87 protein-coding genes and 1 pseudogene (2 of these 88 cut by a window edge) are annotated in these 115,343 nt (G+C 62.5%); 40 read left to right on the forward strand and 48 right to left on the reverse strand.

The genetic code is table 11. The features are described 5' to 3' along the window. A protein-coding gene (locus M0D67_RS14905) for an MFS transporter (protein WP_266239140.1) crosses the window boundary here: on the forward strand, positions 1-788 show its 3' portion. It extends 721 nt beyond the left edge of the window; the window shows 788 of its 1,509 coding nt (coding positions 722-1,509); the start codon falls outside the window, past its left edge; the stop codon is at positions 786-788. A 57-nt stretch (positions 789-845) separates the two neighbouring features. Here M0D67_RS14905 and kdgD read toward each other — a convergent pair whose 3' ends face one another. From kdgD to M0D67_RS14920, 3 genes are all read right to left on the reverse strand, one after another. Next, positions 846-1,763, reverse strand: a complete 918-nt coding sequence (gene kdgD, locus M0D67_RS14910; RefSeq protein WP_266239012.1) for a 5-dehydro-4-deoxyglucarate dehydratase — start codon at positions 1,761-1,763, stop codon at positions 846-848. Positions 1,764-1,824: 61 nt separating this feature from the next. Next, entirely contained in the window at positions 1,825-3,174 is a 1,350-nt protein-coding gene (gene gudD / locus M0D67_RS14915; protein WP_266239013.1) for a glucarate dehydratase, read from the reverse strand. A gap of 52 nt (positions 3,175-3,226) precedes the next feature. Next, positions 3,227-4,558, reverse strand: a complete 1,332-nt coding sequence (locus M0D67_RS14920; protein ID WP_154559213.1) for an MFS transporter — start codon at positions 4,556-4,558, stop codon at positions 3,227-3,229. Between the two features lie 438 nt (positions 4,559-4,996). On the opposite strand from M0D67_RS14920, the gene M0D67_RS14925 reads away from it, so the two are divergent. Beyond that, on the forward strand, positions 4,997-5,707 hold the full coding sequence (locus tag M0D67_RS14925; protein WP_266239014.1) for a FadR/GntR family transcriptional regulator: 711 nt from the start codon (positions 4,997-4,999) through the stop codon (positions 5,705-5,707). Between the two features lie 25 nt (positions 5,708-5,732). Here M0D67_RS14925 and M0D67_RS14930 read toward each other — a convergent pair whose 3' ends face one another. The 3 genes from M0D67_RS14930 to M0D67_RS14940 are packed head-to-tail and all read right to left on the reverse strand — an operon-like array spanning position 5,733 to position 8,766. After that, positions 5,733-6,068: a hypothetical protein gene (locus M0D67_RS14930; protein ID WP_154559215.1), complete on the reverse strand. Its 336-nt coding sequence runs from the start codon at positions 6,066-6,068 to the stop codon at positions 5,733-5,735. Position 6,069: 1 nt separating this feature from the next. Next, a complete protein-coding gene (locus M0D67_RS14935; RefSeq protein ID WP_266239015.1) occupies positions 6,070-7,428 on the reverse strand; it encodes an acyclic terpene utilization AtuA family protein in 1,359 nt (452 codons plus the stop codon). 33 nt (positions 7,429-7,461) lie between these two features. After that, positions 7,462-8,766, reverse strand: a complete 1,305-nt coding sequence (locus tag M0D67_RS14940) for a CitMHS family transporter (RefSeq protein ID WP_154559217.1) — start codon at positions 8,764-8,766, stop codon at positions 7,462-7,464. Positions 8,767-8,865: 99 nt separating this feature from the next. On the opposite strand from M0D67_RS14940, the gene M0D67_RS14945 reads away from it, so the two are divergent. The 3 genes from M0D67_RS14945 (at position 8,866) to M0D67_RS14955 (ending at position 11,825) form a co-directional block, all read left to right on the forward strand. Then, positions 8,866-9,777: a LysR family transcriptional regulator gene (locus tag M0D67_RS14945; RefSeq protein WP_266239016.1), complete on the forward strand. Its 912-nt coding sequence runs from the start codon at positions 8,866-8,868 to the stop codon at positions 9,775-9,777. Positions 9,778-9,977: 200 nt separating this feature from the next. Beyond that, the gene (locus M0D67_RS14950) at positions 9,978-10,484 is read left to right on the forward strand and encodes a DUF2844 domain-containing protein (protein WP_266239017.1); all 507 of its coding nucleotides are present in this window, start codon (positions 9,978-9,980) and stop codon (positions 10,482-10,484) included. Between the two features lie 30 nt (positions 10,485-10,514). Next, positions 10,515-11,825, forward strand: a complete 1,311-nt coding sequence (locus M0D67_RS14955; protein ID WP_266239018.1) for a DUF3443 family protein — start codon at positions 10,515-10,517, stop codon at positions 11,823-11,825. 80 nt (positions 11,826-11,905) lie between these two features. Here the strand turns inward: M0D67_RS14955 and M0D67_RS14960 are convergent, their stop codons facing one another. Next, on the reverse strand, positions 11,906-12,757 hold the full coding sequence (locus tag M0D67_RS14960) for an IclR family transcriptional regulator (protein ID WP_171925924.1): 852 nt from the start codon (positions 12,755-12,757) through the stop codon (positions 11,906-11,908). Between the two features lie 143 nt (positions 12,758-12,900). On the opposite strand from M0D67_RS14960, the gene M0D67_RS14965 reads away from it, so the two are divergent. From M0D67_RS14965 to M0D67_RS14985, 5 genes are all read left to right on the forward strand, one after another. Further along, positions 12,901-14,109: an acyl-CoA dehydrogenase family protein gene (locus M0D67_RS14965; protein WP_266239019.1), complete on the forward strand. Its 1,209-nt coding sequence runs from the start codon at positions 12,901-12,903 to the stop codon at positions 14,107-14,109. A gap of 8 nt (positions 14,110-14,117) precedes the next feature. Continuing rightward, positions 14,118-16,367: an acetate--CoA ligase family protein gene (locus M0D67_RS14970; protein WP_266239020.1), complete on the forward strand. Its 2,250-nt coding sequence runs from the start codon at positions 14,118-14,120 to the stop codon at positions 16,365-16,367. 116 nt (positions 16,368-16,483) lie between these two features. Next, positions 16,484-17,878 carry an MFS transporter gene (locus M0D67_RS14975; RefSeq protein WP_266239021.1) on the forward strand — a complete coding sequence of 465 codons (1,395 nt, stop codon included), beginning with the start codon at positions 16,484-16,486 and terminating at the stop codon, positions 17,876-17,878. Positions 17,879-18,016: 138 nt separating this feature from the next. Next, positions 18,017-18,823, forward strand: coding sequence for an alpha/beta fold hydrolase (locus M0D67_RS14980; protein ID WP_266239022.1), 807 nt, complete (start codon positions 18,017-18,019; stop codon positions 18,821-18,823). A 397-nt stretch (positions 18,824-19,220) separates the two neighbouring features. Continuing rightward, on the forward strand, positions 19,221-19,448 hold the full coding sequence (locus M0D67_RS14985) for a hypothetical protein (RefSeq protein ID WP_154562709.1): 228 nt from the start codon (positions 19,221-19,223) through the stop codon (positions 19,446-19,448). 137 nt (positions 19,449-19,585) lie between these two features. Here M0D67_RS14985 and M0D67_RS14990 read toward each other — a convergent pair whose 3' ends face one another. After that, positions 19,586-21,814 carry an NADP-dependent isocitrate dehydrogenase gene (locus M0D67_RS14990; RefSeq protein ID WP_266239023.1) on the reverse strand — a complete coding sequence of 743 codons (2,229 nt, stop codon included), beginning with the start codon at positions 21,812-21,814 and terminating at the stop codon, positions 19,586-19,588. Positions 21,815-22,226: 412 nt separating this feature from the next. Here M0D67_RS14990 and M0D67_RS14995 point away from each other — a divergent pair, with 412 nt between their 5' ends. Beyond that, on the forward strand, positions 22,227-24,416 hold the full coding sequence (locus M0D67_RS14995; protein ID WP_308112577.1) for a TonB-dependent siderophore receptor: 2,190 nt from the start codon (positions 22,227-22,229) through the stop codon (positions 24,414-24,416). A gap of 48 nt (positions 24,417-24,464) precedes the next feature. Here M0D67_RS14995 and M0D67_RS15000 read toward each other — a convergent pair whose 3' ends face one another. Beyond that, entirely contained in the window at positions 24,465-25,382 is a 918-nt protein-coding gene (locus M0D67_RS15000; protein WP_266239025.1) for a LysR family transcriptional regulator, read from the reverse strand. A gap of 127 nt (positions 25,383-25,509) precedes the next feature. Between M0D67_RS15000 and M0D67_RS15005 the strand changes: the two genes are divergently transcribed. Next, on the forward strand, positions 25,510-27,216 hold the full coding sequence (locus M0D67_RS15005; protein ID WP_266239026.1) for an MFS transporter: 1,707 nt from the start codon (positions 25,510-25,512) through the stop codon (positions 27,214-27,216). A gap of 390 nt (positions 27,217-27,606) precedes the next feature. On the opposite strand, the gene M0D67_RS15010 is transcribed toward M0D67_RS15005, so the two are convergent. The 5 genes from M0D67_RS15010 to M0D67_RS15030 form a co-directional block, all read right to left on the reverse strand. Beyond that, the gene (locus M0D67_RS15010) at positions 27,607-28,449 is read right to left on the reverse strand and encodes a formyltransferase family protein (protein WP_266239027.1); all 843 of its coding nucleotides are present in this window, start codon (positions 28,447-28,449) and stop codon (positions 27,607-27,609) included. 100 nt (positions 28,450-28,549) lie between these two features. Then, entirely contained in the window at positions 28,550-30,787 is a 2,238-nt protein-coding gene (locus M0D67_RS15015) for a TonB-dependent siderophore receptor (RefSeq protein WP_266239028.1), read from the reverse strand. 45 nt (positions 30,788-30,832) lie between these two features. After that, positions 30,833-32,212 carry a lysine N(6)-hydroxylase/L-ornithine N(5)-oxygenase family protein gene (locus M0D67_RS15020; RefSeq protein ID WP_266239029.1) on the reverse strand — a complete coding sequence of 460 codons (1,380 nt, stop codon included), beginning with the start codon at positions 32,210-32,212 and terminating at the stop codon, positions 30,833-30,835. A gap of 78 nt (positions 32,213-32,290) precedes the next feature. Continuing rightward, complete coding sequence (locus tag M0D67_RS15025) at positions 32,291-37,324, reverse strand: non-ribosomal peptide synthetase (RefSeq protein WP_266239030.1); 5,034 nt, start codon at positions 37,322-37,324, stop codon at positions 32,291-32,293. Between the two features lie 69 nt (positions 37,325-37,393). Continuing rightward, positions 37,394-47,230, reverse strand: coding sequence for a non-ribosomal peptide synthetase (locus tag M0D67_RS15030; protein WP_266239031.1), 9,837 nt, complete (start codon positions 47,228-47,230; stop codon positions 37,394-37,396). On the opposite strand from M0D67_RS15030, the gene M0D67_RS15035 reads away from it, so the two are divergent. After that, positions 47,229-47,387, forward strand: coding sequence for a hypothetical protein (locus M0D67_RS15035; RefSeq protein WP_266239033.1), 159 nt, complete (start codon positions 47,229-47,231; stop codon positions 47,385-47,387). The genes M0D67_RS15030 and M0D67_RS15035 overlap by 2 nt on opposite strands. Before the next feature lie 130 nt (positions 47,388-47,517). After that, positions 47,518-49,287: a cyclic peptide export ABC transporter gene (locus M0D67_RS15040; RefSeq protein WP_266239034.1), complete on the forward strand. Its 1,770-nt coding sequence runs from the start codon at positions 47,518-47,520 to the stop codon at positions 49,285-49,287. Positions 49,288-49,413: 126 nt separating this feature from the next. On the opposite strand, the gene M0D67_RS15045 is transcribed toward M0D67_RS15040, so the two are convergent. From M0D67_RS15045 to M0D67_RS15075, 7 genes and pseudogenes are all read right to left on the reverse strand, one after another. Next, entirely contained in the window at positions 49,414-50,367 is a 954-nt protein-coding gene (locus M0D67_RS15045; RefSeq protein ID WP_266239035.1) for an ABC transporter substrate-binding protein, read from the reverse strand. A gap of 53 nt (positions 50,368-50,420) precedes the next feature. Continuing rightward, positions 50,421-50,564, reverse strand: a pseudogene (locus M0D67_RS15050) ((2Fe-2S)-binding protein); the annotation flags it as partial. A 50-nt stretch (positions 50,565-50,614) separates the two neighbouring features. Next, positions 50,615-52,723: a Fe(3+)-hydroxamate ABC transporter permease FhuB gene (gene fhuB / locus M0D67_RS15055; RefSeq protein WP_266239036.1), complete on the reverse strand. Its 2,109-nt coding sequence runs from the start codon at positions 52,721-52,723 to the stop codon at positions 50,615-50,617. Beyond that, positions 52,720-53,598 carry an ABC transporter ATP-binding protein gene (locus M0D67_RS15060; protein ID WP_266239037.1) on the reverse strand — a complete coding sequence of 293 codons (879 nt, stop codon included), beginning with the start codon at positions 53,596-53,598 and terminating at the stop codon, positions 52,720-52,722. The genes fhuB and M0D67_RS15060 overlap by 4 nt, the downstream gene beginning before the upstream one ends. Continuing rightward, positions 53,595-54,611: a TauD/TfdA family dioxygenase gene (locus M0D67_RS15065; RefSeq protein WP_266239038.1), complete on the reverse strand. Its 1,017-nt coding sequence runs from the start codon at positions 54,609-54,611 to the stop codon at positions 53,595-53,597. The genes M0D67_RS15060 and M0D67_RS15065 overlap by 4 nt, the downstream gene beginning before the upstream one ends. A gap of 54 nt (positions 54,612-54,665) precedes the next feature. Beyond that, the gene (locus M0D67_RS15070) at positions 54,666-54,923 is read right to left on the reverse strand and encodes an MbtH family NRPS accessory protein (RefSeq protein ID WP_266239039.1); all 258 of its coding nucleotides are present in this window, start codon (positions 54,921-54,923) and stop codon (positions 54,666-54,668) included. 130 nt (positions 54,924-55,053) lie between these two features. Next, positions 55,054-55,725, reverse strand: a complete 672-nt coding sequence (locus tag M0D67_RS15075; protein WP_266239040.1) for an RNA polymerase factor sigma-70 — start codon at positions 55,723-55,725, stop codon at positions 55,054-55,056. A 285-nt stretch (positions 55,726-56,010) separates the two neighbouring features. Here M0D67_RS15075 and M0D67_RS15080 point away from each other — a divergent pair, with 285 nt between their 5' ends. The 3 genes from M0D67_RS15080 (at position 56,011) to M0D67_RS15090 (ending at position 60,281) form a co-directional block, all read left to right on the forward strand. After that, positions 56,011-57,171 carry an iron-containing alcohol dehydrogenase gene (locus M0D67_RS15080; RefSeq protein WP_266239041.1) on the forward strand — a complete coding sequence of 387 codons (1,161 nt, stop codon included), beginning with the start codon at positions 56,011-56,013 and terminating at the stop codon, positions 57,169-57,171. Positions 57,172-57,438: 267 nt separating this feature from the next. Beyond that, entirely contained in the window at positions 57,439-58,935 is a 1,497-nt protein-coding gene (locus M0D67_RS15085; RefSeq protein WP_266239042.1) for a collagen-like triple helix repeat-containing protein, read from the forward strand. A 77-nt stretch (positions 58,936-59,012) separates the two neighbouring features. Continuing rightward, positions 59,013-60,281, forward strand: coding sequence for an isoprenylcysteine carboxylmethyltransferase family protein (locus tag M0D67_RS15090; protein ID WP_266239043.1), 1,269 nt, complete (start codon positions 59,013-59,015; stop codon positions 60,279-60,281). Between the two features lie 205 nt (positions 60,282-60,486). Here M0D67_RS15090 and M0D67_RS15095 read toward each other — a convergent pair whose 3' ends face one another. Beyond that, positions 60,487-61,368, reverse strand: a complete 882-nt coding sequence (locus M0D67_RS15095; RefSeq protein ID WP_266239044.1) for an EAL domain-containing protein — start codon at positions 61,366-61,368, stop codon at positions 60,487-60,489. 434 nt (positions 61,369-61,802) lie between these two features. Here M0D67_RS15095 and M0D67_RS15100 point away from each other — a divergent pair, with 434 nt between their 5' ends. Next, positions 61,803-62,081 carry a transposase gene (locus tag M0D67_RS15100; RefSeq protein ID WP_171925914.1) on the forward strand — a complete coding sequence of 93 codons (279 nt, stop codon included), beginning with the start codon at positions 61,803-61,805 and terminating at the stop codon, positions 62,079-62,081. Positions 62,082-62,176: 95 nt separating this feature from the next. Here M0D67_RS15100 and M0D67_RS15105 read toward each other — a convergent pair whose 3' ends face one another. The 6 genes from M0D67_RS15105 to M0D67_RS15130 form a co-directional block, all read right to left on the reverse strand. Next, on the reverse strand, positions 62,177-62,596 hold the full coding sequence (locus M0D67_RS15105; RefSeq protein WP_266239045.1) for a histidine kinase: 420 nt from the start codon (positions 62,594-62,596) through the stop codon (positions 62,177-62,179). 74 nt (positions 62,597-62,670) lie between these two features. After that, the gene (locus tag M0D67_RS15110) at positions 62,671-63,426 is read right to left on the reverse strand and encodes a hypothetical protein (protein WP_266239141.1); all 756 of its coding nucleotides are present in this window, start codon (positions 63,424-63,426) and stop codon (positions 62,671-62,673) included. 229 nt (positions 63,427-63,655) lie between these two features. Beyond that, the gene (locus tag M0D67_RS15115) at positions 63,656-64,354 is read right to left on the reverse strand and encodes a response regulator (RefSeq protein WP_154562727.1); all 699 of its coding nucleotides are present in this window, start codon (positions 64,352-64,354) and stop codon (positions 63,656-63,658) included. Between the two features lie 25 nt (positions 64,355-64,379). Next, positions 64,380-65,762 carry a sensor histidine kinase gene (locus M0D67_RS15120; RefSeq protein WP_266239046.1) on the reverse strand — a complete coding sequence of 461 codons (1,383 nt, stop codon included), beginning with the start codon at positions 65,760-65,762 and terminating at the stop codon, positions 64,380-64,382. Positions 65,763-65,947: 185 nt separating this feature from the next. Then, complete coding sequence (locus M0D67_RS15125) at positions 65,948-67,342, reverse strand: sensor histidine kinase (protein WP_154562729.1); 1,395 nt, start codon at positions 67,340-67,342, stop codon at positions 65,948-65,950. Beyond that, a complete protein-coding gene (locus M0D67_RS15130; RefSeq protein ID WP_027778124.1) occupies positions 67,332-68,009 on the reverse strand; it encodes a response regulator in 678 nt (225 codons plus the stop codon). Before M0D67_RS15130 ends, M0D67_RS15125 begins: the two co-directional genes overlap by 11 nt. 283 nt (positions 68,010-68,292) lie before the next feature. Between M0D67_RS15130 and M0D67_RS15135 the strand changes: the two genes are divergently transcribed. The 4 genes from M0D67_RS15135 to M0D67_RS15150 all read left to right on the forward strand — a co-directional run bounded on the left by M0D67_RS15135 (position 68,293) and on the right by M0D67_RS15150 (position 71,599). Continuing rightward, entirely contained in the window at positions 68,293-69,312 is a 1,020-nt protein-coding gene (locus M0D67_RS15135) for an ABC transporter substrate-binding protein (protein ID WP_175049039.1), read from the forward strand. Between the two features lie 67 nt (positions 69,313-69,379). Beyond that, positions 69,380-70,174, forward strand: a complete 795-nt coding sequence (locus tag M0D67_RS15140) for an ABC transporter ATP-binding protein (RefSeq protein WP_097395642.1) — start codon at positions 69,380-69,382, stop codon at positions 70,172-70,174. A gap of 16 nt (positions 70,175-70,190) precedes the next feature. Next, on the forward strand, positions 70,191-71,054 hold the full coding sequence (locus tag M0D67_RS15145) for an ABC transporter permease (RefSeq protein WP_154562733.1): 864 nt from the start codon (positions 70,191-70,193) through the stop codon (positions 71,052-71,054). A 227-nt stretch (positions 71,055-71,281) separates the two neighbouring features. Beyond that, a complete protein-coding gene (locus M0D67_RS15150; protein ID WP_154562735.1) occupies positions 71,282-71,599 on the forward strand; it encodes a DUF4148 domain-containing protein in 318 nt (105 codons plus the stop codon). Between the two features lie 302 nt (positions 71,600-71,901). On the opposite strand, the gene M0D67_RS15155 is transcribed toward M0D67_RS15150, so the two are convergent. From M0D67_RS15155 to M0D67_RS15180, 6 genes are all read right to left on the reverse strand, one after another. Beyond that, positions 71,902-72,150, reverse strand: coding sequence for a hypothetical protein (locus M0D67_RS15155; protein WP_054035535.1), 249 nt, complete (start codon positions 72,148-72,150; stop codon positions 71,902-71,904). 116 nt (positions 72,151-72,266) lie between these two features. Further along, positions 72,267-73,418: an acyltransferase gene (locus tag M0D67_RS15160; protein WP_266239047.1), complete on the reverse strand. Its 1,152-nt coding sequence runs from the start codon at positions 73,416-73,418 to the stop codon at positions 72,267-72,269. 192 nt (positions 73,419-73,610) lie between these two features. After that, entirely contained in the window at positions 73,611-74,657 is a 1,047-nt protein-coding gene (locus M0D67_RS15165) for a phytoene/squalene synthase family protein (protein WP_266239048.1), read from the reverse strand. Positions 74,658-74,766: 109 nt separating this feature from the next. Beyond that, positions 74,767-76,605, reverse strand: coding sequence for a feruloyl-CoA synthase (locus M0D67_RS15170; RefSeq protein WP_266239142.1), 1,839 nt, complete (start codon positions 76,603-76,605; stop codon positions 74,767-74,769). 159 nt (positions 76,606-76,764) lie between these two features. After that, complete coding sequence (locus tag M0D67_RS15175) at positions 76,765-78,216, reverse strand: aldehyde dehydrogenase (protein WP_266239049.1); 1,452 nt, start codon at positions 78,214-78,216, stop codon at positions 76,765-76,767. Positions 78,217-78,302: 86 nt separating this feature from the next. Continuing rightward, a complete protein-coding gene (locus tag M0D67_RS15180) occupies positions 78,303-79,130 on the reverse strand; it encodes a p-hydroxycinnamoyl CoA hydratase/lyase (RefSeq protein WP_266239050.1) in 828 nt (275 codons plus the stop codon). Positions 79,131-79,267: 137 nt separating this feature from the next. Here M0D67_RS15180 and M0D67_RS15185 point away from each other — a divergent pair, with 137 nt between their 5' ends. The 7 genes from M0D67_RS15185 to M0D67_RS15215 all read left to right on the forward strand — a co-directional run bounded on the left by M0D67_RS15185 (position 79,268) and on the right by M0D67_RS15215 (position 87,170). Then, entirely contained in the window at positions 79,268-79,768 is a 501-nt protein-coding gene (locus M0D67_RS15185) for a MarR family winged helix-turn-helix transcriptional regulator (protein WP_266239051.1), read from the forward strand. A 380-nt stretch (positions 79,769-80,148) separates the two neighbouring features. Continuing rightward, entirely contained in the window at positions 80,149-81,396 is a 1,248-nt protein-coding gene (mhpT, locus tag M0D67_RS15190) for a 3-(3-hydroxy-phenyl)propionate transporter MhpT (protein ID WP_266239052.1), read from the forward strand. Between the two features lie 80 nt (positions 81,397-81,476). Then, the gene (locus M0D67_RS15195; RefSeq protein WP_266239053.1) at positions 81,477-82,616 is read left to right on the forward strand and encodes a porin; all 1,140 of its coding nucleotides are present in this window, start codon (positions 81,477-81,479) and stop codon (positions 82,614-82,616) included. 595 nt (positions 82,617-83,211) lie between these two features. Next, the gene (locus M0D67_RS15200) at positions 83,212-83,568 is read left to right on the forward strand and encodes a response regulator (RefSeq protein ID WP_266239054.1); all 357 of its coding nucleotides are present in this window, start codon (positions 83,212-83,214) and stop codon (positions 83,566-83,568) included. Between the two features lie 116 nt (positions 83,569-83,684). Beyond that, positions 83,685-85,118, forward strand: a complete 1,434-nt coding sequence (locus M0D67_RS15205) for an MFS transporter (RefSeq protein ID WP_266239055.1) — start codon at positions 83,685-83,687, stop codon at positions 85,116-85,118. Between the two features lie 25 nt (positions 85,119-85,143). Then, positions 85,144-86,343 carry a CaiB/BaiF CoA-transferase family protein gene (locus M0D67_RS15210; protein WP_266239056.1) on the forward strand — a complete coding sequence of 400 codons (1,200 nt, stop codon included), beginning with the start codon at positions 85,144-85,146 and terminating at the stop codon, positions 86,341-86,343. A 2-nt stretch (positions 86,344-86,345) separates the two neighbouring features. Further along, positions 86,346-87,170, forward strand: a complete 825-nt coding sequence (locus M0D67_RS15215; protein WP_266239057.1) for a citryl-CoA lyase — start codon at positions 86,346-86,348, stop codon at positions 87,168-87,170. Here M0D67_RS15215 and M0D67_RS15220 read toward each other — a convergent pair. Further along, complete coding sequence (locus M0D67_RS15220; RefSeq protein WP_266239058.1) at positions 87,158-87,922, reverse strand: IclR family transcriptional regulator; 765 nt, start codon at positions 87,920-87,922, stop codon at positions 87,158-87,160. The two genes, M0D67_RS15215 and M0D67_RS15220, sit on opposite strands and share 13 nt — an antisense overlap. Positions 87,923-88,225: 303 nt before the next feature. Between M0D67_RS15220 and tehA the strand changes: the two genes are divergently transcribed. Continuing rightward, the gene (tehA, locus tag M0D67_RS15225) at positions 88,226-89,233 is read left to right on the forward strand and encodes a dicarboxylate transporter/tellurite-resistance protein TehA (RefSeq protein ID WP_266239059.1); all 1,008 of its coding nucleotides are present in this window, start codon (positions 88,226-88,228) and stop codon (positions 89,231-89,233) included. A gap of 167 nt (positions 89,234-89,400) precedes the next feature. Here tehA and bla read toward each other — a convergent pair whose 3' ends face one another. Next, on the reverse strand, positions 89,401-90,336 hold the full coding sequence (gene bla, locus M0D67_RS15230; RefSeq protein WP_266239061.1) for a class A beta-lactamase: 936 nt from the start codon (positions 90,334-90,336) through the stop codon (positions 89,401-89,403). Between the two features lie 99 nt (positions 90,337-90,435). On the opposite strand from bla, the gene M0D67_RS15235 reads away from it, so the two are divergent. Then, positions 90,436-91,314: a LysR family transcriptional regulator gene (locus M0D67_RS15235; protein ID WP_266239062.1), complete on the forward strand. Its 879-nt coding sequence runs from the start codon at positions 90,436-90,438 to the stop codon at positions 91,312-91,314. On the opposite strand, the gene M0D67_RS15240 is transcribed toward M0D67_RS15235, so the two are convergent. Together M0D67_RS15240 and M0D67_RS15245 are read right to left on the reverse strand one after the other, a co-directional pair. Further along, the gene (locus tag M0D67_RS15240) at positions 91,311-91,565 is read right to left on the reverse strand and encodes a hypothetical protein (protein WP_266239063.1); all 255 of its coding nucleotides are present in this window, start codon (positions 91,563-91,565) and stop codon (positions 91,311-91,313) included. The two genes, M0D67_RS15235 and M0D67_RS15240, sit on opposite strands and share 4 nt — an antisense overlap. A gap of 63 nt (positions 91,566-91,628) precedes the next feature. Beyond that, complete coding sequence (locus M0D67_RS15245; protein ID WP_154562762.1) at positions 91,629-92,132, reverse strand: lecithin retinol acyltransferase family protein; 504 nt, start codon at positions 92,130-92,132, stop codon at positions 91,629-91,631. 459 nt (positions 92,133-92,591) lie between these two features. Between M0D67_RS15245 and M0D67_RS15250 the strand changes: the two genes are divergently transcribed. From M0D67_RS15250 to M0D67_RS15260, 3 genes are all read left to right on the forward strand, one after another. Continuing rightward, a complete protein-coding gene (locus M0D67_RS15250; protein ID WP_054035641.1) occupies positions 92,592-92,879 on the forward strand; it encodes a hypothetical protein in 288 nt (95 codons plus the stop codon). Positions 92,880-92,884: 5 nt separating this feature from the next. After that, complete coding sequence (locus tag M0D67_RS15255; protein ID WP_168435795.1) at positions 92,885-93,655, forward strand: PP2C family serine/threonine-protein phosphatase; 771 nt, start codon at positions 92,885-92,887, stop codon at positions 93,653-93,655. A 203-nt stretch (positions 93,656-93,858) separates the two neighbouring features. Then, complete coding sequence (locus M0D67_RS15260) at positions 93,859-94,710, forward strand: hypothetical protein (protein ID WP_266239065.1); 852 nt, start codon at positions 93,859-93,861, stop codon at positions 94,708-94,710. A 35-nt stretch (positions 94,711-94,745) separates the two neighbouring features. Here M0D67_RS15260 and M0D67_RS15265 read toward each other — a convergent pair whose 3' ends face one another. From M0D67_RS15265 to M0D67_RS15305, 9 genes are all read right to left on the reverse strand, one after another. Beyond that, positions 94,746-96,104 (reverse strand): sigma-54-dependent Fis family transcriptional regulator, encoded by a 1,359-nt coding sequence (locus tag M0D67_RS15265; protein ID WP_168435796.1) that lies wholly within the window; start codon positions 96,102-96,104, stop codon positions 94,746-94,748. Beyond that, positions 96,101-99,157 (reverse strand): peptidase domain-containing ABC transporter, encoded by a 3,057-nt coding sequence (locus M0D67_RS15270; protein WP_154562770.1) that lies wholly within the window; start codon positions 99,155-99,157, stop codon positions 96,101-96,103. The genes M0D67_RS15265 and M0D67_RS15270 overlap by 4 nt, the downstream gene beginning before the upstream one ends. Before the next feature lie 22 nt (positions 99,158-99,179). Further along, the gene (locus tag M0D67_RS15275) at positions 99,180-99,932 is read right to left on the reverse strand and encodes a peptidylprolyl isomerase (RefSeq protein ID WP_266239067.1); all 753 of its coding nucleotides are present in this window, start codon (positions 99,930-99,932) and stop codon (positions 99,180-99,182) included. 37 nt (positions 99,933-99,969) lie between these two features. After that, positions 99,970-101,343, reverse strand: a complete 1,374-nt coding sequence (locus M0D67_RS15280; protein WP_266239068.1) for an HlyD family efflux transporter periplasmic adaptor subunit — start codon at positions 101,341-101,343, stop codon at positions 99,970-99,972. Continuing rightward, entirely contained in the window at positions 101,321-103,927 is a 2,607-nt protein-coding gene (locus tag M0D67_RS15285) for an FHA domain-containing protein (RefSeq protein ID WP_266239069.1), read from the reverse strand. Before M0D67_RS15285 ends, M0D67_RS15280 begins: the two co-directional genes overlap by 23 nt. Before the next feature lie 204 nt (positions 103,928-104,131). Then, positions 104,132-105,544, reverse strand: coding sequence for an efflux transporter outer membrane subunit (locus M0D67_RS15290; protein ID WP_171925989.1), 1,413 nt, complete (start codon positions 105,542-105,544; stop codon positions 104,132-104,134). 329 nt (positions 105,545-105,873) lie between these two features. Next, positions 105,874-106,158 (reverse strand): hypothetical protein, encoded by a 285-nt coding sequence (locus M0D67_RS15295; RefSeq protein ID WP_154562776.1) that lies wholly within the window; start codon positions 106,156-106,158, stop codon positions 105,874-105,876. A 269-nt stretch (positions 106,159-106,427) separates the two neighbouring features. Further along, positions 106,428-106,871: a DUF4399 domain-containing protein gene (locus tag M0D67_RS15300; RefSeq protein ID WP_266239070.1), complete on the reverse strand. Its 444-nt coding sequence runs from the start codon at positions 106,869-106,871 to the stop codon at positions 106,428-106,430. Positions 106,872-106,918: 47 nt separating this feature from the next. After that, complete coding sequence (locus tag M0D67_RS15305; RefSeq protein WP_233464951.1) at positions 106,919-107,422, reverse strand: DUF4399 domain-containing protein; 504 nt, start codon at positions 107,420-107,422, stop codon at positions 106,919-106,921. 402 nt (positions 107,423-107,824) lie between these two features. Between M0D67_RS15305 and M0D67_RS15310 the strand changes: the two genes are divergently transcribed. Further along, complete coding sequence (locus M0D67_RS15310; RefSeq protein WP_266239071.1) at positions 107,825-109,816, forward strand: SUMF1/EgtB/PvdO family nonheme iron enzyme; 1,992 nt, start codon at positions 107,825-107,827, stop codon at positions 109,814-109,816. Between the two features lie 152 nt (positions 109,817-109,968). On the opposite strand, the gene M0D67_RS15315 is transcribed toward M0D67_RS15310, so the two are convergent. Then, entirely contained in the window at positions 109,969-112,164 is a 2,196-nt protein-coding gene (locus M0D67_RS15315; RefSeq protein WP_266239072.1) for a serine/threonine protein kinase, read from the reverse strand. A gap of 415 nt (positions 112,165-112,579) precedes the next feature. Between M0D67_RS15315 and M0D67_RS15320 the strand changes: the two genes are divergently transcribed. From M0D67_RS15320 to M0D67_RS15340, 5 genes are all read left to right on the forward strand, one after another. Further along, the gene (locus M0D67_RS15320) at positions 112,580-112,861 is read left to right on the forward strand and encodes a hypothetical protein (RefSeq protein ID WP_154562784.1); all 282 of its coding nucleotides are present in this window, start codon (positions 112,580-112,582) and stop codon (positions 112,859-112,861) included. A gap of 88 nt (positions 112,862-112,949) precedes the next feature. Then, a complete protein-coding gene (locus tag M0D67_RS15325) occupies positions 112,950-113,234 on the forward strand; it encodes a hypothetical protein (protein WP_154562786.1) in 285 nt (94 codons plus the stop codon). Between the two features lie 183 nt (positions 113,235-113,417). Continuing rightward, positions 113,418-113,645 (forward strand): hypothetical protein, encoded by a 228-nt coding sequence (locus tag M0D67_RS15330; protein WP_154562788.1) that lies wholly within the window; start codon positions 113,418-113,420, stop codon positions 113,643-113,645. Positions 113,646-114,133: 488 nt separating this feature from the next. After that, positions 114,134-114,418, forward strand: coding sequence for a DUF3303 domain-containing protein (locus M0D67_RS15335; RefSeq protein WP_154562790.1), 285 nt, complete (start codon positions 114,134-114,136; stop codon positions 114,416-114,418). A gap of 19 nt (positions 114,419-114,437) precedes the next feature. After that, positions 114,438-115,343: the 5' portion of an MFS transporter gene (locus tag M0D67_RS15340; RefSeq protein WP_266239074.1), read on the forward strand. Its footprint extends 732 nt past the window's final position; the window shows 906 of its 1,638 coding nt (coding positions 1-906); its start codon is at positions 114,438-114,440; its stop codon lies off the right edge, out of view.

Here is a 115,343-nt window from a genome sequence, read left to right on the forward strand (position 1 = left end):
ATCCCATCATTCCGCTCGACCTGTTCAAGGACGCGCAACTCGTCACGCTGTTCATCCTCGGCTTCCTGTCCGGCTTCGTGATGTTCTCGCTGATCTTCTTCGCGCCGCTGCTGTTGCAAGGCGGCTTTGGACTGTCGCCGCAACAGGCCGGCCTGCTCGCGACACCGATTGCCGCCTGCATCGCGCTCGGCAGTCTGCTGAATACGCGCATCGTCATTCACATGAAGAAGCCCACGCGGATTCTGTCGATCGGTTTTGCGCTGCTGCTGTTTGCAGCGATCGCATTGGCGTTTGCCAATCCGGAGACACCGCACGTGTGGATCGAATTGCCGATGGCGGCCGTCGGCATCGGCCTGGGTTTCATCCTGAACAATCTGAATGTGTTCGGCCAGGAGATTGCCGGGCGTGAACGCTTCGGCATCACGACGGCACTGCTGCAGTCCACGCGGATGGTGGGTGGGATGCTGGGCACCAGTATTGTGGCAACTGTGGTGCAGCACCACTACCGCAACGTGGTCACACGCACGATGAGCGTGCTCGGCGAGCCGGCCGCATCGCAATGGCGGCCGCGTTTTGTCGATCTACGTATCCTGATCGATGAAGCGGTGCGCCTGAAACTGATTGCGGATATGAAGACGTCGGGACTCAATACGCTGGCGTTGATCGACACGGCACGCGATGCACTGGTGCAGTCGATTCATATCGGCGTGTGGCTGACGGCAGTGGCGGCACTTGCGGCCGCCTTGCTCGTGCAGCGCATCTCGCACGTTGTGTTTCGCCGGAGTTGAGGGCGGCGAAACCTCCGCCACTACCTGCGCCGCTTATTGCGCCACTTATTGCGCCACTTACTGCGCGCCGAGCTTCTTGATCAGCGCGTCGAGTTGCGCCATTTCTTCTTCGGTCAGATCGGTCAGCGGTGCGCGCACCGGACCGGCGCTGTGGCCAACGAGTTTCGCGCCGGCCTTCACGATACTCACTGCATAACCCTGACGGCGGTTGCGGATCGCCAGATACGGCAGGAAAAATTCGTCGATCAGCTTGCCGACAGTTGCGTGATCATCCGCAGCAATCGCGCGATAGAAATCCATCGCCGTCTTCGGAATGAAGTTGAACACAGCCGACGAATACACCGGCACGCCCATCGCCTTATAAGCCGCGGCGTAGATTTCCGCGGTCGGCAGGCCGCCGAGATACGAGAAACGGTCGCCAAGACGGCGGCGAATCGTCACCATCGCCTCGATCTCACCCACGCCGTCCTTGAAGCCGATCAGGTTCGGGCAACTGTCCGCGAGACGCTCGAGCATGTCCGCATTCAGCTTCGAATTCGCGCGGTTATAAACGATCACGCCGATGTTCTTCACCGCCTTGCAGACCTGCTCGACGTGCGCGGCAATCCCTTCCTGCGACGCCTCGGTCAGATAGTGCGGCATCAACAGCACGCCGCTTGCGCCGAGACGTTCGGCTTCCTGCGCGTAGTCGATCGCCACGCGCGTCGGGCCACCCGCGCCGGCAAGAATCGGTACCTTGCCCCGGCAGGTCTCGGTCGCCGTGCGAATCACGTTCGTGTAATCGCTTTTGGTCAGCGAGAAAAATTCGCCCGTGCCGCCGGCGGCAAACAGCGCGGTCGCGCCATAGGGCGCGAGCCATTCGAGGCGCTCGGCATAGGTATCGGCGCGGAAATCGCCTTGTTCGTCGAAGTCGGTCACCGGAAAGGACAGCAGGCCTTCGGAAACGATAGCTTTGAGTTCTTGGGGTGAGGTCATAACGTGAATAGTCGGTAAAAGCGGGCGGCCGCACGGAGCGCCGCTCAGATCATGAGGAAACTCAGCGCACCAGACACGGGCGCTTGTTATCGAACTTCCAGTTCGGAATCAGGTACTGCATAGCCACGCCGTCGTCGCGTGCGCCGAGGCCATGCTGCAGATACAGCGCGTGCGCCTTCTCGATCTCGTCCATATCCAGCTCGACACCGAGGCCGGCGGCCTGAGGCACCTTGACCTTGCCGCCGACGATCTGCAGCGGCTCGCGCGTCAGGCGCTGACCGTCCTGCCAGATCCAGTGCGTGTCGATCGCCGTGATCTTGCCGGGCGCCGCTGCCGCGACATGCGTGAACATCGCGAGCGAAATGTCGAAGTGATTGTTCGAATGTGAGCCCCAGGTCAACCCCCACTCGTTGCACATCTGCGCCACGCGCACCGAGCCTTGCATGGTCCAGAAGTGCGGATCGGCAAGCGGAATATCCACGGACTGCAACTGGATCGCGTGACCCATCTGGCGCCAGTCGGTCGCGATCATGTTGGTCGCCGTCGGCAAACCGGTCGCGCGACGGAATTCGGCCATCACCTCGCGGCCCGAGTAGCCGTTTTCCGCGCCGCACGGATCTTCCGCGTAAGCCAGCACGTCGTGTTGGTCGCGGCACAGGCGCACCGCTTCGGCGAGCGACCATGCGCCATTCGGGTCGAGCGTGACGCGGGCATTGGGGAAGCGTTCTGCGAGCGCCGTCACCGCTTCGATTTCGGCGTCGCCCGGCAGCACGCCGCCCTTGAGCTTGAAATCGTTGAAGCCATAGCGCGCTTGCGCTGCCTCGGCAAGCCGCACCACCGCCTCGGGGGTCATGGCCTCTTCGGTGCGAACGCGCTCCCAGTCGTCGCGCCCTTCCGTGCCACTGTCGTAAGGCAGATCGGTTTTCTTGCGGTCGCCGATATAGAACAGATAACCGAGCATTTCCACTTCGTCGCGTTGCTGGCCTTCGCCGAGCAGTGCCGCAACAGGGACGCCCAGATGCTGCCCGAGCAGATCGAGCAGCGCGGCTTCGAGTGCGGTCACCGCGTGAATGGTGGTGCGCAGATCGAAAGTCTGCAGGCCGCGCCCGCCGGCGTCGCGGTCGGCGAACTGCGTACGCGCCTTGTTCAGGATAGCCTGGAGATTGCCGATCGACTGACCGACAACCAGCGGACGCGCGTCGTCGATCGTCTTGCGGATACTCTCGCCGCCCGGCACTTCGCCGACTCCAGTATGCCCGGCGCTGTCGCGCAGAATGACGATATTGCGCGTGAAGAACGGGCCATGCGCGCCGCTCAGATTCATCAGCATGCTGTCACGGCCGGCGACGGGCACGACGCGCAGCTCGGTCACGATCGGCGTGGCGTTCGATTGGGATGAGTTCGTGGACATGATTGGGGACCAGGTAAATGAGTAAGCCGACTGGCGGCGGTCGATCGACAATTCAATGCGCTTTGCTATGAAGCGGCTCCGTCAACGCGTCGCGGTTCACACGGCGATTGCGGGTCAGGAAGCCGGCCGCCGCCGCGATCAGCGAAGCCACGCCCAAGGCGTAAAGACCACCGGTAATCGAGCCGGTGTGCTGCTGCAGATAACCGAAAGCAGCCGGTGCGAAGAACCCGCCGAGATTGCCGACCGAATTGATCAGCGCGATGACGGCTGCGGCAACGCGTGCGTCCAGATAGCCCTGCGGGATCGGCCAGAAGAGCGAAGACGCGGCCTTGAAACCGATCGCTGAGAAGCAGATTGCCACGAACGACAGCACAGGATTACCCGAAGTCGAAGCGAACAGCCCGCACGCTGCAATGACGAGCGCCACCGCCAGCCACGCCTGCTGGAAACGCCATTTCGCGGACAACACCGCGAAGCAGTACATCGCGACCATGGCGATGAGCCACGGAATGGTATTGAACATGCCGACTTCGAAGTCCGAGAGTCCGCCCATCTTGCGGATGATCGTCGGCAGCCAGAAGGTGGCCGCGTAAATGGTCAATTGAATCGCGAAGTACAGGAAGCAGAACAGCAGGATCTGCGGATCCTTCAGCAGCTTCACGGCCGGCAGATGCGCGCCGCCGTGCGCCTCGCGCTCGGCCTGCTCCGCGGCGATCGCGCTTTCGAGAACGGTTTGCTCCTCAGCCGTCAGCCAGGAGGCATCGCGAATGCGCGACTTCAGCAGCAGCCAGCTAACACCGCACAGCACGATCGAGAAGCCGCCCTCAATGAGAAACATCCATTGCCAGCCGTGCAGGCCAAGGCCGCGAATCGACAACAGACTGCCTGTGATCGGACCGGACAGCACCGACGCAAGCGCGGAGCCCGAGAGAAAAACCGCCACGGCCTTGCCCCGCTCTTTCTGCGGCAGCCATTGGGTGAAGTAAAACACCACACCCGGGAAGAAGCCGGCTTCGGCGATGCCGAGCAGGAATCGCAGCACGTAGAAAGACGTGTCGTTCCAGACGAACGCCATGGCGGCCGCGACCAGCCCCCAGGTGCCCATGATGCGGGTCAGCCAGGCGCGCGCACCGTACTTCTGCATCAATACGTTCGACGGCACTTCGAACAGCGCGTAGCCGACGAAGAACAATCCGCTCCCGAGGCCGTAGGCGGCAGCGCCGATGCCGAGGTCCGTCTGCATGTGGGAATTAACGAAGCCGATGTTCACGCGATCGATGTAGTTCGCGATGAACATAATCAGAAAGAGCGGCAGCACGTGCCGCTTGACCTTCGAGACCGCGGACTCAAGCGGGTCAGCGGCGGCGGTGAGAGCAGATGTCAAGGTTGTCTCCAGTTCCGGCCACTCCGGCGGCCTGATCGAACGCACCGCAGCACATTCGAGAAGGCCGGGTGATTCGGTCCTAAAATGCGTGATACGTTGTCTGACGACAGTCTACCCCGTTCCATTCACCGATTCCAATGGGGTGTTTACCCTGCTATGTAAGCTATATACACCGGGATGCAGGCGTCAACAGCACCACCGCAGTCGTTGAAACAGTAGAATCAAATTAAGACGTCTGATGACATGACAAAAGTCTTGCGAGCTGTGCCGCCCAAGTCCGGTTAACGAGTCTTTGCCGCCCGCATCGGGAACACGAGATTCAAATCGTCACCTTTCGGACTGACGCTATGATGACTATGTCGAGACGCCACACGACGTCACTCGCACTCGCACTCGCAACGTGTGAATTCCCAGCCGATTAGTCCATAAGCAACCGAGATGAGCAGCCTAACTGAGAAGGTGGTGGCCACCCTTTCCGATGAAATCCGCCGCGGCAGCCTGCGGCCCGGAGACCGCATCCCGACAGAAGTCGCGATGATGAAGCAGCTTTCGGTGAGCCGCTCCGTGGTTCGCGAGGCAATCTCGCGCCTGCAGGCGGCCAAAGTGGTCGAGACGCGCCACGGCATCGGCACGTTCGTTCTGGAGCCGGCCACGGAACAGTCCATGCAACTGCCCGCCGCCGACCTCTCCAGCATGCTGGACGTGATGGCGATCATCGAATTCCGCATCGACGTCGAGGCAGCCTCGGCCGCGCTCGCGGCAGCGCGACGCACGGAGCAGAATCTCAAGCAGATTCGTGGCGCACTGGAGCGCTTCGAGTCCGAACTGGAACGGGGAAGTACCGACACGTTGGCGCACGACATCGAGTTTCATCTGCAGATCGCGCGCGCAAGCGGCAACCGCTACTTCTTCGACGTGCTCAGTCAACTCGGCCGCGCGGTGAGCCCGCGCACGCGGCTCGGCAGCGCCGAGATCGCGGAGCTCGACCATATCGAGCACCTGCGCAACGTGCTCAGCGAGCATCAGATGATCTATCGGGCCATCGAACGCCAGGACGCGGATGATGCGCGCGCCGCGATGCGCATGCATCTGAGCAACAGCCGCGAAAGACTTCGGCGCGCGCACGAGTTGAGCAAGGCGGGCGGCTGAGCCGAATGCCCGGCGATTCGGCGAACTACAGAACTGGAGCGTTTCCACCTGCAGTCGGCGCTTCCACCTCCAGCCCCATCAACGCCGAACTCAACGATTTGCCGTGCGCGTCGAGCGCAAGCGAACGCGTCACACCTCCGCCGAGCGCATGGCCGAGTACGAAGTTGAATGCGGCGATACCAGGCAGTTCATAACGCACGACTTCGCCGCGCACCACGTCGTTCAGATGTGCCTTGACCCGTTCCGGTGTCAACACCGCTCGCAGATGCTCATAGTGCTTCGCGTCATAACAGATGACGGAGATATTCAGCGTATTGCCCTTGTCGCCGGTCCGCGAATGAGCAAGCTCACGTAGTTTCATGTCACGCCTCCACCAGCGAGAATGCCGGCTTGACATGCTCGCGCGGCAACAATACCGATTGCACCGCGACGACTTCGCGCGCTGACTTCGTCACGCCGCCACCGCCCGCCGGGCCGTTCGTGTAAAGCGTCTCTACCTCGTTGCCGATCCTCACTGCTTGCGCCAGCGATTCAGCGCGCCCCGCGACCCGTGCTCGCACTTCATAAGGCTCGGCGTGACCGGCAGCCAACGTGTCGCCATGCAATGCGTTCACACCGATCAGATCGAAGCGTAATTCACGCGTTTCGACGCCCGTCAGGGCAAGCCTTTCCCGCACGATATCGAGTGCAAGCCGGGCACGCGCCAGCGCGCCGGGACCGCCGTATGAAATCTGCCCTTCGCCGATATAGCCGTCGAAGTAAGCGACCGACACCTTCAACGTATCGGTACGCGGCGTACCGCGCCCGCCGCTCACGCGAATGCGATCCGGCGCTTCCTGCACGACACGCACCTGCGTGAAATCGGCGACCACGTCCGGTTGCAGGTAACGCTGCGGATCGTGAATCTCATACATCAGTTGCTCTTTGCAGGTTGCCTCGGTTACCCGGCCACCGGCCTGCGGGAGCTTGGTGATGACCACCGTGCCGTCCGCCGCGACCTCGGCGATCGGAAAGCCAAGCCTTGCGAGATTGGGCACGTCCTTGAAGCCCGGATCGGCAAAATACCCGCCGGTGATTTGTCCCGCGCATTCGAGCAGATGGCCGGTCACGGTCGCCTGGCCGAGGGTTTGCCAGTCGTCCATCTGCCAGCCGAACTCGTGGATCAGTGGCGCGACGAACAACGACGGATCGGCGACACGTCCGGTCAGGACGATTTGCGCGCCGGCCGCAAGCGCCTCGACAATCGCCGCCGCGCCGAGATAGGCATTCGCGGACACGAGGCGATCACGGTACGAAGCGACGCTTTCCCCGGACTCCTCGAAACGGAAATTGCCCTGCCGCACGACGTCGAGTACATCGTCGCCCGTGACGGCGGCAATCTTCACGTCGCCAAGACCGAGCGCGCGCGCTATCTCGGCAGTCTTTCGCGCCGCCGCAAGCGGATTGGCCGCGCCCATGTTCGAAATGATCCGCACGCCGTTGCGAATCGCCGCGGGAAGCACAGCCATCATGCGCGTTTCGAGCAACGGGTCGTAGCCCAGCTCCGGATCTTTGCTGCGCGCCTGCTGCGCGATCGCAATGGTGCGTTCGGCGAGGCACTCGAACACCAGGTAGTCGAGCGCGCCGTGTACCGCCAGTTCGACCGCGGGTTCGATACGGTCGCCGGAATATCCCGCACCTGCGCCGATTCGGACCGGCTGCCTATGTGAAGTCGCTATCATGCTGGTCGCTTCCATTCAGTCAAACAGTCAAGCTCACAACGAGAATATCCCCAGCACGACGCAGGCGATCGTCATGACGATCGACGCACCGAACAGCAGGGGGAACGTGAATTTCTGATGGTCGGCGAGATCGATACCGCACAGGCCGACCACAAGGAAGGTCGCCGGCGTCAGCGGGCTGACCGGAAAGCCGGTGGTCATCTGGCCAAGCAGCGCGGCCTGGCCGACATGCACGGCGGGCACACCGAGCTGGCCGGCCACTTCGGCAATCACCGGCAGCACGCCGAAGTAAAACGAGTCCGGATCGAACAGCATGCTCAGCGGCATCGACACCAGCCCGAGCGCGACGGGGATGTGGCCCGCCATGGCGGGCGGCACGAAGCCGACTGCCGCCTGTGCCATCGCTTTCAGCATGCCGCTGCCCTGCATCACGCCGGTGAACACGCCGGCCGCCAGCAGAATGCCGGCCATCATCAACGCAGCGCGCGCATGAGCGTCGATCCGCTTGCGCTGCATGTCGACGTTCGGATAGTTCACCATCAACGCGATGCATAGTCCGACCATGAACATGATGGCCGGCGGAATCTTCTCGCCCATCACGACCATCGTGCCGAGTACGACGAGCGTCAGGACGATGTTGAACCAGAAGTTTTTCGGCCGGCGCAAGGCTTGCTCTTCGGGCGTCAACTCGCGTTTTGGCATCGGTGCGGAACCGTTCGCGGCAGTGAGGCCGAGCCGCTTTTCCTCGCGCCGCCCAAGCCAGAACGCCACGCCGAAGACGAACACCAGGCCGATCAACTGCACGGGGATCAGCGGGTTGAACAACGCCGAAATCGGCAGATGCAGCGAGGCCGACGCGCGGATCATCGGCCCCGTCCACGGCAGAAAATTGATGCCGGCGGCCATCGAAACGGCCGCGGCCAGCACGCGCCGGTCCATCTTCAAGCGGTCATAGAGCGGCAGCATCGCGGGAATCGTGACGAGAAAGCACACCGCGCCGGAACCGTCGAGGTGAATCAGCAGCGCAAGCAACGTGGTGCCCATCACGATCCGTGTGGGCCGCGTGCCGACCGCGCGCAGAATGCGGTCGATGATCGGATCGAGCGTGCCGGCGTCGGTGATGGTGCCGAAGTAGAGAATCGCAAACACGAACATGCCGACGACGGGCGCGAGGCTCTTGAGCCCGTCGATCACGAATTTGCTTGTCTGAAAACCGAACCCGCCGATCAGCGACGCGGCGAGCGGCACGATGATGAGCGCCACTAGCGGCGACATCCGTTTCGACAGAATCGCGCCGAGTAGCACGACGATGGTGGCTAGCCCCAGCAGTGGCAGCATGTCCTTGTCTCCGATGTTGTTTTTTACTGTGATCCAGCGTAAGTTCGAGGCGGCGATAAATCAATTGAAATGAATTGATCGCAGCTATTACAAACCATCATGGATCTGAACCTTCGAGACATTCGCGCATTTATCGCCGTGGCGCAGACAGGCAGTTTCACGCGCGCGGCCACGCGCCTGCATCTCTCTCAACCGGCCCTGACGGTGCAAATACGGCGCCTCGAGGAAATGGTCGGCCTGCGCCTGTTCGATCGCAACAGCCGCAACGTCGCACTAACGCCGACCGGCCGCGAACTGCTGCCGCTCTTGCAAAAATCCCTGCATGACATGGAGCACGTGCTGATCGACGCGCGTGCGCTCGGCGAGGGATCGAGCGGCACGGTGCGGATCGCGTGCTTGCCCACTTTCGCGGCGAGCGTATTGCCGGAACTCGTGCAGGACCTTAAGAAGACCGTGCCGCGCGTGAGCTTTCATGTGCGCGACGTGGTCGCCAGCATGGTCAACACGCTGGTGCGCAACGAAGAAGTGGATATCGGTCTGACCGGCGGCGAACTGGGCGACGCCAGCTTCGAGGTGCTGCATGCGGGCATCGACCGGTTGGTAGCGGTGTTTCCGAAGCGCCATGCGCTGGCGCGCCGCAAACGCATCACGCTGGCCGACCTTGCCGGTGTCCCGCTCGTGCTCACCGCGCAGGGTACGAGCGTGCGGGCGGTGGTTGACAGCGCGTTTGCCGACGCGCACGCCATGCCGGAGATCGCGTGCGAGCCGACCTACATGATGAGCGCGGTCGCGATGGTGCGCGCGGGGCTCGGCGTGACCATCCTGCCGGCGTCGGCCCGCGAGGTCAGAGCGGAACCTGAACTGATAGTCCGCCCCATCGACGATCCCGCGTTCACCCGCCCTATCGCCCTCATCAAGAAGCGCGGCAGGACCCTGCCGCCCGTCACGGAAACCTTCGTTGCGGTGTTGATCGACAAGCTCGGCAGGATTTCAACGTCTGGGCTGGATTGAGATCGAGGCGCGCCCAGACTCGCCAGTCCGCCGTGTTGCGCATTATCAGTTTCCCGCGGCTTACCCTTCAATTTCAAATAGAACCCGAATCGCCACGCTATTCGTCTGTTTTAATCGAAGAGAAGCACGCTAGTATTTATATCGCGTGGGCGCGAGGAAACGTTCGCGCGCATTTTCCGAAAAACGTCGAAAACCAAAAAATGATAATCAGCCAATTTCGAATGCTCGTGGTGGCCGCGGCCTCGTTCACCACGGTCGCTCCGGCGTATGCAGGGTTAGGCGGCGCACCGACCTACCCCGTGACCGCCAGCAGTACCAGCGCAGGGGCGGCCAGTCAGGGCGGCAGCGCGGTGGCCCGCTTTGCTGCAAGCGCCAATGCGGCTTCGCCCACTTACACCGTGAGTCAGACCACGCTTGCGTCGGGCACCGTCGTAAACGAGTACATCGCGGCAGGCAACACCGTGTTTGCGTTGAGCTGGGAAGGCCCCGCCATGCCGCCGCTCAACACGCTGCTCGCCACTTACTTCCCGTCTTACGTGCAGGCACTCACCGACGCGCACGCAGCGCAAGGCGGCGGCTATGGCGCAGCCGTCGTGCGTCAGTCGGCTCTGGTCGTTGAAACGGGCGGCCATATGGGCGCCTTCGTGGGTCGAGCCTATCTGCCGCAAGCGTTGCCGCAAGGCGTTAGCGCTAACGACATCAAGTAAGTCTGTTAAAAATCAATCGAGAGAATAAAAGTGCGCAAAATCGCATGGATCATTGCCGCGGCGCTCGGGCTGAGTCTGGCTGGCTGCGGTGGGGGTGGTAGCGGGGGTAGCAACAGTGGCACCAACAGCAACACATCGATAAACGCACCGGGCGGCGGAAGTTCGCCGGCGACGTCGAGCGGAACAGGTTCTCCGTCCAACGTCCTCGCGGTGGATGCGTCGGCGGTGCCTACTGCAGTTGGTCCCGGCAATACGATAGCGGTGACGGTCAGCCAAACGGGCATTCACAATCAGCCCATGGTCAGCGTCACGATCTGTACCGACAGTACTAACGCCACCGCGAACTGCGCGACGATCCCGAATGTGATCGTCGATACCGCATCGTTTGGATTGCGCCTGGTTCGCTCAGCCATTCCGGCCGCCACATTCAGTGCGCTCGCACCCGAACTCGCCCAGCCGAGCGGTCTGCCGCTCGCCGAATGTGCGTTGTTCGGCAGCGGCTACGCATGGGGTTCCGTCCACTATGCGGACGTAGCGCTTTCGGGCGAGATTGCACAGAAAGTACCCATCCACGTGATCGGCGATTCGGCACTGACCGTGGCCGCGCCGACCGAGTGCCAGGTTGGCCGCCCCCTGGTCACCACGACCGATATCGGCGCAAACGGCATCCTCGGCATCGGCGTGAGCCCGAATGACTGCGGCATGGCATGCCAGAACGCAGCGGTGTCGGCGTTCTACTACACCAACGCCGGCACGGCCACCTCGGTGCTCGTAACCGGACAGATCACCAATCCGGTCACAAAGTTCGCGCAGGATAACAACGGTGTGATTCTGGAGATGGGCCAGATTTCCGACAGCGGCAGCGCGACGGCTCAAGGTACGCTGGTGTTCGGTATCGACACGCAAGCCAACAACGTGTTGAACGGCACGAGCGCCACGCTGATCAGGACGAACGGGAACGGCGACTTCGCGTCGAGCTACGGCGGCACCACGCTGACGAAGACGTTCTTCGATTCCGGATCGACGGTGTTGTTCTTCCCCGACTTGACGATCCCGATTGACAGCGCGTCCGGATACTACATCCCGACGACGACGGTGGGGCGGACGTCGACGCTGGTGGCAACCAGTCCGGCGAGTGTCTCACTCGGCTTCAATATCGCAAACGGAGCGACGCTGAACGCGTCGGGGAATTACGCGTTCAATAACCTCGGTATCTACTTGTCGCGGCAGTTCGACTTCGGCATGCCGTTCTTCTACGGCCGGCACGTGTACTACGGCATTTCGGGCAAGGCGTCCACGGGTGGCGGCACGGGGCCTTATGTAGCGTACGTTTCGAGCTGAGCGGTAGTGGTTCTGTAAATAAACCCGGCTCAGCGCCGGGTTTATTTCTGGTGGCGTCGAATCTGCGCAAGCGCCCTCCGCTAATAAATCCCCATCGCCCCTTCAATACTCCGCACCATCGAAACCAGCCGTGGCCCGATGTCCCCTTCGAGCTGATTCTCCTTCAGCAAATAAGACGGCACGCCGCAGTTGAACACCAGAATCTCGCCATCGGCCGAAGGTTTCATCGGCACCGCGACGGCGTGGACTTCGCGTCGCAAGTCTCCGTACGAGACGCAGAACCCACGCTCATAGAAGTAATCGATGCTGCTCATCACGCGCTCGCGAAACGTATTCCATTCATTCGGCGACTTCACCGCGATCTCGTTGCAGAGCGCCTCGCGCCGCTCTGCCGGCAGCGCGGCGAGCAGCGCGCGGCCCATCGCGGTTCGCACGATCGGATAGCTCAGGCCGATATCCGCCGGCAACCCCAAAGGCGTCGTGCTGCGGCTGCTTTCCAGATACACGACATTGAGCCGGTCGCGCATGCCAAGCGAGACCGAACCGCGAATCTGATCGGCCAGGTCCTTCATCGACGGCCGCGCGATCTGCCGGACACTCAGGCTCGCGAGCAACGGATAGCTCAACGACAACACGGCCGAGCCGAGCTGAAACTTGTTGTTCATGCGATTGACACGCAGGTAGCCGAGCCGCGTCAACGTGTAGGTGAAGCGCGAGATGGTGGCCTTGGTCATGCCGGTGCGCGCCGCCAGTTCGGCATTGCCGAGTTGCGATTCGCGCGGCGTAAAGCAATGCAGGATGTCGAGGCCGCGCGCCAACGTGGTGGCGAATTGCCGGTCGCCGTCGAATTCGTCGGGCACGTAGCGCGCCTTCGAATCCAGATAGTCGCTTGCCAGCGCCGTGGCTTCGGGAAGCTTGTTGTGGGCTGCCATGGTCGTCTCCCTTCAGATAGCCAATTTTGCGCCTCCTGTTCAGCATATCCAAACTCTGTTCTGCAGAGTCGAACAAATCACGCCGGCGACCTGTAAATCTTCGATAGTGCAGTCATAAATCGACTCACATGACGGAGACAAGCATGACCAGCAACCCCTCGCATTTCGACTCGATGCTCGCCGACGTCGCGCGTTTCGTCCGTGAAGAAGCAATTCCGCGCGAAAATGAAATCGAGCAGGCGAATGCCGTACCGGCGGATCTCGTCGAACGCATGCGCGAACTCGGCTATTTCGGCTGGAGCATTCCACGCGACTTCGGCGGCGCAGGACTGTCCACAGAGCAACTCGTGCGCGGCGCATTCGCGCTTTCGCAGGCCTCGGTGGCATTTCGCGCGCGGGTCGGCACGAATACCGGCATCGGTTCGGAAGCGCTCGTCGCCGATGGCACCGACGACCAGAAGCAGCGCTATCTGCCGCGTCTCGCTTCGGGCGAATTGACCGGCGCTTTCGCGCTGACCGAAGCGGACGCCGGCTCTGACGCTACCGCGTTGCGCACGACCGCGCGGCGCGACGGCGGTCACTACGTCCTCGATGGCAGCAAGTGCTTCATCACCAACGCGCCGATCGCGGACCTGTTCACGGTGATGGCCCGCACCGATCCGGCCGTGCCCGGCGCCGGTGGCATTTCTGCATTTCTCGTCGAACGTGGCATGCCAGGCCTCTCCACCAGCGCGCCTTACGACAAGATGGGCCAGGCGGGCTCGCCGGTCGGTGACGTAGTGTTCGATGCGTGCCGCGTGCCCGCGGCCAATCTGATCGGCGGTGTCGAAGGTCAAGGCTTCCGTACCGCGATGAAGGTGTTGAACAAGCAGCGCATTCACCTGGCCGCGCTGTGCACGGGCCCGGCAATGCGGATGCTCGACGAAGCCGTTGCGTACACATCGAAACGCGAGCAGTTCGGCAAGCCCGTAGCCGAGTTCCAGCTCGTGCAGGCGCTGATCGCCGAATGCCAGACCGAAATCTTCGCCGCGCGCTCGATGATTCTCGAAACCGCCCGCAAACGCGATGCAGGCGAGGACGTCGCGCTGGAAGCGTCGATGTGCAAGATGTTCGCCTCGGAGATGTGCGGACGCGTCGCGGACCGCGCGGTTCAGATGCTCGGCGGACGCGGCTATCTCGCGGGCAATGCGGTCGAGCGGTTCTACCGCGACGTGCGCGCGTTCCGCATCTATGAGGGCACTACGCAGATTCATCAGTTGAACATCGCGAAGATCACACTGCGGCGCGCGGCTGAGCGGGATCAAACGAAACAGAAGGACAGCGTTCACACCGACGCTGCGCGTGCCGCATGAGCGCCCTTATGAACACTGTTACGAACACCACCGCGCACGCTGCAAACACGCTCGACATTCAACGGCTCGTCGATCCACGCTCGATCGCAATCATCGGCGCCTCGAACGATCCGAAGTCGATCAGCGGCCAGCCGATGCGCTTTCTCATACAGCACGGGTATCAAGGCGCGCTGTATCCGGTGAATCCGAAGTACGCCGAGATTGCCGGCGTGGCGTGCCACGGCAGCATCGCCGCGTTACCGGCTACGCCCGATCTCGCGCTGATCCTCGTCGCGGCGCGTCGCGTTCCCGACATGCTGCGCCAATGCGGCGAAAAAGGTATCGGCTTCGCGATCATCTACAGCTCCGGATTCGCGGATGCGGGCGAAGCCGGCGCCGCGCTGCAGCGCGAATGCGCGGAAGTCGCGCAGGCGTTCGGCATCCGCGTGATCGGCCCGAACTGCCAGGGCTTCGTCAGCACGGGCGCCGGCGTCTACGCCGGATTCGGCGCACCGTTTGGCGTCGATTACCGGCGTGGTGGCCTGTCATTGATTTCGCAAAGCGGCGGCTTCGGCTGCGCGTTGCTGCTGATGGCCGACGAACTCGGCATCGGCTTGCGCCATTTCATCACCACCGGTAACGAGGCCGACGTCAGCCTGCTCGATCTCGTCGATGCCTGTATCGCGGACCCGCAAACGTCGTTGATTGCCGCGTATATCGAAGGCTTGAAGGATGCGCGGCGCCTCGTCGACGTGGCCAACCGCGCGCTCGACGCCGGCAAACCGCTGCTCGCGTGGAAAGTCGGCAACACCGCCGACGGCGCCAAAGCAGCCGCGTCGCACACGGCGAATCTGGGCGGCGCATCCGCGCTCTATCGCACGGCTTTCCGTCAGACCGGCGTGATCGAAGTCACCGATGTCGCGGATCTCGGCGACTACGCCAAGGCGTTCGAAGCCAAACGCCTGCCGCGCGGCAACCGGATCGCGGTCGTCACGCTCTCGGGCGGCGCCGGCATTCTGATCACCGATGCCTGTGCCGAACGTGGCATGTCCGTGCCCGCGTTGTCGGCAGATACGCTCGAACGGCTCAAACCGATCGTTCCCGCGTTCGCCTCGTTGAACAATCCGATCGATCTCACGGCGGGCATTCTCGCCGAGCCGAGGATTTTTGCCGACGCACTGCAGATCATTGCCGACGATCCGAACATCGACGCGATCGCGATCATGGCTGCCGCCGCGAGCGGAGAAGTCGCGCGCGTGATGGCCGAGGCAATCGTGCGCGTCTACGACGCCACGACCAAGCCGATGATGCTCGCCTGGAACGCCCGCCGCGACATGGCCGCCGGCGCATACGAAATGATCGAAACGCATGGCGTACCGCTGTATGCGACGCCCGTGCGTTGCGGTCGCGCGTTCGCGGCGTTGTCGGCCTATGCGCAGGCGCAGCGGATGCGTGCAGCGGCGCGTAGTGCAGAACCGCTTGCACGTCCGCAATACGATGCCGGGCAAGCTCGCGCGCTGCTGGCTGTCAGTCAGGGCGACCTGACCGAACATGCCTCGCAGTCGTTGCTGCGCGATTACGGCATCGAAACGCCCAGGAGCGCGCTCGCGCACAACAGCGACGAAGCATGCGCCATCGCGCGGTCGATCGGCTTTCCGCTCGTCATCAAAGTGCAATCGCCCGACATCCCGCACAAGACGGAAGCCGGCGCAGTACGAGTCGGCATCCGCGATGAAGTGGCGCTTGCCGATGCCTTCGACGAAATCATCGCGAATGCGCGCCGCCATGTGCCCCACGCGCGAATCGAAGGCGTGCTGGTGCAGGAAGAGATCCGCGATGCGATCGAGATGATCGTCGGCATAGAGAACGATGCGACGTTCGGACCGGTTGTGATGTGCGGTCTAGGCGGGATCTATGCCGAGGTGCTGAAGGACGTGGCGTTCCGGCTGGCCCCGGTCACGCACGCCGACGCCCACGCGATGGTCCGCGAATTGAGCGCCTTCGCGATGCTCGACGGTGCGCGCGGCAAACCGCCTGGTGATATCGAGGCCCTCGTCGAGACGATCGTCGCGCTCTCCACCATGGCGCTCGACCAGCAAGCGAGCCTGAAGGAACTGGATATCAATCCGCTTTTCGTGCTGCCCGCGGGCAGGGGCGTACGGGCCGGCGATGCGCTGGCGCGCTGCCTGCCGCGCGCCGCGAATGCAGCCGGCTCCGTCAACGCCGCCGACGGCATGCACGAAAGCGAGCATTGTGCTCGAGATGTCGTGGACGGATAGTGAAGCGGTGCCGGGCCGCTTTGAGATCGGACGTCGCTGATTTGCCGCGCTATATACAGTGCTATGCACCGCGCGCAGCGACACCCACCGCAGTTGGCATTCTTCGCGAGACCATCATGCACGGCTATTCGCATTCAGGCACATCGACCACGGACAACCTCACGCCCGTCGAAGTCGAACGCACTTACCGCAAGATTTTTTTCCGGCTGATTCCGTTGCTGTTTCTCTGCTACGTGATCAGCTATATCGACCGCGTCAACATCAGCTTCGCCAAGCTGCAGTTCATGCACGACCTCGGCTTCTCGGAGTCGACTTATGGCTTGGGCGCGGGGCTTTTCTTCATTGGCTACGTGCTGTTCGAAGTCCCGAGCAATCTTTGGATGCAGCGCGTCGGCGCACGCCGCACGCTGTTGCGCATCATGTTCGCATGGGGGCTGGTGTCGAGTCTGATGATGTTTGTGCGCACGCCGACGCAGTTCTATGCGATGCGCTTCCTGCTCGGCGTGACCGAAGCGGGCTTCTTCCCCGGCATCATCTTCTATCTGAGCTGCTGGTTTCCCGGCGCGCGGCGCGCACGCGTGACCGCATTTCTGATGATGGCGACCGCGGTGGCGGGGATCATCGGCGGGCCGATGTCCGGGTTCATCATGACGCGGCTTGCCGGCGTCGGCGGCTTGCCGGGCTGGCAGTGGCTGTTTCTTCTAGAAGGCGTGCCGGCCGTTACGCTCGGCATCGTTGCGTTCCTTATGCTCGGCGACAAGCCGGAAGACGTGAGCTGGCTCGACGCGCGCGAGAAAGCGCTGGTGTCGAGTGAACTCGCCGCCGACGAGAAGACCAAGCAAACCGGTCATCTCGACGGACTGCGCGGCGCGCTCGCGAACCCGCGCGTGTATTTCGCGGCACTCGTCTATTTCGCGGTGATGATGCCGTTCAACGCGATCGGCTTCTGGGCACCGACCATCATCCGCGACATGGGCGTCGCGAATGTGCTGGATGTCGGACTGTTGTCGGCGCTTGTTTTCATCGCGGCTGCGCTCGGCACCTATGTGGTGGGCGCCAGTTCCGACCGGACCATGGAACGGCGCTGGCATGTCGCGGCAAGCGCCTGCGTGACCGCGCTGGCGTTCGCGTTGCTGCCTGCCGCCGGCCATAACGTCGCGCTCGGTGTTGGCTTGCTGGCGCTGGCGGCGGCTGCGTCGTACGGCTCGTTTGTCGTGTTCTGGACGATTCCGCAGACCTTCCTGCCGCGCTCGTCGGCCGCGGGCGGTATTGCGATGATCACGAGTCTCGGCGGCACGGGTGGGTTTGTGAGTCCAGCGTTTGTCGGCTGGGTCAAAACGCAGACCGGCAGTGCGCAATATGGGTTGATTGGCTTGGCGGTGGTGCTGCTGGCCGGGGTCGTGTTGATGCTGGTGGTATTTCCGGCGCCGGGGAGAAAAGTCGCGGTGCCCACGACGGGCGGCAATGCGAATGCGCCAGCGCAACATGGGCTCGGTCAGACTCATCAGTAAGCAGGACACATCGCTGCCGAAAGACGCCGCCCATCCACCGTCCAGACGCGAAAATTCGTAGCTTTTTTGATTTTCTGGTGGCGGCGCAGGCAACCTGGTGGATCCTTGCGTTACTGAGCTCCCCAGGAAGGCACCCTCATGCAATCCCACGACGACGACCTCACCCATTTCGAAGCCCACGGCGCAGCCCCGCTGCCGGTCTCGAACGACCACGGCTACGTCGAGCACGAAGGCGCGCGAATCTGGTACGCGTCCTATGGGACCGGCAAACCGGTGATCCTGCTGCATGGCGGTCTGGGGCACAGCGGCAACTGGGGATATCAGGTCCCGGCGCTGGTCGGCTCGGGGCATCGCGTGGTGGTCATCGACAGCCGCGGCCATGGCCGCAGCACCCGCGATGCGCGTCCCTATATGTACGAGCTGATGGCCTCCGACGTTCTGGCCGTGATGGACACGTTGCAGCTCGACCGGGCCGCGATAGCCGGTTGGAGCGACGGCGCGTGCGTGGCCCTGGTGTTGGCCCGCCAGGTCCCGGAGCGGGTTGCAGGCGTGTTTTTCTTCGGCTGCAACATGGATCCGAGCGGGACGAAGAAATTCGTGCCGACACCGATCATCGATCGCTGCTTCGGGAGGCATGCCAAAGACTACGCGCAACTCTCGGCAACGCCGGACGACTTCGACGCATTTGTCGTCGCGGTCAGCGAAATGATGAGAACCCAGCCCAACTACTCCGCGCGCGATCTGGCCGGGATTCGAGTGCCGGTTGCGATCGTCCAAAGCGAGCACGACGAATTCATCAAGCCGGAACACGCCGACTATCTCGCCCGCACCATTCCCGGCGCGAAGTTGATTCTTTTGCCTGGCGTGAGCCATTTCGCCCCGCTGCAACGGCCGGATGAGTTCAACCGCGTGCTGCTAGCGTTTCTTGGCCAGGTTCTTTCCTGAACAGAACGATCACGGGCGAAGCCTCGCTCTGCCCCGAATGCACCCTGCCCCACTATTTGGCCAATCCGCCAAAATTTCACGATGTGGCATGAGCCCTTGCTTCGTAAAAAATCGTGGTGCGTGGCACAAATTCGCCATTTCGCAATGCCGCCCCACGTTGCACATCGCAAAATGACGACGACAAGTCTTTATTTTTAAACGATATTTTTTGATCGAATGAACCGTCTAACAGCCCCTTGCGCCGAGACCCACTGACGTAGACTCTTTTACAAGAGCCGGCGCTTCACGTGATGCAGCGAAATAGACGGGACGAAAACGCAATGGCAGTGTGTCCCCCGCTCCATGCATGAAGCCGCCGCGGCGCAGCGGTTTTTAAATGGCAATTGGGAGACTAAAAATGAAAGGCTTTCGCTTTGGATCGACCCAGGGAGCGTTCTACATTTTGCCGGGCCAGGGCGGTTGGGAGGCAACCTACGGCAACGAGACGCTCGGCGAATTTTCCAGCCCGCAACAGGCAGCCGATGAAGTCGCACGCGGCCTGACCTGCCCGCAGTTGACCGAAATCGACACGTCGACGCTCGACATTCCAGAAAAACTCAGCGATTGGGAAATCGTTCACGTGTGAGGGCAGGCATGACCGCCACTCACGTATGCGTAGAAACGACGATGGCGCTCCTCGGGAGCGCCATCGTCTTGTTTGCTGCTTACTTCAGTGCCTGTTTCGGTCTTTTGACCGACGGCCTCAGTACGTCATTCCGACCATTAAGCGACCGCGTCCACAATCTTGTTCAGCGTGGCGCTCGGGCGCATGGCCTTGCTCGTCAGTTCGACATTCGGACGGTAGTAACCTCCGATATCCACCGGCTTGCCTTGCGCTGCACCCAGCTCTTCGATGATCTTCGCTTCGTTGTCGGCCATGGCCTTCGCCACGCCGGCGAACTGCGCCTGCAAGGCAGCGTCTTCGGTTTGCGCAGCGAGCGCTTCCGCCCAGTACATCGCCAGGTAGAAGTGGCTGCCGCGGTTGTCGATACCGCCAACCTTGCGCGCCGGCGACTTGTCGTTGTCGAGGAACTTGCCCGTTGCCTGATCCAGCGTCCTGGCCAGAACCTGCGCCTTCGGGTTGTGATACGCGCCGCTCAGGTGTTCAAGCGAAGCCGCCAACGCCAGGAATTCGCCGAGCGAGTCCCAACGCAGGAAACCTTCTTCGACCAGTTGCTGAACGTGCTTCGGCGCCGAACCGCCAGCGCCCGTTTCGAACATGCCGCCACCAGCCATCAGCGGGACGATCGAGAGCATCTTCGCGCTGGTGCCCAGTTCCATGATCGGGAACAGGTCGGTCAGGTAGTCGCGCAGCACGTTGCCGGTGACCGAGATCGTGTCCTTGCCGGCGCGGATGCGCTCGATCGAGAACCTGGTCGCTTCGACCGGCGTCATGACGCGGATATCCAGACCGCTGGTGTCGTGGTCCTTCAGGTATTGCTCGACCTTTTTGATGATCTGGGCGTCGTGCGCGCGCGCTGCGTCCAGCCAGAAAATCGCCGGCGTGTTGGTGGCGCGTGCGCGGTTGACCGCGAGCTTGACCCAATCCTGGACCGGCGCATCTTTGGTCTGGCACATGCGCCAGATGTCGCCCGCTTCAACCGCCTGCTCGATCAGCACGGTACCGGCTGCGTCGGTCACGCGCACCACGCCGTTCGCCGGAATCTGGAACGTCTTGTCGTGTGAACCGTATTCTTCAGCGGCTTGCGCCATCAGGCCGACGTTCGGCACCGTGCCCATCGTGACCGGGTCGAATGCGCCGTTCTTCTTGCAGTCTTCGATCACTGCCTGGTAGACGCCGGCGTAGCAACGGTCCGGAATCACCGCCTTGGCATCATGCAATGCGCCGTCCGCGCCCCACATCTTGCCCGACTCGCGAATCATGGCCGGCATCGAAGCGTCGACGATCACGTCGCTCGGCACGTGCAGGCTGGTGATGCCCTTGTCCGAGTTGACCATGGCCAGTTGCGGGCGTTGCGCGTATTGAGCCTTGATGTCGGCTTCGATCGCTTCGCGCGTTTGCTCCGGCAGGTCCTTCAGGCGCGCGTACAGGTCGCCGATACCGTTGTTCGGGTTGAAGCCGGCCTGCGCCAGCGCGTCAGCGTGCTTGGTCAGCACGTCCTGGTAGAACACCGAGACCACGTGACCGAAGATGATCGGATCCGACACCTTCATCATGGTCGCTTTCAGGTGCACCGAGAACAGCACGCCCTTGCTCTTCGCATCGGCGATTTCTGCTTCGATGAAGCTGCGCAGCGCGTTCTTGGAGAGCACCGAAGCGTCGATGATCTCGCCCGCTTGCACGGCCGTCTTTTCTTTCAGGACCTTCGCCGAACCGTCGGCTGCGATCAGTTCGATCTTCACGGCGCCGGCTGCTGCGATCAGCGCCGATTTTTCGCTGCCGTAGAAATCGCCGTCGCTCATGTGCGCCACGTGCGACTTCGAGTCCGCGCTCCACGCGCCCATCTTGTGCGGGTGCTTGCGAGCGTAGTTCTTCACCGACAAGGGCGCGCGGCGATCCGAATTGCCTTCGCGCAGCACCGGGTTCACCGCGCTGCCCTTGATCTTGTCGTAACGCGCCTTGACGTCTTTTTCAGTGTCGGTATTCGCCACGTCCGGATAGGGCGGCAGCTTGAAGCCCTGATCGCGCAGCTCGGTAATCGCGGCCTTCAGTTGCGGCACCGATGCGCTGATGTTCGGCAGCTTGACGATGTTCGCTTCCGGCCGCGTGGTGAGTCCACCCAGTTCCGCCAGATCGTCGGAACCCTTCTGTTCCGCGGTCAGGTAGTCCGGGAATGCAGCGATGATCCGGCCGGCAAGCGAGATATCGCGCGTTTCAACGATCACGTCGGACGAGCGCGTGAACGCCTTGACGATCGGCAGCAGCGAATAAGTCGCCAGAGCAGGCGCTTCGTCGGTCAGGGTGTAGATGATCTTCGGCGATGTGGACATGTTTGATGCTTTGCTTGGTGAAGTGTTAGACAGAGCGTTGGTGGCACTGAGCCGCGGGGTGGCGACAAAGCAGCAAGAACGCAGCGCGACCCACGGCACTACTTTTTACGGCCCGACCGTGAGTATATGCGTGTTTTCCAGTACTCGCTGCGAAACAAACATGCCGCCGCCACGCCCCGCACAGGGTCAAGCCCCGCCAGATAAGGCTTTGAGCCGAATGCCCCATGCCTTAAGACAGATGTCTTATAGATGACTTGCGATGCGAAATTAGTAATTGTTAATGCGAATCAGATGCATTATCATTCGCATGAAGGCTCAGTTTGAACCATCCGTTTAACAACCACTCGCTCGAAACTGGCCGTTTCGCACATCTTTGGTGCGCGGCGGCGTCACGCTGCCTAACTCAAACAACATGCAGAATTCATTTGTCGCGGGACGCCCAGCGCGCCCAACCTTTTTGCGCGGCCACCGCCGTACTCCGTCGCTACTCAGTGCGGGGCTCCTCGTCAGCGTCGGCTTATCGTTGTCTACGCTGTCATCCTCGGGATGGGCGCAGGTCGCGGCAAGCGACACGGCCGCCACCCTGCCTGCGGTGAGTGTGTCGGCAACGAAAGACACAACCGTGGCGCAGGCCGACACCGTCAGCGCCGGCGCACTGGGCTCGCGCAAACAGGTCGACACGCCGTTTTCGACGCGCGTGGTGACGAGCGACGAGGCGCAGGACCTGATGGCGGCAACCGCCAACGATCTGTTCAAGTACGACCCGGCGGTATCGGCCATCAGCGAAAACGCCATCAGCGAAAACGCGATATTCACCGTGCGCGGCATGCCGATCGACACGCTGAACAGCATCAAGGTCGACGGCCAGACCTTCCCCTCGTGGGACACCGATCTCTCGCTCGAGCCGTTCGAGCAAGTCGAATTGCTCAAGGGTCTGTCCGGTTTCATGTATGGCTTCGGTTCGCCGGGCGGCATCGTCAATTACGTGCTGAAGCGCCCGACCGACGATCCCTACCGCAGCATCTCGATCGGCTACAAGTCGGCTGGCGTGTTCAGCGAAGCGGTCGATCTGGGTGGCCGCTTTGGCAATGACAACCGCTTCGGCTACCGCCTGAACCTCGTCAACGAAGACGGCAACACCGCGGAAGATCACGGTCACATCCGCCGCCAGGTAGCCTCGCTCGCGTTCGACTTCCGCATTACGCCGGACCTGACCTTTACCGCCGACGCCTTCTATCAGAAGCGCAAAACCAACGGCACGCTATTCGGCCTGATGTTCGGCAGCGGCCTCGGCATTCCCGACGCAAGCACCGTCACCCACGCGCTGACGCAACCGCAGAATTACTATCAGACCGAGATGGCTTCGTTCGGCACGGGGCTTGATTACCGCCTCTCCGAGAACTGGCATGCGAACGTGAAGTACCGTTTCGCCAAAGAAAACCGCACCAATTCGGACAGCTTCCTGTTCGTGACTGACAACGCGGGCAACTACTCGAACACGCTTTATGCGGCGATGACGCGTTACTTCTACCAGAACGTCGACGCGATGGTGCAGGGCAAATTCAACACCGGCAGCATCAGGCACGACGTGGTGATCGGCGCGGGTTTCGAGACGCAAACCAGCGAGTACAGCAACAGCGAAGGCTGGAATAACGGCTACTTCCTCGGCAACGGCAATCTGTACAACAGCACGCTGTTGACCAACGATGAAGTCAGCATCGGCTCGGATCTCTATCGTCAGCAGCGCACCACGCAGGCCGCCGTGTACGCGAGCGATACGGTGCAGCTCACATCGCGTCTGTCCGCCCTGGTCGGCGTGCGTTACACGCAATACCGCGAGCACGTGTACGACACGAGCGGCGCCGTATCGTCACAGTACAGCGCGGATCCGGTCACGCCGACCTTCGCGCTGATGTTCAAGACCGACCCGTACTCGACGGTGTACGCGAGCTATGTCGAATCGTTGGAACAGGGTGGCGCGGCATCGAACACCAACCTCAATTACCCGGACACATTCGGCCCGCTGAAGAGCAAGCAGTACGAAGTCGGCTTCAAGACGGACCACAGCAAGTGGGGCGCCAATCTTGCGCTGTTCCGTGTCGATCAGGGCTACAACTATACGAACTCGGCCAACATCTTCGTGCAGGACGGCACGAAGCGCTATACCGGCGTCGACGCAAGCGGCTGGCTCGCGCTGACGAGCGAATGGCGCGTGATGGGCGGCGTGATGTGGCTCGACACGAAGGCGGTCGACGTGGACGATGCCAGCGTCGAAGGCAAGCGCGTGTATGGCGCGCCGAGATTCACCGTGACCGGCCGGATCGAATACAACCCGTCATATCTGCGTCCGCTGACGCTGGCGTTCGGCGGCAAGTACGTCGGCAACCAGGCGGTCGACGCGGCCAACACACAGTTCGTGCCGGCTTATGTCACTTACGATTTGAGCGGCCGATACCAGACGAAAATCGCCGGCAAGGATGTGACTTTCCGCGCGGGGATCAACAATCTGTTCAACCGCCGTTACTGGACCACGGCGTGGGGCTATTACGTGGCGCCTTCGCCGACACGAACTGCCGTGGCTAGCGCTACGTTGCAATTCTAAGCATTGCGTAGGAACGAAGACGCGCCCGCAGCCGGGCGCGTTTCCTCGTCAGTTCGCTGGGGGCGCTCCGAGCATTGCGGGAATCTCGGCGACAAGCGCATCGATCGCGCAGCGCGTCTTCAACGCAAGATACCGGCTCTTCGGCCACACAACGTTGATCTCCTGTGAAGGTCGAAAACAATTCTCCATCACGGTCTGCAACTGACCTGTTGCCTCAAAACGCGCGAGCAGCCAGCTCGGTAGCCACGCCAGTCCGAAGCCCGCAATCGCGGCATCCACGATCCCCTGCATATCGTCAAAGCTAAGCTGCGGCACGACATCCGCGCGGCGGATTTGCCCATCGACATCGAGCACATTCCACGGCTCGATAACCCCGTTGCGTGAATAAGCAATGATCGTGTGCCCGTGGAATTCAGCCACACGGCCCGGCGTGCCGCAGCGCGCCAGATACGCCGGCGCGGCGCCAATACTTGCATACTGAACACCGAGCCGCCGCGCCGCGAGACTCACGCTATCGACAAGTGGACCAATCCGCACGACGAGATCGAAGCCCTCTTCCACGACATCCACAAAGCGGTCCGCGACCGAAATGTCGATCTTCAATTGCGGATGCCTGCGCGCAAGCCCAAGCAGCACCGGCGCTACACAATGATGACCGAAGGCCTGCGGTACGCTTACCCGCAGACGTCCTTTCGGTTCGCGACGCCCCGAGTCCAGATCGGCTTCAGCGGCCTCGAGTTCAGCCAGCGCGCGCACGCAACGGTCGTAATACGCTTGCCCGGCCTCGGTGAGACTCTGGCTGCGCGTCGTGCGATTGAGCAGACGCACGCCGAGACGCTTTTCGAGCCGCACGATGACCTTGCCGACCGCCGAGCGTGTCAGGTCCATGCGTTCGGCAGCCAACGCGAAACTGCCCGTCTCAACCACACGCACGAACGTTGTCACGCCGTCGAGAATGTCGCTCATACCCTCACCTTATTGGTTCCGTGGAGGACGCATTTCCGGGATTTATTCGCGTCAATAGGGACTTACATTCCCTCTATATTACACAGTCCATGGTGGCCAAAGCCATCGACTATCGAGGTGAATTCCTATGTCCAGGTCCAGAAACGCGCCGCCGTCCTACGACGAAGGTTCCCAGACGGTTATCGCAGAAGAACATCCATCAAGCTTGTCGGACACGCGGGCAACCGACGCCCTTTCGAGCAACGCCGCGCAATCGACGGCTCGCTTCTCCATCCGCAAAAACACTTTGGCGTTGGGCGCCGTGTGCCTGGCTTCACTGATGTTCGGCCTCGAAATCTCCAGCGTGCCGGTGATCCTGCCGACGCTCGAGCGCGTCCTGCATGGCGACTTCAAGGGCATGCAGTGGATCATGAATGCCTACACGCTCGGGGTGACGACGGTGCTGATGGCAACCGGCGCGCTGGCGGACCGATTCGGCCGCCGCCGGATTTTCGTCATCGGTATTGCGCTGTTCGGCCTGACCTCACTAATTTGCGGCCTCGCGCAGAGCGTGCCGACGCTGATCGTCGGGCGTTTATTGCAAGGCGCGAGCGGCGGCGCGATGCTGATATGCCAGGTTGCCGTGCTTTCGCACCAGTTCAGCGAGGGACCCGAGCGCGCCCGGGCGTTCAGCGCATGGGGCATCATTCTCGGCATCGGGCTGGGTTTTGGACCGATTATCGGCGGGATGATCGTGGCGGTGTCGGGATGGCAATGGGTCTTCTGGGTGCACGGACTACTCGCCATCGTGGCGTTGGCGCTGGTCTTCGGTGGCGTACAGGAATCGCGCGATCCGCACGCGCATACGCTCGACGTGGCCGGCATCGTCACGCTTTCGCTGGCGGTTTTCGGTCTGGTGTATTTCATCACGCAGGGTTCGGACCTTGGCTTCACGAGCCCTCGCGCGATTTTCATTGTCGTGGCGACGGTGCTTGCCTTCGTGGCCTTTCTCTGCGCCGAGCAATTCAGCGCACGTCCGATGTTCGACTTTTCCGTATTCAGGATTCCGCAGTTTTCGGGCGCGCTGATGGGCTCTGCGGGGATGAATTTCAGTTTCTGGCCCTTCATGATCTACATACCGATCTACTTCCAGATTGGCCTTGGCTACGACAGCATGAGCGCGGGGTTGGCGTTACTTGCGTACACGCTGCCTACGCTGCTGTTTCCCCCGCTCGGCGAACGGCTCGTGCTGCGCTATGGCCCGGGAATCGCAATTCCTGGGGGCCTCTTCGTCATCGGCCTTGGCTTTATGTTGATGAAATACGGCAGCAGTGTCGCGCATCCGGACGCGCTGACGATGTTGCCCGGTTGCCTACTCGCTGGCGCTGGTCTCGGCCTGACCAACACGCCCGTTACTAACACGACAACGGGTGCTGTTCCCGCGGAGCGAGCGGGCATGGCGTCTGGTATCGACATGAGTGCACGGATGATTACGCTTGCGATCAACATTGCGTTGATGGGTGCGATATTGATTGCCGGCATCCTGTTCCATCTGAAGGCAAGACTACCGGCGACGATCGACACCAGCCTACTTGCGCGACTCGCCGAAAAAATCGCAGCGGGAGACGTCGAAGCGGTCCGAGCGGGAATTCCGGCGTTAGCGCAGATCGATCCTGCGGGCACTGCGGTTCACGCCGCGCTGATGGAAGGTTTTGGCTGGGTGATGCTATACGGCGGCGCCGGCGTATGGATACTTGCGGCACTGAGTTTTGTGATCTCGGGCAGCGCATCGAGGCGGCCGAGAAATATAGGCACCGGCTCGGCACAGCAAGTCGCTCGATGCGACTCATGCTAAAGCGCCTGACAGGCCGCCTTGCGGCGGCCTGCACCCGGAGGCCAGGACACGCAGTGTCAGCACGTCGTTTCCCAAGAATCGGACCGGTGTTAGAAGTACTCTTCGGCGCGCGCAGCGCCGCCGGAAGTATGACGCCCTTGTCACTGGCGCATGCAGGTGCACGAACCCAGATTCCAGATGCACCACTACCCGCAGCAGACCACTGCGCCCACTTAGAATTAGCGGTTTGAGCTGCTTTCTCTTGCCTACTTCTCTTTGCAGCCGGCAAAGAGAAGTAGGTGCCGCCCCGCACAGGGGCAACACTAATAGACCACTAACAATTCAAGGAAAGGCCAAAGCCATAAGAACACTGACAATGCCGCCGCTAAAGGCAAAAAAAGAACCAAAACCTCAAGCCTCACCCCGGACAGCATGTCCACCCAACATCACCAACCCCTCCTGCAACGCAGGAAAAACACTCCGATTAAAATTATTCCACCGCAGCTCCAAAATCGTATCGTCCTTACCGATCTCGGTATTGAGCACATCATGAATCACCTCACCCGAATCGATCCCGTTATCGACGTAGTGAAACGACGCACCGGTGAGATAAACCGGCTCCACCTCGACAGACTCCATCGTCGTCCAGTTCACCACCTTCTTACCGCGCGCACCATACAAAGCATCGAGCGTCGCATAAGCCCCACGCCGCTCGTACGGCGAATCTTCCCGCGTCACGCCCGGATGAATATTCACGACCTTCCGCTCGAACAGCGCACCCGGCCGAACCAGCTCATCGAGAATGATCAACAGACCGTCCAGCACGACGACATCGGCCTTCAGTCCGACAAGCGTATCGAGTAGATGCTTTTCAAACTGGCTCTTGCCTGCCACGCGTCCCACGCCGCCAGGCGGCTCACGCCGATACGCAGACGGAATCGCGAGCAACAACTCGTTGACAGCCTTACCTTGCACCCGCAGATTCGGCGGATAGAACCAGCGCTTGCCCGGCTCGTACGAGAACCCATACTCTTTCAGCTTCTCACGATCCAGAGACGAACCCGCATCGTCGTCATAGATCACTTTCTCAAGCGAGTACTGCTCGCCGAGCCCGGTGTCGTTCAGCGCTTCGACAAGCGATTCCAGCACCGATTTCATATACCGCGTGCCGCCTTTGTACGCGACATCCTGCCCAGCCTTATCGGCGGCTGCGTTTCTCAGAGACCAGATATAAACGAGTTTTTTCTTCGGCATAGTCGGTTCGAATGGGTATCAATAGTTGCAAATGAGATCAAAACGAAAGGCGTTCGGACGGCACACGAAAACAACCCGGTCCGCCGCGAACGCCTTCCCCTTACCAGTCGTACTTCGCCGTAGCGATCACCGTGCGCGGATTCCCATAGAAGCAGGTATTCACCGACTGGCAACCGCTCACAAAGCGGCGATTGAAAATGTTCTGGCCATTCACCGCGAAGCGCCAGTTGCGCATCTCGTAGTGAATCGCCGCGTCATACACGGTATAGCTCGGTACATACAGCGAGTTGTCGGCGGCGCCCGCTACGCCGCTTTGATAACGAATGCCCGCACCGAGCCCCAAGCCCGCCAGCGGCCCGACGTGCCACGTCCAGTCGCCCCACAGCGAAGCCATCTGGCGCGGGCGCGGAATATCCACGGGCCATTTGCCCAACGTATCGTCGCCCGCCTTGATGTTTTTCACGTCCTGGTACACGTACGCGGCAATCACCGAGAAATTACGCGTGACGTTACCCACCCCGCTCAACTCGATGCCGCGCGAACGCACTTCGCCCGTCTGCACTGACGTGCCGCCGGTCGGGTCGAGCGCGAGATCCGGCGTGACGACGTTGGTCTGGTTGATCTGGTAAACCGCCGCGTTCAACATCAGATTCTTGCCCGCCGGTTGCCAGCGCAAGCCCGCTTCGATCTGCTTGCCCCTGGTCGGCTCGGCAATGCCACCACCCGCGATCTTCACGCCGACCAACGGATTGAACGAGGTCGAATAGCTGATATACGGCGACAACCCATAATCGCCGAGATACACGAGCCCGACGCGTCCGGAGAAGGCATGGTCGTTCTGCGTGAGCCGTGTCCCACCGGCGAGATCGTTCTGCGTCGTGTCGCTCCAGTCCTGGCGGCCGCCAAGCGTCAGTACCCAACGCTGCCACTTGATCTGGTCCTGCGCATACACGCCGAACGAATTGAGTGTCGATTTCGTATCGGTGCGGGGGAATGCGTTGGGGCCATCGAAAATCGCGTTGGTGATCGGCGTATATACCGGGTTGTACATATTCAGACTCGGCCCGGTCGCCATCCACTCGCTATCGGTCGTCGACTGCCAGTTGTATTCGAAGCCGAGCAGCACCGTATGGTCGAGCGGACCCGTGCGGAATCTGGCCAGCGCCTGGTTGTCGACGTCGAAACGGCTGTAATTCAGTTGATACAAGCCGACGTAGCGCAACAGCGACGCCTGGGTGGGGTCGGCCGGATCGAGACCGCCGCCGAACACCTGCCCCTGATCGAGCGACAGGTGCATCAGGCGGGTGTTCTGCCGGAACGTCCAGACCGGATCCAACTTGTATTCGAACTGGTAGCCCACCGACCACTGCTTCTTGCGGTAGTGCGAAAACTCCGGATCGCCCGTATAGAGATCCGGTGAAATCTTGCCGTTCGGATTCGGCAAAATCGTGCCCTGCGCCGGCAGAAAGTTGTTCGACGCGTCGCCCCAATCCTGCAGATAGGTCGCCTCCACGGTCAGCGAGGTCTTCGCGTTCGGCTGCCACTTCACCGAGGGCGCCAGCGCCACACGCTGCTCCGGATTCGGCCCGGTTTGCGAATTGCCGTCGCGCCCTACGCCCTGGACACGATACGACAGCGTGCCGTCCTGATCGACCTTGTCGCCCACGTCGAAGGCGAGTTGCTTGCGTGCATAGTCGCCCACCTGCATTTCGACTTCACGGATGCGCTCGCCGTTCGCGAGCTTGCTCTGCACGTCGATGATCGCGCCCGGATCGCCCTGGCCGTACAGCACGGAAGTCGGACCGCGCAGCACCGTGATGCTGTCGATCATGTACGGGTCGACACGCCAGCTCGAGAGATTGAGCGTATTGGGCACCTGCAGACCGTCGACAAAGACAGTCGGCGTAAAGCCGCGCAGCACCGAATACCAGTCGGAACGCACATCCGCGCCATACGTCGAAAAGCCCGGAACGTAGCGCAAGGCCTCGTTGATACTGGTTGCGCCAGTTTGCTCGATCTGCTCCGCGGTCACGACGTTGATCGTCTGCGGGATTTCCTTCAGCGCGGTGTCGGTCTTGGTGCCGGTGCTGCTGCGGCGAGCGACGAGACCGACCGTTGCTTCGCTTTCAGCGGCGCCCTTGACGCTGATCGAAGGCAGCGTATTGGCTGGCGTTGCGTCCGGTTGTGCTGGTTTGGTCCGTTGCTGTGCGTCGCCCGCCGGCTGCGCGGCGGGTTGCGTCGCCTGCTGCGCCTGCGCGTGCCCGGCTGCCGCCGCGTAAAACGCCACGCTTGACGCTGCGGCGATCGCACGCCGACGCGTGCCTATTGCCCACTCCATCTCTCGATGCTCCAGGTTGTTATGCAGCCAATTGGCCGCGCTTTATCAAAGAGCGAAGGCCATGCGGCCATTGCTCGTCCCGTTTTCTTCTGTTTGTGTTTTCCGGCTGGCCGACCGGTCTTGCGATGTGTGGCGCGCGAGCGACGCGACGATTTCGTCGGAACGCAGCGCGAGAACCGACAGCAGCGTGTCGGAAAGCCCGTGGCTGTCTTCACAGCAGCCTTGCAGGTAAATGCACGGTTTGAAACTCGTGGGCGTGGCGAGCCGGTAATCGCGTTCGACATTGCCCTGCGCGAGCGCATCCCCCAGATGCGGCGCAAGGCCTTCGAGCAATTCGAAATGCGTGTCGCGGCGATACCCCGTCGCCAGCACGAGCGCATCGAATTGTTCGGCACGTGCGTGACCGCTCAGGCGATCGCGCAGCGTGAGTTCGATCTGCCCATTAGCCGTGCGCACCGCTGTCTCGATGCCCGTGTTCGCCAGCAGTCGATGGCGAGGTTCTGCCGACACGTTCTGCATATAGAGCATTTCGTAGATCTGCTCGATCAACGGACGGTCGACCACCGCATAATTGGTGTCGCGAAAGCGCTCGATCAGCGAGCGGCGGCCGTCTCTCGGCTGGGCGTAGACGATGTCGGTAAAGGCCGGGCTGAAAATCTCGTTGACGAACGGACTGTCGTCGGCGGGTTTGAGCGCGCTCGAGCGGATCACAAGACTCGCGTCGACATGCGGATAACGGCGCGTCAGATCGACGAACACTTCCGCCGCGCTCTGCCCTGCGCCGATGACCGCCACGCGTTTGCGCGCGCCGCCGGCGTCGCCCACCACGCGGTCGATCGAAGTCAGATACTTCGAAGAGTGCACGATGTTGTGCGAACCGAGTGCGGCAAAAGCCTCCGGCACCTGAGCGCCGCCGCCGATGCCGACCGACAGCGCTCGCGTCACGCGCTGCCATTCGCGGCCCTCTTCGTCGCGCGAGAACACGCGCAGTGCTTCGACTTCGTTCAGCTTTCCGGCTGCCTTGACCGCCTCGATACCGATCACCGTCTGGTCGTAATGCACACGTTCATCGAACGACGCGGCCACCCAACAGAGGTAATCGTGAAACTCGACACGCGTCGGATAGAAGCTCTTCAGGTTCACGAAATCCGCCAGGCGTCCCCGCTCGAACAGATAGTTGATGAACGTGAAGCGGCTCTTCGGATCGCGCAGCGTGACGAGATCCTTGAGGAACGAGATCTGCATGCGGCAGTCGTCGAGCAGCATGCCGCGGTGCCAGCCAAACTCGGGCTGGCGTTCGATGAAGCAATGCGCGAGGTTCCCGTGGTCCGCCTTGCCTGCCTCCTCGGCGAGGCGCACGGCAAGCGCCAGATTCGACGGTCCGAAGCCGATGCCGATCAGATCAAATACGGTGTCTCTGTGCATGTCGCAGGTCCTTATCGGTGTGAGCCGGCGCGCCGGATGCGCTGGCCGGAAAATAATGGTTGCTGTAAAGCTCGGGCTTTAGCCGGCATCGCGTAGCTCGGTAACGGTCGAGGCCCGCGCCATGATTCGCGCGCCCAGTCCAGCGAAGGTCGGCGCGGCGAATACATCGGCAATCGACAACGCATGGCCCGCTGCTTGCGCCGCGTCGACGAAGCGCACCACGTCGAACGAAGTTGCACCGGCTTCGAACAGATCGTCGTGATGCGCGGGCGTGTTGCCGTCGAAGAGATCGCTCCAGACGCGTTCGAGCGCCTTGGCGTGCCGGCTTGCTTCGTTGTGAAGTGCTGCCGGGATATGCGCGTTTGCCGCCACGCCAGGCGCTGCAAGTGCAAAGCGCGCCGGCGACGCACCGAGCGCTTCATGCGGCGCATCGACGAACTGCTGCACGACGCTCAGATAGTCAGCAGTCAGCGCCTCGACGAAGCGGCCGTCGACCAGTTCATCCGCATACGAAAACGCACCCGTCACGCGTCCATCCGGATGCTCGACCACGTCGAGTTCCAGTTCGAACACGACGCGATACCGCACGTCGTTGAAATCGTCGAGCGTGAGACCGGCCCAGTCGCGCTTTGCTGCTCCCGTAGGGCGCAGGTAGTTGAACATCACTGAGAAAAGCGGATTGCCTGGTTCCGGGCGCGGTGAGCGCGACGCGGCGACCACCTCGGCGAAAGGCGTGTCCGCGTGCGAATAGGCAGCGAGAGCCGCGTCGCGAACGTCAGCCAGCAGCGTGGCGGGTGTGTCCGTTTGCGCGAGCCGTGTGCGCACAACCACCGCGTTGATGAAGAGTCCGAGCGCGCGGCGCGCGGTCTCGCCTGTCAATTCACGCGTCGATGCGAGCACGCCGATCGGCTGATCGGTCACGCCGGTCGCACGATAGAACGCGGCGTTCAGTGCGGCGTGCAGCAGCATCGGCAGGGTTGCGTGGACTTCGAGCGCCATCGCGCGGGCGCGCCGCACTACGTCCGGGGCGACCTCGAACGCGAGGCGGCCTGCGGTCCAGCGCGGCGCTGCGGATCGGCCCGAAGGCGGCGAAGGTAAAACGTGCACGGGCGCGTCGGCGAGCATGTCGCGCCAGAAGGACAGGCGCGCTCGGGGCGCCGCCACCGGCAGGACCAGCGGGTGAGGCAAAGGCGAAACCGTAGGCGACGCACCACGCACGATCGCCACATAAATCCTGCGGACTTCCTCAAGCCACAGATCGATTGACTGTCCATCCGACACGATGTGATGCACGACCAGCGACAAAACGTGATCGTGCTCGCCAAGACGCAATAGACGCACGCGCCAGAGCGGTGCATCGTCAAGCAGGTCGAACGGGGTCAGCGCATCTTCGTCGGTGAGCAGAACGGCGGCAGCTTGACATGCGGAGGACGCCGCTTCGAGCGAAAACAGATCGACCACAGGCAGTTCGAAAGGCGACATCGCCGCAATCCGTTGGCCAGGCAACTCGCCTTTGCATCCGACGAGGCGCGTGCGCAATGCCGGATGCCGCGCAGCGGCACCGGCAAACGCCTCACGCAAAGCATCGATGTCGAGCGGCCCGCGCAAACGCAGCGCGACAGGAATGTTATATGCCGCGCTGTCCGGTTGTGTGCGCCACAGGAACCACAAGCTCAATTGCGCTACGGACAGTGGCAACACACCTGGCACTCCGGTAAGTGCGCGCGGACTCGCCGCAGCAAGCACGAACCCGGACTGCAACTCGGACTCGACATCCACCCCGACTACCGCCTCGCTCCGCTCCGCTGCCATCACCCGCTGCGCGTACTGCGCAAGAATCGGCGCTTCGAAGAGCGTACGCACCGGCACGTCTCGCGCGAGCCGCTCGGCGACGCGCGTCGCCACGCGAACTGCCGCTAGCGAATGGCCGCCGAGTTCGAAGAAATGATCGCCGCGACCGACGCGCTCCACGCCCAGTACTTCGCGGAAAATCATGGCAAGCGCCGTTTCGAGGCCGGCCGCCGGCGCCTGATAAGCCCTGACCACACGCTGCGGCTCCGGCAATGCAGCACGGTCCACCTTGCTGTTTGCATTGCGCGGCAACGCATCGAGCACGACGATATGCGCCGGCACCATGTAGTCGGGTAACGTGTGACGTAAATGCGCATCGAGTTCGGCGGCGTCCGCCCGCGTGTTGCGCTCGCGTGCTTCGGCGCTCAACTCGACATACGCCACCAACGCCGCTTGTGCGCCCTTGCCGTGCACAATCGCCACGGCTTCGCGCACATCGTCATGCGCGGCGAGCTGCGCCTCGATTTCGCCCAGCTCGATACGCAAGCCACGCAGCTTCACCTGATGATCGACGCGGCCGATAAAGTCGAACACCCCATCCGCACGCCGCTTGACCAGGTCGCCCGTGCGATAGAGCCGTGCGCCTCGCGCACCGAACGGATCCGGCACAAAGCGCTCAGCGGTGAGCGCCGGCCGATCAAGATAGCCGCGTGCGACACCCACCCCCTCGCCGCCCAGATACAGCTCGCCGATCACACCCACCGGCAGCGGATTCAGGCGAGTATCGAGCACGTGGGCGGAGCGCGCGCCGACCAGGGTGCCGATCGGCAGATAGGCACTATCGGCGAGCTTCGCGACATCGTCCGTGGGGTAGAACATCCACAGCATCGGCGTAATGACCGTCTCCGTCGGCCCGTAACCGTTGACGATGCGTGCCTTCGGAAACGCACGGCGCATCAGCGCGAAGGCTTCGCGTGAAGTCGCTTCGCCACCCACCGTCAGCGATCGCAAGGTCGGTGGCGCGCCGTGCGCGAGCGCCCATTCCGCAAGCTGCGTCGCGCAACCGGGCGGCACGTAGGTCATCGTCACGCCCTCGCGCACCATCATCCGGCAGGTTTGCGCGGGCGGCCATAGCGTGTCGGCGGTAATAGCCACCGCCGCGCCGGACATATATTGCGAGAACCAGCCCTCGTGCGCACCGTCGAAATTGACCGACTGAAACAACAGGAAGACGTCGCTTTCACCCGCGCCGTAACGCTCGGCAATCGCCGCACAGTGCCGCGCGAACGAATCGTGATCGACCACGACGCCCTTCGGCTTGCCGGTCGAACCCGAGGTGTAGATCACATAGGCCGCCTGGTGCGGCGAGACGTCAGGCAACACGATCGATGCGGACGACGGATCGTCATGCAGCGGCTCCTCGTCGATCAGCCACAGGCGCAGGCGATCCGAAGCCCGCAGCGCGGCCAGGCTGGCGCGCTCTGTGATGACATGGGTAATCTGCGCGTCGTCGAGAATCTGTGCGAGACGCTCGCGCGGATGGCTCGGGTCGAGCGGCACGAACGCGCCGCCGGATTTCAGCGCGGCGATCAGGCCGACCAGCAGATCGACCGAACGGCTCAGCGCCACGCCGACGCGCATCTCCGCGCTCACGCCGGCCGCGACGAGGCGCTGCGCGAGCCGCGTTGCGCGTGCGTCCACTTCGCCGCGCGTGAGCGAGCGTTCAAGATCCGCTACGCCGCGCGAATTCGGGCGGGCGTGGGCATGTTCGGCCACACGCTGATGAACTGGCGTGAAGGCTTCTTGATGATCGACTGCCGTGCTGTTCCACGCATCCAACTCGGTGCGTTCGCTTTCTGGCAGCCATTGCAAATCGCCAACCGCCGTCCCGGGCGCCGCGGTCGCATTCGACAGCAATTCGATGAAACGCGCAGCGAGCCGCTCAACCGCATCCGCCGCGAAAAGATCGAGCGCGTAGATTAAGTAGGCATCCACGGAACCGTCGTCGCGTTCTTCGAAACTCAGCGTCAGGTCGAACTTGGCGAACGGTGCCCCTGACGGCAACTCGGTCATGCGAACGCCGGCGAGCGAAGGCAAGCGGCGACGCGCGCCGTAGGCCGCCATCACCTGAAACAGCGGATGATGGCTCGCGCTGCGCACCACGCCGAGCGCCTCGACCACCTGTTCGAACGGTACGTCCTGATGCGATTGAGCGTCGATGAGCGTTTGCTGTGTCGCGCCGACTAACGCAGCGAACGGTTGCGTAGCGGGAACGGGCGTCGCAAGCGTCAGCGTGTTCACGAAGAAACCGACGAGACCGGCCACTTCGCCGCGCTCCCGATTCGCAGCGGGCACGCCGATCTGAATTTGCGCTTCACCCGATGAGCGCGCGAGCAAGGCGTTGAGTGCCGCAAGCAGCACGGCGAACGACGTTGCGCGCTGTACATTGGCGAGCGCCTTGACCTGCTTGACGAGCACCGCGTCCAGCACGAACCGGTGCCGCGCACCACGCGCACTCCGTTGCGCCGGACGCGGCGCGGCCCCTGGCAGCATCAGCACGTCGCGGCTGGCATCGAGCCGGGCGCGCCAGAATGCCAGTTGACGCTCACGCTCCCCCGCGTCGAGCCAGCGGCGCTGCCACAACGCGTAATCCGCGTACTGGATCGGCAACGGCGCCAGCGATACGGCCTCGCCCTTCGCATACGCGTGATAGAACGACGCCAACTCCGCAAGCATCACGTCCGCGGACCAGCCGTCCGACACGATGTGATGCGTCGTCAGCGCGAGCCAATGCGTCGTCGCGTCTAGCCGGATCAAATGCGCGCGCATCAGCGGACCGAGCGACAGATCGAACGCCTGCGCTTCGTCGGCTTGCGCGATGGCAGCCGCGCGCGGCTCTCGCTCATGTTCGGGCAACGTGCTCACGTCGCTCGCATGCCACGGGCAGCGTGACGGCGCATGCACGGTCTGCAACACACCGCCCGCCCCCTCAGTGAAGGTGGTGCGCAACGCTTCATGGCGCGCGATCAATGCATCGCACGAAAGACGAAGCGCGTTCGCATCGAGCACGCCGTCGAGCCGCAGGCGTTCGGTGATGTGATACGCCGCCGGCTCGTCGATCATGCGCGCGTGCAGCCACAAGCGCGTTTGCGCGAACGAAGCCGGCACGCTCGCGGCTCGCTCGGCGCGCGGCGGAATCGGCAGCACGCGAAAATCGACGCCGGCTGCGTCGAGCTTCGTGAGAAAGGCCTTGCGCTGCGCGTCCGGCAAAAGCGCGAAGCGTGTCGCGAGGGAAAGCAGATCCGGTTTGGCTGTCGTCATACTGGGTTGTCTCAGTGCTCAGTGCTCAGTGCTCAGTGCTCAATGCTCAGTGCCTGTCGGCGTGGTGGCTCATTGCAGTTCGAATTCGCCGAGGAGTGCGTCGATCGCGCTCGCGGTGTCCTCGCCGGCACCCGCGTCGCGCTCGGCCAGCGCGCGATCGATCGCCGCGGCGCAGCGTTGCAGCGTGCGTTCGTCGAATAGCGTGCGCAGCGGCAAGATCAGCGTCCAATGCAAATTGGCCTGCGCATTGGCCTGCGTCGCGAGTAGCGAGTGACCGCCAAGGGTGAAGAAGTCGTCGTCGCGGCCAACCGACTCCAGACGCAGCACACGTTTCCAGATCGCGGCGAGCTCGCGTTCGGTATCGGTTTGCAAAGAGGCAGCCGCGCCCTCGCCGGACGAGAGGCTACGAACCGGTGCGGGCAGCGCATGACGATCACACTTGCCGTTCGGCGTAACCGGCAGCGCCTCCATCTCGATCAGTTGCGCGGGCACCATGTAAGCTGGCAGTTGGGCGCGCAGCGCATCGAGCAGGGCACGCGTGTCGATCGTGTTGTCCACGCCTCGCGCGACGTAGCCGATCAGTTGCTCATCACGCACGATCACCACCGCGTCGTGTACGCCACGCTCCGCACGCAGCAGGGCTTCGATTTCGCCGGGCTCGATGCGCTGACCACGCAGCTTCACTTGCGTATCGATACGACCGAGGTAATCGAGCGCACCGTCCGCACGACGGCGAGCGAGGTCGCCGGTTCGATAAAGGCGCGCGCCCTCTGCGAAAGGATCGGGGACGAAGCGCTCCGCCGTCAGCGCGGCACGGCCGAGATAGCCCCGCGCGAGTCCCGCGCCACCGAGGTACAGTTCGCCGATTGCCCCTTGTGACAAGGGTTGCAGCGCCGCATCGAGTACATGCAGTTGCAGATTCGCAATTGGATGACCAATCGGCACGGACATCGCATTGGCATCACCTGCACCGCAGGTCCAGTGCGACACATCGATGGCAGCCTCGGTCGGGCCGTACAGGTTGTAGAGCCGTGCATTCGGCAGAAGCTGCGTCACGCGTGCCACCAGTTCCGGCGCGAGCGCCTCGCCGCTTGCCACGATCCGCTCGATGCTCGCGCAGCGCGCCGCCGCTTTGAAATCTTCCAGATGCGCAACGAACGCGGCAAGCATCGACGGCACGAAGTGCAGCGTCGTGACGCGATGCGTTTCGATTGCCGAGACCAGACGCGCCGGATCGCGATGATCGCCCGACGCCGCGATCGCGAGTTTCGCACCGGCCGCGAGCGGCCAGACAAACTCCCATACCGATACGTCGAAGCCGAACGGCGTCTTGTGCAGCACGACGTCCTCGGCGCGCAGACAATACGCGTCCTGCATCCACGCGATCCGGTTCGCGAGCGCGCGATGCGTATTGCCCGCGCCTTTCGGTTTGCCCGTCGAACCCGACGTGTAGATCAGATAGGCGAGTTGTTCAGGCGCGACGTCCACCGCTGTGGCGAGCACGGCTTCGGTATTGAGTAGTTCGTCAACGGTCAGGATCTTGACGGCGGTGCTACCGACCGCCGCGCCAACACGGTCACGCAGATGCTGCTGTGTCAGCACGACCGCCGGGCTCGCGTCGTTGAGCAGATACGCGATACGCTCGGCCGGATAGTCGGGATCGATGGGGAGATAAGCTGCGCCCGCTTTCAATACGCCGATTAGCGCTACTACCATGTCGAACGAACGCTCGACGCATAACGCGACCGCCGTATCGGGCCGTATGCCCGCTTCGACGAGGGCAGCCGCGACCCGATTGGCGTTCGCATCGAGCGCACCATAGGTCATCTGTTGCGTACGGCCTTGCGAATCGGTGAATTCCAGCGCGATCGCGTCGGGCGACGCGAAAGCGGCCCGTTCGAACTGGCGATGCAACGGTTGCTGCTGCGCTTGCGGCCACGATTGCGTGGTCGCGTTGGCGTTCGCCAGCGTGGCGAGATCGTCGGCCATTGCAATCGAGATCGTGCCCAACGGTGCGTGCGGTTCTGCGATCAAACCAGCAAGGCACGCGGCAAACGCGCGATGCAAAGCGGCCACCCGGACTGCGTCGAGTTGCGTGGCGTCGTAGCCGTAGTCGATCGTGAGCGTCGTGCCGGCTTCGATCACCAGGGTGAGCGCGAAATTGGTGGCTTCGATATTGCGCAGGTCGCGCAGCTTGAGGGCGCGCTCGTCGCGCCCTTGCCACGCTTCATCGACCGGATAGTTTTCGAATACGACCAGCGTGTCGAACAGCGCGCCGCCACCTTGCCCCGCCCACTGCTGGATTTCGTAGAGCGGCGTATGCGCATGTTCCGCTGCGGCGGCATTGTCGCGCTGTAATTCCTGCAGCCATGCCGATGCACAGCGTTGCGGCAGCGGCGCGGTAATGACAGGCAGCGTGTTGATGAAAAGACCCAGCACGGTGTCGGCATCGGCTAGCGCGTCGGGGCGGCCAGCCACGGTCGCGCCGAACGCGACGGCGGTGTGATGCGTCATCCGTTGCAGGGCGAGCGCCCATGCGCCCTGCACCATCGTATTGACCGTGACTTTCAAACGGCGCGCCGTTTCAGTGAGCCGTGCCGTTGTGTCGGCGTCGATGGATTCGCGGTGTGTGAGATGTCTCGCGACGTGCGAGCGTGCGTCGTTGCAATCCTGTTCGCGCTCGCGGTCGGCAACCAGCGTCGGTTCATCGATAAGCGCAAGACGTTGCAGCCAGAACGCCCGCTCGCTCCCAGCATCTCGCGCCGCGAGCCATGCGATGAAATCGCGGTAGCGCGTTTTGGCCGGTGCGGCGAACGGTTGCGCACGCCGCGGCTCGATATAGTCGCGCAACACGTCAGCGAAGAAACGCGCCGTGCTCCAGCCGTCGAGCAGCAGATGATGACGGGTCCAGACAAGACGCCATGCCTCATCCGTCACGCGGATCAGCGCGACGCGCATCAAAGGCGGCGACGTCAGATCGAAACCGCGTGCACGGTCGTCAGTGAGCCAGGATTCAAATGCATCGAGCGCACCGTCGCCTCGATCGCGCCAATCGAGGATCTCGACCGGCATGCGCGCCTGGCGATGCACGATCTGCATCGGCGTCGCTTCGTTCGGCGTAAAACCGGTGCGAAGGATGTCGTGGCGCGGCACGGCGCCCTCGAACGCGGCACGCAAACGCTCGACGTCCGGTTCGTTCAGCGTCGCGACCAGTTGATTCACGTACGTCGATTGCTCAGGCGCGAACAGCGAGTGAAACAGAATGCCGTGCTGCATCGGCGAGAGCGGATAGATGTCGTCGATGGTGCGCAGATCGAGCGGCACGCGCTCCAATGCGGCGTGTGTGAGCCCGCTCGCGCGTGCGAGCGGATAGTCACCCGGCGTTGCCCCGCCGCCGCGTTGCGCGAGACGCGCCGCGCAAGCGGCGGTCAACCCGGCCAGCGCGGTCTCGAAACGCTGTGCGAGCGCCTCGATCGTTGCCCGCTCGAACTGCGTCGCGCCGTACACCCAATGGATTTTCAGCGTGCGTGCGGCGTCACCGTCGACATAGGCGTGAATCGCCAGCGCATTGCCGATCGGACCCGCCGGATCGCGCTCGCAGCCTGCGCCGCCGAAGCGCGGCACCAGAGCCGCCTCGCGCGGCGCGTCGAACTGGCCGAGGTAGTTGAAGGTCACATGCGGCCGCGGCACGGCGGCGAGCGCCGCGCGCGTCGCCGCGTCGCCGTAGTGGCGCAACACACCGAAGCCCAGCCCCTTATTCGGCACCGCGCGCAGCGTGTCCTTGATCGCAGCGAGCGTCGCCGCCGGCGTGTTTTCGACGTTGAACTGCACCGGATAGTGGCTCGTCAACCAGCCGGGTGTGCGGCTCACATCGGCATCGTCGAACAACGACTCGCGGCCGTGGCCCTCGAGCTCGATGCGGCAGTGAGGCATACCGAGCGACTGCGCCAATGCCGCGATCAGCAATTCGATCATCTGCGTGCGGTAGGCCGCGTTGGCCTCCGTCAATGCGGCGCGCGTCAGATCCGCGTCGATCGTCTGAATCACGGTTTGCGCATCCGCGTTAGTCGCTTGGGCTTGCGGATGGTCGAGCGACAGGTCGTCGCAAGGTGCCGTGAGAGCAGCCCAATACGGCACTTCGGCGGCAAATGGCGAGTTCGCTGCGTCGAGCGCAGCGCGCGCGAGCCGCGCCGCCCACTCCTGCGCACTCGTTCCCGTCGACGCAAGACGTATCGTGCGGCGCTCGCGCGCAGCACGATAGGCCGCGTCGAGATCGTCCAGCAACACGCGCCACGACACACCGTCGACGATCAGGTGATGAATCGCCAGATAAAGCTTCGTCCTCCCGTCGGGTAGCAGCGCGGCGAGCGCACACACGAGCGGGCCATGCGTCAGATCGAACGTGCTCTGCAGCGCGTCGAACTGGGCGAGCGCGTCACTTTCGTCGCGCGCGGAAGCGATCGCGAGCGGCAGTGCCTCGAACGCGCGAGTGGCCAACGTGAGCTGCCATTCGCCACGAGGACCGCTCGGCGCGAAACGATGACGGAAGATCTCGTGATGCGTCAGCAGCATTTCGAAGGCGCCGGCGAACGCATCGACGTCGAACGGCGCCTCGGCAGCGAGTTCGATCGATTGATTCCAGTGACCACGCTGCGGAATATCCAGCGCGAAGAAGCGCAGCTGTGCAGGGGTGAGTGTCGTGAACTCTTCGGACTTTGTGGGCGATGCCTGTGCGTTAGATGCGGGAGACATTGAATGCGCTTTCGACGCAGCCGGTGCCGCCGCATTCACCGTTGTCGCAACACATGCGAGTTGTGCCAACGTCGGCGCATCGAACAACTGCTTCGGCGTAAAACGCACACCGCGTTTGCGCGAACGCGCGATCACCTGCAACACCAGAATCGAATCGCCGCCCAGTTCAAAGAAATTGTCATCGCGGCCCACGCGTTCGGCTTTGAGCACCTCCTTCCAGACGACGGCAAGTGCTTCCTCTGTGGCCCCTTGCGGTGCGTCACCTTGAGCCACGGATGGCGCGGGTGTGGCGGCGAGCGCTCGCAATGCCGCTCGATCGACTTTGCCGTTCGCGGTCACGGGCAACGCGGCTACGATCAGCAACACTGCCGGCACCATGTAATCCGGCAGACGCGCGGTCAATGCAGCGCGTAACGCCGGTTCGTCGAGACGTGCACCATTAGACGACGCAACGAACGATGCCAGGCGCAAACGTCCTTCATGCTCCACGGCAAGCGTTTCCGCCTGAGCGACGCCTTCGAGCGCACGCAGCGCCGCACTCACCTCGCCGGGTTCGACGCGATAGCCGCGAATTTTCACCTGATCGTCCAGACGCCCAAGGAAATCCAATCGACGGTCCGCGCGCAGCCGCACGCGGTCGCCGGTCCGATAGAGGCGCTCGCCCGGCGCGAACGGATGCGGTACAAAGCGCTCGGCGGTTGCGGCGGCACGGTTCAGATAGCCGCGTGCAAGCCCTGAACCACCGAGATACAGTTCGCCAATCCCGCCTGGCGGCACACCCGCGCCGTGGGTGTCGAGCACGCACGCATAGGCGTTCGGCAACGGCAGGCCAAGCGGCACGGATTGCGCGGCATTCCCGGCCTGCTCCGCGTGAACATTTGCCAAGCGTAATGCAGCTTGCGCCGGTGCCGACGTGTCGCAGGTCAATGCGCCGACTGTCGCTTCGGTCGGGCCGTAGTGATTGATGACACGGCACGCCGGTTTGAGGACCGCGATCCGCTCGACAAGCGACCACGGCAGGGTTTCTCCGCCTGTCACCAACGCGTGCGCCGGCAGCACATCGGCCGCTTGCTGCGCATCGAGCAGCGCATGCAGATGGCTCGGCACGATCTTCAATATGCCGACGTCGCGCGTGCGCATCTCGTGAGCGAAGCGATCGGGATCGAACGCGCATTGAGCCGGCAGCAGATGCAAAGTGCGGCCCGAGCAGAGCGCACCGAATAGCGTCGTGTGACCGAGGTCGGCGGCGACGGTGGAGACCATCGCCATCGAGGCTCCGGCGGCAAAGGCGAGTTCGTCCAGCATGCCTTCGACGTAATCAACCAGCGCGCGATGCGAGATCACCACGCCTTTGGGCGTACCGGTCGATCCTGATGTGAAGATGAGATAGGCGGCCTGGCCTGGCAGCGGTGCCGGGAGAGGGGCGTTGGAGTTGACGTTGGCTGCAGCCTTCGGCACCCCAAGCGACGTGCCTTGCACAAGTGAATCGAGGTCGAGCGTCCTGGCATTGCCCACCGCCGGCGGGGCTTGCACGCCCCCCGCGGTCAGCATCCATTGCGCACCGCAGGCATCGACGGCAGCCGCCAACCGCTCGTGCGGCGCAGCCGGATCGAGCGGCACCGCGTAGGCGCCGGACTTCATCACGCCAAGCAGCGCGACCGCGAAGCGCACCGAGCGCTCGATGCACACCGCAACCGGCTGCTCCACGCCAACTTTGCATTGCTGCAAGGCAAGCGCAATGCGGTCCGATGCGTCATCGAGTTCGGCGAACGTAAGCTGCGTGTCGGCGTCTGCAAGCGCGACGCGACGCGGTGTTTCACTTGCGTGACGCGCGAAAAGCGCAAGCACGCTATCCGCCTCAGGTTTCTGTGTCCGTCCATGTCGCGCCAAGTGATATTCAGCCCCATCCGCGCAATCGAGTTCGCCAATCGCGCGTTGCGGATCACGCATCGCGTCTGCGACCAGCGCCGCGTAACTGTTGAGCCACGCCTGCGCGGTCGCTTCATCGAGGCCGTCGAGCGCATAGGCGACCACCAGTTCGATGCCGCGCGGATCGTCCGTAAAATCAAGTGCGAGATCGAAGCGGGCGGCGAGATCGAGTCCCGGCGACATCCGCACCGAAGCGCCCGGCAATTCAGCCGTCAGTTCCAGATCGAACTGCTGCGCGAATTTGACCTTGAGCCATTCTTCGCCACGCCGCACCGGCGGCTTGATGGCGTCGAGCACATGATCAAACGGCACATCCTGATGCGCGAAGGCATCGAACGCCGAGCGGCGCACACCGTCGAGCAACGCGGTGAACGATTGGTCCGGCGCGACACGCGCGCGCAAAGCAAGCGTGTTGAGGAACAACCCGACCATTGATGCGGTTTCCGCACGTTGCCGATGTGCAATTGGCGCAGCCACGACGATGTCGGTCGCACCGGTCAGTCGATAGAGCCAGGCGTCGAAAGCCGCCAACAGCACGGTAAAGGGCGACGCCTGGGCACGTCGCGCGGTTTCGCGCACAGAGGCGGAGATCGCTTGCGGCAGCCGCAAGGCGAGCCGGCCACCGCGATAGTCGCGTTGCGGCGCGCGCGGCCGGTCGAGCGGCAATAGAAGCGGTTCGGGTGCAGCGCGCAACGCGTCGCGCCAATACGAGAGCTGCCGCTCGCCTTCGCCTGCGGCGAGCCAGTCGCGCTGCCATTGCGCATAGTCGGCATATTGGACCGGTAGCGCGGGCAATTGCGGCATACGTCCCGTCGCGAACCCCGCATAGGCTGCCTGCAGTTCGTCGAAGGCGCAGCGCGAACTCCAGCCGTCGCTGATCGCATGATGGGTCGTCAACAGGAAGCGTTGCGCGTTGTTGGTCAGCGTGATGAGCGTGGCACGTACGAGCGGGCCATGCGATAGATCGAACGCCGCGCCGACGTGCTGTTCCGTCAGCGCTGCCAGCCGCGCTGCGCGCTCGGCCTCACTGCCGGTGTGCAGATCGATTCCGGCAATCCGCACCGGCAACGCGGCATGGATGCGCTGCATGACGATGCCATCGTCGGTTTCGACGAGCGTGGTGCGCCAGGCCTGTTGACGCTCGATCAGACAATCGAGCGCGCGTTGCAGCGTGCCGAGATCGAGCACGCCCTGCACGTCCCATTGCACGGCGACGTGGTACGCCGAGCCGGCTTCCTGAGTCTGTGCCAGGACCCAGAAACGCTGCTGAGCGAATGAAGCGGCACGGTCGACGAACGCGGCAGTTGTAGGCTGGAATACCGTGATCTGCTGATGCCGGTTCACGGCCGACTCAGTTTCGCTGCTATCGATCAGCGCCGCGAGCGTCTCGAGCGGCTGGTCGTCGAACAAGGCATCGAGCCGTAGATTCACGCGCCACTCGATCCGGATTGCCGCCTGCAATTGCATCGCCGCGAGCGAATCGCCGCCGCGCGCAAAGAACCGGTCTGTGCGGCCGATCGGCGTGAGATCGTTCAGCAGCGTTTGCCAGAGACCGGCGAGGCGCTGTTCGGTGACAGTTTGGGGCGCGACATAGTCGGCCGGCGCCGCAACCGGCAATGCCGCCACGGCATCGCGCAAAGCAGCACGATCCAGCTTGCCGTTCAGCGTATAAGGCAGACGTGCAAAGCGCGCAAAGCGATGCGGCAGCCACGCTTGCGGCAGATGCCCGGCGAGATGCGCCTGCAATGCCGCGTCGCTGAGCGCTTCTTCGCTGCGGACTTCGTCGCCAGGTGTTGCGTCGCTGTGCGTTGCGTCGCCAAGTACCTTGCCGACCACCACATCTTTCAGCACCACACAGGCAATCAGTTGCGTCCTGCCACCCGTTGTCCCGGCCAGCACACCCGCATCGGCAATCGCCGGATGCGTCAGCAGACACGCCGCGATCTCACCGGGTTCAACGCGAACGCCGCGCACTTGCACCTGATCGTCGATGCGGCCGCGATAGTCGAACGAGCCGTCCGCACGTTCGCGCGCGAGGTCGCCGGTGCGATAAATCCGCTCGCCTGGCTCGCCGGTTTCGTCCGGCAGAAAGCGTTCGGCGGTAAGCGCCGCGCGGCCATGATAGCCACGCGCGAGACACACGCCGCCGAGCAACAGTTCGCCGGCCTCGCCGCGCTGCGCCGCGCCCTCAATCCGAGCCACGCGGCGCCCGATCGGCCAACCGATCGGCAGCGACGCGTAACCGTTGCCCGCCTCCAACGCCGGCGTCATGCCCGGGTCGACCGGCCACAGCATCGGCGAGATCACCGCTTCGGTCGGCCCGTAGCCGTTGACGAGCCGCACCGATGGGAACACGCGGCGAATCTCGTCGAAGCTGTCCTGCGACATCGCTTCGCCGCCGAACAGCAGCACGCGCAGCGAAGGCGGCACGCCGAGGCGCGCGCAAACGTTCGCGAATTCGCGCAGGTAAGCGGGCGGCAGCGTGGTGTTGGTCACGCCTTCACGCAGCATGAAGGCATGCGTGGCTTCCGGCGGAAACGGCGGCGGATCGCTGATCACCACACTGCCGCCCACGGCGAGCGGCACCAGCCATGCTTCGATCGAGACATCGAAATTCACCGACGCGAAATGCAGCACGCGATCGCTACCGTCGATCGGCAACGATTCAGCGAGCGCGTCGCCGTGCGCGGCGAGCGGTCCGTGTTCGACGGCAACCGCTTTTGGCGTGCCGGTCGAACCCGATGTATAGATCATGTAGGCGGCCGCCCGCGGATGCACCGGCTCGTCATCGCCGTCGAAACGCGCTGCGGCCGCGTCTGCCAAAGCGTCGTTTGCGACGTCGAAACACTGCGCGAAACGCGCGCGCATTGCGGCGTCGGCGGAAGCGTCGACTATGCCGTGAGCGAGACCCGCATCCTGCGCGACCCAATCGAGGCGTGCGGCCGGATGACGCGGATCGAGCGCGACGAACACGCCGCCCGCCTTCAGCACCGCGAGCAATGCGACAAACAGATCGCACGACCGCGCGACACACACGCCAACGCGCACCTCCGTCGTGACGCCCGCCGCCCTCAACTGTGCGGCAAGCCGCGCCGCGCGGCTGTCCAGTTCACCTCGCGTCAGCCGCACGGTGTGTGGCGTAAACGACGCAAGCGCGGGTGCATCGGGTTCGACACTCGCCAAAGCGCGGATTCGGTGGTGCAACGCAATCGGGAAACTCGTCATGGGCGTGAAATCCGTTAGAACTGGCCGCATCGGCCAAGTCGCAGGCCGCAATGGGCCGCTTCATTGGTGTGACGATCCGCGCTTGCAAATCTTTACCGCCGCCGTCGATTTATTCGGACTGCATCGCTTTGATGAAACAGGCGGCGATAGACGGTAAATGTTTGCAGCTGCCGTTCGTCTATCAAGCGAGGGGCGTGTCTTTGCGCCCCGCGGATTTGCCACCCGCATGCGCTGCCGCATGCACCGCATCTCACCGATCCATTGCGACCCACTGCGACCTTTTGCCGATGACCGCTGCCAACGAGCGCTACGACGCGCCACCCTCGCCTTCTCCTTCAACCGCCGCTATCGCCCCCGGCAAACCGGCCATGCGCCTGATCGTGGCGCTACTCAAGCGCTCGCGCGGCGCCTTCGCGATCGCGCTCACCGCCTGTGTGCTGAACGGCATCGCCAGCGTGCTGCTCGTCGCGACGTTAAGCCGCGCGCTGTCGCAACCCGGCGCCGCCGACATGTCGCTCGCCATGCGTTTTGCGCTATGCGCGGTGATTGCGCTCGTCACGCGCGTCATCACCGGCGTGCTGTTCGCGCGACTGTCGCAGGACACGATGGCGCAGTTGCGCGCGCACGTCGCGCGGCGCGTCGCGGAAGCCGAATTGCGCGACGTCGAACGGATCGGCGCGGCACCCGTGCAGTCGGTGCTGACCGACGACGCCACTAACGTGTCGATGCTGTTCTTCGCGCTACCCAATCTCGTGATGCACGGCTCGATCGTGTTCGGCTGCCTCGGCTATCTGGCGTGGCTCTCCTGGCCGGTCTGCCTGCTCGCGATCGCGGCGATCCTGGTCGGCTCGCTCGGCTATCACGCGGGCGACAAGCGGGCGATTGCCTCGCTCGAAGCCGCCGGCCGCTCACAGGACAAACTGTTCGGCTATCTCGGTGCGCTGTTCACCGGCGCGAAGGAACTGAAACTCCACCAGGCCCGCTCGCGTCAATTCGTCGACGGCCAGCTCGGCTCGGCAATCGACGAAGTGCGCGACCAGCGACGCCAGGCGTTCAGCGCCTATGCGGTCGGGGTCGGCTGGATCGTGTTCCTGTTCTACGTGTTTCTGGGCGTCGCCGCCTTCTGGCCGGCGCTCGGCGTACACGCCGATGCGCCGTCCGCGTCGGGCTACGTGGTGGTGTTCCTGTTCATGCTGCTGCCGCTGGATGGTTTGCTGAACAACGTTCCGACACTGAATGCCGCGCGCGTGTCGCTCGACCGCATCGAAAAGGTGATGAGCGAGTTCGGCGCGCTGCGCACCGCGCCGCCGCCGGATGAAAACGCGTCACACGCGCCATACCGGACGCTCACGCTAAGCAACGTCACGCATTCGTATTTCCATGAGCGCGACGAACGGATGTTCCGCGTCGGGCCGGTCAATCTGACGTTCAGGCCCGGCGAGCTGGTGTTCATCGTCGGCGGCAACGGCAGCGGCAAGACGACGCTCGCGAAGGTGCTCACGGGTCTCTACGAACCGGAAGACGGCACGATCGAGCTGGACGGCAAGCCGGTCGGCTTCGCCGAGCGCGCCGCGTACCGGCAGCGTTTCACGGCTGTTTTCAACGATTTCCATCTGTTCGACGCGCTGCTGGGTATCGTCGATCCGAACGCCGCGTCGCGCGCCCAGGCCGACGCCCGCGCGAATGCACTGGTTGCGAAGCTGGCGCTCGACCACAAGGTGCAGGTGGTGAACGGCGCGTTCTCGACACGCGCGCTCTCCACTGGACAGCGCAAACGTCTGGCGCTGGTCGTCGCGTATCTGGAAGACCGGCCGTTCTATCTGTTCGACGAATGGGCCGCGGACCAGGACCCGCAGTTCAAAGCCGTGTTCTATGAACAACTGCTGCCTGAATTGCGCTCGCGCGGCAAGACGGTGCTCGTGATCAGCCACGACGATCGCTACTTCCATCTCGCGGATCGCGTGTTGAAGTTGGATAACGGCAGTATCGTCAGCGAGACTTATGGCGCGGCGCAGGCCATTGAGCAGGCTGCCGTGGCGAACGGCACGGTGGGATGAGTTGGGTTAAGTGAAGTCCGTGCTGGGCGTGTCTGGTCGAGCGCTCAGCACGCGGTAAGCTCGAACGGTCTGCGATCAGCAATAGAGTCGAAGCGGGCCGGATAACGCCTGTCCGTTTTCAACCGCTTACTTGCTGACGGACGGAGTTGGAAGAGAGAGCAGTGTTTCCGTCATCGTATCGGCCATCCGCAGCGCGGACATCGGCCCACCAAAACCCCAGATATTCCGCTCGACGAGACCCACGCGCCCTGCGCTGCGAGCCGGCACGAAACGCCAGATCGGCGAATCGAGTTTGGTCGCGAGCGGCACACCGGGTTCGGTCGCGCTGACGAACAACACCGTGAGGTTCGGCTTCTTCAGCAGATCTTCCGACGTTACATAGGACGTGCCTTCGCGCGTCGGTTCGGCGGGCCACAAGGCGAGACCAAGCGCGTGCGCGACACCGGCTGCTGTGCTGTTGCCTGTAAATGCCCAGTAACGGTCGGGCAATCCCAGCTCCTGTAACCACGCGACCTGCTCGCCCCGGCGACCGGCTTGCGCGAGGCGTTGTGCGTCGCGTGCAAAGCCCGCGTCGACCTTGGTCTCGACCGCCTGCGCCGCCGCCTCGCGGCCCGTCAGGCAGCCGATGGTGCGGAGAATTTTTCGGCCCCAATCGAGTTGGGTCACGCGGGCGCCGTCTTCGGCGAAGTTCGGACCGTATTTGAACAGTACGGTGGGTGCGATTCGCTCGAGCGCCGCAAAGGTCGGTGCGTGGCGCAGGCCCACGCCGAGGATCAGATCCGGTTTGGCCGCCGCGATCGCCTCGAGACTCGGCTCCTGGCGCGTGCCGATGTCGGGTACCGAGGCAAGGCGCACATCGTCATAACCGATCCACACCGGGTAGTACGCGGGATCGGCCATGCCCACCGGCGTGATACCGAGCGCCGCCAGGTCTTCGGCAAACATGAATTCGAGCACGACAATGCGCTTTGGCCGCGCGGGTAACGAGGGGCTTGCTTGCGAGACGCTTGGGTTGTCGGCAAGTGATGGACAGGTTTGCTGCGCGAAAGCATGGGAGCTCGCGAGCAGCGCGACTGCCATCGCCGTAGCCGCGCAAACTCGCTTGAGCCGTTGCGTTTTCCTCGCTCGACTCGTCAATGCGAAGCGTCCTGCAAAGCGATTTCCGCGTCGCTCATCGTCAACAGCAAGGGGCAGCGTCGACACAGTTGCGTCTCTCCAGGAATTTCATAACGTACACAGCACACACGCCGTGCGCCAAACGGGCTCGGCAAGCTCGCGTTCGCATCGTGGCTGCTTGCGATCGCCGACGCATGACCTCGTTGCTCTATCACCGCTTGCCCCGCTTCTCGCGCCGAGCCTCCACGATCAGCAACGCAAGCAGATAAGGCGCGCCGATCAAGGCTGTCAGCACGCCCGCAGGAATTTCGCGCGGCGCCAGCAGTGTGCGAGCCGCAATATCGGCGACCACCAACACCAGCGCACCGCATGCGGCCGCGAGCCACAGACGCGTGCGATGCGCACGCGCCCCCAGCATCGATGCAAGATGTGGCGCCATCAAACCGATAAAGCCTACCGGCCCGACCGCGGCCACCGCGGCACACGCAGCCAGCGTCGCCACGGTCAGCACCAGAGGACGCAGCACGCCGATCGGCAAACCGAGCGCTGCTGCCTGGTCGTCGCCCAGTGCGAGCAGATCGAGCGGCCGTGCCAGCAGCGCAAACACAGGGAGTGCCAGCAAGCACCAGGGCAACAGCGTCGTCACTTCGCCCCAACTGCGTCCGTAGGTGCCGCCGACCAGCCACACCACGAAACGCGCGGGTTGCACGCTTTGCTGCGTGATGAGCCATTGGGACAGCGTCGTCCATAGCGTGCCTATCACGATGCCCGTCAACGCGACTGCCAGCGGTGCATAGCGATGCCGGCGATTGAGCAACAGCGTGAGTGCCAGCGTGACGCCGCCGCCGGCAAGCGAGGCAGCGGCCAGCGTCGAATGCCCTGCGAGCGGCCACGCGACAAGCGCCGCGAGCGTGGCGAGGCCCGCGCCTTGCGTTACGCCCAGCACTTCCGGGCCGGCAAGCGGATTGCGCACAATGCTCTGCATCAGCACCCCGCTCGCAGCCAGCAATGCTCCTGCCAGCAACGCACAGATGAGGCGCGGCAGGCGCAAGTCGAGCAGCATGCGCGCGAGCTCGTCGCGCTGATCGAACACGGCTACCCAGCGATGCAAGCCGATCGTGGTCGGGCCGAACGATGCACCCGCACAGACGATCAGGATGCCGAACATCATCAATACCGTCGCCGTCAGCGGCCATGGCCACGCATCGAGCATCCGCACAAAGCTTGTGCCGGCGCGCACGGCGGGACGGTCCTGCCCGGCATGCAACGCGCCCGACCACGCCGCGCCGCTGCGAATCATCGCCAGCATGAGCGGCGTGCCGACGAAAGCGATTGCCACACCGGTCGAAAGGGTCGCGTCGAGATCGAGCGCCTGCACCGCGCTGTCGGTGACGAGCACGAGTGCGCCCCCGACCAATGCGGACAACGGCACGAGCACGGTCAGACGCGAGGCCTTTGCGCCGCGCGCCTGGCGCAACAGATTCGGCGCGATCAAACCGACATACGACAGCGGCCCCGCCACGCTCACCGCAACGCTCGCGAAACCGACCGCCACCACCATCGCCGCGAGCCGCGTAGCGTCGACGCGCACGCCGGCTGCCGCAGCAGCGTCGTCGCCGAGCGCCAGCGGGTCGAGCGGGCGGATCACGAACGGCAACGCGACGAGCGGCAACACGAGCCAGGCGGCCGCGATCTTCAGACCCGACGCGCCGGGTTGATAGAGACTGCCGCTCGCCCACAGCGACACGCCAACTATGCTTTGCTCGAAGAACGCGAGAATCAGCGTGGTGAGCGCGGAGAACAGCAGCATGCAGACGCTGCCGGCAAGCACGAGGCGCAACGGCGTCGCGCGCCAGCCGCCTGCGGCTGCGGACACGCATGCGGCGGCAACGAGGCCGCAGACGAACAGCAGCGGCACCGACGCCACGCCCGCCAGCGACGGCACCAGCATCGCAGCAAGCAAGCCGAGCTGCGCCCCGCCGGTGATGCCAAGCAGATCGGGTGAAGCCAGCGGATTGCGCGTCAATGACTGAAACAACGTCCCTGCGACAGCAAGGCAGCCGCCGGCGATCAACGCCGCCAGGATGCGCGGCGCGCTCAGGTCGAACAAAAGAATGCCGGCGAGTTGCGCGGCATCGCTGCCGGCGGGCGCGGCGAGCCATGTGCGAAAACCGGGCGCGAGACGAATTGCGGCCACCACGACGATCAACGCGGCGAGCGCGCCACCGATCACCCCCGCGCGACTTTTCACGGGCGCGCGCCAGCCATCGATTGCGGACTCGTGACGGCGCAGGCGTTTGCGCGCTGCAAGCGTCGTCATGCGGCGAGGTCCTTGCTCGTGGTTGCGGAATCACTCAATGCTTCGGTGTTGAATTCAACGCCGGCACGATCCGCGGCGCCGCCCTCGTAAGCCGGCACGCACATCGGCGCGCCCGTCTGGGGATGCGCGATCTTGAGCATCGGCACACTAAAGGTTTCGTTCAGATGACGCGGGTCGAGCATCGCATCGGGCGAACCGTGGGCGACGATGCGGCCCGCGCGCATCAGCACGATTTCGTCGCTGTAGGCCGCCGCCTGGTTCAGGTCGTGGAGCACCCAGACGATCGTCAGGCCGCGTTCGCGGTTCAGGCGCCGCAACTCGCGCAGAATGTCCAGTTGATGGTGAATGTCGAGGTAAGTGGTCGGCTCGTCGAGCAACACGATCGGCGCCCACTGCGCGAGCGCCATCGCAATCCATGCTCGCTGGCGTTCGCCGCCTGAGAGCGCGGCGACGTCGCGCGCGGCGTCGTCGGCGAGACCGCTGGTGACGAGCGCTTCGTCGATCGCCGCGTGGTCCGCGCGCGAAAGTCCGCGCAGCCAGCCACCATACGCATAGCGGCCATACGCGACCAGCTCGCGTACGGTCAATCCTGACGGAATCTGGTTGAATTGCGCGAGCATCGTCAGCGTGCGCGCCAGCGCGCGTCGCCGGTATGAAGCGAGCGGCTTGCCGTCGACTTCGACACTGCCGGAGAGCGCCGGTTGCAAACCGGCGAGCGTGCGCAGCAGCGTGCTTTTTCCGCAGCCGTTCGGTCCGCACAAAGCGGTGACACGACCGGCCGCGATCGTCAGGTTCAGACCGTGGAGCACGACATGATCGCGGTAGCCGACCGTCAGCGAATGCGCCGCGAGTGCCGCTCCCTGCGTTTTTGTCATTGCCCGGTCATCCGCTGGTGGCCTTCGCTGTAGCTCTGCGCCATCGCCACGACAACTTTGCGCGGCCCTTCGAACGGATCGCGCGCGTGCGCCGTCAGCATGTTGTCGAGCATCAGCACGTCGCCGGTCAGCCATGGGAACACCACGCGCTGCTGATCGAGCACACCGCGAATCTCCGCGAGCGCATCCGCTTCGAGCGGCTCGCCGTCGCCGTAATAGACGTTGCGCGGCACGTTTTCAAGCCCGACCGAATCGATCAACGCGTCCTGCATGTCTTCATCGAGCGACGAGAGGTGGAACAGATTCGCCTGGTTGAACCAGACCGTCTCACCGGTGCGCGGATGGCGCGCTACCGCCTGACAGCGCTCTTGCGTACGCAGCAGCAGTTCGCCGTCGTCGCTGTCGCGCCATTCGCATGCGATGCCGCGCGTGCGGCAAATCCGCTCGACCACGCTCGGGTCGTCCGAACCAAAGGCCTGTTCCCAAGGCAGATCGAGTCCTTGCCCAAAGTTGCGTATGTATAGCAGCTCGCGCTTCGCAAAGCGCGCGACGAGCGCCGGGTCGAGTGCACGATAGATCGCGCGGCTGTCGGCAATCGGTGTCGCTCCACCCGAGCGTGCGGCAAGCGCGCAATGGAACCAGATACGCAGCGGCCATTCGCGCGTGTACGACTGCTCGTTGTGCAAAGGAATCGAGCGGTGCGGCGGATATTCCGTCGACGTGTACACCGCGCCTTCCACCTGACTGCGCGGCGTCGAGGCGAATTCATAGCCGATCAACGGATGCCCGAACGAACCGGCAAAGCTTTGGAAGGCATCGATCGAAGCCACGCGAAAACCGGTGAACAGCACGCCGCCGGCCCGTTCGAGCGTGTCGTCGGCGATCGCATGCAGCAGCGTCACCGCCTCTTCCAGTGAAATCTCCGCGCCTGAACGCGGCGAGACGACAGTCGGCAGTCCCGGCTCGATCGATAAGTCGGCGAGCGTGGGCAACGGTATCGAAAGCATGGTCATGCGAATTCCTCTTGCAGAAGCGACGTGGCCCGGGGCTTATCCGGGCCGGCCCGATTACGCTGCGCTCGCCTTCGAGGCAGCCTCGTCCATGTGACGGCGCAAACTGGCCGGACGCATGTCGGTCCACACCGTGTCGATATGCGTGAGGCAGACGGCCTTCGGCCCACTCACGCCCACTTCGCGCCAGCCGGCCGGCACGGCACGGAAGGTCGGCCAGATCGAGTACTGCTCTTCGTCGTTGATGACGACCGTATAGACGAGATCGTCCGCCTCGCCGGCTACGGCGGAAGAGGTTTGCTGTGCTTGCGTCATGATGAATGGCTCAGTCGATGAATGGTCAGGATGCCTCAGCAGACTGCTGATGGACTACCCCGGAACAGCGGCGGCGGTATCTCGCTCGCACGCCGCGTCTACTCAATTGACGTTTGATGCGTGCGTTTTTTTACCGCCGGCGGGCGCGGCCGCTGCAGAACGCGGGACCGGCCACGCCGCGATTGCAGGCGTCGAGGCAATCGGCGCAATGCTTCTCGGCATCGCGCACCATGAAATGCACGAGCGTTTGCGAGACGTCGAGCGCGCGCGCCGTGCTTTGCAGCGTTTCCTCGCGCAAGCGCACCATCTCGAACGCCGCGCGACTGCGCGGCGGCAGTTGCTCCAGTGCGTTGTAGACGTGCCGCAGCGTGTCGCGCACGAGCAGCGCCGCTTCGGGCGAAGGCTCCGGCGAAGGCACGTGCAGGCCGTCGTCTTCGTCTGCGTGATACGTGTTTTCGAGGCTCTGACGGCGGAACGCGTCGATCGATGCATTGCGCACCATGCGGGTCACGTACGCCACGGGTTGCCGCACGGCGTCCTGATCCGGGAAGTCGACCAGTTTGATAAAGACGTCGTGCACCACGTCCTCCGCGAGACTCGCGCAACCCACGAAGCCGCGCGCCAGATTGACGAGCATCGGCCGGTTGGCGATCAGCACGTCGAGCAGCGTGTCCTTCTCCCAATCGACAGCGCGAGCGTGACCGTGCGCCCGGCGCGGACCCGAAGGACAGGCGACGCCGACGCTAAGAACAGACATCGGTATCGCTGTTGAAGGCTCTCGCCGGATGAGCACCTCAGCCATAGATTCGCTCCGCATTTCTCAAGGAAGAGTGCCAATCTATCGTAAACGCGAATCATTCTCAATCAAGATTTGGAATAACCTTACAGCTTCGATAGATTTGTCTGATGAACTGAGTGCGTGCCGGCCGCGTGGTTAAACGATAGATATTCAGCAGCAGGTGCCGCCGTCGGGTGAGTGGAGCAAAGAGGTCCGAATCTGGTACAACTGATTCCTGCGCAGATGCGCTCGCATCTGTGCGCGCAAGACCGCAAGTTCAATCGCTAGTGCTGACCCGCAGGTAACACGATGAACGCATTCCGGTTTCAAACAGTGCCGACGATGGTCGTCGAATTTGGCGCAGCGCGCCGTCTCGGCGCTTTGCTGCGCGCGCAATTTCCGTCGCTCAAACGCCTGTGCGTGGTGACGGATGGGTTTCTTCACCAGAGTGGTCTACTGAATCCGGCGCTCGCCGATCTCGCGGCACACGGCTGGAATGCCACCGTGATCGACGACGTGATCGCCGATCCGCCCGAACACATCGTGCTCGAGGCGACGTCGCGCGCGCGTGAGGCCGGCGCTGAGATCGTGCTGGGACTCGGCGGCGGTTCGTCGATGGACGTGGCGAAGCTGATCGCCGTGCTGGCTCCGCAACAAGAGCAGGCGCTCACCGACATGTACGGCGTGAACAAGATCACCGGGTCGCGTTTGCCGCTCGTGCAGATGCCGACCACGGCAGGCACCGGCTCCGAAGTCACGGCCGTGTCGATCGTGACGGTGGGCGAGGCGAAGAAGATGGGGGTGGTCGCGCCGCAACTGGTCGCCGATCTGGCGATTCTCGACGCGGAACTCACGCTCGGGCTGCCGGTTGCCGCGACCGCGGCAACCGGCGTCGACGCGATGGTTCACGCGGTCGAGGCGTACACGTCCGCGCATTTGAAAAACCCGGTGTCCGACATGCTGGCGGTGAAGGCGCTCGAACTTCTGTCACGCAATCTGTTGCCCGCATGCGAGAACGGCCAGAATCGCGCGGCACGCGAAGCGATGCTGCTTGGCGCGGCGTTCGCCGGCCAGGCGTTCGCCAATTCACCGGTGGCCGCGGTGCATGCGCTCGCGTATCCGATCGGTGGCATTTATCACGTCCCGCACGGTCTTTCGAATGCGCTTGTGCTGCCGCACGTGTTGCGGTTCAACGCCGAGGCGGCGGCGCATCTGTACGCGGAACTCGCGGACGTGGTCGTGCCGGGTATCACGGGCAGTGCCGAAAACAGGACGCAGGCGTTGATCGAACGGCTCGAACAGATGATTGCCGCGACCGCGATTCCGGCCCGGTTGCGCGATGTCGGCATCGAACGTAGCGGACTCGAACGGATGGCGAGCGACGCGATGCTGCAAACGCGGCTTCTGGTGAACAACCCCCGGCCCGTTACTGAGGCCGATGCGTTAGCGATCTATACCGCTGCGTTTTAATCGGCGAAGGGCGTAATTGAGGGCGGGAATCGCTGCGGTGTTTGGCGGCGGCTCCGCGCCGTTACGCCCGCCGGACGCGTTACGTAGCATGTACGTGGAACACGGTGCAGCCACTTCAGGCTGAATCGTGTTTTTGGTGCGGTAAATTCTTCATATCATAATATCTTCAACCATATATACGCTGAATCACCGAGATGAAGCCATAACTCGCATTTGGCGCGCAACTTGCAGTGTCAACCCCGCCAATAGTCGTTCAACGGGGACATCATGCAAAAATTCACCGGTCGGACAGCCATCGCTGTCGCGACATTTACATTACTCGCGCTCTACGGTTGTGGATCGACCCTTAACACGCCCAGCGGGCTTGGTGGCGGTGGACTAGGCGGCACTTCGGGCAGCTCGGGTTCAAGCTCCGGCTCCAGTTCTGGTTCCAGCTCTGGCACCAGCAGCTCCGGTACCAGCAGTTCTAGCAGCTCCAGCAGCTCGGGCGCCTCCTCGACCCCTCTCGGCACCGTCGTCACCCAAGTCAGTAACGTCATCACTGCCGTGGGCACGGGTATCGCCGACACGGGTTCCACGATCACAGGCACCTCAGTCCCCGGCGTCAACGGCGCAACGACTGCGAATCTCGGCGCCGCCATCACCGATCTCGGCAACGGCGTCAACGTGCTCGGCAACGGCGTGGCCACAGGTCTGGGCACGCTGGGCAGTTCGACCAATCCGCTTGGCCCGATCCTGACCTCCACATCGGGTCTCGTTACCAATGCAGGCGCTGCCGTTACCGCGGTCGGCGGTGTCGTGACGAGTCTCGGAACCGGGCCTCTTGCGCCGCTCGCACCCGTTACGTCGACCTTGGGTACCGTTGTCGGCGGCGTGGGTGACGGCGTCGTCAAAGTTGGCTCGGGATTGAACTCGGCGCTGACCAGCGCGCCGGTTCAACAGGTCGAAACCCAACTGAGCACGGTTATCAACCCGATCACCCTCGCCGTCTCGAATACGACGCAGACCATCGGCAACACCACGGGCCTCGGCGCGCCGCTCAACGGCTTGCTGGGCACCATCGGCAACGGACTCGATTCGGCCGGTCAGCAAGTGTCCGGCGCGACGGGTAATCAGGTGGGTAAAGACGTCGGCGGCGTAGTGAGTCAGCTTGGCAACACGGTCACGAGCGCAGGCGGACTGCTAACGGGCGCGACGACCAACCCGTTGGCGCCGATCGCCGGCCTGCTGGGCCCGCTTGGCGGACTGGGTGGATCGGGTAGCGGCCTTAGCATCCCGCCGCTGACCGGCCTGATCGGCAACCTCGGTTCGCTCGGTGGGACCGGCAGCAGCGGTAATCCGCTCGCGCCGATCACCGGACTCCTCGGCGGCCTGGGTTCGCTCGGCGGCACCTCTGGCGCCGGCAGTCCGCTCGCGCCGGTCACCGGACTTCTCGGCAACCTGGGTTCGCTCGGCGGCACTTCAGGCGCCGGCGGTCCGCTCGCACCGGTCACGGGTCTCGTCACGTCGTTGACCTCGACGCTGGGTGGCGCCGCGGGCCAAAACTCACCGCTCGCGCCCGTCACCGGTCTCGTGACAGCGCTGACTTCGACGCTGAGTGGGGCATCATCCGGTAAGGCCTCGCCGCTCGCGCCGGTCACGGGCCTCGTGACCGGCCTGACCGGCAACGCGGGCAGTGCGGGGAGCGGTTCGACCAGCACGAATCCGCTGGCGCCGGTGACGAACCTCGTCACCGGATTGCTGGGTGGTGTCGCAGGTAAATAAGCGGTAATCAGCACAGCGGTCGGGACTTAAAAAATCAGAAGCCCGGCCGCTATCTATGTCATGACTACGAGGATGACATGAACTCCACTCTGGATAACGTAGCGCACGTGCAGGAGCAGCCGCCGCGTTCGGCGACGCCGTTTTCCGTCGGCCTGCTTGGCATCGCCGTCGGCCTTCTAACGCTCTGGCTGCTACGCGACAGTACCGCGCTGGATGGCGCGCGCCGCAGCACTGCCGCCTGTCTCGCGATCATCGCGACGATCGCCCTATACGAGCTGTTCGTCGCACGCGTGTATCTACGCCCAAGCGCCGGACTGACCGGTCAGGCGGTTCGGCCGCTCAGTGTCGCGCGTGTGAGTTTGCGTCTTGCCGCGCTGGCTTCCGTGTATGTCGGCATCGGTGTGCTCTACTGGCTCTTGCCCGAGTATCACGGCACGTTCTATAACCCCTTCTGGTCTCTGATCCTCACGCTCGCACCGTATCTGATCGTGGCCGCGCCGTTTTACTTTGCGTGGATGGACAGGCGTCAACGCGAAGTCGACGATGCCTATATGTTGTGGAGCCGCCTCGTATTCCTCGGGCAACGCCCAGGCAACTGGAAGCCCGTGCGTGAAATGCTCGCCGGCTGGATGGTGAAAGCGTTCTTCCTGCCGCTGATGATCACCTATCTTTCCACCGATGCGGACCATATCGGCGCATCGCTTGCGACCGCCATGAACGCGCCGTTCTCGCTGGCGACGTTCAGGTTCATGTACGACCTGTCCTTCACGATGGACCTGATGTTCGGCACGGTAGGTTATCTGTGCACGTTGCGCATTCTCGATACTCACGTGCGCAGCGCGGAGCCGACCACGCTCGGCTGGCTGGTTGCACTTCTCTGTTATCAGCCGTTCTGGTCGCTGATCTCGGCCCAGTACATGCACTACCAGGGCGCGATGTTCTGGGACAACTGGCTGATATCCGTGCCCATTGTCCGAATCATCTGGGGCACCGTGATTATCGCCCTGGTCTTCTGCTACGCGCTTTCCACCATCGCATTCGGATTGCGATTTTCGAACTTGACCAATCGCGGCATCATCACGTCGGGCCCTTATCGCTTCACGAAGCATCCCGCCTACATCACGAAGAATCTCTCGTTCTGGATGGTCTCGGTGCCGTTCATCGAACCCATGGGCTGGCAAGTCGCGCTCACGCACTGCTTCGCGCTGGCGTGCGTCAATCTGCTGTATTTCATGCGCGCCAAAACCGAGGAGCGGCACCTGATGAACGATCCCGACTATCGCGCCTACGCAGAATGGATCGCGCGGAACGGGCTGTTCGCCAGGATCACACGTGCGTTTCAATAAGATGTTTATGCTATGAATGCGGTCAAGTGCGTCTATTGCAGCGCACCATTCTTCAGCGGCGTGACGATGACGATGAGCTTCTTTGACCACCGGCAAGCAGTCGCCGGTGGAAGCAGACGATAGCGCCCGTTGCCGATTTTCCGCGAGTGGGTGCTCGCCTCAACGACATCGCACGCAGGACGTTACGTAACGTCCTCTGCCGTGGTCACGAGTCGCGGCTTGGCGCCAGCACATTCGCCAGCCCGGCCTTCGGGCGAGAGAACAGGAAGCCTTGCACTAACGCTTCTGGCCATGACTCGCTCAACCATTGCAACTGTGCTTTGGTCTCCACACCATTCACCACGACCTGCACGTCAAGCGCGTGAAGCAGATCCAGTAACGCCGACATCACCACGCAGGCACGAGGATCGCGTGGAAGCGCTGCCATCAACTCAGGCGCGATCGTGACGGTGTCCACGTCGAGTGCGCCGAGCAGTGCGAGCGAAGACGCGCCGTTGCCCCACTTGCCCAGCGAGATGCCGGTTCCCGCAGACCGAAGGTCGGCCGTCAAGGTACGCAAAGACAGCAGACGTGCTGCGTCTGCGCTATCGGGCACTTCGATTTCAAGCAGGTTGCCCGGCACGCCATACGATCGCGCGATGCGCGTGAGGTCGTCGGCAAACGATTCGAGCACGGCTACTTGCGCCGGCACCGTGATCGCGACCGGCAGCAGCGCCATCTTCGACGAGAGGCAGTCGCGCAGTTCACGGCACACGCCGTCGACGACGAACAAGGCCATCTCCAGCGCGACCTGCGGGTGTTCGAGCGGCATCATGAAAATGCCGGGAAGCAGCAGCCCGTAGTCGGGATGCGTCCATCGAACCTGCGCTTCGAGGCGCGCCAGCGCGCCGCCTGCCGCGCGATAAGCCCCCTGAAACACGAGATGAAACTCACCCGAGCGCAGACCTTGGCGGACGCGGCTTTCGAGTTCGCTCAGCGCCATGGAATCGTCGCGCGAGTCGTTCCAATCGGTTTGTTCGACACAAGCGGTACGTGTGCCGAACGTAGTTGCGAGCGATACAGGCTTTTCATAGTCGAGCGATAGCATGGCGTAGGCGCAATTTATTAACCTAGCTAAAGCACGCACATGTCGTGCCAAGTGGCACGTTCACTGCGCGACCTATCAGCGACCATGGCCGGCAAGCCCTACTGATCAATGGTTTACGACCATCCGATCAAACCTGTCGAGGCGCAATTTCAATCGCCAAACGTTTGTATGAACGCCGATGTTACGTAGCGTTTCGCATCAACGTTACGGGACCATCGCACAGGGCGTTGAACGCGGCGACTACCACAAGTCCATCGTTTCAAACGGGGAAACCGTGTCATGCATAGTGAATAAGATCGCTAAACAACAAGCAATGAATGAGGCATCGCACTGCAACAATAAAATTTGACCGAGAAAAAAAGATTTACTAGTATCGGCAGCAAACGCAGCATGCAACGACTGCGCATTCCCCACACAGTCATTCAAGGCGGCAGATGCTTCAGATCCCCCTCACCGACGCCGATTGGGCGCGTGTTCAGAGTCTTTTTCCCGAGGTTTCGTCCGGTCGCGGGCGACCCCGTCGCAGCGATCGCGAGATCCTCAACGCGATACTCTGGGTGCAGCAGACGAAAGAAAAGTGGCACAGGCTGCCGGCGACTTTTCCGCCGCAACAGACTTGTTATCTTCGGTACATGGCCTGGAAAAAAACGGGCGTTCTGGATCAGGTGAAGGAACGCCTGCCCTTGTGCGACCATGAGCTTTCGACCTGCTGAATCAGCGGTAATATTTGTTTTGCATACCGTACCGGTTCAAAGGCGAAAAGATGTTTCACCGACGGCTTCATTGATCGCTCGCGCCCGTCAGCGCGTCAGGCCTTCCCGTTCATTCGATCCATCACCGCCAGCAGATCAGCGAGCGCCTGCTTGCATTCCGCTGCGTTCGGCGTGCCGGCGCGTAACGCGCTCAGCGCGCGGTCGATCGCTTTGTCGACGGTGTGCCAGTCCGTTGCGGCGCGAGGCTTCAGCGAAGGCTCGGCGTCGTCCCAGGCGAGTTCCAGATCCTTGATGCGCGCCTTACCGCCCGCGAGATTGCCCTGGCCGACGAGTACCGCGGTGTCGGCGGCGATCTTGCGGAACGGCGAGAGGTCGCCGAGCTTCGACGCCTTGACAGGCTCGGCTGCCTCGGCCGAGGGAAAGCCGACCCCACCCGCCTCGCGATGCCCGAAGCTGATGGCGGAGAGGGCAATGAAAGAAGCGATGACGGCTTTGTTGAGCGTGCGTTGGTTCATGATTGTTCTCTTCCGTTTGATTCGACATACGATTGAAAAAGGGCTACATCTACGACTTGTCGAGCGACACGTGCTCAAGGTTCACGTGCGGCGATAGTGCGTGTGGACCGCTGTTCGACTGCACTCGCGAAGATGACCAGCAGGACGATGGCACTCAGAAAGAGCACGCTCGTATTGATCGTGCCGAGACCGATACCACCGTATGTGCGGGACTGCGAAAGCAGATCGCCGAACGAGGCGCCCAACGGCCGCGTCAGAATGTAGGCAAGCCAGAAAGTCAGCACCGGATTCCCGCCGACGTAGTAGATGGCGCACACCAATGCGATTAGCGCGCTGAATGCCACCACGCCGATCATGAAGCCGAGCCCCAGCGCTTCTGTCGCGAGATCGCCGGCCGCAGTGCCCAGCGCGAAGGTGAACAACACTGCGGCCCAATAGAAAAGCTCCCGCCGCGTCGTGTAGATGGTGTGAATCGACAGTGTCCGCTCACTGCGATACCAGAGCGCGAACACCACGGCCAGCGCGAGGGCAAACGCGATCGTGCTGGCATAGAGGCTGATGCCGAGCTTGTCGGTCAGTGCATCGGTAATCTGCGTGCCGACCACGCTGACCAGCACCACGGTCAGCCAGTAAATCCACGGCACGTACTTGCGCATGCGACGCTGCACGGCCAATGCGGCAATCAGCAACGCGAGCATCATCCCGCCGGTGAGCGCGGTGCCGAGCCCCACGTGCACGGCCAGATAGTCCGCGCCGGTCTCGCCGACGGTGGTCGCCATGATCTTGATTGCCCAGAAGACAAGTGTTGCCTCGGGCACTTTGTTGCGCATCTCCGCAACGCGATAAGTCGAGGTCTCTAGCAAGCGGGTTCTCCCATCAATAGGCATTTAATTCGACGTTGCGAGCAGGCGCGCTTGCGCTCGCTCGATGCGGCGAATAATGCAATGGGGAACCTTATGAAAGCCTTATGGAAGGTGCCAATGAAACGGCGCGAATCGCGGGTGGTCGAGAGGCGTCTTGAACGATCCTCAAGAAATCCTTAAGGATTGCTCTGATGCGCTATAGCGACTCGGCAAAAGCTTCGCACGACACTTCTTCGCGCAGAATGTAGCCAAGCCCGCGCAAGGTCATGATCTTCGCGCTGGAGCTCGCCAGGTGCTTGCGCAAGCGGTGAATGTAAATGTCGATGGCATCGGCGCTGGGTTCGTCGTCGAGCGTGAAGACCTTGTCCATCAGGGTGGACTTCGAGACGGTCTTGCCCTGCTTCAGCATCAGCGTTTCGAGGATGGCGTGTTCGCGCCGCCGTAACGGCAAGGGCTCGTTTTGCAGGACGAATTCACGGGAATCGAACAGATAGCGCAGATCGCCGCAGTCGATCGACTGGCCCTTATCGCCCGCCGCCTGACGGCGGATCAGCGCCTTGATGCGCGCCACCAGCTCGCGCGCGTCGAAAGGTTTGACGACGTAGTCGTCCGCGCCGGCCGAGAAGCAGGCTACTTTGTCGTCAGTCGAACCGTTGGCGGTGAGCATCAGCACCGGCACGTTGTCGCGTTTGCGGCGCAGACGCGCCAGCACGTCCTTGCCGCCAATGCCCGGCAAGCGCAGATCGAGCAGCACCGCGTCGTAGCACTGCACGCCGAGCAGCGTCTCCGCCCGCTCGCCGTCCTGCGCCCAGTCAACCACGAAATTCTCGACCTGCATCAGGTTCATCACCCAGCGCGCGAGGTCAGCGTCGTCTTCAACGAGCAGCAGTTTCATCGGTTTCCCCTGATTTGGCGACGCATCAAACCGCCGCCGACCATAGTCGCATCTCGACGGTGGCGACGAGGCCGACACCGCCCTCTCCCGGCTCGAGCGTAACCGTGCCGCCTTGCCGGCGGGCGATCTCGCGCACGATCGGCAAGCCGAGGCCGGTTCCGTCAGCATGGTTCGACGCGCGATAGAAACGCTCGAACACACGCACCCTCGCTTCGGCTTTGATACCCGGCCCATTGTCGATCACCCGCACGATCGCCCTGTCATTACCGCGCTGCGTATGCACGGTGACGCGGCCACCGGGTTGCGTATAGCGCAGCGCGTTGTCGACGAGATTGGTCACCAGCGCCGCGGTCAGCGCCTCGTCGCCGGTCACGAATAGGCCGTCTTCCAACTCAGCGCCCAGATCGATTTCACGCGACTGCGCGAAAGCGATCAACTCCTCGAGCACACCCGCGATCAACGCGCTCAGATCGACCCGTTCGCGCGTATTGGAGGGCGCGGCGGACTCGGCCTGAGCGAGCAGCAACAGCTTGTTGGTCAACGTGGTCAGCTTGCGGCTGCTTTTATGCATGCCGGCCAGTGCTTCGCTGAGCGGCACGTCCCGATTCTCACGCTGCCGCGCGAACTGGATCTGCGCCACCAGCAGCGCGAGCGGCGTACGCAACTGATGCGCCGCGTCGGAGATGAATTGCCGCTGCGTCGCGGCCTGCTGGCCCATGCGCGCGATGCACTGGTTGATCGCTTCGACGATAGGCGTCAATTCGACATGCAAGCGCGCCACGCGTATCGGTTCAAGTTGCGACGCGTTACGATCGGCGACGTCGTCTTTCACCTTCATCAGCGGCCGCAATTCGAAAGTCAGCCCGAGATAGACGAACACCATCGCGAGCACCAGCGTGAGCACCTCGCCGAACAGTTGCGGCCGCAACAGGCGCCACACCATGGCGTCGCGCGAACCTTCCGTTTTTGCAACCGTTACGACGACTTCTTCGGTGCGGCCCGAGTCGTATAGCTGCCGCACGTAGGTAGCGGCGCGCACGGCACGGCCGTCCTCGAGATGGGTGGAGTACAGCATGGGGACGTCGCTCACGCCGCGCGGCACCGGTAACTCGGGACTGCCGGCCAGCAGGCGGTGGCCGCTCGCTTCGACGCGATAGAACACACTGTCCTGTTCCGGCGACTCGAACAGCTCGAGCGCGGCCGGCGGAATCTGGACCGACACGTGGCCGTTATCCCAATCGATGTCCTCGCCAATGATGCGTATCGACGATAGCAACGCGTTATCCTGAACCAGGTCGGCCGTGGTCTGCGCGTTGCGATACGAAATCATGCCGGAAATGGAAACGAACGCCGCCAGTGGCAGCAAGAGCCACCACAGCAAGCGTCCGCGCAAACTGCCTGAAAACACGATTCGTCGTTCCTTTCTGCTGACTGTCTCCGCTATATCCCACGTGCGCGGTGGGCGTTCGATGAATCGCCTGCCCAAAATTCTAGCGGTACAAATCCTTCTGTAAGCTTTCGAACACGCGTTTCCTGTGCCGATTGCGGGTTTGTCCCAACTACCTGTAAAGCCGCCGATTTAAAGGGCTTGATTCAAACGGGCGAAGGTCCTTCCATCGGCGCGCGCGGAAACGAGACGGTCACGTGCACGCCTTTGCCGCCTTCGCCCGGCTTGAGCACGATCTCCCCGTGATGCGCGTCCGCGATTTCGCGCACGATGGCGAGACCCAACCCGGTTCCTTCAGTATCTGTCGACGCCCGAAAGAACGGCTCGAACACGCGACTGCGCGACTCGGCGGGAATGCCTGGACCGTCGTCCAGCACCGCCACGGTGATCGTATCGGCTTCTGCGCTGACCGCCACCGTGACGTGGCCGCCACTGCCGGTATAGCGGATCGCGTTCTCCGCGAGGTTGGCGATCAACGCCTGCAGCAGGCCGCGATGCCCTGCCACCGGCGCGGAGCCGTTCAGTTCCGCGCCCAGATCGATATCCCGGGCTTGCGCGAGCAACGCCAGATCCTCCACCACTTCCATCGCCAGCGGCACCAGATCGACCGTTTCCACCGCCAGTTGCTTGTTGTCGGCGGCCTCGGCCTGCGCGAGCAACAGCAGCTTGTTAGTGAGCCCGACCATCGAACGATTACTGCGGTGCATCGCGGCGAGCGCCTCGTCGAGCGCGGGATTCAGGCCGTCCTGCTGGCGCGCGAACTGCAACTGCGTGCCGAGCAACGTGAGCGGCGTGCGCAACTGGTGCGCGGCGTCGGCGATAAAACGCCGTTGCGCGGCTACCTGTACGCCGAGCCGCGCGATACATTGATTGATCGCTTCGACGATCGGCCGCAACTCCGTATGCAGGCGCTCGACGCGAATCGGTTCGAGTTGCATGGGATCGCGGTCGGCGACCTCTTCCTTCACTTTCATCAGCGGCCGCAATTCGAAGGTGAGGCCGATGCAGGCCAGCGCGACCGCCAGCACGATCATCTCGATCTGCCGCACAAGTTGCGGTTGCCACAATTGCTGCGCCATCGCATCGCGCGAGCGCACCGTCTTGCCCACTGTCACCCGTACGCGGCGTGTCGCGCCGTTGTCGTACATCAGGCGCACGAGGCCGACCGCGCGCACGGGCTGGCCATGGAGTTCAGTGTCGTAGTGATCGTCCGTGTCGGGCGAGGGCGCCGCGCGCTGCGGAAAATCCGGCGTACCCGCCAGCAGCCGGCCATCGTCGACCCGCACGCTGTAAAACACCTGATCGCGATACGGCGACACGAACACTTCAAGCGCGGCGGGTGGCACGTCCACGCGCAGAAAACCATCCACCCATTCCACTTCACCGGCGATCATCCGCGCCGATGAGATAAGTTGGTTGTCCTGCACCAGGTCCGCCGTGCGCCGCGCGTTGTCATACTCTGCCTTGCCGGTGACGAACACGTACAACGCGAGTGGCACCAGCAGCCACCACAGCAGGCGCATGCGCAGGCTATTGGTCATCTTCTTTCTTGCGTAGCAGGTAACCCAGCCCACGCAACGTGACGATCGCCGCCGAACTGCCGTCGAGCTTCTTGCGCAGCCGCGAAATGTAGATTTCGACTGCATCCTCGCTCGGCTCGTCCGCGAGCGTGAAGATCGCGTCGACCAGCGCGGGCTTGGTGACCGTCTTGCCCAAACGCAGGATCAGCGTTTCGAGCACCGAGCGCTCGCGCGGCGTCACGTTCAGCGGCGCGCCCTTCAGCGTGAACTGGCGCGTGTCGATGTCGAACGCGAGATCGCCGCACACCACCTCGCTCGCCTTCGAGGGCGACTGGCGGCGGATCGCCACCTTGATGCGCGCGATCAGCTCGCGTACTTCGAAAGGCTTGACCAGGTAATCGTCCGCGCCGGCGCCAAGCAGTTCCACTTTTTCGTCGATCGAACCGCTCGCCGTCAGGATCAGCACGGGCGTGGCGTCACCGCGCTGGCGCAAACGGCGCAGCACGTTCTTGCCCGACAGCTTCGGCAGATTCAGGTCGAGCAGGATCACGTCGTAGTGATTGGTGCGCAGCAAACGGTCGGCGGCGTCGCCGTCCTGCACCGCGTCGAGCGCGAACGCCTCCTGCTCCAGCATCTTCGCGAGCCAGTGCGCCAGCGTGGGGTTGTCTTCGATGAGCAGCAGCTTCATGGGGAGAACGGCGAAATAGGCAATTCAATGCGCGGCAAAAGTCAGGACGCCGATTGTGCCGTAAAACAAGGGCTTTGCGCGCGGCTTGCGTGGTTTGTGGCCCACGTTATGGGGTTTGCCAGGGGGTGGCCGCGAGATTGCGGTGGATTCTCGGGTTAACACCCATGATTTGCCCACCGCCCCGAAAGCTGCCAGAAGGTTTCAGATTTCTATAATCGCCCTCATTCATCCAGAAAGCGCCGCATCCACACAGGGCGACGACTAAACCTCAGGAGACTGCTTCATGCGTACCTTACGCCAGATTGCCGCCGTGTCAGGTGTTGCGTTTACCCTTGCCGCCGCTTCGGCCGCGGCTCATGCGGAGAAGCTGACGATCATGGTCGGCGGCGCCACCAAGATCATCTATCTGCCGGCCAAGCTCACCGAGCAGCTCGGCTACTTCAAGGACGAAGGCCTCGACGTCGAAATCCTCTCGCAACCGGCCGGCGTGGACGCGGAAAACGAACTGCTCGCGGGCGCGGTGCAAGGCGTGGTGGGCTTCTACGATCACACCATCGACTTGCAGAGCAAGGGCAAGGAAGTCCAGGCGCTGGTGATTTTCGGCCAGGTGCCGGGTGAAGTGGAAATGGTCTCCACCAAGGCGTCCGAAACGCTAAAGAGCATGGCGGACGTGAAGGGCAAGACGCTGGGCGTGACCGGCCTCGGCTCGTCGACCAGCTTTCTCACGCAATACCTCGCGCAACGCGCGGGCGTGCCGTCCACGCAATACACGCTGCTGCCAGTTGGCGCGGACAACAGCTTTATCGCCGCCATCAAGCAGAACCGTATCGACGCGGGCATGACCACCGAGCCGACCGTCTCGCAGTTGCTGAAGACCGGCGACGCCAAGGTGCTGGTCGATATGCGCACGCTGGAAGGCACCCGCGCCGCGCTCGGCGGCACGTACCCGGCTTCGAGCTTCTACGTGCAGCGCGCATGGGCCGAGTCGCACAAGGACGACGCCACGAAGCTCTCACACGCATTCGCGAAGACGCTGAACTTCATCGCGACGCATAGCGCGGAAGAGATCGCCGCGAAGATGCCGAAGGACTACTACGGCAACAACAAGGACCTGTACGTCGGCGCGCTGAAGGCGTCGCTGCCGATGTTCACGAAGGACGGCAAGATGCCCGCCGACGGCCCGGACACTGTCCTGAAGGTGCTGTCGGCGTTCAATCCTTCGGTGAAGGGTAAGCATATCGACCTCGCCAAGACCTACAGCAACGACTACGTGTCGGCAGCGGTCAAGACTGCCGCGAAATAACGCTCTCGAAGCAACGCCCTCGAAGCAACCCCCTTTCAACATCAAGAGAACTGCGAGGCACCAGCCGATGAATCAACCTATGTCACGCGATACGCCCGCCATCGAGATGCGCAACGTATCGTGCCGTTTCATCTCCCCGGATGGCAAAGCGACGATCGCGTTGCGCGACTTCAGCATGTCGGTGGCACGCGGCGAGTTCGTCGCGGTTGTCGGCCCGACGGGTTGCGGCAAATCGACCACGCTCAGCATGATCACCGGCTTGCTGAAGCCGACCACCGGCGAAGTGCGCGTAATGGGCGCGCCGGTGGACGGCATCGATCCGCGCATCGGCTTCGTGTTTCAGGCCGACGCCGTGTTTCCATGGCGCTCGGTCATCGACAACGTGGCGGCCGGCCCGCTGTATCGGGGCCGCTCGAAATCCGCCGCGTACGACGAAGCCAACGAATGGCTGCGCCGCGTGGGCCTCGACAAGTTCGGCAAGCACTATCCGCATCAACTGTCCGGCGGCATGAGAAAGCGCGTGGCGCTGGCGCAAACCTTCATCAACAAGCCGGAAATTCTGCTGATGGACGAGCCCTTCTCGGCGCTCGACATGCAGACGCGCACGCTGATGCAGGACGAACTGCTGCAACTGTGGGGTGGCGCCGGCTCGGTGGTGTTCGTCACACACGATCTGGAAGAAGCGATTGCGCTTGCCGACCGTGTGTTCGTGCTGACGGCACGCCCGGCCACGCTGAAGAAAGTGTACGAAATCGATCTGCCGCGTCCGCGCGTCACATCGGAAGTTCGCTACGACCCGCGTTTCATCGAAATCTCGCGCGACATCTGGCATGACCTGCGCGAAGAAGTGCAGATCGGTTAATCAAGGAACGGCAAATATGTCTACTACCCCTCAACAAACGATGCCTTCGGGCATCGATCCCGTGACGCTCGCCCAGGTCGAGCGCGTCGCGCAAAAACGTATCCGGCAACGCCATGCGCTGGTGATCTCGCTGCGCATTATCGTGCTGGTGGTTGTGCTCGGCGGGTGGGAACTGTCCGCGCGCCTGAAGTGGATCGATCCGTTCTTCTTCTCGATGCCGACCGCGATTTTCAATCAGATCATCGACTGGTTCGTGAACGGCACATCGCAAGGTCCATTGCTTACGCAGGTCTGGGTCACGCTGGAAGAAACCGGTCTTGGCTTCATCATCGGTTCAGTGGCGGGCGTGTTCTGCGGCATCGTGCTCGGCCGCAACAAGTTGCTCTCCGATGTGTTCAGCCTCTACATCAAGATCGCCAATTCGATTCCGCGCGTGGTGCTCGGCTCGATCTTCGTGATTTCGCTCGGTCTTGGGATGGCTTCGAAGGTGGCGCTGGCAGTGGTGATGGTGTTCTTCGTCGTGTTCGCCAATGCGTTCCAGGGCGTGCGTGAAGCGGACCGCTACATGATCGCGAATGCGCAGATTCTCGGTGCGTCGCGCCGTCAGGTGACGACTTCGGTGGTGATTCCGTCGGCGTTGAGCTGGATTCTTGCCAGCTTGCACGTGAGCTTCGGCTTTGCGCTAGTCGGTGCGGTGGTGGGCGAGTTCCTCGGCTCGAAGCAAGGTATCGGTCTGCTGATCTCCACTGCGCAAGGCGCGTTCAATGCAAGCGGTGTGTTTGCTGCAATGATCGTGTTGGCCGTGGTCGCGCTGGCTGCCGACTATCTGTTGACGACGGTCGAACAGCGGCTGTTGAAGTGGCGGCCCGCTGCGGTTTGAGTTGACCGTCAGGTCGTAAAGGGAGAAAGGGCGCCGTCGGCGCCCTTTTTTTCACGTTGCGCACAAGGGCCCATCAAACAAAGCACTCTTCTTTTATCTCAAATCCCGCAACAAACTTTACCTGATTCGATGATTACTCCGGTCAGATCGCAAAACTACAATGCAATCACTGACTGCGAACAACACTGCTCGTAGCAAGATAAAGACCGAACTGGAGGTAGTTCATCATGAAATCGCTCATTCAAGCTGTTGTTATCGCCGCTGTGCTGGCCGCTCCTGTTGCCTCGTTTGCGCAGTCCAACCAGCCCGTGACCCGCGCCGAGGTCCGCGCGCAACTGATTCAACTCGAAAAGGCCGGCTACCAGCCGGGCCGCTCCGACCCGTACTATCCGGCTGACATCCAGGCTGCGCAAGCCCGAGTTGCCCAGCAAAACGGCACTGCCCAAGCCGCAGAAAGCAGTTACGGCGGTGCGGTGAATGGCTCGTCGCAGTCGGGCCACCCGGTTCAGGCGAACGGTCCGAAGTCGGTTTACTTCGGCAACTAAGCTGGCAACCAGGCTGACATCTCAGCTCGCAACCAGACCAGTGAACAAGCTTCCCGGCGGAACGAACCGCTGAGGCCACGCCGTTTGCCCTGATCGGCCGCCCAAGCGAGCAACACAGCCGCACGCTCTGATTCAAACGAACTGGCCCGCGACCGAGTATCCCCGATCGCGGGCCAGTTCTGTATTCGATACCTCCGTCATCGGGCTCCCGATGACTTCGCCTGGACCTTCACGGTCTGGGCGCTTTTTGTTTATGTCGTGCTACATCTGGTCTGAGCCTCAGCGGTACCAGGCTGCCTGCGTTATTCCCGGGCGATCAGATCGCCTACCTGGCCACGCCCCGTGACGAGACAGCTCGACAGGAAATTTTCACCCTGGCTGCTGGCCCCGGCGTCACCGAAGCCTTTCTTCAACGCATTCGACTTGACCAGTTCCGCGCCCTGGTGGCACGTAATTGTCCCCATCTCTCCGGCTTGCGCGCGCATCAGCGCCCTATCCGCCATCAAATAACCAAGCAACAACACCACTGCAATATTGAACGCTTGTCTCATGAATCGTCTCCTCTTTTGAAGAGACTAACGCGAACCATCGATGCAGGATGCTAGGGGTTTCCCGATTGGCGGCTATTCAATGATGCCGAATAAATCAACCGGTCATGCCACCTTATTCAGCTATGGGGCGTGGCTGGATCGGGCTTGGCTCGTAGAAGGCGGAACTGCCGGATGCCACGTTGCACGCGTTTCGTATTCTGCTCGAACAGCAGGTACACCGCGAACGCGTACACATAGCAGACAACCAGCATGGTCACGAACACCAGCGCGCCCCGGCCGTCGAACTGGATGCGCTGCCCGACCACGACCGCCGCGACAAACAGAATGAACGAGAAGTGCGTCAGATACAGCGAATAGGAAAATCCGGAAAAGAGAACCGCGATACGCGACAGCGGCGCGGGACGCAGTCGGACGTTTTCCCAAAGTATGCAACGCAGGAACACGAAACATGGCACACCGACAATCCAGTCGTTACTCAACAAGAACATGCGCGTCAGCACCAGCGCCGCAAGAAAAACTGTCCCGCTGGCGAGCGTGAACCATGGCAAACCCGTCCGTGCGCTGCGCGCCGGAAAGCGCTTTTCAAGCAACACAAGTACGACGCCAAGCATCCACAATCCGAACCCGTTCAGGAGCGACGGAAACGCGACCATCGTACCCAGCGCGAGCACACCCGCGACGATTGCGCTGAATCCGCGGCGCCGGCGCAGCAGTACATAACAGGCGGGAAACCACATGTAGTACCAGAACTCGTTGGCGAGGCTCCATAGCGGTCCGTTTGAGCCGTACGTGCCGCACGCGAGCGTCTGCAGGAAGGCGAGATTGCATAGCAGCGTCGCCCGCCCAAGATGCGAGGCGACGTTGATCTGCTGATCGAACGTGCCCTCGGTTCCAAGATAAAGAGGCCCACCGGCAAGCGCGATGCCCATGCGGTCCCAGAACAGCGTCAGCAGCAAGGCCGGGATCAGCACGATCCAGAGCCGCGACATGCGTTCGGTGAGATAGCGCTGCCAGCTCCATGTTCCCGTCTCGACCTGCCGCAGCACCGAACCGCCAACGAAATAGCCGCTCAGCAGGAAGAAAACGATCACCGCGGTGTGGCCGTAGTTACTGATGAAATAGAACGCCTTGCCCGCGAGTCCGATACCGGCATTCGCGCGGTAGTCGACGAACATCAGATTGCGCAAATGGCTGATGCACACCGCGCCTGCCGCCAGCGCGCGGATCAGATCCAACGTGTCGCAATGCTGTTTGCCGGTGGGCGCCATGGGAGTCTGGAATCGGACAAAGAGGTTTGTCCGCCAAACTACGGCCCACGGCGCTTTTATTCAGTACGCTTGCCCACACTGCGCGTACACGGCACGCAGGCTACACGCCAACACGCTATCCGTTGGGGCACTGCTGGTGCAATCAGGTTCGCACGCCACGCAGCAAACTGATTCGTATAGCGAAGCAGGCGCTCAAAGGCGAGCTTCAATCTGCTTGATCCGCGTTTCAACCGACTTGCGCACCAGCCCATTCGAAGGCACCAGAAGTAGCGATGAGGCGATGATCTGATACACCTGATTGCGCCGCACCTTGGAGACTTTCGCCGGGTCGAGCCAGGCATCGTTATCCACCAGCAACAGCAGCGTGTCCAGGCCGATCAGAATCGGCCACAAGCAGGCGAGGCGCAAACGCACTGAAAACGCGGGAATCGCCAGTGTGTAGTCCAACGCCTCGCGAAAATGATCGAGCGACTTGCGCACGAGTTCCAACATCAGAGGCCGGGCGCGAACAGAATTTGCCGGCTGCAGGAGATCCTGCGCGCTCAGCGCATGTTGATCGAGCATCGTCTGCGGAAGGTAGCAGCGGCCGATCCGCAAATCCTTGCCGCAATCGCGCAGCACGTTGGTCATCTGCAGCGCTTTGCCGAAACGCACGCCTCGGCGCGCCATCGTCTCGGGCCGCTCTTTCAGCGTGCCGGGCATGTGCGCGTAAGTCATGGTGGTCCAGAATTCGCCGACGCAGCCCGCCACCAGGTAGGTATAGCGGTCGAGTTCGTCGTACTCGCGCAGCGCGGCGATCTGGCCGGAACGTTCGTCGGGGAACGTGCGAAGGTCGAATTCCATGCCCTCGGTCAGCGTCGACACAATCTCGCGTACGGCCTTGCGGTCGGACTCGCTCAGTTGCAGCAGCACCTCGAGCGCGGGTCCTAGCGATTCGAGCAGGACCTTTTCATCGGACTGGATCTGTTGGCCCGCCACTTCCGTGGCCATGCGCTGGAACAGCGCGCCGTCGTTCGGAGCGCCGTTGACCTGGTCGCGCAGCGACAGCAGCATGGCAAGACGTTGCTCGGGCGAGATCAGCGAGGTGTCCGCAATCGTGTCGGCCGCGCGCGCGAGCAGGTACGCGAGTCCGATCGGATCGCGCATCCCGACGGGCAGCACGCGCAGGGTGAGATAGAAGGAGCGTGAAACGCCTTTCAGGAGCGGACCGAGAAGAAAGGCCCGGGTCGGATTCGGCATGAGTGGGATCAGGTCAGTATTGGGCAAAAATCAGGCGCTGCCGAATTGTATACGGCGAAGCGCCTTTGCCGTGCGACGAGGGACCCGGACTCAGCGAACGACCCGTGCCTTACATCGCGCCACGAGTGGCCGCGTAAATCACGGCGGGGTCGCGCTGTGCCGCGTCGTACATCGCTTCGACGAGCGCCGCCCGATGCGTCAGCACCGCGCGCTGATTGATCGACCCTTTATCGGTGATCTCGCCGAGGTCGAGCGAAGGAGCGACGTCCATGAGCCGGATGCGGGCGATCGTGGTTGCGCCGCCGGTCGCACTGCGATTGAGCGTCGCCAACAAGGCCGCAAAATGCGCCCGCACGACGGGGGCTTCAATTACCTCACGCGCGCCGGCCGACAGAGGCAAGCCAGCCAGCCGCCGGCAATCGTCGAGCCGCGGAAACACCAGCAAACCCACGTCGTCGCGATTCATCCCGGCGACCACCACGTCCTGCACATACGGCGCGCCTTCGGAGATCACGCGAGCCCGCATCGGGCCCACGCTAACGAAAGTGCCCGAACTCAGCTTGAAGTCCTCAGCGATACGCCCGTCGAACAACAGCCCGAGCTCCGGCCGTTCGACATCGACAAAGCGCAACGCGTCGCCGCTGCAAAAGTAACCTTCTTCGTCGAAGGCGTTGTCCAACTCCGCGGAATTCGCGCGCCAATAGCCGGCCATGACATGGGGTCCGCGATAGCGCGCTTCGAGTTTGTCTCCGACCGGTGCGAGTTTGACCTCGCAGCCAGGCGCCGGTGAGCCGACATAGCCGGCGCGCATGATCGGACCCGTGGTGAACAGGCAGGACGGTGAGGTCTCGGTCATGCCGAGTCCGGCCATGATGCGAATGCGTTCGCCGCAATATTGCTCGGTGACGCGTTCGAGCCGGTCCCACGCCGCTTGCGAGAGCCCCGCACCTGCGAAGAAATACACCTTCACGCGGGAGAAAAACGTCTCACGCAATTGCGCGTCCTGCTCCAGCGCGATGGCGAGTTCTTCCCACCCCTTCGGCACGTTGAAGTAGATCGTTGGCGCGATTTCACGCAGGTTGCGCAGCGTTTCCTCGAACTTGCCGTTGACCGGCTTGCCATCGTCGATAAAGAGCGTGCCGCCGTTGTAGAGCGCGATGCCCGCGTTATGGCTGCCGCCGAAGGTGTGATTCCACGGCAACCAGTCGACCAGCACCGGCGGCACGTTCGCGAACTCGGGAAACGTTTCGAGCAGCATCTGCTGGTTGCTGCATAGCATGCGGTGCGTGGTCGGCACGGCCTTGGGCAGTTTGGTCGAACCCGACGTGAACAGAAACTTGGCGATGGCGTCCGGGCTCACCGCCGCCTGAACGGAATCGACCGTGTCGGGTGTTGTATTCAGCAGGTCGATGAATGAAGTCACGCTGCGCGATGCCTGTGGTTCTTTGGGTCCCGTTGCAGCGACAACTTCGACGTCGGCTGGCACCACGGCATCGATTGCCTTGGCGAACAGGTCGTAGTTGCTTGCGAAAACCAGGCCCGGCGTCAGCAGATCAATCGTATGGCGCAGCTTGCCGAAGTCGCCGGAAGCGAGCGCATACGCCGGGGAAATCGCCGCATACGGAATGCCGGCCCACATCGCGCCGAGCGCCAGTTGCAGGTGTTCGAGATCGTTGCCCGAGAGAATCACGACCGGACGTTCAACGGAAAGATCGCGCGCCAGCAGCGCTTGCCCAATCGCGCGAGCACCTTGCAGCGCCTTCGCGTAGCTCAGGCCGATCCATTGACCGTCGCTGCCGCGTCGCGCCGCGAGCCAGCGCTCCGGATGTTCGCGCGCGCCGCTCGCGAGCCGGTCGGTCATACGTTGTGGGTGTTCGCCGAGCGGCTCGGCAGCGCGCAAATACCACGTATCGCCGTGCCGTTGCGCGTGCAACGATGACGCGCCGATCGTCGCCGCGCGGTAGTGCGTCGGCGCGTTGTCGTGCGCGACTGGGGTGTTCGGTTGTCTCGGCTCGGAATGCAACGCCTGTCTCCTAGGGAAGCTCCGCTCTCTGCGGCGGAGCGACCTTCGTTTGATGCCCCAACGCGGCTATTCGACTGCGGACAATCAAATCGGATAGTGCCGCGGGCCGGTTTGAATCGTGATCCAACGCAGGTCGGTGAACTCCGCGATCGACGCCTTGCTGCCAAAGCGCCCATAGCCGCTCTTCTTCACCCCGCCGAACGGCATCTGCGCTTCGTCGTGCACGGTCGGTCCGTTGATATGGCAGATACCCGATTCGATGCGTTTCGCCACATTCAACGCACGCGATATATCGCGGCTGAATACCGCCGCGGAGAGACCGTATTCACTATCGTTGGCAACCTGAATCGCTTCCTCGTCACCGTCCACACGCTGCATCGTCACCACCGGGCCAAAGGATTCTTCGGCATAGAGCAACATGTCCCGCGTCACACCATCGACAATCACCGGCTGCATCACGGCGCCTTCTACCGAGCAGCCGACCGGCAGCTTCGCGCCCTTCTCATGCGCGTCCTCAACGAGCGCCTTGATGCGCCGCGCGGCCGCCACACTTTCGAGCACGCCGAGTACGGATTCGGCCGCAGCGGGATCGCCCGCCTTCAGGGTTCGCGCTTTGGCCGCGAGCTTCTCGACCAGCACGTCGGCAATTTTGCGGTCGACGATCAGCCGCTCCGTCGACATGCAAATCTGCCCCTGGTTGAAGAACGCGCCAAACGCGATGCCGTCCACCGCCGCCTCCAGATCGGCGTCGTCGAGCACGACCACTGGCGCCTTGCCGCCGAGTTCGAGCAACGCCGGTTTCAGATGCTGCGCGGCATGTTGCGCGACGATGCGTCCAACCCGCGTCGAGCCGGTGAAATTGACTCGCCGCACCGCCGGATGAGCGATCAATCTTTCGACGATCACCGGCGCATCTTCAGCGGAATGCGTGATGACGTTCACCACGCCGTCGCCGAGGCCGGCCTCCTGCAACACGCTGCCGATCAGCCGATGCACACCCGGACAGCCTTCGGAAGCCTTAAGCACGACCGTGTTGCCGCAAGCAAGCGGCATGGCGATTGCCCGGGTGCCGAGAATCACCGGCGCATTCCACGGCGCCATGCCGAGCACCACGCCGCACGGCTGGCGCACGGCCATCGCGAGACTGCCCGGCACGTCCGACGGAATCACGTCGCCATCGATCTGCGTGGTCATCGCGGCGGCTTCGCGCAGCATGTTGGCGGCCAGCATCACATTGAAGCCGTACCAGTTCGGCATCGCGCCGGTTTCGGCCACGCCGGTTTCGATGAACTGCGCGGTGCGCGCATCCATCAGATCGGCAGCGGCCAATAGACGTTTGCGACGTTCGGTCGGCGCCAATGCCGACCATGCCGGGAATGCGCGCGCCGCGGCAACGACAGCCGCGTCTGCATCGGCCAACGTGGCGGCAGCCGCACGCGAGGCTGCCACGCCGGTCGCGGGATTGATCCGCTCGAAAGTTCTGCCGTCCGATGCGCCACGGCTCTCGCCCCCGATCAACAATGTCACTTCATGCATGTGTCTCGTCTCCTCGCTACGTCACTCGTCCAGCCAGTCTTCCTACGCGCGTATCTGCCTGACGCAACCTTAGCGCCTGCAATAGTTCAGCGCTTGTAGGTTTGCAGACCCGGCTTGATCGCCTTCTCGTCGAGGAACTGCTTCAGGCCCTGCTCGCGGCCGCCTTCGGGATCGCGCAGTTGCGCCTGATCCAGCTTGGCGTACAGGTAATCCTCGTTCTGATCCCACGTCAGTTCGCGGCAGCGCTTGAAGCCATGCTTGGCCGCGCGCAGCACCACCGGATTCTTCTGCAACAGCTTGCCTGCAAGAACACGTGTGGCCTCGCGCAGATCGGCACGCGGCACGCTGTTGTTGACGAGACCCATCTGCGCGGCTTCCTGACCCGTGAAAGTCTCGCCGGTCATGATGTAGTAAAGCGCTTGACGATGTCCGACGGTATCCGCCATCGCCTTGCTCACCAGGTTGCCCGGCGGAATGCCCCAGTTGATTTCGGAGAGGCCGAACACGGCTTCGTCCGCGGCGATCGCGAGATCGCACGCCACCAGCGGCGAGAAGCCGCCGCCGAAACACCAGCCGTTGACCATCGCGATGGTCGGCTTCGCGTACATGCGCAGCAACTGCCATTGCCAGCGGCATGCATCGCGGCGAATCTTTTCTTGCAGGATTTCCGGACCGGCGTCGACTTCACGGAAATATTCCTTCAGGTCCATGCCGGCGGTCCACGCGTCGCCCTCGCCCGTCAGCACGAGAACCTGTGCTTCGGCGTCCAGCTCGACTGCCTCGAGGACCTCGATCATTTCCTTGTTCAATGTCGGGCTCATCGCGTTGCGCTTCTCAGGACGATTGAACGTGACCCATGCGATGCCCTCTGCCACATCGACCTTGACGGTTTTCCAACGACCTTCGTAACTCATCTACTTTCTCCGTGAATGTTGACCCCAGCAGCGGCCCGATGACTGCATTTAATATCAGGCTACCTGATATGTAAAGTGGAATTTCGCAGACTCGGTGCAAACCCCTATCGGTCGATTTAACGCAGAGGCGCGCTAAGATGCAGGCTAGACCGGACCTCCAGCCCACCATGAGCAAAAATCCAGATTCGCCCGCCGAACCCACCACCACGCATACCCGTCGCCCGCACCTGCGGTTGGCCTATGTGATCGGGAGTCTCGACCGCATCCTGCGGCGCCGCATGACCGAAGCACTCGCACCACTCGGCCTGACGCTCTCGCAATTCACCGCGCTTTCGGTGCTCGATGCGAAGGGGCAGGCATCCAATGCGCAAGTTGCCGAACGCTCCTTCATCACGCCGCAATCGGCCAACGAAGTGATGAACGCCATGGCGAGCCGGAACTGGGTCAGCCGCGAGCCGGACCCGACGCACGGCCGCATCGTGCTGCTGCAACTGACCGATGAAGGGCGGGCCGTGCTGCGCGAATGCGAGCAGGCGGTGAAGACGATCGAGAAACAGATGATGGAAGGCCTTGAGCTCGAAACGGCCGGTGTCGTACAAAACCACCTCGAAACTTTCGTGCGCAACCTGCGCGACTAACCTCCCCGTCTTTGCAAATCGCTAGGTGTTTTCACCGAAACATTTGCACTTGTATTATCAGTCTACCTGATATTAAATCCTATCCACGATGCAGCGTATGGAGACGCGTTGCATCGCGTCGAAGCAAACGGACGGCAACGCAGGCATCGAACCGATGTGCTGCGCACTGCGACTTTCGCTGGGTGGTTCTTAAGCATTCCACGGTGACCTCGACGGCGGTCTGAATCCCGTTTCACCGAGGCGGCCTGGCACACCGGACCGCCCCGCCGCTGAGCAAACGCAACCGTTTCTGCGCCAAGCCGGCACACCAGACGGCGACTCTGCACCTGCCGCTCTTCATCGACGCCGGAAAACCACGCACTTTAATAAGGATCACTAACGTGAAAAGAGCCGGAGTACTACCCTCGACAGAAAGCGTTGCCGGACCGGCGACGTCCGGCCGGACAGGCGCCTTTGTCACACTGGGATTGTGTTTTGCCATCGCGTTGCTCGAAGGGCTCGACCTGCAGTCGGTCGGTGTCGCCGCGCCAAGGATGGCGCGTGAGTTCGGTCTGTCGGTCGGCCAGATGGGTCTCGCGTTCAGCGCCGGGACCTTCGGCCTGCTGCCGGGTGCGATGTTCGGCGGACGGCTTGCCGACCGGATCGGCCGCAAGCGCGTGCTGGTGATTTCCGCATGCCTGTTCGGCTTGTTGTCGATCGCGACCGCACTAGTAAGCGATTTTCACACGCTAGTGATCGTGCGGGTGCTGACGGGCATTGGTCTTGGCGGTGCACTGCCTAACCTGATCGCGTTGTCGTCGGAAGCGGTCGAACCACGCTCGCGCAGCACCGCCGTGAGCGTGATGTATTGCGGCATTCCGTTCGGCGGTGTGATCGCTTCGGTGATCGGCGTGTTGAGCGCGGGCGACACCGAATGGCGGCACATCTTCTACGTCGGCGGCGCTGGGCCGCTAGTGCTGGTTCCGCTGTTGCTCGTGTTTCTCGCGGATTCGAAGGCATTCACTCAAGCCTCGCGAAACGGTCATGCGAGGCCCGCGCCGGTCGGCGAGATTCTGTTCGGCGGCACACGTGGCCTCTCGACCGTGCCGATCTGGGTCAGCTATTTCTGCACACTAATCGTCCTCTACTTCCTGCTCAACTGGCTGCCTTCGCTGATGGCCGCAAGCGGCCTGTCGCGCGCACAAGTGGGCTACGTACAGATTTTCTTCAACATCGGCGGCGGCATCGGCGCGTTGTGCATCGGCATGTTGATGGACCGGATGCGCTCTGGCGTCGTGGTGGCGGGCATGTATGTCGGAATCATCGCGTCGCTCGCGGCGCTCTCGAGGGCGCCCGGCTTCGGCGCGCTCGCGACCTCAGCGTTCTTCGCGGGGATGTTCGTGATCGGTGGGCAATCGGTGCTGTACGCGCTCTCGGCGGCGTTCTATCCGACTGCCATGCGTGGCACCGGTGTCGGCGCGGCAGTGGCGGTGGGTCGTATCGGCTCGGTGGTCGGACCGCTGGCAGCAGGTCAATTGCTGGCGATGGGGCGCAGTTCGTCGACGGTGATCGGCGCGAGCATTCCCGTCACGCTGATCGCCGCCGCGGCTGCGCTGCTGTTGCTGCGCCGTCCGCGTGCCGACGACTGACCTGCCGGACCGGCCAGGCAAGAAGACTCAAGAAGACCCCACAACAAACACATTCGATCAACGGTTTGGAGACACCCTGCATGCAAGCATCCACACGCATCCTTCTTTGCGGCGCATTATGCGCCGTCAGCGGCGCCGCGGCGGCTCAATCGAGCGTAACGCTCTACGGCATCATCGACACCGGCATCGAATACGTATCGCACGCGAACGGCGCGGGCAAAAGCGTCTTTCGCATGCCGTCGGTCACCGGCGAACTGCCTTCACGCTGGGGCCTGCGCGGCAATGAAGACCTGGGCGGCGGTTATAGCGCGGTATTCACGCTGGAAAGCGGCTTCAACGTGCGCGCCGGCGATCTCGGTCAGGGCGGCCGGTTGTTCGGGCGTCAGGCATTCGTCGGCATCAAGAGTCCGTACGGCACGGTCTCGTTCGGACGCCAGTACACGATGACGTATCTAGCGCTGATGGGCGCGGACCTGATCGGCCCAGACATCTACGGCCTGGGTTCGCTCGACGCCTACGTGCCGAACGCCCGCGCCGATAACTCGGTGACCTACCTGGGCACTTATGCGGGCGTGACGCTCGGCGCGAACTATTCATTCGGCCGCGACGCGGCGGGCACCGGCAACTCGCCGGGCCAGGGCACCTGCACCGGCTCGGTAGCCGGGCATGCAACGGAATGCCGCGAGTGGTCGGTGATGTTGAAATACGACGCGCCGCTATTCGGTGTTGCGGCGTCGTATGAGGAGCAACGCGGCGGAAGCACGGCTGCGGCAAACTTCTTCGACGGTGTTGCGCCCATTCCACTCACCAATGCCGCCGACAAAGACGTCCGCACCCACGTCAGCGCGTACGCCAATATCGGCAAGGCAAAGATCGGCGCGGGCTGGCTCAATCGCCGGGTCGAGCCATCGGCCGTCACGATTGCAGCCGTGCGCTCGAATCTGTTCTTCGTCGGTGCCTCGTACTTCGTGACGCCAGCCTTTATCGTCGACGGCGAGGTCTATCACATCACCAATAGCGAGCACGACACGCGCGCCACGATGGGCACGCTACGCACCACCTATCTGCTGTCGAAACGCACCGCCGTCTATGCGCAAGGCTCGTATCTCGCCAACAGCGCGAAGGCACGCTACTCGGTCAGCGCCGGTGGCGGCGGCACGACACCAACGGCAGGCACTGGCCAAACCGGCGTGATGCTCGGCATTCGTCATTCGTTCTAGGGGACACTGCATGAAGCACCGCTCCGGCGATGCGAGTCGTATAGCCAGGGCATAACCGAATCATTACCGAACTCGCAGAAAACGCCTCATCCTCGCGCATGACGGGTACTTTGCATGCGCGAGGGACATGCCCGCCTCCTCTCCTGCCGTGCCCCCTACGTTGCATCGAGTTGAAAAAAACGCCGCCGCACTCTCTCCGCACCGCCCTGTAACCCCCTCTCCCGTCCCCTTGCGCACGCTACGCGCCGGCCTCCCGCATGCTGTTCACCAAGCGGGGGGCGGCCCCAGCCAGGATCCCCCTCATCGAATGCCGACACGCGCAGCGTCGCCCACCAGCGGGAACGCGAATTGCGACGCGGTTAGGTTGAGCGATGCGCATCCGCTTGATTTCATTTGCAAGCTGTCGCTTCTCCGTACTTTGAACGACATATCGACAATGACTATCCACGAATCTCAGACATCCTCCCGCTCCAACATGGAAACAGGTGTCCCCGGTTTCGATGAGATTCTGGGCGGAGGTCTGGTCAGCCCCGCCAGGGTTTCAGCGCAAGGCCTGTCGGCCACGCTGACGCCGCGGCGAAAAACGTAGCCGCCGATGAAAACCATTCTGGTCGTGGACGACGAATTCGACATCCTTGCGGTCTGGCGACTGTTGCTGGAACGGCATGGCTATACCGTACTGACGGCGTCCAACGGGGCGGCCGCGCTTGAACAGATCAGCCTTGCCCGGCCCGACATCATCGTGTCGGACTGCATGATGCCGGTCATGTCGGGGCTGCAACTGTGCGCCGCACTGTACAACGCCCCCAACCTGCGCGCGATTCCGATCATCCTGTGCAGCGCCGCAGCGGATATCCCCGTGCAACCGAATTCCACCATCGCCTACGCGCGCAAGCCGCTTTCATTCGACGCCCTTCTCGCGATGTTGCAGCAAATGGGGGGTGACGGCTAGGTAAAACCCCGAATTCCTGGCAGACGCCACACGGACTAACCTCGGCACACTCATTAAATAGAACGTCGTTCCGTCAGACAGAACGATACGACAAAAGACACTCCAAGGAGGATTCCATGGCAAGCCTGCCGATCGACGCACCCGGCGCGTCGCCCGATTCAAGCGCCAGTGCGCAGGGACTCACGACCGGCATCAACGCGCGCATCGACCGTCTGCCGGCGACGCGCACGGTATGGATGCTGGTGTTTCTGCTGTCGATCGGCGGCTGGTTCGAGTTCTACGATCTGTTTTTTACGGCCTATGTCGGCCCGGGCCTCGTCAAAAGCGGGCTCTACGCGACTACCACTGCGTCGTTCTTCGGCGTGTCCGGGCTGGGCGCCTTCGTGGCGGCGTCGTTCGCGGGGCTCTTCATCGGCACGTTCTTTTTCGCGGGCATGGCGGACCGCTATGGCCGCAGAACCGTGTTTACTGTTTCCCTGCTGTGGTATTCCGCCGCCACACTGGTCATGGCGCTGCAAACCACCGCGCCCGCCATCAACCTGTGGCGCCTGATCGCGGGCATCGGCGTGGGCGTCGAACTGGTGACGATCGACACGTACGTCAGCGAACTCGTGCCGAAACATCTGCGTGGCCGCGCGTTCGCTTTCGTTCATCTGGTGCAGTACACCGCCGTGCCGTCCGTCGCTCTGCTTGCATGGTGGCTGGTGCCGCAAACGCCTTACGGCGTCGACGGCTGGCGCTGGGTCGTGATCATCGGCGCGCTCGGCGCGGTCGTGGTGTGGTCCATTCGCCGGCGCGTGCCGGAAAGCCCGCGTTGGCTCGCTCAGCAAGGCCGCGCCGCCGAAGCGGAACAGGTCCTGCAGGCCATCGAAGCGAAAGTCGCGAAGCAATACGGAAAGCCATTGCCCGCCCCTGTCCCGACAGTCGAGCCGGCCACCACCAAGGCGGCCTTCCGCGAAATCTGGCAGCCGCCGTACCGCAAACGCGCGATCACGATGCTCGTGTTCAACCTGTTCCAGGCGATCGGCTTCTACGGTTTCGCGTCATGGGTGCCGACCCTGCTGGTGTCGAAAGGCATAACGATCACGCACAGCCTGATGTACTCGTTCGTTATCGCGGCCTCGAATCCGTTCGGACCGCTAATCGGCATGGCGATCGCGGACCGCATCGAACGCAAGACGTTGATCGTGTTGTCGGCACTCGGTATCGCCGTGTTCGGCAGCCTGTTCGCGATGCAAACCTCGCCTGCCATGCTGATGATGCTCGGTGTGCTGATCACGCTTAGCGGCACGCTGCTGTCGGTCGGCTATCACGCGTACCAGACCGAACTGTTCCCCACGCGCTTGCGGGCGCGCGCCGTCGGCTTCGTCTACTCGATGTCGCGTTTATCCGCGATGTTTTCCGGCTTCATGATCGCCTTCGCGCTGCGCCACTTCCAGGTGCCGGGCGTATTCGCGTTGATCACTGTGTCGATGGTGATGGTGATGGGCGCGATCGGCATCTTCGGGCCACGCACCAACAATCGCAACCTCGACGAAATTTCGCATTGAACGCATTGAACAAGAGGCTTCAAAGATGACGCTGCCGTTGGCTGGAGTGCGGGTACTGGATTTATCGAATGTGTTGGCGGGCCCGTTTTGCGCATATCAACTCGCGCTGCTCGGCGCCGACGTGATCAAGGTCGAACACCCGGAGGGCGGCGATCTTGCGCGGCGTTTAGGCGCCGACAAGGAAGCGTCCATGCGCAACATGGGCGCCTCGTTCGTCGCGGTAAATGCGGGCAAGCAGTCCATCACGCTCAATCTGAAAGACCCGCGCGGCAAGGCCATTTTGCGCGAGTTCGTCAAAACCGCCGACGTGCTGGTCGAAAACTTCCGGCCGGGTGTGATGACGCGGCTCGGCCTCGATTTCGATGCCCTACGTGAAGTGAATCCCAAGCTCGTGTATTGCGCGATCTCCGGCTTCGGCATGGACGGCGAGTTTTCGAAACGCCCCGCCTACGACCAGATCATTCAGGGCATCTCGGGCGTGATGAGCGTGACCGGCGATGCCGACAGCGCACCGTTGCGCGTCGGCTATCCGGTGTCGGATACCGTGGGCGGTCTCACGGCGGCGTTCGGCATCTGCGCCGCGTTGGTCGATGCCCGCGCGAGCGGACACGGCCGCATGCTCGACGTCTCGATGCTGGAAGCCACGCTGGCGACGATGGGCTGGGTCGTGTCGAACTACCTGAACGCCGGTGTCACGCCCGAGCCGATGGGTAACGAGAATTTCACCGCGGCACCTTCGGGCACCTTCAAAACCGGCGACGGCCCCCTCAATATCGCCGCGAACGAGAACAAGCAGTTCGCGAGCCTCTGCCATCTGATCGGCCGCGCCGATCTGCTCGACGACGCGCGCTTTTCCGAGCGCAACGCACGCAAAGCGAATCGCGCGGCATTGAAAGCCGAAATCGAAGCGGCGCTTGCAAGCGACAACGCCACAAACTGGGAAGCGAAATTCTTCGAAGCAGGCGTGCCGGCCGGGCGCGTGATGTCGGTGCCGGAGATTCTCGCGCATCCTCATCTGGCATCGCGCGAGTTCATCCGCGAATTTGCCGGCGACGATACCACTGAGCGGCAACGCGTCACCCGTGCGGGCTTTCGCCTCTCCGATGCCGACACGGCGCCGACCACACCCGCCCCGGCTCTTTCGGCTCACACGCGTGAGCATCTCGCCTCGCTCGGTTACGACGACGCACAAATCGACCACCTACGCTCCGAAGGAGTCATCTGAACATGACGCAAGCATTCGACGCCGCCAAGCTCGCCGCCGAGTACTGGAGCACCTCGATCATCGATATCCATCCCGGCTCGATCAAGGTGCGCGGTTTTCCGATTCAGGAGTTAATCGGCAACGTCAGTTTTCCGCAGATGATCTGGCTAATGCTGCGCGGCGAACTGCCCGATGCCGCGCAAGCGCGTTTGTTCGAAGCGGCGTTGGTGGCATCGGTCGATCATGGCCCGCATGCACCGTCGATTGCAATCTCGCGGATGGCGACCAGTTGCGGTTTGCCGTTGAACGGCGCGATGGCCTCCGCGATCAATGCGCTGGATGATGTGCACGGCGGCGCCGGTCAACAGGCGGTCGAACTGTACGACTCGATTGCCGAACGCGTGCAAGCAGGTGCCAAGTTGGAAGAAGCCGTCGAGCAAGGTGTCGATGCTTTTACCGTCGAACACGGCAAGTATTTGCCTGGCTTCGGGCACCGCTTTCATCCGGTCGATCCACGCGCAATCCGGCTTCTTTCGCTCGTGGACGACAGCGTCGAACAGCAAAGCATCAGCGGACGATACGCCGCTATCGCGCGCGGCATTGAAGCCTTGCTCAAGCAGCGCAAGAACAAACCCGTGCCGATGAATATCGACGGCGCAACGGCCGTGATCTACGCGGAACTCGGCTTTGCGCCGGAGCTGGCGCGCGGCGTGTTCTGTCTGTCACGCGCGGTCGGCATTCTGTCGCATGCCTGGGAGCAACGCGGACGCAACGAGCGCAACAAAGGCCCGATGCCGCGCCAGATGAGCTACACGTACACGGGCAAGCCCGAGCGTCACCTGTCCTGAACTTCGGCCGCGCGCCGCTGCGCGTTGCGCATTGCGCGCGAGTCGCCGCCTAATGCATCCGTTGCGCGTGCGGCGCAATCGAACAGCGCGCCGAGATTGCTCTCGAGGAACGCCTGATCGATGCGCGAACTCGGGCCTGCAAGCGTCAGCACGCCACGCAAACTCTGGCGCACACCGAATACCGGCATCGAAACCCCCGCCGTCTCCCGATCACGCTCGCCGATCGACACACAGTAGAAGTCCTCGCGAATTTTCTCGTACGGCTCGCCCGGCATGCCGCCGAACGCCAGCAATGCAAGACCGCCCGAGCCGCTTTCCAGCGGCAGCACGTCACCTTCGCGCACGTGAAATCGCACCGCATGCGTCGAATCCACACGATGCAGACACACACGCACCGCCTCGTCGCGCACATAGAAGGAGACGCTTTCGCCGCTCGTTTCCGCAAGTTCGCGCATCAGCGGCACCAGAATGTCACCGACGTTCAGGCTGCGCTGATACAGCGCGCCGAGCATGAAGGTCGCCGAGCCGAGTTGATAGCGGCCGTCATCCAGACGAAGCAGTAGGCGGTGCTGGATCAGCGAGCCCGCAAGCCGCAACAGCGTGCTCTTGTAGAGCCCCGTGCGCGCCGCGAGTTCGGCGAGCGTGAGCGCGACGTCGTCCGGCCTGAAGGCGAACAGAATCGCGCAAGCACGATCGATGACGGCAACGCCCTCGCTTTCCTTTGAGTTTGATTTGTCCGCAGGCGTTGGCATGAGTTAGCGTAAATGACGTTACTTCATATCGAAGTGGAAATTTTACGCCATGACGCGGGGCTGTCATATCAGGCAGTGATTCTTCGGGGCCGAAACAGCCGGAAATCAGCGGCTGGACGGCGAAACCCGACGGAACGTGCCGCAACTGGGGCAAAGCACGCGCTGTGAATGCACGTTGAGACGATCGCGCCATTTGTTGAGCCGTCCCGGCATTCAGCGTTTTGCCACCGCCCTCTAGAGTACGTTATCGAACGCGCAACGCCGGAACATCGGAGCGCGTCGCAACGCTTCGGAGGATCAGAGATGAACAGCAATCGTGGCACGATTCCAGTTTCTTTCTTCGGCATGGCGGTGGGCGCGCTGGCGTTCGCCAACTTGTGGCGTGTGGCGATCAGGGTGTGGCATTTGCCCACAATCGCCGGAGACGTGTTGAGCGTCGCAGCGCTTGCGGTGTGGCTCGTCGTTCTGCTCGCATACGGGCATAAGTGGCTGACGCATGCAGCCGAGGCTCGCGCGGAAATGCAGCATCCGGTGCAATCGTCGTTTGCGGCGCTCGGGCCGGTTTCGAGTTTGCTGGCCGCGCAGCTCTTGCAGCCTTATGCGCATTCGGTTGCGCTTGCACTGTTCGGCGTGGCCGTGGTCGCCCAATTGGTGCTCGGCGTGTACCTGCATGGACGGCTCTGGCAGGGTGGGCGCAAGCCTGAACTGATCACGCCGGCCATTTATCTGCCGACCGTCGCGTCGAGTTTTGTCGCGGGCACGGCGGCGGCTGCCTTCGGTTTTCATCAGTTGGGCGGGCTGTTCTTCGGCGCCGGCGTGCTGTCCTGGCTCGCGATCGAATCGATGATTCTGCACCGCGCCGCCGTGCATGAACCGCCGCCCGAAGCACTGCGTCCGATCCTCGGCATTCAGCTCGCGCCGCCGGTGGTGGGCGGTGTGACGTATCTAAGCCTAAGCAGTGGCACGCCTGATCTGGTCGCGCTGATGCTGCTCGGCTATGGGCTCTACCAGGCGTTGCTGCTGTTGCGTCTGCTGCCGTGGATTCGCCAGCAAGCATTCGTGCCGGGATACTGGGCGTTCAGCTTCGGTGTAGCCGCATTGCCGACGATGGCGATCCGCATGGTCGAACGAGGCGCAACGGGTCCGCTCGAATGGCTCGCGCCGGTTTTGTTCATCGCGGCGAATGTGGTGATTGGAATTTTTGTGGTGAAGACGCTTGGGTTGCTGGTGCAAGGGAAGTTGATTCCGGCTACGGTTGCTCCTCAGCCTATCGCTCGAATTCCGGCTGACTCGCGTATCGCACGCGCCTAGAAATGAAAACGCCCAAGTCCACGGATAGCCGCCCGCGAGGTGCTGGTCAGGTATTTATCGTGGCCCTTGGGCGGAAAAAATTGTGAGCGAAAATCCGTCGCTTGCCAAATGCGCAGATCCCGTGCGGTTGGCCAGGCGACGGCTTACCTGAACGAACGCTCACACCATCAAACCGACGCCGCGATCAACGCGCCGACGCCAGCAATCGCCGCATTGCAGCGCGCCGCATCGCCGCTCGTTTCGGTCAGGTAGACCGTCACGAGAATTGGCCCGCGTCCCGGCGGCCACAGAATCGCGACGTCATTTGCCGTGCCGTGATCGCCCGTACCCGTTTTATCGCCGACGCCCCAATCCTTCGGCAGCTTCGCGCGAATCCTTTCGCCACCAGTCTGATTGGCGGCGAGCCAGGCCAGCAATTGCGCACGCGACGACGAAGACAAACGCTCGCCCAGCAGCAGCTCGCGCAGATTGCCGAGCATGGCATTGGGCGTGGTGGTGTCGCGTGGATCGCCGGGCGTCGCTTCGTTCAGCGTCGGCTCATTGCGGTCCAGGCGCGTGATGCCGTCGCCGATACTGCGCGCGAACGCGGTCAAAGCCGCGGGGCCGCCAAAGCTCGCCAGCAGCAGATTAGCCGCTGTGTTATCGCTGAGCGTAATGGCCGCCTTGCACAAGTCGGCGACGCTCATCCCCGCTTCGCTGGTGCGCTCACGGGTGTGCTGGCTGGTGGCGGGCGAGTACGGCACAAGATCGCTTTTGGAAAACACGATGCGCCGTTCCAGGTCTTCTTGTCCGTGATCCACGCGCGTCAGCACGAAACTCGCCGCCAGCAGTTTGAACGTGCTGCACATCGGAAAACGCTCGTCCGTCCGCAAACCGGCGTGCAATCCGGAGGTCGTGTCGACGATCGACACGCCGAGCCGGCCGCCGCTTTCCGCTTCGATCTGCGCGAGCCGTTGACGAATGGCGTCCGCCTTGGCCACTCTGCCGCCCTGCTTTGCCGCGCCCGCCTTCACCGCTTTCCCGAACGCGCCGCCGCTGCTAACCGCAACCCCAGCTATCGAAACACCGAGCATCGCGCCCGCGAATTTCCGTCTTGTGATCATCGCCGCTCCTTATGTGAAGCCGCAACTATCGGTTTTTCGGCGTCCGCTGGCAAACGATGATAAGTTAGCCTAACCCCTAGAAAATCTTATGCCTCCGCCATGAGACCGTATCTCCCGTTGAATGCGCTGCGCGCCTTCGAATCGTCCGCGCGGCATCTGAGCTTCACGCGCGCCGCGCTCGAATTGAACGTCACGCAGGCGGCCGTGAGCCAGCAGGTCAGAACGCTGGAGGAGCGGCTTGGCACGGCGCTCTTCAAACGTCTGCCCCGCGGACTGGCCATGACCGACGAAGGCCTCGCGCTGCGCCCTGTCCTCACGGATGCATTCGATCGCATCGAAGCCGTGCTCAAACAGTTCGACGGCGGCCACTTCCACGAGGTGTTGACGGTCGGCGTGGTGGGCACTTTCGCGGTGGGCTGGCTGATGTCGCGGCTCAAGTCGTTTCGCGACGCGCATCCGTTTGTCGAGCTGCGGCTGCTGACGAACAACAATCTGGTCGATCTCGCCACCGAAGGCCTCGACTTCGCGATCCGTTTCGGCGACGGCACCTGGCCAGGCTCGCTCGCCACCCGGCTGCTCGACGCACCGCTCGCGATTCTGTGTGCGCCCGAGATCGCCAGGCGTCTGTCCGTGCCAACGGATCTCGCCAACGAAACTTTGCTGCGCTCCTATCGCGTCGACGACTGGATGAACTGGTTCACGGCTGCCGGCATCCCGCCGCGGCCGATTCGCGGCCCGGTGTTCGATTCATCGCGGCTCATGGTGGAAGCGGCCATGCAGGGTGCGGGTATCGCGCTGGCGCCGGCGCTGATGTTCGATCACGAGATCAACACGGGCCGGCTGGTGCGGCCTTTCGAGGTGGAAGTTCACGCCAGCAGCTACTGGCTGACGTGGTTGAAAGGCAAACCGATGACGTCGGCGATGCTGCTGTTCAGTCAGTGGATCGTCAAGGAAGCGGCCTCGCACACACAAAGCTAGCAAGGTGCCGCGCGTCGATGGCCGTTCATGGCGGGCCGCTCGGCTTGCGGCGGGAACACGTTCCACGAGCCGTCGTCATGACGGAAGAAGAAGATCGACAACAAACCGCTCGGCCGCAAAGCTTCTACACAAACGTAACGCTGATGCTTCGACGCGCGGTGGCAAAACTGAACGACACGTGCGGGCATCGACGGGGTCGGCGCAAGCCATTTATCGACGGCCCAGTGCAAGGTCTTTTCTGCGGCAACCATGATGCTCTCCTCGATCCTTGAATCCCTGAATTGCTGAACTCGTTCCTGCTCGCTACTGCTCGCTCAGGCGAGTTGGGCGGCAACCTGACCATTCTTCGCGGTGCGTTCGACAAACGCCTTCACCAGACACACCAGCGTGAGCACGCCGGCACGGGGATGCGTCAAGCAGCAATGCACCTGTTCGCTGCGGCTTTCGCCAAGCAGGCACCACGCGCAGAAGTGCTCGCAGTTATTCGTCAGCAGGCGGTAGTGGTTTTCGCCGAGGCGGGAGCGGGCGCGGCGCACGGCTTCATCGCCGACGTAACGGGCGCTCGGGGTCGGGCGGATCGTCAACGGATGACCGGCGGCGAAGCTGGTCAATTCCACTTCTTCCACCGGACCGCGATGCGCCGAGCTCGCAAAACCCGCGTAATGAACCACGCGGCCATTGCCGACATAAATGCCGTGATGTTCGTAGCCGCGCCGTTGCGTCACGAGATGCGCGCCGATCGGCAGGTCGATAGTCGACGTTTCATTGCAGCGTTCGTCTTGGTCTTCGCTGCTCGTCGGGAGGTGGTTCGTGTTCATGGCTGGTCTCGCTTCAATATCCAACACTGTTGCGAGATCTTTTGCATCATCCGGGCCATGTGGCGAAAAGCCTTTATTTAAAGGGCTGACAGGAATTGGGAGGCATTCTGAGTGCGGCAGATGTCCGTTGGGATCCGACACAAATCAAACCGATCTGTTGGCAGACGTCGATCATTTGGAGCGTCGGTTGAGCCGCAGCGAGTGGGTTCGCCAGGGGCCGGGAGTCCGGCCAATGTGTTGGGTCCTGCACCGGTGTGAGTGCCCGGATGTTGGCTGCATCCCGACCTCTCCAGTTCTGCACGAACAGGCGCTGCCTGCCCAGGTGCGCGGAATCGCCCACCAATCAACGCGATACGAGAAAGCGCCCGCTCGAGCCGCAAACTGGCACAGCACTTGCTCCATCACGTTCAATTCCTTTTCAACCGCGCGCCCGACGCACGCGGCCAACCGGAGAACGATATGGCTTCCATCACAGTAAACGACCTCTCGCTGAACCTCGCGCTCGACCGTAAAGCAATGGCGGCGATCCGCGGCGGCGGCGGTGCGCCGTGGGTGTACGGCTGGATTCAGCCCTATGTGCGGGAAACGCCGAGCATCGGTCCCGTCGTGAACCTGTACGACATCTCGAACAACTTCTATGCTAACCAGATGATCAACACGTTCCAGTCGGTCGATGTACGCAACACCGGTGCGAACTCGAACATCAACGTCTCCCCGGACGCACGCAGCAGAAACGATACGGTGTAACCCTTGTGACCTGTCCGAGCCAATTTCGATGGACGTCGTCCGCGCGGTCCGACGCCGGACGCGTCCGTGAAATCAACGAAGATGCCTGCCTCGCCCAGCCCGAACCCGGACGCTGGGCCGTCGCCGATGGCATGGGCGGGCACGCGGTCGGCGATCTGGCGAGCCGCGTGGTGATCGATTCGCTGAGCCGGCTCGCGCCGCCGCTCGCGATGAAAACCTGCATCGCCGACGCGCGAGCACGGCTGCAAAAGGCCAACCGCCAACTGAGGGACGAAGCCGCGCGCCGCCAGGTGCAACGGATCGGCAGCACCGTCATCGTGCTGCTCGCGTGCGACCGCTTCTGCGGTTACCTATGGGCCGGCGACAGTCGTCTCTATCTGTATCGCGAAGGGCAATTGCGGCAACTCACGCGCGATCATAGTCAGGTGGAAGAACTCAAATCTCTCGGCGTGATCACCGACGAAGAAGCGCGCCATCACCCGGCGCAGCACATGATCACGCGCGCGGTGGGCGCCACGGACGTGCTCGAACTCGACGACGATGCGATCGAAGTCGCGGACGGCGACGTTTTCCTGCTTTGCAGCGATGGGCTCAGCAACGAAGTCAGCGATGCGGAAATACTGGCGGTGCTGACCTCGGTGGCGTGCGAGCGCGCGTCCGATGAACTGGTTGAACTGGCCATTGCGCACGGCGGACGTGACAATGTCACCGCCGTGGTGGTGCAGGCTGAAGATCCGTATGCGTCAGACAAAACCCTGCTGAACCCCGCGCCTTGAACACACAGTTCGAAAGAAATTGCAATTTATGTGTGTTCTTCCTAATATCCACCCAACATTCGGATGGGTAGTATCCCTCCCGTGAGCGTACTGCATTGCAATACGCAACCGTCGGCGCTTTGTCCACGCGTTCAGGCGGACAACACCCACGCCCTTGGCCTTGATCGCTCAAGGGCTTGACGCAATCACGAGTGGGGCGCGCCATGGAGTTTTTGGAAAAAAACGTCGCGACGGAATTGATTGAGCGGAAGGATCACGCCCTCGAACATGTCGGGTTGGATGGCGAGAAGCGGACGTATTTCCCGGCCAGGTCAATGTGGTTGCGGTTGGAACAGCTCCATGTGGCGCAACAGCTCGCAGAGCCTCTGGACGCAGACAAACAGCCAACACTCTCCACGTCGCTGCACGGAGTGGCACATCTCGATGGCCAGGAGCTGTCGATCATTGGCGACGCTGAACACGCGATGCTCGCCGTTGAGGTGTCCTTCGAGGCCCGCGACGTCAGCAAGGCTGACCGCTTAGGTCTGCGCGAGTTGGAGGACGAACTCGGTACTTCGTTTGCCGACGTCCCGCTCGGTACTGCTCGTCTCGGTGTCAATCGGGCCGACGCAGAGACCGGCGAACCCGATCAGTGGTGGCTCGCCTGCCACATTCCCGAAGCCTGTATACATGCGCTTTCGAAGGCGACGTCCGACGGCCGGTTTGGCGCAGTCGAGTTGGGACTGGCGCTGCGACACCTCTACACGGCCGAAAGTGCTATGGCTAACCCTCAGCGCGAGCCGGATCTTTTTCTCAGGCCCAACAAAAGCGACGGCGCAATTGAATGTCCGGAAATCGCAGTTGGCTACGTCACCCACCTTCGTATCGACCTCGCAACTGCTCAATTGCGTAGCGCGACCACGAACGGCGGCCGTATTGATGAATTAACGGTAAATCCTGTCGCGGAGGCCGTGAACTCACTGGCTGTCAGGCTCACTAGCCTCATGACCACGGTAAGATGGATTGGCTTCTTCATCGGCATATTGCTCTTTCTTGAAGTTCTCGAGAGGCTCTGATCAGGCACGCCCGAAAACCGTCGAAGCATCCAGCCTCAACTATCGCTGTCTTCCTCATCGTGCTCGTCAGCGCCGTTTCTGTTCGTGGGCGGTGCATTGCGATTGCGAAAATCCTTCGAATGCAGACCATGCTTCTTCAGAAGCATTTGCAGATGCGAGCGGTTCATATCGATGCGCCGCGCCAGTTCCGCAACCGTGCCGCTCACTTCGCGCAGGCCGCGCTCCAGGAAGGCTTTTTCCGCATCATCGCTCGCGGCGCGCTTCGCGTCGCTCAGCGACATCAGATTCGCCACGCTGATTGGCTCCTGTCCGGTCGCAGTGACTACATTAGACACAGCGGCGGCTGACCCGGGCGCGGCCGGCCGCATGTCCACCGGCAGATGATCGACATCCGCCATGTCGCCGGCCAGACACGACACGCGATACATCACGTTGCGCAGTTCACGAATATTGCCCGGGTACGCATAGTTCAGCAGAAAGTCCCGCAGACGCGGCGTCAATCTGACTGGTCTGCGTTTTAGCGTTCCGGCGGCTTCATCGCCGAACCAGGCAATCAGCAGCGGTATCTCATCGCGCCTCTCGCGCAGCGGCGGCAACGTGACATGAATTACGCTGAGACGGTAGAACAGATCCTCGCGGAACTTGCCCTCTTCGCTGAGTTGCCGCAGATTGCGATTGGTCGCGGCGACGATGCGCGTATCGACAGCAATCGTTTCATCGGAGCCCACGCGCTGAATCTCGTGCGCTTCCAGTACACGCAGCAGCTTCACCTGACCGGCCAGCGGCAACTCGCCGATTTCGTCGAGAAAGATCGTGCCGGTATGCGCACTTTCGAATTTGCCCTTGCGGTCATTCGAAGCGCCCGTGAACGCGCCCTTGCGATGACCGAACAATTCCGACTCCAGCAGATTGTCCGGAATCGCACCGCAATTCACGGAGATAAAGGGCTTGTCCGAGCGCGAACCATTCGCGTGAATCACCTTCGCCATCAGCTCCTTACCGGTGCCGCTTTCGCCGTCGATCAACACCGGCAAATCGGTCGGTGCCGCCTTCTCGGCGATTTCGAGCGATTCGAGCAAACGCGGATTGTCGCCGAACGTCCCTTCGAAAATGAAGCTGCGCTCGATCAGCGCCTTTCTGCGCGCACCACGCGATTGATCGGCAGCCGCGGCAGGCTCAGCGGCCGTTGCGGCCTGTACGAAGCGCTCCTTGTGCGAAAGTTGCATGACTTCGTCGCGCAACGAGGTGGCTTGCCGGAGCAGCTTATCGATGTCGGCGCGCTCGAGCCGGGATGACCAACGCAGCGTCGAGCGCAAAATCTCGATGCGTTCGATCAAACCCGCGTATGAAATCGCCGGGCTGAGCTCTTCTACCTGGTCGAGTATCTTCATCACGCACTCAACTGTTTCTGGACCAACTGGTAGTACATGCCGCCGCGCTGGATCAGTTCATCGTGACGGCCCTGTTCGACAATCGCCCCTTCATACAGCACCAGAATCTTGTCCGCACGCATGATGGTGCTGAGCCGATGCGCAATGATCACCGCCGTTCGGCCCTTCAGAATGTCATGCATATTGCCGAGGATATTGCTTTCCGATTGCGAGTCCAGCGCCGAGGTCGCCTCGTCGAAAACCAGCAGACGCGGATCGTGATACAGCGCCCGCGCGATGCAAAGCCGCTGGATCTGCCCACCGGATAAGCCAATGCCGCGTTCGCCGACAATCTGCTCGTAGCCGAGCGGCATCTTGCTGATGAACGCGTGCGCGTCGGCCATTTTCGCGACCTCCTCGATGCGGCGCCGTTCGGGCGCGTCGTCACCGCTGGCAATGTTTTCGGCAATCGTGCCGGAAAACAGCAGATTGCTCTGCATCACATAGCCGATCTGCGCGCGGTAATAGGCTTTGTCGACCACGCCGAGGTCGTAGCCGTCGATGGTCATCTTGCCCTCGGTCGGCGCGTAAAAGCCGACCAGCAGCTTGGCGAGCGTCGTCTTGCCGGACCCGCTGCGGCCCACAATCGCCACCAGCTCGCCGGGCTTGATATCGAAGCTGATATTTTCCAGTACATAGGCCGAGTCGTCCTCGCCGTAGCGGAAGTAGACGCCGCTAAAACTGATTTCGCCCTGCAGTTCCGGCAGCATCACGCGCGAAGGTAAATCCTGCGGTTTCTGTTCCGGCTCGATATCAAGCACATCGCCGAGGCGTTCCATCGCCACGCCCGCGTCGTTCAGCATGCTCCATAAGCCGACCAGTCCCATCAGCGGACCCAGCACGCTGCCCATGAACGCATTGAACGCAATCAACTGACCAATGGTCATTTCGCGCGCCAGCACCAGATTCGCGCCGACCCAAAGGATGGCGATCGTCGTCGCCGCGTTCAGCAACTGGCTGCCAAGCCCAATGAGAATGTTGAAGGCGTGCGCGCGGTATTGCACTTCGAGCGCCTTTGCGTACTTCTTCTCCCAGCGCAACCGCACCGGCCGTTCGATGCCCATACCCTTGATGGTCTCGACACCGGCGAGCGCTTCCATCAAAAACGACTTCGACTCGGTCGAGGCCGTGAATACCTCACGCGCATAGTTCTTGATCTTCGGAGTGGCCAGCGCGGTCAACGCCATGATGGGTATCACGAACGCGATCAGCACCAGTGTCATCTTCACGTTGTAGACGAACATGATCGTGAAGTAGATGAACACCATCAGCAGATTCAACGCGGTGGTCACCGTGGATTCGGTGAGGAAGGCGCGGATCGTCTGGTTCTCCTGAAAGCGCGCGAAGATGTCGCCGGTCTTCCGCTTGGCGAAAAACGAGAACGGCAGCGACATGGTGTGCTTGAAGAACTGCGACATCATCGCGAAGTCCATGTTGCGCACCATGAAATTCGCCAGATACGCGCGAATCGTCGACATCAATTGCGAAAACACATTGGCGATAATCAGGCCGCCGATCAGCAGATGCAGCAGGCTGACGTTCTGATGCACGATCACGCCGTCGAGAATGTTCTGGATGATTAGCGGCGGAATCACGCCGAGAACCTGAATCACGAACGTGGCGAGGAACAGGTGACCGAGAATCTTCTTGTACGGCCTGAGGTAGCCGACAAAGCGTATCCACGGCGAACGCGCGGCGGACATCTGCATGAGATTCGGTCCGCCGGTAAAGAGCAGACACGTGCCGCTCCAGCCGCGTTCGAAATCCTCGACCGTCATTTTCCGGAAGCCGAGTGCCGGATCGGCGACCCACACGTAGTCCTTCGAGAGCCCGTACACCACAACATAGTGGTAGCCCTCCCAATGCACGATGAAGGGCAGATCGAAGCCGCGTAATGAATCGAATGTGCATTGCACGCCGCGTGCGGTAAAGCCGAGCGATTCGCCGGCGCGCGCGAGGCTGTCGAGCGTGGCGCCTTGCGTCGTGACGTTGGCGAGTTCGCGCAGTTTGCCGAGCGTCATCGGGATGCTGTAGTGGCGGCAGACCATGGCGAGACACGCGGCGCCGCAATCCATTTCTTCAGCCTGTTCGACCAGCGCAAAGCGCTTGATGACCTTTTCACCGAACTCGGGTTTAGTCTGCAGGTCGAGCATCAAAGGCAGTTTGCGCCGCTGCTCGAGGCGCTTTTGCCGCTGCAATTCGCGGTCGCCGTAACGAATCCGCTCATCCAGGACTTCGCGCAGCTTCGGATTGCGCTCCAGAATGAAATGGACGGTTCGCTCCGGGATCACCAGCAGCCGCGTATCGGTCGTCGCCACCACCGACGCCATTTGCTCCTGCCGCATCAAACACGCCTTTTCGCCGAAGATTTCGCCTTCGCCTAAGGTCGCAAGCGTGTAGTCGTGGCCTTCCTCATGACGGACGATGCGCACACCGCCTTGCCGCACCACGTAGAGCCGCCGATCGTCGCGCCCATCCTGTTTGAGAATTTCCTTGCCCTCGGCCACCCGCTTCACGCCGACGCTGCGCACATATTCTTCGAGTTCCGCCTTGTTGAGCTTGCCGCGCAGATCGAACAATTGAGCGACGAAACCGCCGGCCGAACTGATCGCTACATAGCTCGCGATAAATGCCAACGCGGCCTGATTGCCGGCGATCACCGGCTCGATCGCGGCACGAGGAATGAACAGCAGTTCGGTTTTCGCGGACGCCCGCACCGACGCCTCATGCACGTACGCACGCAACATCGCAATGTCGGCGAAAATCTCGCCGGTTTTGCGCACGCCCATGCTGGTTTCCTTGCCATGCTCCTCGGTGAAGATACGCACCGAGCCCGAGCGAACCACGTAAAGACCGTCAGCCGTCTCACCCGCCGAGCACACCGTTTCGCCGAACGAATAGAAGCGTGCCTGCGCATATTCGGCAAGACGCTCGATCTCGTCGCGCGAAAACGGCGAGAGAATTTCCACCGAGGTGAGAAACTCGGCAGCGGAGGGCGCGGTCTGGGGTGCATCCATGGGCTTGCGGACCTCGGTTCGGCTAGCGTGCTTCGATCACATGTTCCTGCGAGCGCGCAATCAGCCAGCTCTCGCGCAGCAGACGTCTCACTTCAGAGGCGACATCCGCGTCGAGCATCGCCGGATATTTCGCCGTCACGGCAAAAATCTCGAAGCACGAGCGATCCGCCGACGGAAATGGCCCAAGCAGATCGCCCACCGCCGCGTTGAAAATCTTCGCCTCGATGTCCGGCTTCAACGATCCGCGCAACACTTTGCCGATCACGCCGCCGGCTTCGCGCGTATCCGCAATCGAGTGCTCGCGCGCCATGTCGGCGAAACTGTCGGGATCGTCGTGCAGGTACGAGATCATTTCCTTCGCCTTGCCTTCGCTGTCGAGCACGATATGGCTCACCTCGATCGCGTCGAACTTCGGCGAATTCAGCGCGAAATAATCCTTGATCGCCGCCTCGTTGCCGACCACGTCGAGCATCTTCTCCTGATACAGCCCGTCCGTAATGAAGGCCTCGAACTCGTCGAGACTCACGCCGAGCGCATCGAGGTACTGATTCATATCCGTCGCGCGATGCAAGCCGCGCACACGGCGGAACTGATCGGCGCGCTGCTGGATTTCGTCGGCCGTGACGGCAATGCCCTGCTTCTTGGCCGCATGCACCGTGAGCTTGTCGCGCACGATCTGCTCGATCAGGCTATCGAACTGGCCGGTCAGTTTCAGAAGACGAATGAACTCGGAAACGTCCACGACTTCGTCATCGATTCGCACTATCGCGGTCATGTCATCCGCTCCTTTAATTGACGTGTGATCGGCGCGCTCATCCCGCCACCTGTCTGAATGGATCGAGCCCCAGATCGATCAGGCGCCGTTCGCGCACCACGATCTCCGCGCTCGCCGTCATGCCGTAGCGCAGCGGATAGCGGGTGTCGGCGATCTGGTAGTAGTTCTTGTCTAGCGTGACACGCCCTTCGTACACCGGCTGCTTGTCCTGCAAGGACGGCTTGGTGGCCGGTGAAATATAGGCGAGCGTGCCGCTGATCAGCCCATAGCGCTGATACGGGAACGCGTTGAATTTCAGCTTCACCGGCTGGCCCTCGTGCAGAAAAGCACGATCGTGTTCGGCGATTTCGATCTTCAGCACGGGCTTCGCATCTTTTGGCGCGATGCCGCCGAGCGGCGCGTTCGCCTGGATCTTGTCGCCCCGCTGCGTGGAGGTCACGTCGGTGATGACGCCGGAGACCGGCGCGAGGATCAGCAGGAAGTTGTCTTTGTCGATGTTCTCGAAACGGATCCGCGCGGCGGCTTCGGACACGAGGCGCGCGGTCTGAAGTTGCAGACGCAGTTTGTCTTCGGCGTCGGTGATGTCGCGGACTGCCGAGTCGTACTGGAGTTGCAGGTCGGTGGTCTGCTGTCCGCTGGTTTCGAGTTGCGCATTGGCCTGCGCGTATTCGTGGCTCAGGCGGAAATCCAGCTCCGCGAGTTTCGATTGAGCGACGCGATAGGCGTTATCCGCTTCCATCGCGGCGGTTCGCTTCTGCTCCACCTGCAACTCGGCGATGCCGCCGCCACCCGGCTGAGCGAACAGTCGCGAGTAACGATCCAGCTCCTGACGCGCCGCCTCACGCGTGCGGCGCGCGTTGTCGAGCACACTGCGCGCTTCGTCGAGTTCGGCCTTCTGGCCTTCGGCGAGCTTGGTTGTGCCCTCGGAGACGCGATTTTCGTGCAGGCGGGCTTCTACTTCCATCTGCGCCTTCAGCGCGGCCGCCTTGCGCTCCATCAGCGCCTTCTTCTCGGGGAACTGCTTCCAGTCGCGCTCGGCGTCTTCGAGTTTGAGCTGCGCTTGCAGCGCGTTGCTCGCTGCCTCGATCGCGCCGCGCGCATTCAGGCGCGCCAGCACGTCGCCCTTCGACACCGGCTGCCCCTCGGCGATGTACAGGTCGGCGAGCTCGCCATCGATCGGCGCATAGATGCGGCGCACCTCCGATTCCGGCGAGAGCGTGCCTTGCGCACTGACGATCACATCCGCGCGCCCCACGAACGACCACAGCAAGCCGGCCACCACCAGCGCGACCATCGCCCAGATCAGCGCGCGAGCAAGCCGCACCGGCTCGGCGGTCAGAATCGCGATGCCTTCGACGCTGTGATCCTCCAGCGCCTCCGACAACGGTCTAGGGTGATTGTCGCGCTTCACTCTGCTCGCCTCCGATCAACGCCAGCTTCGCCTTCAAGAGTCCGGGGTCCAGCACCATGCGCAATTCGGTCAGCGAGCGGCGCTGCAAATCCGCTTCGGCCTGGATATCCGCGAGCAGGCGGTCGAAGTCGGCTGGATGATCCGCCTTCAGTTGCGTATAGATGCGCATGCCTTGTTGCGCGGCGGACTGTGCATCGGAAAGCAGACGCGCCTCGCTGCGAAAGCCGGGCGAAATTCCCGCTTCCAGCCGCTGCGTGCCGCCGATCGGCCCGCTCGCCCGATATTGTTTCCACAGGCTCTGCGCGCGCAGCATCAGGTCCTGGGCGCGCGCCAGCGCTTTGTCGTGCAACGCGGCGACGTCTTTCTGGATCGATTGCACGAACCACCCATCCGCCACCGGATCGAGACTGGCGTAGAACGACAGCAGGCGCTCGTCATAATCTTTGCCGCCGCGCGTCTTCTGCAAGTCGGCGAACTGGTCAAGCTGCGCTCTCTTGTGCACCAGTTCCGCGGCGATCACGTCGGACCACGGCCCGGCAGGCATGGCCTGCAAATCCGCCAGCGCCTGCTGGGTGTCGCCGCGCTGCCAGGCAGCGGTCGCCGCGTCATGACGCTGGATAACGTCCGCGGACGGCAGACGGCTTGCGGACAGTTGCTGAAACTGCGCCTGAAACGGCGGGGTGTTGAAACGCACCGTCTTCAGCAAGGCGAGCAATGGCGTCAGTTGCCGGCTGAGCGCCGCGTTCAGCACATCGGTGTAATGGTGCAAATCTTCCCGCACACGATCGAGGCCGGCGAGGCGCGGATAGCGCTGCGCGTAATCGTCAAGAATGGCTGGCAGCGCTGCGGGTTTGTCGCGCGCCAGTTCGGTGCGAATGGTGCCGTTCAGGCGGTCGATGGCGGCGAGATAGACCGAGTCGTCGCTTTCCAGTTTGCGCAGATGGCTCAACGCCTGCGCGTACGGCTCCGCAAAAATGGGCACATACGAGGCAATACGGTCGAGTGCGCGCTGATGGCCCCTGGCGTCGTCGTCCCAGCGTTGCAGCAGGCCGCCGATAGTCGCCTCGTCGGCGTACATGCGGATTGGTGCGTCCACCCCGCCGCGTCCCGCCACGAAGCGCTCCAGGTCGCCCACCCACTGCAATTCGCCGACCAGAGAAGTGGCGTCCGCATTGTTCGCACTCAACGCTCTCATCTCCTTGAGCAGCGTGTCGGCCTGATCGAACTGCGCCTTTTGCAGCGTACTCAGCCAGCCGGGGAGTTTCGCCTTCAGTAGCGCTTCGCTCGCCAACGCACTGACTTTCGTGTCGGCGGGGTGCTGCGCCAGATAGCCGTTTGCCGCCGTCACCGCGCTGGTGTAATCGCCGCTCGCCAGCAGGTTTCTCAACTCGCGCTCTGACGAACCGCGCAAGTAGAGCGTCAGCGCAATGGCCACCAAAAGGGCGCAAGCCGCGCCACTCCACCATACGGCGCGACGCGACAGGGTGTGATCGCCACCCGCAAAGGCCTTGCTGAGTTCTCCCGCGAGCAGCCGCCAACGCTGCGGCCGGCTCTGTGCTGCGTTCGTGCCATGTGCGCCGTTTGCGCTTTGCTTGCCATGAGTGCCGTTTGCGCCATGCGTGCCGTTAGTTCCGTTCGCGGTATTCGCACCGCCTGTCGGCGTGTCGCGTTTCGCGTGCGCGGACGCGGTCTGCGCCGCTTCGTTGACTTCGTCTTCGCGTTGTAGCCCTGGGTCCACGCAAAAGATATCGAGGAACGAATGCGCGGCGCCAACGAACGTGGTCTTGTCCGTGTCGGCGGCCTCGTCAGTAGCGGGATTGAGGAATAGCTGGGTCACGGTCGGCTCGACTTCGGGGGGTTTCTGCAGCGTCACCCTGTAGACGAAGTGGTCGCCGCCAAATGCAAGGAGGTCCCCCTCCACAAGCGGCACCGCGGTTTCGTCGAGCCGCTTTCCGCCGACGAATGTGCCGTTGGTGCTGCCGAGATCTTCGAGGTAGAGCTCACCGCCCTTCAGAAAGATGTGGGCATGACGCCGCGAGATGTAGTTGACCTGATGTGGATAGCGATCCTTGTAGCGCGAGAAAACCTCGTCAGCCTTGCTGATGAGAAAGGGGAACGCCTGCACGTCGATCGGCTGAAGCTCGAGGTCGTCGCGCTGCGGCACCAGCAGCAGGCCGGGTGCGGGCGCCGCGCGCGCGACGACGATCCGCGCGCGCGGCTCGATACTCACGCGGTAGCAAAGCTCGCCGCCGAAACATAGTTCGTCGCCGGCACGCAGCCGCGCGGGGGCTTGCCGCACCGCATTGCCGTTGAGCGTCGTGCCGTTCTTGCTGCCGAGGTCGGCAACATAGACGGCGCCGTGCTCCGTGAAAATCCGCGCATGGCGGCGCGACAGGCGGGTAAGGCGTTCGGCGGGATAGTCGGTGAATGGCGCTTCGCTGCGGCCGATCGCGAACAGGCTGTCGACGATCCGGATCGCGTCGAGTGCGGGACGCTGCGCGGACGCAACCGGCGACAGCACCACGTCGAACGCGGAGTCCTGTGTTGCACGCATCTCAGCAATCTGGGCTTCGCCGGTAGTCATTTTATCTGGATCACTAATCGTTTACCCGCTGCGACGAGCGCGCAACGGAAACGGCAAGAAGAGCTACGGCGAATTGCGGATATTTTAGCGAGCCCGGCAGAACCGGGCTCCTTACAAATTTTAAGTCACGCATGGCAAGTGTCAATTTTCTGATCGTCGGTTGAAAGGGCCATTCATGCGTCATATGCAGCCGATCGGATTAGCTCAGTGTTCCTTTACTTCCGCCTGCACATCCACGCTCGGCCAACCGCCGCCCAGCGCCTTATAAAGCAACACCGTGTCGGACAGAATCAACTGATGGTTAGAGAGCAGTTCCTGCTGCGCTTCCAGCAAGGTCCGCTCGGTTTCGAAAACTTCCAGTTGCGACACCACGCCGAGACGCAATTGCGACTGGATCTGCTCGGCGACGATTTGTAAACGCGACACCTCCTGCTGCAATTCCACCCGCTGCGCCTTGTGCGAATTCAGATTGACCAGCGCGTTCTCCACCTCCTCGAACGCACCCATGACGGCCACGCGGTACTGTTGTTCCGCGACCGTCGATTGCGCTTGCGTGACCTTCACATGAGCCCGCACGCCGGGATCGAGCAGGGGGATGTTGATGCTGGGCATGAATCCGTAGGTGAACGACTTCAGCAAATCGGTCAACGCGAAACTCGCGGTGCCACCGTGGCCGGTGAGGTTGATGGTGGGCAATTGCGCGAGCTTGGCCTGGCCGACCAGGTCGTAGGCTTCCAGCACTCTGAACTCGGCGGCCACCACGTCAGGCCGGCGCGCAAGCAGTTGCGCGGGCAAGCCGTCCGGCACCACGGGCAGTTGCACGCGTTGCTGCAAATGCCCCTTGGGCAACTGGAACTCACCTGCCGGCACACCGAGCAGCGTGCACAACGCGTTGTTCGCGACATCGCGCGAGCGGCGCAGTTCGAGCAACTGATTCGTTAGACGGTTGATCTCAGCTTGCTGGCGCAATACCTGGGTTTGCGGCACGAGGCCGTTGCGGCGTTGGCCGTCGTAGATGGTGAGAATCTGCCGGTTCGTGACCAGCGTTTGTTGCTGCTGCTCGATCTGGTCGTCGAATTGCAGGATCTGGAAGTAGGTACTCGAGACGTTCGCCACCAGTTCCAGATAGCCGGCGCGCCAATCCGCTTCGCTGGCGTGGAACTCGGCCTTCTGTGCCTGAACGCCCTTCTCCACTTTGCCCCAGATATCGATGTCCCAGCTCACCTGCGTCGCGACGTTGTACTGTTTGGAAAACGTCTGACGCGTAGTCTTTTCGAAATCGGCGCCGCCGCCGAGATCCATGGTCGGCAACGCGCCTGCCTTGGCCTCGCCGATCTGCGTGCCGGCCACGTCAATACGTGCGGCCAGCACCTTGATATCGAAGTTGCTCGCGATCGCCTTCGCGATCAGCGTGTCCAGATACGGATCGTGGAAGCCTTTCCACCAGTCCGGCTCGATGGTCGCGGCCGCCGATACCGGCGAGCCTTTCTGATCCGACCAGGACGCCTTGGCGGGCGTATCCGGCCGCTTGTAGTCGGGCATGCTGACATCGATACACGCACTCAGCGACAGTGCGCAAACCGTTGCAGCGCAGAGTCCGCGCAGCGCCGCTGCCATGCGGCTCGCACTCGCCGGCCGGTGGCCAGGACAGCACCGCGCTGTGGCGTTGAAAAAGCGCTGACGAACCATTGAATCAAGCAACGCTGACACGATTTTCTCCGATGACACCGGCTACGTTGCACGAGGAGAACGCGCTATTTAAGTAAAGCATGTCCTGCCCGGCTTCACCATCGAAGCGGTGCAGGAAGGTCGGCGCGGGGATCGGGCGGTGACGCTGGGGTCGTGTGGAAAGAACGATTGGATGCGAAATCTTTTTGACGCGCGGGGGTTGCCTGAGCTTGCGCGTCCCGCGGAGGCCTGAGAGCCTCCGCGGCGGCTTACGCCGTTCAATACACGTTGATGTTGTTGCTCGAGGTCACATGCGGGTCGATCGTGGTGGTGACGCCGGCGACGAACGCTGCGTTGTTGCCGTTGGCGCTCTGAATGTTCATTTCGTTGCTGATCAACTGCGTGGCGCTGACATTCTTGCTGTTGTTCGGCGTATACACGGGCGAGTAGTTGAAGAACGAAGACGACGGATAGCCGTAGCCGAAGCCGCCACGCACGGCGCTCATGGCCTTGCTGTCGAGTTGAGCGGTGATGGACAGGTCTTTGATCATCAGCGTGTTCATGGTAAATCTCCTGGAAGGGAAACAGCACAGTCTTGCGGTTGGGTTCGAGCATCTTGTCTGCTCGAGTGTCACTAATGCATGGGCTGTGCCAGCTTTGCTTTCCGATCCTAAGAAATCTTGCGAACGGCCGTAGATAAAGGGTTTCGGGGATGATATGCCGCTAGTGGCAGCGCGACCGCGACGATGCGGCCGGTTGGAGCTGGTGGATCACAACCAACAACGCCTGCAACTGTGTTGGCTGTGACGTAACACCGAAGTGGAGCACCGCCTCAGCGTGCAATCACGGTGATCTTCTTCGAGTACACCGGCGGGTTGTGCGGTATATGCATGTCGTCGCCCATCAGCAGTTGCAACGTGTGCTTGCCGGGCGGGAGTTGAATCATCGTTTCCGTCTCACCCGCGCCGAAATGCAGATGATTGCGGTCTGACGGAATTTCCTGGTCCATCGGCGGCAGGTCGGTGTCGATCAGCAGATGATGGTGCCCGGTGTTCGGATACTTGACGCCTTTCGGCGCCACGCCCATATAGCGCAGGCCGAACCACACCCGAATCGCTTTGTTGGCCTGCACCACCTGGCCATCGTTCGGATAGCCGATATAGGCGTGCGCGCCGGCCGGCGACGGCGTCGTACCGGCCGTGGCGAGATTCGGCGAGGCCAGTGACGCCAATGTCGCAAGTGCCACGAGCGCCGCGAGCGCGATGATCTTGTACATGTTGGTCTCTCCGTCCTGACGGACCCGCTATGAATGAACGGGACGCGCTAGTCTTTTAGCACGGTGATGGTGATCTTCTTCGAATACACGGGCGGTACGTGCGGCACGTGGTTCTGGTCGCCGAGAATGAGTTGCAGGGTGTGCTTGCCCGGCGGCAACTCAACACGCGCGTCGGTCTCACCCGCACCGAAATGCAGATGATTGCGGTCCGACGGAATTTCCTGGTCGAGCGCCGGCAGGTCGGTGTCGATCAGCAGATGGTGATGCCCGGTGTTCGGAACCGCCACACCCTTCGGGCACACGCCCATGTTGCGCAGCCCCATGCGCACCCACAGCTTGCCACCGTGAATCACCGTGCCATCCGACGGCCAGATGATGTATTCCTCGGCGCCCGGTGGCGAAGGCGTTTGTTCGGCACGCGCGGACTCAGACGTAAGCGCGATACCGAGCAGGAGTGAACAGGCGGCGCACAAAGCCGTGCCGAGCGTGACAAGGCTCGCCTTCGTTCCACGACGTTTGTCGAGCACGCCAAGTGTGAGGGTTCTTCGCATTGCGCACTCTCCCGAAGAATAGCCGTCCCCGCCCCGGCTGCGCGAAGCGCAGGCTGGAGGCTCCGACTGGATGTCGCGGGCGCTCGCGTAGTTGCACGTGGGTTCACGTGACGGGCCGACGTCGATGAGCTGCCGCTTTATTAAAACGGCCGTACAGCGCTACTTTGTGAATTAGCTTAGGACGTAACTTGCCAAAAAGATACGCCACACTCGTTAACCGTATAACGCATTAACGATGTGCGGACCATTGTCACGCGCAAACCGCGTGCTATCGTTGTTCATAGGTTCTCGATGGAGAGTCGATCACGGCATCGATGCTGCGATCGGTTCGCGCCAAAGGCTGACGCGGGCGGCGCGGTCGTCGAAACCCTATGTTCTGTCCGGAACAAACAGGATACGAATATGTGGCGAACATTCCTGCTGGTGTGCATGGTCGGGGCGATTCAGGCGCACTCGGGCAGTGTTTATGCCGCGGCGCAGCGTGACGGCGCGGAACACGGCGCTGCCGCCGCGCGCACGACGGCCACGTCCAGCGCGCCGCTCACCCTGCAACAGGACAAGCCGCAACCGGCGCGTATCGCGCTGGTGATCGGCAACGGCGCATACGGCGATCATGCAGACCCGCTTCGTGGCAATGCGCCACGCGACGCAGAAGCCATGCGTGACACACTGCGTGCGCACGGCTTCGACGTCATCATGCGCACCGATGCGACGCCGCAGCAAATGCAGCAGGCGATTGGCGAATTCCGCCAACGTCTGCGTGAAGGCGGCATTGGGCTCTTCTATTTCGCGGGACACGGCATGCAAATCGGACGGCAGACACTGCTCGTGCCCGCTGGTCTCGACGCACGCGCGCCGGCTCGGCTGGTCAGCGAAGGCGTCGATCTGAATACCGTATTGCAGGCGATGCGTGCACCGCGTGCCGGCGCGCTCAATCTCGTGATTCTCGATACTTGCCTGAACAACCCGTTCTCCGCTGATGTGTCAGTCGATAAAGCCACGTTGCCCGCCAATACCCTCCTCGCCTACGCAACGGCGCCGGGCGGCTTTGCAGCGGACGGCATGCGGCACGGTGTCTATACGGGCGCATTGCTGCGCGCGTTCAACGAGGCGTCTTCATCGCAGGAACTTGCGGGCTTGTTTCAACGTGTCGCGGCGAGAGTTAGCGGGGTGACTGGCGGCGAGCAAACGCCGTGGATTGCCTCTTCGCTTGCCAGGGACGTGAGCCTGAGCGCGCCGGTATCTCGCGGCGCTGGTGCAGCGCTCCTCGCCGCTGCCAGCGACGATGCAATTGCCGCGCTGCACAGTAGAGGCATTCTGCCTAAGGACAGCAGCGAGCAATATGAGATCACCTTCTGGGACTCCATCAAGGACAGTAACTACCCAAGCGACTACGAGGCCTATTTGAAGGCCTATCCGAACGGCCGCTTCGCCGCGCTCGCCCACGCGCGCATCGACCGGCTACGCGCTGCTGCAGCGGCGAGTGCGCCATCTGCTGCACCGCCGGTTGCACCATCGCCTCAAGCCGCGCGGCCAGCCGCACCGGCCAGCGTCGCGCCACAAGACCACCCGCGCCCCGCCACGCCGACGCCACCCACGCCACCTGCAACGACCACCCCACCCGCTGCACCTGCCGCGCAAGCAGTCGCACAAAAGCCCACGACGCATCCGCCGAGCGCCGGCGAAAGCCGCGACTGCGCCACCTGCCCGATCATGATCGCCTTGCCCGCGGGCTCGTTTTCGATGGGCAGCAGCACCGACGACCCCTCCGAAAAGCCCGTTCATCACGTGACCATCGGCGCGCCGTTCGCGATCGGTAAATACGAAGTGACCGTCGAGCAATGGAATGCGTGCGCCGCGGCAAACGCCTGTCAAAAGCTGACACCCGAAAGCAATACGAACAAGGCTGCACCGGCACGCGACCTCAGTTGGGAGGACGCACAGCAGTACGTGAAGTGGTTGAGCAAGACGACCGGCAAACCGTATCGCTTGCCCACCGAGGCCGAATGGGAATACGCGGACCGTGGCGGCACCACGACGGCATACTGGTGGGGCGATCAGATGCGCAAGGGTAACGCCAATTGCAAGGACTGCGGCGATCCATGGCACAAGGAAGGGCCCGAATCCGCCGGCTCGTTCGCGCCGAATCCGGTGGGCCTGTATGACATGAACGGCAGCGTTTGGGAGTGGGTCGCCGATTGCTGGCATAACTCCTACCAGGGTGCGCCCGCCGACGGCCACGCATGGGACAGTCCCACCTGCGACATGCGAGTGATTCGCGGCGGTTCGTGGCGCGAAGGCGGGAGCTACATGCTGAGCGCGACACGCTTCAAATACAGCGCGAGCGTGCGCCAGTCGCAGGATGGCTTCAGGGTAGTTAAGGATCTTAAGTAAAGCGTAGGCTGCTGGGGCGGCGGGAGCTTCTATCGAACAGCGCGCGCTTGTGGGGCTGCGCGCTGCTCCAGGGCTGCGCGTGATTCCACGCCATGCGTGCTTCCTGGCCTGCGAGCATTTCACGGGCGTTGTGAGTGATCCTGACGCGTCGCTTAAGGCGTGCGGGGCTTCGTCGTGATCGGCGCGAAATCCGCGACGATATGATCCTGACCGTATTTGCCGCCGATCTGCGCGAGTCGCGTCTCCAGTGCGCGCAGATAGTCCGCACGTGATTCGCTTTCGGGCCGCGGCTTGTCGAATAGCTGCGCCGGCGTAATCAACAACACCACCATCTCCGATCCAAACGGCTTCGAGATGATCCAGTCACCCGCGCTGCCGATCGTGGCTGCATAGTGCGGGGGCGCCTGATTGTCCTTCGCACGCGGACTCGGCACCATGTGCACGACGCTACCGTCGAGCTGGTAGTAATCGAGGTTCACGTACGAGTCGAATGCGGGCGTGGTGACGTCGACGATAAGCGGATCGCCTTCGCTCAACAGGCCACCGGGCGGCCGCACATGCAGCGACGCAACGTGGCCCGCTTGCCAGTTGTGGGTCCAATAGGGTGCGAGCGCTTTGATCGTGTCGCATTTGTCGTCGGCTATTGGCTCGACCTGGAGCGCGAGCGTATCGACACCCGGCAATGCTGTCAGCGTGTCCTTCAGATGCGCTGCGCCGTAGTGTTGCGAGACGTAGCCGCGCACTGTCAACGAATGGTCCCGCGCCGAAGCGGACAGCGCCGAACACGGTACTTGCGCCAAAACCGGCGCGATGGCGGCTAAGGTCAACGCGGGTTTGGGCGCGGGCTGCGCGGGCGGTGGTGCGCCGGGCGCTGCGGCGGTTGGCGCGGCGGTTAGCGCTGTGGTTGTCGCGGCAGATGAGCCGGCGGCCGACCTTGCGGTGCCTCCAGCGACCGGTCCGGCAGTTGCGGATGACTCCGGCGCATTCGCCGCCGCCGAAGCGGCCTGATCCGCCGACGCCTCCGAAGCCGCCACAGCCGGCTGCTGGCCATCCTGACGATTCGGAGCCGAACGGAAAGCAAACACGCCGACAGCCGCGGCACACACCACCGCAAAACCCGCGAATCCCGCCTTGACCAACGTCCCCGACTTCTCCGCGCGGGCTTCGTTATCGAATTCCGCGATGAAACGCACGACACTCGGCATGCGCGTGTTGCGATCGAACGAAAGCGTAGCCCGCAACGCGCGCCACTGCTTCGCATCGAGATTGGGCGGACGCTGCGGTTTGAAGTCCGCGTTGCGAGCCTGCGTCGCCGACAAACGGTCGAACGGATGATGGCCCGTCAACAGCTCGTAGGTAATGCAGCCGAGCGCGTAGATATCGTCGCGCGGGTCCGGCTCGCGATGCTCGATCATCTCCGGACTCGCATACGCGGGCGTCAACGCGCCGAGACTGCCGGGGTCGAAGACAGTTGCATCGCTCTCCTCCTCCGGCCGCTGGAACACGCGGGCAATGCCGAAGTCGATCACCTTCACTTCAGCATTCGTCGTGAGAAAGACGTTGGCGGGTTTGAAATCGCAATGCACGAAGCCGTGTTCATGCGCATAGGCGAGCGCATTGCACATGCCGCGCACAATCGGCAGCGCGGCTCGAACCGGCATGCCCTTATAGCCCGGCGTGCGCAAAAGCTGGCTCAGCGGCTTGCCGGTCAGGTACTCCATCGTCAGGTAGACGATCGGTCCGTCCCGGTCGAAGTCGTACACCGTGATGATGTTGCGGTGTGCGAGCACCTGCGCCTTGCGCGCCTCGCGTTGCAGTGCGACGAGCGAATTCGGATTGCCGCGGAACTGGACGTTGAGCACCTTGATCGCGAGATACGGTTTGCGATCCGACGCTTCGAGCTTGCGCAAATCGAGCGCCTTGTACACCGTACCCATCCCGCCGACGCCCAGACATTCCTCGAGGACGAAGCGGTTGTTCAGCGTGTCGCCGGTGCCTTTGATCTGATCATGTCCTGGCGCGCCGGCGGCGCTCGCTGCGCCTACCGAGCTTGCAGCGTTGGCCGCACTGGCGGAGCGTACCGACGGTATCTCGACGGTGGTCTGCATGCCGGTTTCCTCGCCGCCCGCCGCCACGTTCGAGACGCGCAACTGTTCGATGCGCCGCCGCACTTCGGCATAGAGATCGTCGGGTAGAGGGGCTTTGCGATGCGCTGCGCCAAGCATTTCCAGCAGCTGCGTGCGATCGAGTCCGTCGGTCGTCAACGTGCTGTCAAGTTGAGCCACGAACTCGTCACGTGACAGCTCGCCGCTCTGATAGTCGCGAATCACATGCGCAAGGCTAGCCATTTGTGCGAAGCGCCCCCGCTGCCGTTGGGCCGGATCGCAAGCGACCGGAGCCTTTCGGGCTGATAGAAAACCTGTCGTAACCAGTTACATGCGCCGCTTCGATACTAGCTCCCGACCCGGTCTTTCGCAAACCAGGATTGCCCCGCTGCGTGCACGGCCGGCGAGTGTCTTGCGACATCCAACAGAATCCGATGCGTTGTTGGGTACGCGCCATCAGCCGCGAGTCGTTCGCTAGCGACCTTGTTGCTACTTCGATGCGGCGACATGGCGTGAAAGCCTTGTGCATCAGGCGTTCGTCAATTTTCTTAGGATGCACGAGTAAAACTGGCACAGCCCATGCATTAGTGACACTCGAGCAGACAAGATGCTCGAACCCAACCGCAAGACTGTGACGTTCCCTTCCAGGAGATTTACCATGAACACGCTGATGATCAAAGACCTGTCCATCACCGAACAACTCGACAGCAAGGCCATGCGCGCCGTGCGTGGCGGCTGGGGCTACGGCTTCCCCAGCACGTCGTACACCAACATCAGCCCGGTCTTCGCGCCGAACAACAGCAAGAATGTCAGCGCCACGCAGTTGATCAGCAACGAAATGAACATCCAGAACGCCAACGGCAACAACGTTGCGTTCGCTGCCGGCCTCACTTCGACGATCAACCCCAGCGTCACGTCGAGCAACAACATCAACGTCTAAAGCCTGATTCGGCGAAGCGGAGAGGCCCTTGGCAATTTCCGCTTCGCTCCGATCACGCCCGTCTTCCGCGCACCTTTGGAGAATCACCATGTCATCCCTCATGATTCGCGATCTATCCCGCACCCGCGAGCTCGACCGCCGCGCAATGTCGGCGGTGGCCGGCGGCACCGGCAGCAGCGTGCCCGGCCTGCCCTCGGTGGCCGGCCTTAGCGGCATCGCCAATGTCAACGTCTCGGTGAACCAGAACCTCAGCCAGATTCAAACCGTCAATGTTGCCGCTCTCAACAACATTGGCGTGATCGGCGCCGGCTTCGTGCCGTTGAATCTGAATGTCAGCCCGTCGCTGTGGGGCGCCAATTACGCCAACGTTTAACGGCATGCAGTAGCGAAGGACCGGGGGCTTCCCTACTGCTGCCTGCTCACATCCGGCAGGCGAGCCGTAAGCAGATTTCCTATACTGATAGTGCGACGAGACCTCAGCACAGTTAAAGACACTCCCGAGCGACGGCTGGCCAATCGCGCCAGCCGCCGGCTCGATCGCTTCCCCGGAGCCACCATGGCAAAGCTCGCTATCAAAGACCTCACCGACAGCGTCGAACTCGACCGCCAGGCGATGGCCGCCATTGTCGGCGGCGCACGCATCGGTGCACGTGCGAGCATCGCCGTGCAGGTGGTGCCGAGATCCGCACGCGTCGTCGACTATCCGCCGGGTTTTCCCGCAGCGCACCAGGCCATTGTCGATGTGCGCGTTGATGCGGTGCCGCGCAATTCGTCGCGCAGCTAGGCCTTTGATCAGACATTCGCAGCAACGGCACGCGCTTAACGCGCGTGCCGTTTGCGTTTGATGCATTGGCGTTTGTTCTGCTTGCCATTCGCATGCGTGCCGGTGGTGCGGGCACACTGCATGGCGCGCTTCGAACCAGATCGATACCGACATCTTCGACAACCGTTTTAAAAGGTCCTTCTTATAGGACGCACGAGAGGTCCGCAATTGGAAACGAGCGCAACCGCCAGGCTATTCCTGCGACGGATGAATTTGTTCGATTAACCTGGTGAATGTCCGCACGCAGCGACGTTAGCGACCGTGCACTCACCTATGATGGTTAGGACGCCACGTGGTTTTATGCCGTCCGCCGATAGCACCTGCCATCCGGACAGCATCCTGGCGCAGAAGCGTTGGCGGCGGCGAGGCACGCAAAAGCGTCGCACAGCGCGAACGGCGATCACGACCCGCCACGAGCCGGCATCGCCAAACCATATTGGAGACACACAATGAAATTCATCGTGCAATGGGATGGCCTGCCGACCGCGGAAAACTCCGTCATCGAGCGCTTCATGAAAACCGGCGGCCAGGCGCCTGAAGGCGTCAAATTGCTGGGACGTTGGCATGCGATCGGCGGATTGCATGGCTTTGCAGTCGTCGAGGCGGACGATTCGCGCGGACTGTCGGCGCTGGCGCTCGAATGGGGCGATTTGCTGACCATGAGCATCTTCCCCGCGGCGACTGACGAAGACCTCGGCGCGGCATTGGGTGCGTATCAGGCCACGCGAAAATAAGTCCGCAAGTAAGACAGCCATGACGCCCGACCTTGACACGCCCCTACCCACCGGACAACTGCTGCCGTTTCGCGAGTCGCTGCTGGCGATGCTTGGCGTTGCCTTCGTCTCGATGCTGGTGGCGCTCGATCAAACCATTGTCGGCACCGCACTGCCGCGCATCGTCGCCGATCTGAAGGGATTCGATCTGTACGCATGGGTCGCGACGGCTTATATGCTGGCTTCAGTGATCACCATTCCGATCTTTGGGCGGCTGGGGGATCTGTTCGGCCGCAAGCCGTTTCTGATCGCCGCGATTCTGTTGTTTACCGGCGCGTCGGTACTGTGCGGATTCGCCACCAGCATGCTGTTGCTGGTAATTTCGCGCGGTTTGCAGGGGATAGGCGGCGGCATTCTGATCGGCACGGTGTTCGCCACCGTTGCCGATCTGTTTCCCAATCCGAAACTGCGGCTGCGCTGGCTCGTGTTCGTCACGTCCGCGTTCGGGGTCGCGAATATGGTCGGGCCGACGCTTGGGGGAGTGCTCACACAATACGGCGGCTGGCGGCTGGTGTTCTTCGTCAACGTGCCGGTCGGCCTCGTGTCGCTGCTGTTCGTCCAGCGCTTTTTGCCGCCACTGCATCATCTGAGACACAAGGGGCCCGTGCGGCTCGACTGGCTCGGCGCGTTCGTGGTCGCAGTCACGTTCGGTTCACTGCAATTGCTGATCGAATTGTTTCCGAAGTACGGCGTCAACACGGTAACGATCGTGCTGGCCGTCGTTGCGGCGAGTTTTGCAATGACGCTGTGGCTATGGGAGCGGAGGATGAAGTATCCGATCATTCCAGTGGATATGCTGATGGACCGTAAGCTGTCCGCGCTCTTCGCGATGTCTGTGCTTGGCGGTTTCGCGCTGTTTTCGCTGGTGTTTTACGTGCCGCTGCTG

It is taken from the genome of Paraburkholderia sp. SECH4, from assembly GCF_030511745.1.
GTDB lineage: Bacteria > Pseudomonadota > Gammaproteobacteria > Burkholderiales > Burkholderiaceae > Paraburkholderia > Paraburkholderia madseniana.

Bases quoted from the DNA above. Each gene is read 5' to 3' on its own strand.
- kdgD (WP_266239012.1), bottom strand. From the start codon at position 1,763: ATGACCTCACCCCAAGAACTCAAAGCTATCGTTTCCGAAGGCCTGCTG.
- gudD (WP_266239013.1), bottom strand. From the start codon at position 3,174: ATGTCCACGAACTCATCCCAATCGAACGCCACGCCGATCGTGACCGAG.
- M0D67_RS14925 (WP_266239014.1), top strand. From the start codon at position 4,997: ATGAGCAGCCTAACTGAGAAGGTGGTGGCCACCCTTTCCGATGAAATC.
- M0D67_RS14930 (WP_154559215.1), bottom strand. From the start codon at position 6,068: ATGAAACTACGTGAGCTTGCTCATTCGCGGACCGGCGACAAGGGCAAT.
- M0D67_RS14935 (WP_266239015.1), bottom strand. From the start codon at position 7,428: ATGATAGCGACTTCACATAGGCAGCCGGTCCGAATCGGCGCAGGTGCG.
- M0D67_RS14940 (WP_154559217.1), bottom strand. From the start codon at position 8,766: ATGCTGCCACTGCTGGGGCTAGCCACCATCGTCGTGCTACTCGGCGCG.
- M0D67_RS14945 (WP_266239016.1), top strand. From the start codon at position 8,866: ATGGATCTGAACCTTCGAGACATTCGCGCATTTATCGCCGTGGCGCAG.
- M0D67_RS14950 (WP_266239017.1), top strand. From the start codon at position 9,978: ATGATAATCAGCCAATTTCGAATGCTCGTGGTGGCCGCGGCCTCGTTC.
- M0D67_RS14960 (WP_171925924.1), bottom strand. From the start codon at position 12,757: ATGGCAGCCCACAACAAGCTTCCCGAAGCCACGGCGCTGGCAAGCGAC.
- M0D67_RS14965 (WP_266239019.1), top strand. From the start codon at position 12,901: ATGACCAGCAACCCCTCGCATTTCGACTCGATGCTCGCCGACGTCGCG.
- M0D67_RS14970 (WP_266239020.1), top strand. From the start codon at position 14,118: ATGAACACTGTTACGAACACCACCGCGCACGCTGCAAACACGCTCGAC.
- M0D67_RS14975 (WP_266239021.1), top strand. From the start codon at position 16,484: ATGCACGGCTATTCGCATTCAGGCACATCGACCACGGACAACCTCACG.
- M0D67_RS14980 (WP_266239022.1), top strand. From the start codon at position 18,017: ATGCAATCCCACGACGACGACCTCACCCATTTCGAAGCCCACGGCGCA.
- M0D67_RS14985 (WP_154562709.1), top strand. From the start codon at position 19,221: ATGAAAGGCTTTCGCTTTGGATCGACCCAGGGAGCGTTCTACATTTTG.
- M0D67_RS14990 (WP_266239023.1), bottom strand. From the start codon at position 21,814: ATGTCCACATCGCCGAAGATCATCTACACCCTGACCGACGAAGCGCCT.
- M0D67_RS14995 (WP_308112577.1), top strand. From the start codon at position 22,227: ATGCAGAATTCATTTGTCGCGGGACGCCCAGCGCGCCCAACCTTTTTG.
- M0D67_RS15000 (WP_266239025.1), bottom strand. From the start codon at position 25,382: ATGAGCGACATTCTCGACGGCGTGACAACGTTCGTGCGTGTGGTTGAG.
- M0D67_RS15005 (WP_266239026.1), top strand. From the start codon at position 25,510: ATGTCCAGGTCCAGAAACGCGCCGCCGTCCTACGACGAAGGTTCCCAG.
- M0D67_RS15010 (WP_266239027.1), bottom strand. From the start codon at position 28,449: ATGCCGAAGAAAAAACTCGTTTATATCTGGTCTCTGAGAAACGCAGCC.
- M0D67_RS15015 (WP_266239028.1), bottom strand. From the start codon at position 30,787: ATGGAGTGGGCAATAGGCACGCGTCGGCGTGCGATCGCCGCAGCGTCA.
- M0D67_RS15020 (WP_266239029.1), bottom strand. From the start codon at position 32,212: ATGCACAGAGACACCGTATTTGATCTGATCGGCATCGGCTTCGGACCG.
- M0D67_RS15025 (WP_266239030.1), bottom strand. From the start codon at position 37,324: ATGACGACAGCCAAACCGGATCTGCTTTCCCTCGCGACACGCTTCGCG.
- M0D67_RS15035 (WP_266239033.1), top strand. From the start codon at position 47,229: ATGGGCGTGAAATCCGTTAGAACTGGCCGCATCGGCCAAGTCGCAGGC.
- M0D67_RS15030 (WP_266239031.1), bottom strand. From the start codon at position 47,230: ATGACGAGTTTCCCGATTGCGTTGCACCACCGAATCCGCGCTTTGGCG.
- M0D67_RS15040 (WP_266239034.1), top strand. From the start codon at position 47,518: ATGACCGCTGCCAACGAGCGCTACGACGCGCCACCCTCGCCTTCTCCT.
- M0D67_RS15045 (WP_266239035.1), bottom strand. From the start codon at position 50,367: ATGGCAGTCGCGCTGCTCGCGAGCTCCCATGCTTTCGCGCAGCAAACC.
- fhuB (WP_266239036.1), bottom strand. From the start codon at position 52,723: ATGACGACGCTTGCAGCGCGCAAACGCCTGCGCCGTCACGAGTCCGCA.
- M0D67_RS15060 (WP_266239037.1), bottom strand. From the start codon at position 53,598: ATGACAAAAACGCAGGGAGCGGCACTCGCGGCGCATTCGCTGACGGTC.
- M0D67_RS15065 (WP_266239038.1), bottom strand. From the start codon at position 54,611: ATGACCATGCTTTCGATACCGTTGCCCACGCTCGCCGACTTATCGATC.
- M0D67_RS15070 (WP_266239039.1), bottom strand. From the start codon at position 54,923: ATGACGCAAGCACAGCAAACCTCTTCCGCCGTAGCCGGCGAGGCGGAC.
- M0D67_RS15075 (WP_266239040.1), bottom strand. From the start codon at position 55,725: ATGGCTGAGGTGCTCATCCGGCGAGAGCCTTCAACAGCGATACCGATG.
- M0D67_RS15080 (WP_266239041.1), top strand. From the start codon at position 56,011: ATGAACGCATTCCGGTTTCAAACAGTGCCGACGATGGTCGTCGAATTT.
- M0D67_RS15085 (WP_266239042.1), top strand. From the start codon at position 57,439: ATGCAAAAATTCACCGGTCGGACAGCCATCGCTGTCGCGACATTTACA.
- M0D67_RS15090 (WP_266239043.1), top strand. From the start codon at position 59,013: ATGAACTCCACTCTGGATAACGTAGCGCACGTGCAGGAGCAGCCGCCG.
- M0D67_RS15095 (WP_266239044.1), bottom strand. From the start codon at position 61,368: ATGCTATCGCTCGACTATGAAAAGCCTGTATCGCTCGCAACTACGTTC.
- M0D67_RS15100 (WP_171925914.1), top strand. From the start codon at position 61,803: ATGCTTCAGATCCCCCTCACCGACGCCGATTGGGCGCGTGTTCAGAGT.
- M0D67_RS15105 (WP_266239045.1), bottom strand. From the start codon at position 62,596: ATGAACCAACGCACGCTCAACAAAGCCGTCATCGCTTCTTTCATTGCC.
- M0D67_RS15110 (WP_266239141.1), bottom strand. From the start codon at position 63,426: ATGCGCAACAAAGTGCCCGAGGCAACACTTGTCTTCTGGGCAATCAAG.
- M0D67_RS15115 (WP_154562727.1), bottom strand. From the start codon at position 64,354: ATGAAACTGCTGCTCGTTGAAGACGACGCTGACCTCGCGCGCTGGGTG.
- M0D67_RS15125 (WP_154562729.1), bottom strand. From the start codon at position 67,342: ATGACCAATAGCCTGCGCATGCGCCTGCTGTGGTGGCTGCTGGTGCCA.
- M0D67_RS15130 (WP_027778124.1), bottom strand. From the start codon at position 68,009: ATGAAGCTGCTGCTCATCGAAGACAACCCCACGCTGGCGCACTGGCTC.
- M0D67_RS15135 (WP_175049039.1), top strand. From the start codon at position 68,293: ATGCGTACCTTACGCCAGATTGCCGCCGTGTCAGGTGTTGCGTTTACC.
- M0D67_RS15140 (WP_097395642.1), top strand. From the start codon at position 69,380: ATGAATCAACCTATGTCACGCGATACGCCCGCCATCGAGATGCGCAAC.
- M0D67_RS15145 (WP_154562733.1), top strand. From the start codon at position 70,191: ATGTCTACTACCCCTCAACAAACGATGCCTTCGGGCATCGATCCCGTG.
- M0D67_RS15150 (WP_154562735.1), top strand. From the start codon at position 71,282: ATGAAATCGCTCATTCAAGCTGTTGTTATCGCCGCTGTGCTGGCCGCT.
- M0D67_RS15155 (WP_054035535.1), bottom strand. From the start codon at position 72,150: ATGAGACAAGCGTTCAATATTGCAGTGGTGTTGTTGCTTGGTTATTTG.
- M0D67_RS15160 (WP_266239047.1), bottom strand. From the start codon at position 73,418: ATGGCGCCCACCGGCAAACAGCATTGCGACACGTTGGATCTGATCCGC.
- M0D67_RS15165 (WP_266239048.1), bottom strand. From the start codon at position 74,657: ATGCCGAATCCGACCCGGGCCTTTCTTCTCGGTCCGCTCCTGAAAGGC.
- M0D67_RS15175 (WP_266239049.1), bottom strand. From the start codon at position 78,216: ATGCATGAAGTGACATTGTTGATCGGGGGCGAGAGCCGTGGCGCATCG.
- M0D67_RS15180 (WP_266239050.1), bottom strand. From the start codon at position 79,130: ATGAGTTACGAAGGTCGTTGGAAAACCGTCAAGGTCGATGTGGCAGAG.
- M0D67_RS15185 (WP_266239051.1), top strand. From the start codon at position 79,268: ATGCAGGCTAGACCGGACCTCCAGCCCACCATGAGCAAAAATCCAGAT.
- M0D67_RS15195 (WP_266239053.1), top strand. From the start codon at position 81,477: ATGCAAGCATCCACACGCATCCTTCTTTGCGGCGCATTATGCGCCGTC.
- M0D67_RS15200 (WP_266239054.1), top strand. From the start codon at position 83,212: ATGAAAACCATTCTGGTCGTGGACGACGAATTCGACATCCTTGCGGTC.
- M0D67_RS15205 (WP_266239055.1), top strand. From the start codon at position 83,685: ATGGCAAGCCTGCCGATCGACGCACCCGGCGCGTCGCCCGATTCAAGC.
- M0D67_RS15210 (WP_266239056.1), top strand. From the start codon at position 85,144: ATGACGCTGCCGTTGGCTGGAGTGCGGGTACTGGATTTATCGAATGTG.
- M0D67_RS15215 (WP_266239057.1), top strand. From the start codon at position 86,346: ATGACGCAAGCATTCGACGCCGCCAAGCTCGCCGCCGAGTACTGGAGC.
- M0D67_RS15220 (WP_266239058.1), bottom strand. From the start codon at position 87,922: ATGCCAACGCCTGCGGACAAATCAAACTCAAAGGAAAGCGAGGGCGTT.
- tehA (WP_266239059.1), top strand. From the start codon at position 88,226: ATGAACAGCAATCGTGGCACGATTCCAGTTTCTTTCTTCGGCATGGCG.
- bla (WP_266239061.1), bottom strand. From the start codon at position 90,336: ATGATCACAAGACGGAAATTCGCGGGCGCGATGCTCGGTGTTTCGATA.
- M0D67_RS15235 (WP_266239062.1), top strand. From the start codon at position 90,436: ATGAGACCGTATCTCCCGTTGAATGCGCTGCGCGCCTTCGAATCGTCC.
- M0D67_RS15240 (WP_266239063.1), bottom strand. From the start codon at position 91,565: ATGGTTGCCGCAGAAAAGACCTTGCACTGGGCCGTCGATAAATGGCTT.
- M0D67_RS15245 (WP_154562762.1), bottom strand. From the start codon at position 92,132: ATGAACACGAACCACCTCCCGACGAGCAGCGAAGACCAAGACGAACGC.
- M0D67_RS15250 (WP_054035641.1), top strand. From the start codon at position 92,592: ATGGCTTCCATCACAGTAAACGACCTCTCGCTGAACCTCGCGCTCGAC.
- M0D67_RS15260 (WP_266239065.1), top strand. From the start codon at position 93,859: ATGGAGTTTTTGGAAAAAAACGTCGCGACGGAATTGATTGAGCGGAAG.
- M0D67_RS15270 (WP_154562770.1), bottom strand. From the start codon at position 99,157: ATGGATGCACCCCAGACCGCGCCCTCCGCTGCCGAGTTTCTCACCTCG.
- M0D67_RS15275 (WP_266239067.1), bottom strand. From the start codon at position 99,932: ATGACCGCGATAGTGCGAATCGATGACGAAGTCGTGGACGTTTCCGAG.
- M0D67_RS15285 (WP_266239069.1), bottom strand. From the start codon at position 103,927: ATGACTACCGGCGAAGCCCAGATTGCTGAGATGCGTGCAACACAGGAC.
- M0D67_RS15290 (WP_171925989.1), bottom strand. From the start codon at position 105,544: ATGGCAGCGGCGCTGCGCGGACTCTGCGCTGCAACGGTTTGCGCACTG.
- M0D67_RS15295 (WP_154562776.1), bottom strand. From the start codon at position 106,158: ATGAACACGCTGATGATCAAAGACCTGTCCATCACCGCTCAACTCGAC.
- M0D67_RS15300 (WP_266239070.1), bottom strand. From the start codon at position 106,871: ATGTACAAGATCATCGCGCTCGCGGCGCTCGTGGCACTTGCGACATTG.
- M0D67_RS15305 (WP_233464951.1), bottom strand. From the start codon at position 107,422: ATGCGAAGAACCCTCACACTTGGCGTGCTCGACAAACGTCGTGGAACG.
- M0D67_RS15310 (WP_266239071.1), top strand. From the start codon at position 107,825: ATGTGGCGAACATTCCTGCTGGTGTGCATGGTCGGGGCGATTCAGGCG.
- M0D67_RS15315 (WP_266239072.1), bottom strand. From the start codon at position 112,164: ATGGCTAGCCTTGCGCATGTGATTCGCGACTATCAGAGCGGCGAGCTG.
- M0D67_RS15320 (WP_154562784.1), top strand. From the start codon at position 112,580: ATGAACACGCTGATGATCAAAGACCTGTCCATCACCGAACAACTCGAC.
- M0D67_RS15325 (WP_154562786.1), top strand. From the start codon at position 112,950: ATGTCATCCCTCATGATTCGCGATCTATCCCGCACCCGCGAGCTCGAC.
- M0D67_RS15330 (WP_154562788.1), top strand. From the start codon at position 113,418: ATGGCAAAGCTCGCTATCAAAGACCTCACCGACAGCGTCGAACTCGAC.
- M0D67_RS15335 (WP_154562790.1), top strand. From the start codon at position 114,134: ATGAAATTCATCGTGCAATGGGATGGCCTGCCGACCGCGGAAAACTCC.